This window comes from Streptomyces sp. NPDC025651 (genome assembly GCF_055558735.1).
Genome location: NZ_JBVHLZ010000006.1, coordinates 170012 through 285354 on the forward strand (window position 1 = coordinate 170012; position 115343 = coordinate 285354).

General features: G+C 73.0%; 61 protein-coding genes and 2 pseudogenes (1 of these 63 cut by a window edge). 31 read left to right on the plus strand and 32 right to left on the minus strand.

Features of this window, described 5'->3' with window-relative positions; genetic code table 11:
- The 4 genes in view from ACZ4D5_RS22590 to ACZ4D5_RS22605 are tightly spaced (at most 50 nt apart) and all read right to left on the minus strand, a layout consistent with a single transcriptional unit that may run on beyond the window.
- A protein-coding gene (locus tag ACZ4D5_RS22590) for a non-ribosomal peptide synthetase (protein WP_467774175.1) crosses the window boundary here: on the minus strand, window positions 1-1200 show its start. 4794 nt of this gene lie to the left of the window's left edge; 1200 of the gene's 5994 nt are visible here — the first part of the coding sequence; it begins with the start codon at window positions 1198-1200; its stop codon lies beyond the left edge, outside the window.
- A gap of 50 nt (window positions 1201-1250) precedes the next feature.
- Window positions 1251-4862, minus strand: a complete 3612-nt coding sequence (locus tag ACZ4D5_RS22595; protein ID WP_467774176.1) for a beta-ketoacyl synthase N-terminal-like domain-containing protein — start codon at window positions 4860-4862, stop codon at window positions 1251-1253.
- Window positions 4863-4878: 16 nt separating this feature from the next.
- On the minus strand, window positions 4879-13815 hold the full coding sequence (locus ACZ4D5_RS22600; RefSeq protein ID WP_467774177.1) for an SDR family NAD(P)-dependent oxidoreductase: 8937 nt from the start codon (window positions 13813-13815) through the stop codon (window positions 4879-4881).
- The gene (locus ACZ4D5_RS22605) at window positions 13812-37406 is read right to left on the minus strand and encodes an amino acid adenylation domain-containing protein (RefSeq protein ID WP_467774178.1); all 23595 of its coding nucleotides are present in this window, start codon (window positions 37404-37406) and stop codon (window positions 13812-13814) included. The genes ACZ4D5_RS22600 and ACZ4D5_RS22605 overlap by 4 nt, the downstream gene beginning before the upstream one ends.
- A gap of 965 nt (window positions 37407-38371) precedes the next feature.
- Here ACZ4D5_RS22605 and ACZ4D5_RS22610 point away from each other — a divergent pair.
- From ACZ4D5_RS22610 to ACZ4D5_RS22635, 6 genes are read left to right on the plus strand one after another with little or no spacing between them, the layout of a single operon-like run.
- Window positions 38372-39235 carry a 3-hydroxyacyl-CoA dehydrogenase family protein gene (locus ACZ4D5_RS22610; protein ID WP_467774179.1) on the plus strand — a complete coding sequence of 288 codons (864 nt, stop codon included), beginning with the start codon at window positions 38372-38374 and terminating at the stop codon, window positions 39233-39235.
- The gene (locus tag ACZ4D5_RS22615) at window positions 39235-39900 is read left to right on the plus strand and encodes an O-methyltransferase (RefSeq protein WP_467774180.1); all 666 of its coding nucleotides are present in this window, start codon (window positions 39235-39237) and stop codon (window positions 39898-39900) included. Before ACZ4D5_RS22610 ends, ACZ4D5_RS22615 begins: the two co-directional genes overlap by 1 nt.
- A 14-nt stretch (window positions 39901-39914) precedes the next feature.
- On the plus strand, window positions 39915-40196 hold the full coding sequence (locus ACZ4D5_RS22620) for an acyl carrier protein (RefSeq protein ID WP_467774181.1): 282 nt from the start codon (window positions 39915-39917) through the stop codon (window positions 40194-40196).
- Window positions 40189-41289: an acyl-CoA dehydrogenase family protein gene (locus ACZ4D5_RS22625; protein WP_467774182.1), complete on the plus strand. Its 1101-nt coding sequence runs from the start codon at window positions 40189-40191 to the stop codon at window positions 41287-41289. The genes ACZ4D5_RS22620 and ACZ4D5_RS22625 overlap by 8 nt, the downstream gene beginning before the upstream one ends.
- Entirely contained in the window at window positions 41286-42281 is a 996-nt protein-coding gene (locus ACZ4D5_RS22630) for a 3-oxoacyl-[acyl-carrier-protein] synthase III C-terminal domain-containing protein (RefSeq protein WP_467774183.1), read from the plus strand. Before ACZ4D5_RS22625 ends, ACZ4D5_RS22630 begins: the two co-directional genes overlap by 4 nt.
- 31 nt (window positions 42282-42312) lie before the next feature.
- Complete coding sequence (locus tag ACZ4D5_RS22635; RefSeq protein WP_467774184.1) at window positions 42313-43425, plus strand: HAD-IIIC family phosphatase; 1113 nt, start codon at window positions 42313-42315, stop codon at window positions 43423-43425.
- Window positions 43426-43497: 72 nt separating this feature from the next.
- On the opposite strand, the gene uriT is transcribed toward ACZ4D5_RS22635, so the two are convergent.
- Window positions 43498-44952 carry a uridine transporter UriT gene (uriT, locus tag ACZ4D5_RS22640; protein WP_467774185.1) on the minus strand — a complete coding sequence of 485 codons (1455 nt, stop codon included), beginning with the start codon at window positions 44950-44952 and terminating at the stop codon, window positions 43498-43500.
- Window positions 44949-45896, minus strand: a complete 948-nt coding sequence (gene uriH / locus ACZ4D5_RS22645) for a uridine-preferring nucleoside hydrolase UriH (RefSeq protein ID WP_467774186.1) — start codon at window positions 45894-45896, stop codon at window positions 44949-44951. The genes uriT and uriH overlap by 4 nt, the downstream gene beginning before the upstream one ends.
- A 294-nt stretch (window positions 45897-46190) precedes the next feature.
- Between uriH and ACZ4D5_RS22650 the strand changes: the two genes are divergently transcribed.
- Window positions 46191-47177 (plus strand): LacI family DNA-binding transcriptional regulator, encoded by a 987-nt coding sequence (locus ACZ4D5_RS22650; RefSeq protein ID WP_467774187.1) that lies wholly within the window; start codon window positions 46191-46193, stop codon window positions 47175-47177.
- Window positions 47178-47344: 167 nt separating this feature from the next.
- Complete coding sequence (locus ACZ4D5_RS22655) at window positions 47345-48187, plus strand: SAM-dependent methyltransferase (RefSeq protein ID WP_467774188.1); 843 nt, start codon at window positions 47345-47347, stop codon at window positions 48185-48187.
- A gap of 205 nt (window positions 48188-48392) precedes the next feature.
- On the opposite strand, the gene ACZ4D5_RS22660 is transcribed toward ACZ4D5_RS22655, so the two are convergent.
- Window positions 48393-49730, minus strand: coding sequence for a M64 family metallopeptidase (locus ACZ4D5_RS22660; RefSeq protein WP_467774189.1), 1338 nt, complete (start codon window positions 49728-49730; stop codon window positions 48393-48395).
- Between the two features lie 174 nt (window positions 49731-49904).
- Here ACZ4D5_RS22660 and ACZ4D5_RS22665 point away from each other — a divergent pair, with 174 nt between their 5' ends.
- From ACZ4D5_RS22665 to amaB, 5 genes are all read left to right on the plus strand, one after another.
- A complete protein-coding gene (locus tag ACZ4D5_RS22665) occupies window positions 49905-51296 on the plus strand; it encodes a helix-turn-helix domain-containing protein (RefSeq protein ID WP_467774190.1) in 1392 nt (463 codons plus the stop codon).
- 153 nt (window positions 51297-51449) lie between these two features.
- Window positions 51450-52427: a type II CAAX prenyl endopeptidase Rce1 family protein gene (locus ACZ4D5_RS22670; protein ID WP_467774191.1), complete on the plus strand. Its 978-nt coding sequence runs from the start codon at window positions 51450-51452 to the stop codon at window positions 52425-52427.
- 234 nt (window positions 52428-52661) lie between these two features.
- Window positions 52662-53810 (plus strand): NAD(P)/FAD-dependent oxidoreductase, encoded by a 1149-nt coding sequence (locus ACZ4D5_RS22675; RefSeq protein WP_467774472.1) that lies wholly within the window; start codon window positions 52662-52664, stop codon window positions 53808-53810.
- A gap of 45 nt (window positions 53811-53855) precedes the next feature.
- Window positions 53856-55244 (plus strand): 2-oxoadipate dioxygenase/decarboxylase, encoded by a 1389-nt coding sequence (gene hglS / locus ACZ4D5_RS22680; RefSeq protein ID WP_467774192.1) that lies wholly within the window; start codon window positions 53856-53858, stop codon window positions 55242-55244.
- Window positions 55241-56770 (plus strand): L-piperidine-6-carboxylate dehydrogenase, encoded by a 1530-nt coding sequence (amaB, locus tag ACZ4D5_RS22685; RefSeq protein WP_467774193.1) that lies wholly within the window; start codon window positions 55241-55243, stop codon window positions 56768-56770. The genes hglS and amaB overlap by 4 nt, the downstream gene beginning before the upstream one ends.
- Before the next feature lie 3 nt (window positions 56771-56773).
- Here amaB and ACZ4D5_RS22690 read toward each other — a convergent pair whose 3' ends face one another.
- From ACZ4D5_RS22690 to ACZ4D5_RS22700, 3 genes are all read right to left on the minus strand, one after another.
- Window positions 56774-58312 (minus strand): alpha/beta hydrolase, encoded by a 1539-nt coding sequence (locus ACZ4D5_RS22690; RefSeq protein WP_467774194.1) that lies wholly within the window; start codon window positions 58310-58312, stop codon window positions 56774-56776.
- Window positions 58313-58505: 193 nt separating this feature from the next.
- A complete protein-coding gene (locus ACZ4D5_RS22695; RefSeq protein WP_467774195.1) occupies window positions 58506-59744 on the minus strand; it encodes a MalY/PatB family protein in 1239 nt (412 codons plus the stop codon).
- Between the two features lie 21 nt (window positions 59745-59765).
- Entirely contained in the window at window positions 59766-60236 is a 471-nt protein-coding gene (locus ACZ4D5_RS22700; RefSeq protein ID WP_467774196.1) for a peroxiredoxin, read from the minus strand.
- A 186-nt stretch (window positions 60237-60422) separates the two neighbouring features.
- Here ACZ4D5_RS22700 and ACZ4D5_RS22705 point away from each other — a divergent pair, with 186 nt between their 5' ends.
- Window positions 60423-62681: an FUSC family protein gene (locus ACZ4D5_RS22705; RefSeq protein WP_467774197.1), complete on the plus strand. Its 2259-nt coding sequence runs from the start codon at window positions 60423-60425 to the stop codon at window positions 62679-62681.
- Between the two features lie 150 nt (window positions 62682-62831).
- Here the strand turns inward: ACZ4D5_RS22705 and ACZ4D5_RS22710 are convergent, their stop codons facing one another.
- Window positions 62832-63173, minus strand: a complete 342-nt coding sequence (locus ACZ4D5_RS22710; RefSeq protein ID WP_467774198.1) for a GNAT family N-acetyltransferase — start codon at window positions 63171-63173, stop codon at window positions 62832-62834.
- Between ACZ4D5_RS22710 and ACZ4D5_RS22715 the strand changes: the two genes are divergently transcribed.
- From ACZ4D5_RS22715 to ACZ4D5_RS22730, 4 genes are all read left to right on the plus strand, one after another.
- The gene (locus ACZ4D5_RS22715; protein ID WP_467774199.1) at window positions 63172-63591 is read left to right on the plus strand and encodes a hypothetical protein; all 420 of its coding nucleotides are present in this window, start codon (window positions 63172-63174) and stop codon (window positions 63589-63591) included. The genes ACZ4D5_RS22710 and ACZ4D5_RS22715 overlap by 2 nt on opposite strands.
- A gap of 92 nt (window positions 63592-63683) precedes the next feature.
- Window positions 63684-63950, plus strand: coding sequence for a hypothetical protein (locus ACZ4D5_RS22720; protein WP_467774200.1), 267 nt, complete (start codon window positions 63684-63686; stop codon window positions 63948-63950).
- Window positions 63951-64061: 111 nt separating this feature from the next.
- On the plus strand, window positions 64062-64535 hold the full coding sequence (locus ACZ4D5_RS22725; protein WP_467774201.1) for a carboxymuconolactone decarboxylase family protein: 474 nt from the start codon (window positions 64062-64064) through the stop codon (window positions 64533-64535).
- A 73-nt stretch (window positions 64536-64608) separates the two neighbouring features.
- Entirely contained in the window at window positions 64609-65532 is a 924-nt protein-coding gene (locus ACZ4D5_RS22730; RefSeq protein ID WP_467774202.1) for an RNA polymerase sigma-70 factor, read from the plus strand.
- A 2-nt stretch (window positions 65533-65534) separates the two neighbouring features.
- Here ACZ4D5_RS22730 and ACZ4D5_RS22735 read toward each other — a convergent pair whose 3' ends face one another.
- The 3 genes and pseudogenes from ACZ4D5_RS22735 to ACZ4D5_RS22745 all read right to left on the minus strand — a co-directional run.
- The gene (locus tag ACZ4D5_RS22735; protein WP_467774203.1) at window positions 65535-65972 is read right to left on the minus strand and encodes a hypothetical protein; all 438 of its coding nucleotides are present in this window, start codon (window positions 65970-65972) and stop codon (window positions 65535-65537) included.
- 151 nt (window positions 65973-66123) lie between these two features.
- Window positions 66124-67161: a CU044_5270 family protein gene (locus ACZ4D5_RS22740; protein ID WP_467774204.1), complete on the minus strand. Its 1038-nt coding sequence runs from the start codon at window positions 67159-67161 to the stop codon at window positions 66124-66126.
- 163 nt (window positions 67162-67324) lie between these two features.
- Window positions 67325-67840, minus strand: a pseudogene (locus ACZ4D5_RS22745) (RNA polymerase sigma factor); the annotation flags it as partial.
- Window positions 67841-67946: 106 nt separating this feature from the next.
- Between ACZ4D5_RS22745 and ctaD the strand changes: the two are divergent.
- Entirely contained in the window at window positions 67947-69695 is a 1749-nt protein-coding gene (ctaD, locus tag ACZ4D5_RS22750; RefSeq protein ID WP_467774205.1) for an aa3-type cytochrome oxidase subunit I, read from the plus strand.
- 5 nt (window positions 69696-69700) lie between these two features.
- Window positions 69701-70048 (plus strand): hypothetical protein, encoded by a 348-nt coding sequence (locus tag ACZ4D5_RS22755; RefSeq protein ID WP_467774206.1) that lies wholly within the window; start codon window positions 69701-69703, stop codon window positions 70046-70048.
- Between the two features lie 8 nt (window positions 70049-70056).
- Here the strand turns inward: ACZ4D5_RS22755 and ACZ4D5_RS22760 are convergent, their stop codons facing one another.
- The 3 genes from ACZ4D5_RS22760 to ACZ4D5_RS22770 form a co-directional block, all read right to left on the minus strand.
- Window positions 70057-71433: an MFS transporter gene (locus ACZ4D5_RS22760; RefSeq protein ID WP_467774207.1), complete on the minus strand. Its 1377-nt coding sequence runs from the start codon at window positions 71431-71433 to the stop codon at window positions 70057-70059.
- A 247-nt stretch (window positions 71434-71680) separates the two neighbouring features.
- Window positions 71681-73318, minus strand: a complete 1638-nt coding sequence (locus ACZ4D5_RS22765; RefSeq protein WP_467774208.1) for a chitobiase/beta-hexosaminidase C-terminal domain-containing protein — start codon at window positions 73316-73318, stop codon at window positions 71681-71683.
- Window positions 73319-73508: 190 nt separating this feature from the next.
- Window positions 73509-74069, minus strand: a complete 561-nt coding sequence (locus ACZ4D5_RS22770; protein ID WP_467774209.1) for a mycothiol transferase — start codon at window positions 74067-74069, stop codon at window positions 73509-73511.
- 314 nt (window positions 74070-74383) lie between these two features.
- Here ACZ4D5_RS22770 and ACZ4D5_RS22775 point away from each other — a divergent pair, with 314 nt between their 5' ends.
- The 5 genes from ACZ4D5_RS22775 to ACZ4D5_RS22795 all read left to right on the plus strand — a co-directional run bounded on the left by ACZ4D5_RS22775 (window position 74384) and on the right by ACZ4D5_RS22795 (window position 79388).
- Window positions 74384-75010 (plus strand): isochorismatase family protein, encoded by a 627-nt coding sequence (locus ACZ4D5_RS22775; protein ID WP_467774210.1) that lies wholly within the window; start codon window positions 74384-74386, stop codon window positions 75008-75010.
- Window positions 75011-75098: 88 nt separating this feature from the next.
- Window positions 75099-76133, plus strand: a complete 1035-nt coding sequence (argC, locus tag ACZ4D5_RS22780) for an N-acetyl-gamma-glutamyl-phosphate reductase (protein WP_467774211.1) — start codon at window positions 75099-75101, stop codon at window positions 76131-76133.
- Window positions 76130-77287 (plus strand): bifunctional glutamate N-acetyltransferase/amino-acid acetyltransferase ArgJ, encoded by a 1158-nt coding sequence (argJ, locus tag ACZ4D5_RS22785; protein ID WP_467774212.1) that lies wholly within the window; start codon window positions 76130-76132, stop codon window positions 77285-77287. The genes argC and argJ overlap by 4 nt, the downstream gene beginning before the upstream one ends.
- Complete coding sequence (gene argB / locus ACZ4D5_RS22790) at window positions 77284-78174, plus strand: acetylglutamate kinase (protein ID WP_467774213.1); 891 nt, start codon at window positions 77284-77286, stop codon at window positions 78172-78174. Before argJ ends, argB begins: the two co-directional genes overlap by 4 nt.
- Window positions 78171-79388 (plus strand): acetylornithine transaminase, encoded by a 1218-nt coding sequence (locus ACZ4D5_RS22795; RefSeq protein WP_467774214.1) that lies wholly within the window; start codon window positions 78171-78173, stop codon window positions 79386-79388. Before argB ends, ACZ4D5_RS22795 begins: the two co-directional genes overlap by 4 nt.
- Before the next feature lie 101 nt (window positions 79389-79489).
- Here the strand turns inward: ACZ4D5_RS22795 and ACZ4D5_RS22800 are convergent, their stop codons facing one another.
- From ACZ4D5_RS22800 to ACZ4D5_RS22830, 7 genes are all read right to left on the minus strand, one after another.
- The gene (locus tag ACZ4D5_RS22800; protein WP_467774215.1) at window positions 79490-80578 is read right to left on the minus strand and encodes a methyltransferase; all 1089 of its coding nucleotides are present in this window, start codon (window positions 80576-80578) and stop codon (window positions 79490-79492) included.
- 37 nt (window positions 80579-80615) lie between these two features.
- The gene (locus ACZ4D5_RS22805) at window positions 80616-81680 is read right to left on the minus strand and encodes a cytochrome P450 (protein WP_467774216.1); all 1065 of its coding nucleotides are present in this window, start codon (window positions 81678-81680) and stop codon (window positions 80616-80618) included.
- Window positions 81681-82301: 621 nt separating this feature from the next.
- Window positions 82302-82826, minus strand: coding sequence for a GNAT family N-acetyltransferase (locus ACZ4D5_RS22810; RefSeq protein ID WP_467774217.1), 525 nt, complete (start codon window positions 82824-82826; stop codon window positions 82302-82304).
- 196 nt (window positions 82827-83022) lie between these two features.
- Window positions 83023-84603: an amidohydrolase gene (locus tag ACZ4D5_RS22815; RefSeq protein WP_467774218.1), complete on the minus strand. Its 1581-nt coding sequence runs from the start codon at window positions 84601-84603 to the stop codon at window positions 83023-83025.
- Window positions 84604-84668: 65 nt separating this feature from the next.
- On the minus strand, window positions 84669-85529 hold the full coding sequence (locus tag ACZ4D5_RS22820; protein ID WP_467774219.1) for an ABC transporter ATP-binding protein: 861 nt from the start codon (window positions 85527-85529) through the stop codon (window positions 84669-84671).
- Window positions 85526-86647 carry a FecCD family ABC transporter permease gene (locus ACZ4D5_RS22825; RefSeq protein ID WP_467774220.1) on the minus strand — a complete coding sequence of 374 codons (1122 nt, stop codon included), beginning with the start codon at window positions 86645-86647 and terminating at the stop codon, window positions 85526-85528. The genes ACZ4D5_RS22820 and ACZ4D5_RS22825 overlap by 4 nt, the downstream gene beginning before the upstream one ends.
- Complete coding sequence (locus ACZ4D5_RS22830) at window positions 86644-87717, minus strand: FecCD family ABC transporter permease (protein ID WP_467774221.1); 1074 nt, start codon at window positions 87715-87717, stop codon at window positions 86644-86646. The genes ACZ4D5_RS22825 and ACZ4D5_RS22830 overlap by 4 nt, the downstream gene beginning before the upstream one ends.
- A 224-nt stretch (window positions 87718-87941) precedes the next feature.
- On the opposite strand from ACZ4D5_RS22830, the gene ACZ4D5_RS22835 reads away from it, so the two are divergent.
- Together ACZ4D5_RS22835 and ACZ4D5_RS22840 are read left to right on the plus strand one after the other, a co-directional pair.
- A complete protein-coding gene (locus ACZ4D5_RS22835; RefSeq protein ID WP_467774222.1) occupies window positions 87942-89639 on the plus strand; it encodes an ABC transporter ATP-binding protein in 1698 nt (565 codons plus the stop codon).
- Window positions 89640-89713: 74 nt separating this feature from the next.
- On the plus strand, window positions 89714-91549 hold the full coding sequence (locus ACZ4D5_RS22840) for an ABC transporter ATP-binding protein (RefSeq protein WP_467774223.1): 1836 nt from the start codon (window positions 89714-89716) through the stop codon (window positions 91547-91549).
- Window positions 91550-91788: 239 nt separating this feature from the next.
- Here ACZ4D5_RS22840 and ACZ4D5_RS22845 read toward each other — a convergent pair whose 3' ends face one another.
- From ACZ4D5_RS22845 to ACZ4D5_RS22860, 4 genes are all read right to left on the minus strand, one after another.
- Entirely contained in the window at window positions 91789-92001 is a 213-nt protein-coding gene (locus ACZ4D5_RS22845) for an MbtH family protein (protein WP_467774224.1), read from the minus strand.
- Complete coding sequence (locus ACZ4D5_RS22850) at window positions 91998-106373, minus strand: amino acid adenylation domain-containing protein (RefSeq protein WP_467774225.1); 14376 nt, start codon at window positions 106371-106373, stop codon at window positions 91998-92000. Before ACZ4D5_RS22850 ends, ACZ4D5_RS22845 begins: the two co-directional genes overlap by 4 nt.
- Before the next feature lie 132 nt (window positions 106374-106505).
- A complete protein-coding gene (locus ACZ4D5_RS22855) occupies window positions 106506-107501 on the minus strand; it encodes an iron-siderophore ABC transporter substrate-binding protein (RefSeq protein ID WP_467774226.1) in 996 nt (331 codons plus the stop codon).
- Window positions 107502-107663: 162 nt separating this feature from the next.
- Window positions 107664-109016: a lysine N(6)-hydroxylase/L-ornithine N(5)-oxygenase family protein gene (locus tag ACZ4D5_RS22860; RefSeq protein ID WP_467774227.1), complete on the minus strand. Its 1353-nt coding sequence runs from the start codon at window positions 109014-109016 to the stop codon at window positions 107664-107666.
- Window positions 109017-109275: 259 nt separating this feature from the next.
- On the opposite strand from ACZ4D5_RS22860, the gene ACZ4D5_RS22865 reads away from it, so the two are divergent.
- Both ACZ4D5_RS22865 and ACZ4D5_RS22870 read left to right on the plus strand, forming a co-directional pair.
- On the plus strand, window positions 109276-110223 hold the full coding sequence (locus tag ACZ4D5_RS22865; RefSeq protein ID WP_467774228.1) for a methionyl-tRNA formyltransferase: 948 nt from the start codon (window positions 109276-109278) through the stop codon (window positions 110221-110223).
- A 182-nt stretch (window positions 110224-110405) separates the two neighbouring features.
- Window positions 110406-111179, plus strand: coding sequence for a PIG-L deacetylase family protein (locus tag ACZ4D5_RS22870; protein ID WP_467774229.1), 774 nt, complete (start codon window positions 110406-110408; stop codon window positions 111177-111179).
- Here the strand turns inward: ACZ4D5_RS22870 and ACZ4D5_RS22875 are convergent.
- Window positions 111169-112098: an LLM class flavin-dependent oxidoreductase gene (locus ACZ4D5_RS22875; RefSeq protein WP_467774230.1), complete on the minus strand. Its 930-nt coding sequence runs from the start codon at window positions 112096-112098 to the stop codon at window positions 111169-111171. The genes ACZ4D5_RS22870 and ACZ4D5_RS22875 overlap by 11 nt on opposite strands.
- Window positions 112099-112195: 97 nt before the next feature.
- On the opposite strand from ACZ4D5_RS22875, the gene ACZ4D5_RS22880 reads away from it, so the two are divergent.
- The gene (locus ACZ4D5_RS22880; RefSeq protein ID WP_467774231.1) at window positions 112196-112600 is read left to right on the plus strand and encodes a helix-turn-helix domain-containing protein; all 405 of its coding nucleotides are present in this window, start codon (window positions 112196-112198) and stop codon (window positions 112598-112600) included.
- A gap of 15 nt (window positions 112601-112615) precedes the next feature.
- Here ACZ4D5_RS22880 and ACZ4D5_RS22885 read toward each other — a convergent pair whose 3' ends face one another.
- Both ACZ4D5_RS22885 and ACZ4D5_RS22890 read right to left on the minus strand, forming a co-directional pair.
- The gene (locus ACZ4D5_RS22885; protein WP_467774232.1) at window positions 112616-112993 is read right to left on the minus strand and encodes a Clp protease N-terminal domain-containing protein; all 378 of its coding nucleotides are present in this window, start codon (window positions 112991-112993) and stop codon (window positions 112616-112618) included.
- A gap of 151 nt (window positions 112994-113144) precedes the next feature.
- Window positions 113145-113672: a hypothetical protein gene (locus ACZ4D5_RS22890; protein WP_467774233.1), complete on the minus strand. Its 528-nt coding sequence runs from the start codon at window positions 113670-113672 to the stop codon at window positions 113145-113147.
- 255 nt (window positions 113673-113927) lie between these two features.
- On the opposite strand from ACZ4D5_RS22890, the pseudogene ACZ4D5_RS22895 reads away from it, so the two are divergent.
- A pseudogene (locus tag ACZ4D5_RS22895) lies at window positions 113928-114050 on the plus strand (erythromycin esterase family protein); the annotation flags it as partial.
- Window positions 114051-114219: 169 nt separating this feature from the next.
- Here the strand turns inward: ACZ4D5_RS22895 and ACZ4D5_RS22900 are convergent.
- Window positions 114220-115137 (minus strand): RNA polymerase sigma-70 factor, encoded by a 918-nt coding sequence (locus ACZ4D5_RS22900; protein ID WP_467774234.1) that lies wholly within the window; start codon window positions 115135-115137, stop codon window positions 114220-114222.
- Between the last annotated feature and the right edge of the window lie 206 nt (window positions 115138-115343).

Sequence of the window (115343 nt, forward strand, 5' to 3'; positions counted from 1 at the left end):
GGAGCTGAGCTCGCGGGCGGGAAGGAAGCTGAACGACACCTGGAACAGCGGGTTCTGACTCAGGTACCGCTCGGGCTGCAGCGCCTCGACGACCGCCTCGAAGGGGACCTCCTGGTACTGGTGCGCGCCGTTCACCACGTCCTGCACCCGGCGCAGCACCTCGCGGAAGTCCGGTTCGCCGGCCAGGCGCGTCTTGTAGACGAGCGTGTTCACGAACAGCCCGATCAGCTGCTCGATGTCCAGGCGGGTGCGGTTGGTGACGGGCGAGCCGACCGCGATGTCCTCCTGCCCGGTGTACCGGTGCAGCAGGACGTTCAGCGCGCCGAGCAGCACGGTGAAGAGGTTGACGCCCTCCTTCTTGCACAGCTGGGTCAGGCCGGTGCGCAGCTCCTGGGGGAAGACCGTCCTGAGGTCCCGCCCCTCGAAGGTCTGCACCGGCGGGCGGGGCCGGTCGAAGGGCAGTTCCAGGGGCTCGGTGCCCTCACCGAGCTGCTCGCGCCAGTAGGCGAGCTGCTGCTCCAGGCGGTCCCCGCTGAGGTGCTCGCGCTGCCAGACCGCGAAGTCCGCGTACTGGACCGGCAGTTCGGGCAGCGGGGAGGGGCGGCCCGCGGCGAAGGCGAGGTACAGGGTCAGGAGCTCCTGCCAGAACAGGCCGAGCGACCAGCCGTCGACGACGATGTGGTGGGCGTTGAGCAGGACGACGTGGAGTTCGGGTTCCAGACGGTAGAGGGTGACCCGCAGCAGGGGCCCCGCCGCGAGGTCGAAGGGCCGCCGTGCCGCCTCGTCGACGAGGCCGTCGAGCGCCCCCGGGTCGGAGCCGAGGTCCACCAGCTCGACCCGCACGTTCGACCGGGGCAGGATCTGCTGCCAGGGTTCGCCGTCCTCGCTGGGCAGGACCGTGCGCAGCGACTCGTGCCGACGGACGATCTCGTCGACGGCGCGCTGCAGGACGTCGTGGCGCAGCGGTCCGCGCAGCCGGAAGCTCATCGGGACGTTGTAGGCGGCGCTGCCGGGCACCATCTGGTCGAGGAACCACAGGCGGCGCTGGGTGAAGGAGAGCGGCGGCCGGTCGTCGGCGGGGCGGCGGGGGATGCCGGTGGTCCCCGAAGGACGGGCCGCGCCGGTCAGCTTTTCCAGCAGCGCCCGCTTCTGCGGGGAGAGTTGCGACTTGCGTGAGGTGGCGAGGTCTTCGGGGGACATGGCGCGGGGAACTCCTCTGTGTCGTCGACGGCGTCCTGGCTCTCGCCGGTTCACGCAAGCAGGGTGCTGACGGCGTCCTCGGGCAACTCGTCGATGCGCTCGATCAGTTCGGCCTCCAGCAGCGCGACCATGTCCGCGAGGGTGCGCGCCTGGAACAGTTCGCCGAGGTCCAGCTCGATGGGGAAGCCGCTCTTGATCCGGGAGATGATCTGGGTCGCGAGGATCGAGTCGCCGCCCACTTCCTGGAAGTCGTCGTCCGGGCGGGCCTCGGCGACGCCGAGCACCTCCCGCCAGGCCTCGGCGACGAGTTCCTGGAGCGAGCCGCCGCCGGCGCTCCCCTCGGGGGCGACCGCCGCGACCGCCTCCGTGGCGGGCGCGACGGCGGCCACGGCCCGGACCGGAGCCGCCGGGGACGGCGCGGCAGCCGTGGGCGCCGCCTCGACCGGGCCCTCGACGGCGCCTTCCTTCTCCGCGAGGACGACCGCCTGGTACGCCTGGTCCTCGCGCACCGGCGCCGGGGAGAGGCTGCGCACCGAACGGAACCCGCCGCGCTCCAGGGCCTGGCGCCACAGGGAGACGCTGAGCAGCGGGGAGCCCGGCAGCCTGCAGTCGTCCTCGAAGGCCCACCAGCCGCCCATCAGGCCGAAGGTGAGCGTGAAGAAGTCCTGGGCGCGGGTGGTCTCCAGGAGGATCAGCACGCCGCCGGGGCGCAGGAGCTGCCGGGCGTGGGCCAGGGTGGTGTCGATGTTCCGGGTGGCGTGCAGCACGTTGCAGGCGAGGACGAGGTCCTGGCTGCCGGCCTCGAAGCCCTGCGCGGCGGGCGAGGACTCGATGTCCAGCGGGGCGAAGGTCACGAAGGGGTGGTCCTTGCCGTACTGGTTGCGCCCGTACTGGGTGAAGCCGCGGGAGATGTCGGTGTAGACGTAGCCGAGCCGCCCGTCCGTGCCGTCGAGCGCGGGCAGCACCTTCGCGGTGGTGCCGCCGGTGCCCGCGCCGATCTCCAGGACGGAGACGGCGGCCTCGGGGTCGCGCTCGCGGCGGGCCTTCACGTACCGCGCGACGAGCCCGGCGACCAGGCCGTTGGTGTCGCCGTCGCTGTGGTAGACGGCCTCCACCGCGTCGAACGAGCCGCCGGGGAAGAGGACTTCGTGGGCCTTCCTGCGGCCGGTGAGGACGTCGGGGAACTCCTCCAGGCAGATCGTCAGGAGGTGGAAGTACCCGTCCATCTCGGGGTAGTCGGCGGTCACCTCGCGCCTGAGGTCCGCAAGGTCGTCCTCCTCCCAGGTCAACGCCTGTGTTTCGGCGACCAGTTCGGTGGTGACCAGCTCGTCGCCTTCGGCGCGCAGGTAGCCGCCGTCGGTGAGGACGCCCAGCAGGCCGTGGAAGAGCGGCAGGTGCTCGTCGACGACGCCGAGCCGCCGGACCAGGTCCGTCTCGCGGTGGCGCTCCCCCACGGCCGTGAAGACGTCCATGCGGCGCAGCGAGGCGAACAGCATCCGGCGGCAGACCTGGGTCAGTTCGCGCACCATCACGTCGGAGCGCAGGGCGGCTTCGAGGTCGCCCGCCGTCGGGTCGGACCGCAGGTGCGCGTCGGCCGCGGCGTCGAGCTCGGTGAGGACGGACGGCACGGCGGCCCCCTCCCCCGTCTGCGGCACGGCTGCCCCGTCCCCCGCCTGCGGCACGGGGGTTCCGGGCGCGCTGCCGGAGGCCCAGGCGTGCGGGAACACCTCACGGACGAAGGGGTGCCCCGGCAGCCCGATGCGGCGCGGGGCGCTGCCGGTGTGCAGGCGGGGCCAGTCGACCGCGGCCCCGGTGGTCCAGGCCGCCGCGAGCGCGTCGACGTCGCGTCCGGCGGCGGGCGCCTCCTGGCGGCGCTCCGCCACCCGGCCGTGGCGCGCGCCCGGCACCTCTGCGGCGCCGCTCGCGAACGCGTCGAGGCGCTCCAGGAGTTCGGCCATGGAGTCGGCCGTCACGGCGAGCCGCTCCGCGAAGGCCTCGCGGCCCACCTGGAGGGTGTACGCCACATCGGCGAGCGCGTCGTCACCGAGTTCGGCCCGGCGCAGGTGCGCGGCCAACTCCCCTGCCTTCTGGCGGAGCTGCCCGGCACTCTTCGCGGAGAGCGGCACGAGCTGGCGCCGTCGGGTCGCGGCCCGGGCGGCGGGCTTCGGAGCGACGTACTCCTCGATGATCACGTGGGCGTTGGTGCCGCTGTAGCCGAAGGAGCTCACGCCCGCCACCCGCGGCGCCTCGCCGTCGGCGATCCAGTCGGCCGGCTCGCGGCTGACGTAGACGGGGCTGTCCTCGAAGTCGGCGTGCTTGTTCTCCGTACGGAAGTTCGCGGCCGGGGGAAGCTGGCCGTGCCGCAGGCACAGCAGCACCTTGATGGCGCCGAGGACTCCGGCGGCGCCCATGGTGTGCCCGATGTTGGCCTTGACCGAGCCGATCGCGCAGAACTGCCTGCGCTCGGTGAACTCGGCGAACGCCTCGGTCAGTCCGAGCACCTCGATGGGGTCGCCGAGGCTGGTGCCCGTGCCGTGTGCCTCGATGTAGCGCAGGCGGGCCATGTCGACGCCGCTGCGCCGGTAGACGTCCCTCAGCAGTCCGCTCTGCGCGGTGGAGCTGGGCGAGGTGATGCCGGAGGTGCGGCCGTCCTGGTTGGTGGCGCTGCCCCGGATGACGCCGAGGATCCGGTCGTTGTCGCGCACCGCGTCCGACAGGCGCTTCAGTACGAGGACTCCGACGCCCTCGCCGACGAGCATGCCGTCGGCGTCCGCGTCGAAGGGGCGGCACGCCCGGCCCGGCGAGACGGTGCCGAGGGCCTCCATCGTGACGAACGTGCCGGGGTGGTTGGCCACGTACACCCCGCCCGCGAGCGCGAGGTCCGACTCGCCGTCGAGCAGCAGCCGACGTGCGATGTCGACCGCGACGAGCGAGGACGAGCAGGCGGTGTCGACCGTCATCGCCGGTCCCGCCAGGTCGAGTTGGTAGGCGAGGCGGGCCGCCATGATGCTGGTGTCGGAGCCCATCAGGGCGTGCGCGGAGTACTCGGCCTGGGGGGCGAGCCCGGTGCTGCCGACGACGGTGGCGACGGCGCGGCCGCGCAGCGCGGAGGCGTCCTGGCCCGCGTCCTCCAGGGCGTGGTAGCAGGATTCGAGCAGGACGCGCTGGGCCGCGTCCATGGCGGCGGCCTCGCGCGGGGCGATGCGGAAGAAGGCCGGGTCGAACTCCTCGCTGCCGGCCATCGCGCCGTAGCGGGGCGCCGCGACGTCGGGGAAGTGCTCGGCGAGCAGCGAGAGCGCGACCGGGTCGTCGACCTCGGTGGTGCGGTCCTCGGCGTCGCGGATCACCTCCCACAGCTCGTCGGGGTTCCGGGCGCCCGCGGTGCGGCAGTGCATCCCGATCACCGCGATCGCCTCGGGCGGCGCCTGCCGGTCGAGGTGGGCCGTGACGCGCTCGGCGAGCCCGGCGAGGTCACCGGCCTCGGTCACCGCGCCGGTCGCGAGGGCGGTGCCGAAGCGGGCGTTGACCTCCTCGGTCAGCGCCACGGTGGTGACCATGGTCAGGCCGAGGTCCCGGAAGGAGGCCTGGGCGGCACGCTCGGGAGAGACATCGAGGACACGGGCCGCGAGTTCCGACAGCGCCTGCTTGACGTGGGGCGACATTGACTCTCTATCTCCTTCAGCTCCGCGGGGCGCGCGGCTGCGCGGTGGTCTCTGCCAGGTGTGCGCTGTCTGTCAGGTGTGCGCCGTCCGTCAGGTGTGCGCTGTTGGTCCGCAGGCGCTCCTCCTCGGTGGCGGAGGCGAGCTTGCGCAGCCGGAACAGGCGGCGTCCGATCCAGCCGCGCCGCAGCGGCTCGGCCAGGTCGGGGTCGGGCCGCGGGTCCTCGGCGTCGTACGGGAGCAGTTCCTCGACGACGAACCTGTTCCGCGCGAACACCTCGGACCAGGTGCGCGCGGTGGGCACGCTGATCCCGGCGCCGGCATCGACCAGGTCGCCGCTGAGGGTGCACAAGTGGTCGGCGAGCAGCAGCTGTCCGCCGTCCACGACCGCCGCGTCGAGGCGGGCGAAGAGGGTCTGCTTGTCCTCCACGCGGTGGCAGGCGTCGACGCCGTACGCCAGGTCGTACTGGCCGGGGAACGGGTCCAGCGGGCCGCTCTGGTGGAAGAGCGCGACGCGGTCCTGCAGCCCGCGCCCGGCGATCGTCCGCCCGGTCGCGTCGACGAGCTCCTTGTCGCCGCTCACGCCGTGCACGATCAGCGCCGGGTGGTCCGTGGCGAGGTCGAGGAGCGGTTCCCCCTCGCGTACGCCGAACTCCACGACGGCGCCGAGCTGTTCGAGGTCGGTGTCGGCGAGGAGGGTCCTGGCCGCGGCCTCGGGGGCTCCCGAGACCTCCGGCGTCCCGGGGGCGGCCGGAGCCGCCTTCGCCACGGCGGCCCCGCGCCCCTTGCCTCCCTGCGCCTTCGCCAGCCGCCGCAGCAGATACGCGGCCAGCGGGCCCGGCGCCGGCTGGTCGAAGACCAGGGTGACGGGGAGCCGCAGCCCTGTGGCGCGGCCCAGGCGGTTGCGGAGCTCGACCGCGGTCAGGGAGTCCAGGCCGAGCTCGACGAACCCGGTGTCGGCCCCGATGGTCGCCGGGTCGGTGGCCAGGACGGAACCGACCTGGTGGCAGACCAACTCCAGGAGCGTGGCGAGCTGTTCGGCCTCGGGGAGAGCGGCGAGCCCGTCGAGGCTCCCGCTCTCCGGCGCCGCGACGGCGGCCTTCGCCCCCGGCACGGCCCGGACCAGCCCCCGGTGCAGGGGGTGTCCCGCGCCCGACTCGGCCTGGGCGCGCAGCGCGGCGAGGTCAAGGCGCATGGGCACCTGGAGCGGCTCGTCGGCGCCGCGGGCCAGGTCGAAGAGCGCGAGTCCGTCCGCGGAGGGCAGCGGCAGCAGGCCGCCGCGCGCCATCCGTCCGGTGTCGCCCTCGCTGAGGTGCCGGGTGAGGCCGGTGGCCTGCTCCCAGTAGCCCCAGGCCAGGGAGGTGCCGGGCAGTCCCTGTGCCCTGCGGTGCTGGGCGAGGGCGTCCAGGAAGGAGCTGGCGGCGGCGTAGTTCGACTGGCCGGGGTTGCCCAGCACACCGGCCGCGCCGGAGAAGAACACGAACTCGGCGAGGTCGAGGTTCCTCTCGCGCGTCAGCTCGTGCAGGTTCAGCGCGCCCTCGGCCTTGGGCCGCAGGACGCGGGCGAGCCGCTCGGGGGTCAGCGCGTCGAACACGCCGTCGTCGAGGTCGCCCGCGGTGTGCACGACGGTGCCCAGGGGGTGCGCGGCGGGGATGCCGTCGAGCACCTCGGCGAGCCGCGCGCGGTCGGCGACGTCGCAGGCGAGCACGGTCACCTCGGCGCCCGCGGCGGTGAGTTCGGCGGTCAGCTCGGCCGCGCCGGGCGCCGCGGGGCCGCGCCTGCTGAGCAGCACCAGGTGCCGGGCCCCGCGCGCGGTCACCAGGTGTCGCGCGAGCATCCCGCCGAGGATGCCGGTGCCTCCGGTGATCAGGACGGTGTGCTCGGGGTCGGGGCGGCGCGGCACCCTCAGGACGATCTTCCCGACGTGGCGGGCCTGGCTCATGAACCGGAAGGCGTCCGGTGCGCGCCGCAGGTCCCAGGCGCGCCGGGGCAGATGGCTGAGGACGCCGCGCGCGAAGAGGTCCACGATCTCGTGGAGGATCTCGCCGATCCGCCGCGGGCCCGCGTCCACGATGTCGAACGCCCGGTACCGGACGGCGAAGTGCTCGGTCGCGACCTGCCCGGCGTCGCGGATGTCTGTCTTGCCCATCTCCACGAACCGGCCGCCGCGCGGCAGCAGGCGCAGCGAGGCGTCGACGAACTGGCGGGCGAGGGAGTCGAGGACGACGTCCACGCCGCGTCCCTCGGTGACGGTGCGGAACTTCTCCTCGAAGCCCAGGTCGCGGGAGGAGGCGAGGTGGTCGTCGGGCACGCCGAGGTCGCGCACGGCGTCCCACTTGGCCTCGCTCGCGGTGGCGAAGACCTCGGCGCCCAGGTGCCGGGCGAGCTGGACGGCGGCCATGCCCACGCCGCCCGCCGCCGCGTGCACGAGGACCGACTCGCCGGAGGTCAGGCCGCCCATGTCGACGAGGCCGTAGTAGGCGGTGGCGAAGGCGACGGGGACGGCGGCGGCCTGCTCGAAGGACCAGCCGTCCGGCATCGTCACGACCGTGTGCGCGTCGGCCACGCAGACCGGGCCGAGGCCGCTGGGGAAGAGGCCCATCACGCGGTCGCCGACGGCGAGGTGGGACACGTCGGCGCCGACCTCGGTGACGATCCCCGCCCCCTCGGCGCCGAGCGTCAGCTCTCCGGGGTACATGCCGAGGGCCCCGAGTACGTCACGGAAGTTGAGCCCCGCGGCACGCACCTCGACACGCACCTGCCCTGCGGTCAGCGGCGCCTCGGCGGCGGGCCAGGGCAGCAGGGCGAGGTTCTCCAGGGTGCCCGCGCCACTGGTGTCCAGGCGCCATGCGGTGCCGTCGCCCGGGGGCACGAGCGCGCCGTCCGAGGCGAGCGGGGCGAGGCGGGCCACCGTCGCCTCGCCTTCGCGCAGGGCGAGCTGGGACTCGGCGGCGTCGGTGGCGGCCGCGACGGCCGCGGGCAGTGCGGCGGCCGACGCCTCGGTGCCGTCCACGTCGACCAGGAGGAGCCGGTCGGGGTTCTCCGCCTGCGCGGCCCGCAGCAGACCCCACACAGGGGCGTGGGTCAGGTCCTCGACGTCCTCGCCGACACGGGTGGACACGGCCCGCCGGGTCACGACCACCAGGCGTGCCGCGCCCTGCGTCTCGTCGGCGAGCCAGTCGCGCACCAGGTCGAGCGCGCGTGCGGTGGCGGCCCGGAACCCGTCCGCCAGGTCGTCCGGCCGCTCGGCGTGCAGGGACACCAGGGCGGTCCCGCCCGCGCCGTCGTCGGACACGGCCGTGCCCGCGCGGCGCAGGGCGTCGGCGAGGCCGAGGTCGTCGGGGCCCGCGACCGTCCACGTCCCGGTGGACGCGTCGGCCGGGGTCAGCGGGGTCCAGTCCAGGCGCAGGAGTTCATCGGGCAGGGCCGTGGACGCGGGTCCCTGCCGTACGCCGGTCGCGGATCCGCCCCGTGCGCCGGTCAGGGGGCGCAGGACGAGGGAGTCGAGGGCGGCGAGCGGCCTGCCCTCGGTGTCGGCGACCTCCGCAGAGACCGCGTCGGTCCCCGCGGCGGTGAGGCGCACCCGCACGGTGGCCGCTCCCCCGCCGAACAGGCGCATCCCTGACCAGGAGAACGGCAGCAGGCCGCCGCCGTCGCGGACGAAGCCGCCGAAGCCCATGGCGTGCAGGGCCGAGTCGAGGAGCGCGGGGTGCAGGCCGTAGCGGGCGGCGTCCGGCGCGTCGTCGAGCGCGGCCTCGGCGAAGACCTCGTCGCCGCGCCGCCACACGGCGCGCAGTCCGCGGAACGCGGGCCCGTAGGCGTAACCGGCGTCCGCCATCACTTGGTAGTAGTCGTCCACGGGCACGGACTCGGCGCCGGCCGGCGGCCACACCGCGAGGTCGGATCCGGCGTCGGCGTCGGCGGGCGCGAGCAGCCCGGCGGCGTGCCGCGTCCACGGCCGCGCGCCCTCCTCGGCTCCGGGGTCGGCCATCGCGTACACCTCGACGGGCCTGCCGCCCGTGGCGTCCGGTGCCCGGACGACGAGTTGCAGTCGGGCGCCACCGCGCTCGGTGAGCGTGAGCGGGGCCTCCAGGGTGAGCTCTTCGAGCCGTCCGCAGCCGAGCGTCCGGCCGGCGTGCAGCGCCATCTCCACGAAGCCCGTGCCGGGGAAGAGCACGGTGCCGGACACGGCGTGGTCGGCGACCCAGGGGTGCGTGGCCAGGGACACGTCACCGCTGAACACGGTCCCGCCGTCGGCGAGTTCGACGACGGAGGTCAGCAGCGGGTGGCCGGGCGCCTGCTCGGCGGTGGCCGAGGCGGGCGGCTGGGGCGCGGTGGATGTCCTGGACGACAGGGGCGGGGTCGGCGTCCTGGACGGCTGGGGCGCGGTGTCGTCGATCCAGCAGACCTTGCGTTCGAACGGGTACGTCGGCAGCCCCGGCTTCCGCACGGGCGCGCCCTCGCCCTCTTCGTGGAGCCCGCTCCAGTCGACCACGGCGCCGCGCACCCACAGGTCGGCGATCCGGCCGAGGTCCCGCTCGCGCAGGGCCGCGTCCAGTCCGGCCGGGTCCACCCGGGCGGCGGTCGCCGCGAAGACGGCGTCGGACGGGCGGCCCCTGCGCCAGCGCGTGAGGTGGCCGCGCAGTTCCTCGGCGCCGGAGGCGACGACCGCCAGACGGTGCGTCAGGTCCACCCGTCCGACCTGGAGCGTGTACGCGATGTCCGCGAGGTCGGCCGAGGGCCGCTGCGCGAGGAAGTCGAGCCAGATGTCGACGTACGCCCCGAGCCGTTCCTCGGTGTGCGCGGAGAGGGCGAACACGACCGGGCCGCGGGCGGCCGGCCGACGGCGCGCCTCGGGCTCGGGCGCCTCCTCGACCACGAGGTGCGCGTTGGTGCCGCCTCCGCCGAGTCCGGTGATGCCCGCGCGGCGCGGCGCGGGCACGCCGTCGACCACGACCCGCTCCCACGGCACCGGGGTGTCGGAGAGCTCGAAGGGCAGCCGTTCGACGTCGATGGCCGGATTGAACTCGTCGGGCAGCCGGGTCGGCGGCAGCGTGCGGTGCTGGAGGGCGAGGACGACCTTGAACAGTTGCGCCATGCCCGCCGAGGCCTCGCCGTGGCCGATGTTGGGCTTCAGGGAGCCGATGCGGAACCGTCCGCTCGCCCCGGTCCTGTCCTCGAAGGCCTGGGTGAGCGCGGTCATCTCGACGGCGTCGCCGATCTCCGAGCCGTTCGCGGTGGCCTCCACGTAGCCGATGGTCCGCGGGTCGACCCCGGCGTCACGCAGGGCCTCCCGGATCACCTCGGCCTGGCGCTGGGAGCTGGGGCTGGTGAACCCGATGGTCCGGCCGTTGTGGTTGACGGCGCTGCCGCGGATGACGGCGCGCACCGGGTCGCCGTCGCGCAGGGCCTCGCGCAGCGGCTTGAGCAGGACGACACCGACGCCCTCGCCGGGCACGATGCCGCCCGCCTCCGCCCCGAACGACGCGCAGTCGGAGCGGTCGGAGAGCAGCCCCACGGTGGCCAGTTCGACGTACGTCGACGGGTGCAGGTAGAGGTTCACCGCGCCGGCGAGCGCCAGGTCGCAGCGGCCGGAGCGCAGGCTCTCGACCGCCTCGTGCAACGCCACGTGCGCCGAGGAGCAGGCGGTGTCCACGGCCTTGCTGGGGCCGCCGAGGTCGAACTGGAAGGAGACGCGGTTGACCATGTCGCCGAAGGAGGTGCGGGGCATCTCCAGGCGGCCCTCGGAGCCGAGTTGGGTGAAGCCGTGCTTCGCGCCGCCCGCGAACACGCCGATGCGGCCGCGGACGTCGGCGGACAGCTTCGAGGGCGCGTGGCCCGCGTCCTCCAGCGCCTTCCAGCACTCCTGGAGGAAGAGCCTGACCTGCGGGTCGGTGTTGCGCGCCTCCTGCTCGGTGAAGTTGAACAGGGCGGGGTCGAACCGGTCGAACCCGTCGAGGAAGGCACCCCACTTGGAGTGGCTCTTGCGCACCACGTCCTCGCCCTCGGGCCGCGGGTCGTAGTGCTCCCGCCAGTCCCAGCGGCGGGCCGGGATCTCGGTGACGGCCGAGCGGCCTTCCATCAGGAGCTGCCAGTAGGCGTCCTGGTCGGGGGCGTCGGGGAAGGTGCCGCTCATGCCGATGACGGCGATGGCGCCGTCGAGTGCGTCGTGTTCACCGTGTTCACCGTGTCCGTCGCGTTCGCCGCTCTCGGCTTCGGCCTTGTCGGGCTCGGCTTCGGCTCCGACTTCGACGGCGGAAGCCGATTCCGGTTCCAGTTCCGGTTCCGCTTCCGGTGCCGGTGCCGGTTCCGCGGCACCAGGCGTGACCGCTGCCGTCGTGCCGTCCCACCCGAGGAACGCCCTGCACGCGTCGGGGAACCGCTCGGTCAGGTGCCCGGCCACGTCCTCGACCTTCGCGAACTCGAAGAAGAGGGTGCGGGAAGCCGCGGGGAACGCCTCGCTCAGGAGCTGGTTCAGCCGGGTGCGCGTGATCGAGTCGATGCCGAAGCGGTCCAGCTGCTCCTGGGGGTCGACCTTGCCGTCGCCCTCGCCGTCCACGCCCCCCGTCAACTCGGTGGCCATCAGGGCGATCCGGTCCTCCATCGCCCGCGCCAGCCGCTCGGGGCGCTGCTCGGCGGCGGGCTGCGTGGCGGCAGGTACGGACGTGGCAGCCGGGACCGGCACCGGCCCCGGTGCCTGAACGGGCACGGAGGCGGACGCGAGCACGGGCACGGAGGCCGCGACTGTCCCCGTCGCCGTGTCCCGTATGCCGTGGTGGGTCCTGGCGAACGGATAGCCCGGCAACGGCACCCGGTGCAAGGTGCCGTTCCTGTGCAGGCGGCGCCAGTCGACGGGGCCGCCGCGCACCCACAACTCCGCGACCTGGGCGAGCTTTCCGCGCTCCAGCCACTTGCCGACGGCCTCGCGCAGCTCGTCGTCGTCCCCGAAGAGCCGTACCACGTCGCCCCGCGCGTCGACCTCGCCCGCCCAGCAGTTCTCGGGGAGCTCCTGCCCCGTGGCCAGGGCCCGGAGCCCGGCGACGAGTTCGGCCCGGTCGCGGACGATCAGGGCGGCGCGCGCCGGGAGTTCGGCCCTGCCGAGCTGCAGGGTGCGGGCCACGTCGGCGAGCGGCGGCAGCGCTCCCCCGCCGCCGGAGAGGGTCTCGGCGCGGGAGCCGGTACCCCTGGCCTCGGCGGCCAGCAGCGCCAACTCCCCTGCCGTACGCCCCTCATGGAGCGCGTCGGCCTCCAGACGCGACCCGAACCCGGCGTCCAGGGCCTCGCCGATGCGGGCCAGCTGCTCCGGACGTACGCCGTAGGAGTCCAGGCGCTCGTCCGGGTCGATCTCGTCGGCGGCGACGCCCAGGACGTCCGCCACGACCGCGCACACCCGCACGGCGTCCACCGGCAGCGGGGAGACGGAACTCTCCGGGTGCGCCGCCTCCAGGTGCGCCGCCTCCAAGCGCTCCGCCTCCAAGTGGTCCGCGAGAACCTGCGCGCAGGCGCGCAGCCGCTCGGGGGTGCGGGCCGACAGCGGCACGAGGTGCGGTCCGCCGTCGTCCGCGCGGGCGGCCGCGGCCGCGTCGGGCACGTACTGCTCGACCACGACGTGCGCGTTGGTCCCGCTGTGCCCGAAGGAGTTCACCGCGGCCATCAGCGGGGCGCCCGTGGAGCTCTGCCAGGGGCGTGCCGCCTCGTCCGGGACGAAGGCCGAGTCCTGGAGGCGGATCAGCGGGTTGAGCCGGCGCAGGGTCGGCATGCCGACGAGCCTGCCGTGCCGCATGGACAGCAGGACCTTGATGAGCCCGACGACTCCGGCCGGTGCGCCGGTGTGGCCGATGTGCGCCTTGGCGCTGCCGATGGCGCAGAACTCCCGCTCGCCGGTCAGCCGCCGGAAGGCCCGGACCAGGGCGTTGGCCTCGACGGGGTCGCCGAGCGCGGTCCCGGTGCCGTGCGCCTCGACGTATCCGACGCGCTCGGCGGGGATGCCGAACCGCTGGTACGTGTCGAGGACGAGCTCCTCCTGCGCGGCGCCGTTGGGCGCGGTGATGCCGTTGCTCGCGCCGTCCTGGTTCATGCCGGTCGCGCGCACCACTCCGTGGATGTGGTCGCCGTCGGCCACCGCGTCGGGGAGCCGCTTGAGCACGAGGACGGCCACGGCTTCGGAGTACACGGTGCCGTTGGCGTCGGCGTCGAAGGTGCGGCACTGTCCGCTGGGCGACATCGCGCCGCTGTCGACGAGGAGGTCGAGGCCCCTGGCGTCCAGACCGGCGTTCACGCCGCCGACCAGCGCGAGCGAGGACTCGCCCGAACGCAGGCTCTGGCAGGCCAGGTGCACGGCCGCGAGCGAGGACGAGCAGGCCGTGTTGACGACGAGCGCGGCGCCGCGCAGGTCGAGGAAGTACGAGAGGCGGGACGCGACCAGCGCGTCCGAGGCCCCGGTGAACGACTCGTGCGGGTAGCCGGTGGGCTCGGCGCCGATGAACAGGCCGGTGCGGGAGCCCGCGAGCGACGTCGGGTCGAGCGCGGCGTCCTCCAGCGCGTGCCAGCTCTCCTGGAGCAGGAGCCGCTGGTTGTGGCTCATCAGGTCGGCCTCGTGCGCGCGGATGCCGAAGAACTCCGCGTCGAAGCAGTCCCGTTCGGCCAGTGCGCCGCCCCAGCGGTAGCCGCCGGGGTCGTCCGCGGCGACGTAGTGGTCGGGCAGCTCGCCGTAGCCGACGCGGCCCTCGGTGAGGTTGTGCCAGAACTCGCGTACGTCCGCGGCCCCCGGGAACTGCCCGGACATGCCGACGACTGCGATGTCCAGCATCCCTGGGCGGTCGTGGTCATCCCGATCGGTCCCCGGGGCGGCCGCCGGGGCCCGGCGGCGCGCGTCCAGCAGGTCGCGCGCCGCGTCGGCGCCGACCGCTCCCCTGGCGTATCCGTCGAGGATGTCGCGGAAGTCCGCGCTGCTCATCGTTGCTCCCTCGTGGCCAGCTCGGCGTCGAGCAGGTCGAGCACGTCGGCGGCGGAGAGCTCTCCGGCCGCGAAGCGTGCCTCCAACTTCACGATCAGGTCGTCCGGTGGTGATGGCGCTGCCGGTGCCGGTTCCGCATCCGGTTCCGGTGCCGGCGGGCCGAGCAGGTCGGCCAGGTGGTCCGCGAGCCGTTCGACGGAGGAGAACTCGTACAGGGCGGCGGCGTTCAGCTCGACGTCCAGCTCCTGCGCGATCTGCCCGACGAACGTCGAGCCGGTGATCGAGTCGACGCCCAGATCCGCGAAGGCCGTCGAGGGCGACAGGTCGGCCGTGGGCACGCGCAGCGTCCTGGCGAGCCGTTCGACGAGGAGCCGCCGGATCTCCGGGAGCCGTTCGCCGTGGCCCGGCGCGCTCCGCCGCGCGCCCGCCTCCGCCCGTTCGGTCACCGCGGAGGGCACCGCCACGGGAGCGGCGGCCCGCATCCCGATGACCTGCCGGTGCCGGTCCGCGCGCAGCAGCCGTACCGCGGTGTCGAAGCAGGCGGCTCCCTCTCCGTCGTCCAGGAAGCCGAGCGTCGGGTAGTCCTTCGCGGCCTCGCCGAACGAGGCGCGCCAGGCACCCCAGTTGACGATCCCGACCGGGAACCGGGCCGCGGGTCCCACGGATCGCGCGAAGGCGTCGGCGTAGGTGATCCCGGCCGCGTAGGCGGCGTGGGTGCCCGCGCCGCCGAAGGAGAAGGCCTGCGCCGAGGAGAAGTAGCAGAGGAAGTCCAGCGGTTCGTCCGCCACGGCCTCGTACACGTTGCGCGCGCCCGCGGCCTTCACCGCGTAGTGCGCGCGGAACTCGTCCTCGCCCAGGTCGGCGAGGGCGCCGGGCGCGCCGGTGATGCGGGTGGCGCCGGCGAAGAGCACACCGTGGATCCCGCCGAGGAGCGCCTTCGCCTCGGCCATCGCCCGGCGCGCCTGCGCGGGGTCGGTGACATCGCCCCGTACGTAGCCGACGCGGTCCCCGTAGAGCGCCTCGCGCACGGCGGGGTCGCCCTGCGGCCTGCGTCCGACGCAGACGACCTTGGCGTCGTACCGGTCGATGAGGTGGCGGCTGACGACGCGTCCGACGAATCCGCTGCCGCCGACCAGCACGTAGGTGCCGCCGGGCCGGATGCCCGGCAGTCCGGGCCCGGCCGCCTCGGACGGCTCCACGGGCCGGACCTCCTGCCGGTAGCGGCGGCCGCCGCGCAGCGCGACGAGATCACCGGCCGGCGACGCGGGTTCCGCGGCCACCGCGGCGGCGACCGCGGCGCGGCCCTCGGGCGTCCGCAGGTCGTCGCCCGCCACGTCGAGGTTGCGCACGGCGAGGCGTCCGGAGTCGCGGGCCACGAAGTAGGTGAGCCCCGCGAGGCCCGCGCCGTGCGCTCCGCTGGGCTCGCCGGCGACCGACTGGGTGTCCTGGGTGACGACGTGGAGGTCGGTGGTCGTACCGGCGGGTGCGAGCCGCTGGACGGCCTTGACCAGGCGGAGCAGGGCGAGTTCGGGACCGGCCGTGTCCACGGTGGTGTCGGGGGCGGAGCCGGTGACGACATGCACGCGGTCGGGAGCGGGGCCGTCGAGGGCGAGGGGCCCGTCGAGGGGACGCCCGGTCACCGCGGCGCCGCCGCGCCGGTAGTGCTGTGCCAGGGCGTCGGCGAGCGCTGTGCCCGTCCGGTCGGCCGCGATCAGTACGGTGCGCGGCGCGCGACCGCGGTCGGGGGTGGCGTCCGACTCCACCCAGCGGGGCACCGTCAGGAGCCCGGGGGGCGGAACGACGGGGGCCTCGGGGGCGGGAAGGGGGTTCGGGTGCCGGGCGGCGCCCTCGGTGGGCACCCAGTGCCTGTCGCCCGCGAAGGGGTACGTCGGCAGGGCCACGCGGCGCGGCCGGTCCGCGTCCGATGCCGCGGGCCAGGGGTGGGCGTGCCAGTCGACGGTGGCGCCGTCGGACCAGCGCCGCGCCGTCTCGTGAAGTGCGGTGGCGCCCGCGGCCGGGCGCGTCCCGTGGACGGCGAACTCGTCGAGCAGACGGCCGAGTTCGTCGGTGTCGCGGACCACGAAGGCGACGCGCACGGGCCACTCGACGCGGCCGACCTGCAACGTGTACGCGATGTCGCGCAGCGCCTGGCCGGTGCCGCCGCCGGTGGGCGCGCCGAGCGCGTCCCGCAGGCGCGCGGCGCTCTGCCGCAGCTGCTCATCGGTGCGGGCGGAGAGCGGCACGAGGACGGGCCGCGGCGCGGCGACCTGGGCAGGTGCCGAAGGCGAGGCGGGCGGCGCGTCCTGCGCCGCGTGCTCCCCCGTGTACTCCTCCAGGACGATGTGCGCGTTCGCGCCGGTGGCTCCGAAGGAGCTCAGGCCCGCGCGGCGCGGTCCCTGCGGGGGTGCGGGCCAGGCCGTGGTCTCGCGCTGCAGCCGGAAGGGTGTGCCGTCCAGGCCGAGCAGCGGGTTCACGGTCTGCGCGTGCAGGGAGGGCACCAGCGTGCGGTGGTGCAGTTGCAGGGCCGCCTTGGTCAGGCCCGCGATGCCGGCGGCGGACTCGGCGTGCCCGATGTTGGACTTCACCGAGCCGAGCGCGCAGAACCCTGTCTCGTCGGTGTCCCTGGCGAACGCGGTGGTCAGGCCGCGGACCTCGATCGGGTCGCCGAGCGAGGTGCCGGTGCCGTGCGCCTCCAGGTAGCCGATGGAGCGCGCGTCGACGTCCGCGGCGGCGAGTGCGGCGGAGATGACGGCGGCCTGGCCGACCGGGCTCGGCACGCTGAATCCGCTGGCGGCGCCGACGTGGTTGACGGCGGACGCGGCGACGACGGCGTAGATGTGGTCGCCCGCGGCCTCGGCGGCGACGAGCGGCTTGAGGACCACCGCGCCGACGCCCTCCGCCGAGACGTAGCCGTCTCCACCCTCGCCGAAGGAGCGGCAGCGGCCGTCCGAGGAGTGCATGCCGACCTGGCCGTAGGTGCGGTACTTGCCGGGGTGCAGCGAGAGGTTGACGCCGCCCGCGATCGCGACCTCGCACTCCCGGCGGCGCAGGCTCTCCACCGCCAGGTGCAGCGCGGTGAGCGAGGACGAGCAGAGGGTGTCCACCGTCATGCTCGGCCCGTGGAAGTCGCAGACGAAGGAGACCCGGTTGGCGATCTGCCCCTGGTTGAGGCTGAGCGGCACGGGCGTGGCGGCCTCGGCGGCCACCAGCGTGTAGTCCTTGTGCATGGCCCCGGCGAAGACGCCGACCGCGCGGCGCGCGTCGGGCCCCTTGGCCTCGGCGAGGGTGGCCGGGGTGTATCCGGCGTCCTCGATCGCCTCCCAGCAGGTGCGCAGGAACCAGCGTTCCTGGGGGTCGGTGATCTCCGCCTCGGGGCGGGAGATCCGGAAGAAGTCGGCGTCGAACCGGTCGACGTCGTCGAGGAATCCGCCCCAGCGCGAGCCGGTGCTCTCGTCGGACGTCCAGCGCCCGGCCGGCACCTCGGTCACGCTGTCACGGCCCGCCTTGAGGTTCTCCCAGAAGGCCGCGAGGTCGCTCGCGCCGGGGTAGTGCCCGGCCATGCCGACGATCGCGAAGCGTTCGGTGCGGGGGGTGGGCATCCGGCGGCGCTTGAGGCGGGGGCGTGCGAGCGGCTGCCGTACGGCGCCGCTTCCGGTGCCGGTCTCCTGCCGGCCGGCGAGGATCGCATGGGCGTTGGTGCCGCCGTCCGCGAAGCTGGACACGGCGGCGACCAGCGGCGCGTCGGGCCAGGGGACGAGGCCGCGCTCGAAGCGCAGCGGTGACGCCTCGAAGTCGAAGTGGCGAAGGGGCTGTTGACCGCTGAGGAACGGGACGATCCGGCGGTTGCGGAGCATCAGGACGGTCTTGATGACTCCGGCGATGCCTTCGGCGCACTGCGGGTGGCCGATGTTCGGCTTGACCGAGCCGAGCGAGCACGGGGTGTCGGAACCGGGGCGGTAGACGGCCGTGATCGCCTTGAGCTCGACGAGGTCGGGGACCTGGGATCCCGCCGCGTTCGTCTCGATGTACGTGACGTCGTCGGCGTCGACGCCGGCGCGGGCCAGGGCGCGGGCCATGACGCCCTGCTGGGCGGCCGGGTTGGGCGTGGCGGGGCCCGCGGTCCTGCCGTCGTTGTTGACCGCCACCGACTTGATCACCGCGTGGACGCGGTCGCCGTCGGCCTCGGCCGCGGCGAGCGGCTTGAGCAGGAGGACGCCGACGCCCTCGGCGGGTGTGAAGCCGCGGGCCCGCCGGTCGAAGACGTGGAACTCCGGCTCGGTGTTGAGCAGCCCGCGCCGGTCGAACAGGCGGTGCCCGTCGGCGTTGGGGAGCAGGGTGATCCCGGCGACCACGGCCGCCTCGACGTCGCCGGAGCGCATCGCCTGGATCGCGTGGTGCATCGCGACGAGCGCCGAGGAACAGGCGGTGTCGACGACCGTGCCGGGGCCGCGCAGGTCGAAGTAGTGGCACAGGTTGGCGGCCAGGTAGTTCTGCCCGACGGCGACCACGGGGTTGCGGCTGCGGCCGAGGATCGCGTCGCCCGGGTCGTGCCGGGTGCGGCCGCCGACGTACACGCCGACCTCGCGCCCCTTCAGCTCGTCGGGTCCGTAACCGGCGTCGCAGAACGCGAACAGCGTCTCCTCCAGGAGCAGCAGCGCCTGCGGGTCCATCGCGGCGGCGTCGCCGTCGGAGAGGTGGAAGTGCCCGGGGTCGAACCCGTCGAGCTCGACGAGGCCCGCGGTGTACCCGGTCTCTCTCCCCCACCGCCGGGCGGGCACGGCGCCGATCGCCGAGCGTCCCTCACTGAGCAGGCGCCAGTAGCCGTCCAGGTCGGGGGCGCCGGGGAAGCGGCCCGACATGCCGATGATCGCGACGTCGAACGGGCCGTCGGCAGGGGGCTGTCGACGTGGTGCGGGTGTCGCGGCGGGGGCCGTTGAGCCGACCGGCGGCGCAGTGACCGCGGCGGCTGCCGTGTCGGTTGCCGCGCGGGTCTCCTGCGCACCGAAGGCGCGGGCCAGCGCCTGTCCATGATGGTCCGTCAGCCAGCTGACGAAGGACTCCACGGTGGGGTGGTCCACGAGGACCGACGGGTCGAGCTCGGCGTCGAGTTCGCCGCCGACCTTCCGCAGGATCTGCACCATCATGATCGAGTCGGTGCCGTAGTCCGCGATGGGGACGTCGGCCGCGAGCCGCGCGCGGTCGAAGCCCAGCTGCTCGGCGAGCAGGCCGAGCAGCCACTCCTCGGCCTCCTCCGCCGCGCCCGCGGAACCCGTCCCGGCCGAACTCCCGCTCCCGGAACCGGCCGACGCGGCCTCCGCAGCGGCCTCCGGCCTCACCCGCGCCCGCGGCCTGCCGGCGCGCAGCGCCTGGGGCGTCCACTCCGCAGCGACGATCGCCGGCAGGACCACAGGGCCCGCCCCGGTGGACAGCACGTGGTCGAGGAGCCCGAGCCCCTGTGCCTCGGAGAGCTCGCCGAGGCCGGTGGCCCGGTAACCGGGACCGGGCCGCTCGGTGCCCATGCCGACGCCCCGCCAGCTGGGCCAGGCCACGCTCACCAGCGGCAGCCCGTGCGGCGCGCGGCGGGCGACCGCGTCCAGATGGGCGTTGGCCATCGCGTAGTCGCTCTGGCCGACGGCGGCGGCCGGCACCATCGAGGCGACCGACGAGAACAGCACGCAGAACCGCAGCGGGTCGCCCGCGAGAGAGTCCACCAGCGCGTCGAGGCCTGCGGTCTTGGGGGCGAGCACGGCGCGCACCGCGTCGACCGGCTTGCTCACGAAGGCGAGGTTGTCCCGGTCCACGAGCCCCGCGGCGTGCAGCACACCGCCGATCGGGCCGAACTCGCGCCGGACCTGCGCCAGCGCGGCGCCGACGGCGGCGGCGTCCTCGCCCAGGGGCAGCGAGAGCACCCGCAGCCGGACCCCGTCCCGCTCCAGGGCGCGCAGCCCGCTGACCTTCCGCCCCAGGGCGGTGTCCTCGCCGTGGCGGTCCCACTCCTCGCGCGGCGGCACCTGGTCACGCCCGGTCAGGACGAGGGTGCGGGCGCCCCACCGCTCGACGGCGTGCCGGGCGAGCGCGAGGCCGATGCCGCGCGTGCCGCCCGTGATGAGCAGCGGCTCGTCGGCGGGGAAACGGACCGGGGCGCCGACCGCGCCCGGCAGCTCGGCGAGCACGGCCCGGTGCCGCGCCCCTGCGACGTACGTCACCTCGACGTCGTCGCCGCCGTCGGCCAGTTCGCGCGCCACGAGGCCGGGCAGCGCGGCGTCCGCGGGGTCGGCCTCCAGATAGCGGGAGCGCACCCGGGCGTACTCGCTCTGCAGCATGCGGTAGAGCCCGGCGCGGGCGTCCCCGGTGCCGACGCCGAGCAGCAGCGCCTCGCGTCCGGCCATGCGCTGCACCACCGGCAGCCAGTCGGCGAGCGCGAGGCCGCCCAGGTCGACGAGCGCGTCGAACCGCTCGTGGAGCTCCGCGACGGAGCCGATCAGCTCGGCGTCCGGCAGGGCGTCGGCGAGGCGGCGGGCGTCGGGTCCCGCGCCCAGGACGGCCACGGCGTTCGGGCGGGCCCCCGCGACGACGTCGGCGGGCCGCCACTCCCTGGCCAGAAGCCGGGTTCCTTCGGGCGCGGGGACGTCGGCGCGACGCCGCGCGGCGACGAACACCTCGCCGAACGCGTCCGGTTCGGCGACCGGCCGCCACACCTGGTCGTACCCGGAGCCTTCGAGGACCTCCTGCCAGCGGGGCGCGGTGAGGATCGGCGCCCCGGGGACGCGTACCTCCTCGTCGTCGTAGAGCCACCAGCCGTCGAGGAGCCCGAAGGTCAGGGTGAGCACCGCGGACTTGCGGGTGACCTCGTTGACGACGAGGACGCCGCCGGGGCGCAGGGCCGCGGCCAGGTTGCGCAGGACGAGGCGGATGTCCTGGGTGGCGTGCAGCACGTTGGTCGCCACGATCACGTCGCAGTCGCCGCCGGTGAGGCGCTCGCCCGCGCCCTCCTTGCCGACGTCCCAGCGGCCGTAGCGCAGATAGGCACGGCCGGGGCCGAAGCGGCGTTCGGCCTGGTCGAGGAAGGCCGGGGACAGGTCGGTGTACCAGTACTCGACGCGGTCGGCGTACGCGTCGACGCGGGGCAGGACGACGGCGGTGGTGCCTCCGGTGCCCGCGCCGACCTCCGCGACGCGGACGGTGGCCGAAGGGTCGTCGGCGAGGCGCTCGCGCACGGCCGTCGCGGTCACTTCGGCCACGACGTCGTTGAGCCGGTCCGCGACGGCGTTGCCCTGGTAGACGGCGGTGAGCTTGGCCATGGAGCCGCCGGGGAAGAGCACGTCGGTGGCGGGCACCGCGCCGCGGAGGATCTCGGGCAGCCGGTCGACGCACTCCTCGACCAGGGACAGCTGGGCGTTCCAGTACGGGTCGGCCGTGAACCGTTCGCGCACCGCCGACCATGCCGTGTCATGGGTCGGGGGCCGCTCGGCCGTGAGCTCCAGGACGTCGCCGTACTGCCGTGTCAGCCCGGCGGCGGTGAGCAGCCGGGCCGCCTCGTCGAGCCAGCGGCGGTACTTGTCCACGACGCGCAGCCGCCGGGCGAGTTCGGCCACGGACTCGGTGCGGGACTGTGCGAAAGCGCCGGACGCGCAGAGTCGCACCAGGACCCGTCCGGCGATCAGCCGGTCGAGTTCTTCGGCGGAGAGCGCCGCGGGGGCGGGGGCGGGCGGAATGACGGAGCTGCGCTTGAGCCGGTCGAGGCCGTCAACGGCCTTTCCGGCAGGCCCAGTTGCCGGTTCGACCGGTTGGCTCGGCGGCGCGACGGCCGCGGGGCCGCTCCCCTCCGACGCGAACGCCCCCGGGAACCTCCCCGCCAGATGCGCCGCCAGATCGCGCACCGTCGTGTACTCGAAGAGCAGGGTGGGTTCGAGCTCCCGGCCCACGACGTCCTGGAGCTCCTCGACCACCTCCAGCACCTGCACGGACTCCAGGCCCAGTTCGTAGTAGCCGGCGGTCACCGGTATCGACTCCGGTGCGCGGCCGAGCCGTGCGCCGAGGAGACGCCGCAGGAAGCCCTCCACGCGGCCTGCCGCGGGCGCGGGACCGGTTTCCCCATCCGCCTGTGCCGTGGCGGGCTCCACCGCGCCTCGCGTCAGCGCCTTGCTGGACAGCTCGGTCAGCTCGGCCACCTGGCGGCCCTCCGCGTCGAAGAAGTCCACGGAGAACCGCACGACTTCGCCGCGCCGGCTCACCGAGGAGCGGCGGACGCGGGCCGTGCAGTGTCCGGTCAGCGGCCCGGTCGTACGGAAGGAGGCCAGGTGCAGCGGCAGGTACGCCTGGCCTGCGGTGTCCAGGAGCGAACCGGCCGCCACCGCGCCGCCGAGCAGGAGCGCCGGGTGCACGAGGAAGTCGCCCTGGGGCGCGGTGAGTTCGGCGGTGAGCTGGTCCTGGTCGGTGCGGACCACGCCGTCGGCGCGCGCGGCGCCGCTGTAGCGCTGGCCGTTGTCGCCGTCCCTCAGGTACGTCCGGGCCAGCGGCGTGGGCGTGCCCTGCGGGTGGCCCTCCAGCCGTTCACCGAGCACAGGCACGTCCCCCACGACGACCTCGGCCGTGGCGTAGGGCTCGCCGTCGGTGACGGTGACCTGCCAGCGGCCGGGCCCCGCGGGGGCGCAGCGGATCTCCGCGGCGACCGGCCCGTCGGTCACGTCCAGCGGCCGCAGCGCGGTGAGGTCGCGTACCGTGATCCGCTCGACCGGGTGGCCGTGGTCGCGGAACACCCGGGCGATCAGGTCGACATGGGCGACGGCGGGCAGCAGCGACCGGCCCTGGACCTGGTGCCCCGCGATGACCGGTGTCCGCGCCGACAGCAGCACGGTGCCGTGCGGGTCTCCGCCCACCACCGGTGCGGGCTCGACGGGTCGATCACCCGGTGTCCGGTGGTCCTCCGGCGCGTCCGGCCGTGCACGGAACGCGTCGGCGACCGGCAGCCAGCACCGCTCCCGCGCGAACGGGTAGCCGGGCAGGGAGACGCGCGGCCCCCCGGCGGGCCAGGCGACGTGCGCGCCGCGGACCCAGGCCGCCGCCAGTTCACGCGCGGAGCCGTCGGCGGCGGGCGCGGCGGACCGCGTCGCGGTGCCGGTCAAAACGCGCGGCGCGGCCGCCCCCGCGAGGTGCGCGTCCAGCGCTTCCACGAGGTCGTCCACGGCGTCGAAGACCACGGCGAGGCGGTGCGTCATCGGTTCGCGGGTCCGCAGCGTCGCGGCGAGCGCGGCCGGGTGCGTGTCCCGGCCCTCCGCGCGGAGGAACTCCGCCATGCGCGCGGTGTGTTCGGCGAGCCGGTCCGCGTCCCGCGCGGACAGCACGCACACGTGCGGGCCGGCCTGCGCGGGGGGCTGCGTGGGTGACACGAACTCCTCCAGGATCACGTGGGCGTTGCTGCCACCCGCGCCGAACGCGCTGATTCCCGCGGTACGGGGCAGGGGGCGGCCCACGGCGTCGACGCGCGGCGTCCACGGGGCCGGTTCGCGCTGCAGCCGGAAGGGGGTGGCGTCCAGGTCGAGGTGGGGGTTCAGGCTCTCGGCGTGCAGCGAGGGCACCAGCTCCCGGTGGCGCAGCTGCAGCAGGACCTTGGTGAGCGCGGCCATGCCGGCGGCCGACTCGGCGTGGCCGATGTTGGACTTCACGGAGCCGATCGGGATGCGCACCCCGTCCAGGTCGTGCCCCTGGAAGGCGCGGACGAGGCCGGTGATCTCCACCGGGTCGCCGAGCGAGGTGCCCGTGCCGTGCGCCTCCAGGTAGTCCAGCTCGGCGGGGGTCAGACCGGCGCGGTCGAGCGCCTCACCGATCATCACGCCCTGGGCCTTGGGGTTGGGCACGCTGAAGCCCTTGCCCGCACCGCCGTGGTTGACCGCCGTCGACCTGATCACGGCCAGGACGCGGTCGCCGTCGGCCTCGGCCGCGGAGCGCCGCTTGAGGAGCACCGCCCCCGATCCCTCGGCGGGCACGTATCCGTCGCCGCCCTCGCCGAAGCTGCGGCACCTGCCGTCGGTGGACAGGAACCCGCCCTTGGCGAGCTGGAGGTACTTCAGCGGGTGGCTCGACACGTTGACGCCACCGGCCACGGCCACCTCGCAGTCGCCGTCCCTGATCGCCCGGCAGGCCAGGTGGAGTGCGGTGAGCGAGGACGAGCACATGGTGTCGAGGGCGACGCTCGGACCGTCGAAGTCGAAGAAGTACGACACCCGGTTGGCCACCGAGGCGTACGACGACGAGGTGGCCGCCCCGACGCCGCGCAGCGCCTCGTCGACGCCGTACAGCTGGTAGTGGCCGTACATCAGGCCCACGAAGACTCCGGTGCGGACCTTCGACAGCGCCGCGCGGGACGTACCCGCGTCCTCCAGGAGGTGCCACACCGTCTGCAGGAAGATCCGCTCCTGCGGGTCGATGTGCTCCGCCTCCACCTGGGACATGCGGAAGAACATGGGGTCGAAGGAGGCCACGTCGGAGAGCCAACCGCCCCATTTGGCATACGTCTTGCCGGGGGTGTCGCGGTCCGCGTCGTAGAACCGGTCGTGGTCCCAGCGGTCCTTCGGGACCTCTTCGACGCAGTCCTTGCCGTCGCGGAGGTTGCGCCAGAACTGTCCGAGGTCGTCGGCCTGCGGGTAGCGGCCCGCGACACCGACGATGACGATGTCGTCGTCCCCGTCACCGTCGGCGTGTTCTCGCGCGGGGACGGCGGCGCGCACGGCCGGTGCGGGCGTCACGTCCGCGGGCAGCACGGCCGGGGCGGTCGCCGGCCGTGCGGCCGGCGCCAGCACGTCCCGCAGCGCGGCCGCGTGCCGGTCGACCAGGAAGTCGGCCAGCTCACCGATCGTGAGGTACTCGAAGAACAGCGTCTTGGAGAGCGGTCCGAACCGCTCCTCCAGCGCACGCGTGAGGCTGAGCACGAGCAGCGAGTCGACGCCGTAGTGGTCGAACGCCTCGTCCTCCGCGACGTCGTCGAGCGGCATCTTCAGCTCGTCGGCCAGCAGCTCGCGCAGGAACTCGACGGTGGGCGCGCGCAGTTCACCGTCGCTCGCGTCCGGGATCGCGGGCGCGTCGGTACGGGCCGCGGGGCGGCCGCGCAGCGCTTCGGTGATCCGGGCGTGGTCGCCCGCGGTCACCAGGAGCCGGGAAGCGCCGCTCCTCAGGGCGGCCTCCAGGGCGTCGAGGGCGGCCTCGGTCGGCAGCGGCTCCATGCCGTACTCGCGCCGCATGGCCTGCCGCGCCTCGGCGCCGATGGTCATCCCGCCGTCGCGCCACAGCGACCAGTCGACGGTGAGGCCGCCGCCGGGGCGACGCTCCAGGTAGTGGTCGAGGAAGCTGTTGGCGTACGCGTAGTCGGCCTGCCCGACGTTGCCGAACACCGCGGCGGTCGAGCCGAACGCGACGAAGTAGTCGGGGGCGTCAGGCCGCGTCGCCTCGTCCAGGTGGACCAGGCCGCGCACCTTGGGCGCGAGCACCGCGTCGGCGTCCGCGCCGCTCTTGCGCAGCGCGAGCGAGTCCCTCAGGGCGCCCGCCGCGTGCACCACGCCCGCGATGCGCCCGAACCTGCGCCGGGCCTCGTCCACCGCACGCTCGACGTCGGCGCGCACGCCGACGTCGGCCTGGATGTGCAGCCAGCCGTCGGGGAGTTGCTCCTTCGGGCGGGTCCTGCCGACGAGGACGATGCCCGCGCCGGGGTGCCGGGCGATCCGTTCGGCGAGGAGCAGTCCGAGCCGCCCGGTGCCGCCGGTGATGAGGTGGGCGCCGTCGCGGGCGAACGGCGAGGCGCCGTCCGTCGTGGGCAGTTCCACGGGGCGCCAGCCGCGCACCGCGCGTCGGCCGCCGTCGGATCGCACCTCCGCGTCACCGTCCGCGAGTCCGGCGAGCACGAGCTCGGCGCGTTCGCGCGACGAGGCCGGACGCGCGTCGGCGCGGCCGAGCACGCTCATCCGGATCCCTGGGTGTTCCTGGCCGATCGTCCGGGCGAAGCCGTCGAGCGCGGCGTGCGCGGCCCCGACCGCTCCGGGCAGGGCCTCGTGGACGTACAAGTACCGCAAAGGTCCGCCGTGTTCGGCGATCCGCCGCCTGCAGAGGCCGAGCGCGGTGTGGAAGCCGCCGCGCAGCGCCTCGTCGAGGTCTTCGCCGGATGCCAGGTGGACGAGGTGCGAGGCCCGCTCCGCCGAGCCACTGACCTGAACCGTCAATTCCGGTGCGATCAGGGCGAGTTCGTCCCGCAGCTCCTGGGCGCGGCCGTCCCCCGTGTCCAGCACGGTCAGCAGCTCGACCGCCTCACGCGGCGCGGACCCGGCGACCGGCTCGGGCTCCCAGACCGGCTCGAAGGCGTGCACATCGGGCTCCGGGTGCCGCGCCTGCCCGTCGCGCTCGGCCCCCGGCACGGCCCGCAGCGTGAACCGCTCGATCCGTGCCACCACCGTCCCGTCGAGGGCGGCCAGGTCGATGTCGAAGACCTGCGCGTCGGCGCGGCTCTCCACCGCGACCGCGTGCACGAGGCAGTCGGCCGGCAGCTCGTCGTGGATCCGCACGGATCCGATCGCGTACGGGAGGTGCGCCGTCGAGCCCCGCACGAGCCACCCGGCGGTCTGCAGCGCCCCGTCGAGGAGCGAGGGGTGGAACCGGTGCGCGCCGACGTCGGGGCGGCGCAGCCGGGCGATGGCCTCGCCGTCGCCGAGGGCCAGTTCCTCGATGACCTGGAACGTCGGCCCGTAAGCGAAGCCGAGGCCGGCGAAGTGGTCGTAACACTCCTGCCGGGTCCTGCGCCCGTCGCACCGGGCGCGCACCGCGGCCGCGTCGATGCGGGCAGGTGCCGTCGCGGCGGCTTCCTGGCCGTCGAAGACCAGGCGGCCACGCGCATGGGGATGTTCGCCCGTGATCTCGAACGCTCCGGAAGGCGCCACGGCCACCCGGAGGTCCTGCCGCTGCCCGTCGCGGAGCGCGACGGGTGCGGCCCAGACGACCTCGTCGATGCGCGCGACCCGGGCAGGGGCGCCGTCGCCGTGCGCCCGCTCGCCCGCGAGGCGCGCCATCTCCAGGTACACGACGCCCGGCAGCACGCGCTCCTCGCCGACCTGGTGATCGGCGAGATAGAACTCCGAGCCCGTGAGGTGCTTGACGAAGGCGGTCCCGGAGAACGTCGAGACGTTCTCGTCGAGCAGCTCCGCCCGCGCGCAGCCGCCCCGGCCAGCGGCCTGCCGCCCGGCCCGTGACGGCGCGTCGACCCAGTGCCGGGTCGGTTCGAACGGGTACGTCGGCAGGTCGATCCGGCGGCCGCCGGGCAGCCCTGACCAGTCCACGTCCGCCCCGTCGATCCACAGCTGCGCCAGGGACGCCAGGTCGCGTTCGGCCGACAGCGCGCGGACGAAGTCCCGCCAGGCGGCGCCACGCGGCGCGGCGGCGCGGCGGCGCGCGGCGCCCACCCGCCCGCGCAGGACGCCCTCGGCGAAGCGGCCCTCCGCGCAGGCGTCGAGGTGGTCGAGCAGCTCGGCGCGGCCGCGGGCGACGAAGGCGAGGCGCTCGTCCATGGCCTCGCGGCCGACGCGCAGGGTGTACGCGACGTCGGCGGGCGACGGCTCGTCGGCGCGGACGCGGGCGGCCAGGCGACGGGCCTGCTCCCGCAGGGCGCGCTCGGACCTGGCGGACAGGACGAACAGGTCGTCGACGGCCGAGTCGGGGGCCGGCACGGCGTCCGCCGCCTCCGCCTCCTCGATGACGAGGTGCGCGTTGGCGCCGCCGAAGCCGAAGGAGCTGACGCCCGCCCGGCGGGGCAGCGCGGAGCCGTCCGCCGCGAGCGGCGCGGGCCAGGGCCGCGTGGAGTCGACGATCTCGAACGGGCCGCCGTCCAGCGTGAGATAGGGGTTGCGCTCGCGGAAGTGGAGGCTGGCCGGCAGGGTGCGGTGGCGCAGCGCCAGGACGACCTTGAACAGGCCCGCGATGCCCGCCGCGGCCTCCAGGTGACCGATGTTGGTCTTCACGGAGCCCACGCCGACGGTGGTCGGGGTTGCGTCGTGCGCGTCCCCGCGCAGCCGCTCGAACGCCTCGGTGAGGCCGGTCGTCTCGATCGGGTCGCCGAGCGCCGTACCGGTGCCGTGCGCCTCGATGTAGCCGACGGTGCGCGGGTCGACGCCCGCGGACCGATAGGCCTCGACGAGCAGATCGGCCTGCGCGGCGGGGTTGGGCGAGGTGAGCGACGTGGTGCGGCCGCCGTGATTGACCGCGGCCGCCTTGATGACCGCGGCCACCCGGTCGCCGTCCCCGCGGGCCGCGGCGTGGTCGCGCAGCACCACGACGCCCACGCCCTCGCCGCGCACATAGCCGTTGGCGGAGGCGTCGAACGCCTTGCACCGGCCGTCCTCGCTGAGCATCTCGTTGCGGCTGAGGGCCTCGTAGAGACCGGGGTCGAGGATCAGGCTGACCCCGCCCGCGACGGCGAGGTCGCAGGTGCCGTCGCGCAGCGCGGTGACCGCCTGGTGGACGGCGGTGAGCGAACTGGAGCAGGCCGTGTCCACGGCGACACTGGGGCCGCGCAGGTCGAGGAGGTACGAGATGCGGTTGGGGATGATCGACAGCGCGGCCCCGGTGAGCGTGTGCGCGTCGGCCGACCGCCCGGCGGCGCGCTGCACCTCCGCGTAGTCGGAGTTGGTGGTGCCGATGAAGACGCCGACCCGTTTGCCCGCGAGGTCGGACGCGCGGTACCCGGCATCCTCGATCGCCGACCAGACCACCTCCAGGAGGAGGCGCTGCTGGGGGTCCATCAGCTCGGCCTCGCGCGGCGAGATGGCGAAGAAGGCGGCGTCGAAGCGGTCCACTCCGGTGAGGAAACCGCCCCAGCGGGAGCGGGAGTTGTCCGCGTGCGCCCGCCAGTCCCAGCGCTCGGCGGGGATCTCCGTGACCAGGTCCCTGCCCTGTTCCAGGTGGTCCCAGAACTCCCTGAGGTCGGCGGAGCCCGGCAGGCGGCCAGCCATGCCGACGATCGCGATGTCACCGGTCGGCACCGGGGCGGCCGAGGGGGCGTCCGGCAGGGTCCGCTGGGCCGGGGCCGGGGCCGGGGTCAGAGCCGGTGCCGAGTCCGGTGCCGGTGCCGAGGTCAGAGCCGGTGCCGGTGCCGGTGCCGGGGCCGAGGTCAGAGCCGGTGCCGGTGCCGCCGTAGTCTCCTGTGTCCCGTGCGTCCCATGCGTTCCGTGCGCCCCGGTCAGATGCGCGGCGACCGCGGCCACGGTCGGGTGGCGGTAGAAGAGCGTGGGCAGGACCTCGATCCCATACCGCTCGCTGATCCGCGTGCTCAGCGTGGTGAAGCTGATGGAGTTCATCCCGAGCCCGCCGAGGGGCGCGTCCGCGGGGATCTCCGCGGCCTCCGTACCGAGCAGTTCGGCGATCATTCCGGTCAACTCTGCGACCAGGGCGCCCAGTTGGCGTGAGTCCTCGGCCGCCGCCCGGATCCTGGGCCGCACCGAGTCCCAGCCCGACTCCCTGCCACCGACCGACCCGCGCAGCTCGGCCAGCGGCGCGTCGGTCAGTCTGCCGCGGTCCACCTTGCCGTTCAGCGTGCGCGGCAGCTCCGCCAGCGGCACGAGGACGTCCGGGACCATGTGCGCGGGCAGCCACTGCGCCAGCGCCTCGCGGGGCGGCACGCCGGCGCCTTCGTCCAGGTCGAGGAAGGCGTGCAGGACGTTGTCGCCGCCGACGCACCGCGCGACCACGACGGCCTCGCGGACGCCGCGCTGTGCGCGCAGGGCCGTCTCGATCTCGGCCGGTTCGATGCGGAAACCGCGGACCTTCACCTGGGCGTCGAGCCTGCTCAGGTACTCGATGCGGCCGTCGGGCAGGGTGCGCACCAGGTCGCCGGTGCGGTAGAGGCGCTCGCCGTCGACGGTGACGAACCGTTCGGCGGTCAGCTCGGGGCGCCCCAGGTAGCCCGTCGCCAGGCCCGCGCCGCCGATGTACAGCTCGCCGGGCACCCCGGCGGGGACCTTCCTGCCGCGGGTGTCCAGCACGCGCAGCAGCGTGTTGGCGACAGGGTGGCCGATGGTGACGCGCTCGCCGGGCGCGAGCCGGCACACGGCCGACCAGATGGTGGTCTCGGTCGGGCCGAACATGTTCCAGACCTGTCCCGCGCGGGCCAGCAGCCGCTCGGCGGTGTCCTGGTCGAGCGCCTCTCCCCCGCACAGCGCCTTCAGGCCGGGCCTGCCCTCCCATCCCGCGGCGAGCAGCATCTTCCAGGTGGCGGGCGTGGCCTGGACGACCGTGGCCGGACTCGCGTCGAGCAGGCGGCGCAGCAGGACGCCGTCGCGGGCGACCTCCGTGGGCACGATCTCCACACGGCCGCCGGTGATCAGCGGCAGGAACAGCTCCAGGGCCGCGATGTCGAAGCAGACGGTGGTGAGCGCCAGGAGGTGGTCGCCCGCCGAGAACCCGGGCTCCTCGGCCATCGACAGGAGCAGGTTGGCCAGGGCGCGGTGGGGCACCTGAACACCTTTGGGACGGCCGGTGGAGCCCGAGGTGTAGATGACATAGGCGCTGTCGTCGGCGGCGGGCCCGCCGCTCGGCGCCGGCAGGATCCCCTTGCCACCGTCGTCGTACGCGTCGACCGGCAGGGCCGGCACGCCGAGGTCGGCGCTCCGCCCGGAGCGGGCGAGCAGCAGGCGCACTCCGGCGTCCTCGACCATGTAGCGCAGCCGGTCGGCGGGGTAGTCGGGGTCGAGCGGCACATAGGCGCCCCCGGCCGCGAGGACGCCGAGCAGGGCGACGAGCATGTCGGCGGACCGGTCGACGAGCACGCCGACGCGGCAGCCCCGGGCGACACCGCGGTGGCACAGGCGTGCCGCCAACGCGTCGACGCGCGCGGTGAGTTCGCGGTAGGTCAGCGTGGTGTCCCGGTCGGAGACCGCGATCGCATCGGGTGTGCGGCGGGCCTGCTCGGCGAGGAGCGCGGGCAGGGTGCTCCGCGCGGGGTAGTCGCGCCGGGCGATGCGGTGCCGCTCCTCTTCGCCGCGCAGTTCCTCGGCGCTCTGCAGCGACAGGCGGCCAAGCCCCTGGTCGGGGGTGGCGAGGGCCGAAGCGAGCAGGACGCCGAAGTGGTCGCCGAGTCTGCGCACGGTGTCCTCGTCGAAGAGGTCCGGGTTGTACTTGAGGCAGTACCGGGCGCCCGCTGACTCCTCCACGACCTCCAGCGTGACGTCGAACTCGCCTTCCTGGTGGACGCCGTGGAACACCTCGGCCACGGGGCTGGTGTCGCCGTCGTCCTCCACCCAGTTCTGGAAGTAGAAGGCGGTGTCGAACAGGCGGGAGGCACGGAGTTCCTGAGCGAGCGTCAGGAGCGGGTAGTCGCTGTGCTCCAGGGCCTCCACGAGAGTGTCCCGCACCCCACGCAGCAGGGTGCGGAAGTCCTGGTCGTCGTCGATGTCGTGCTTGAGGACGACCATGTTCATGAAGTAGCCGAGCACGTCGGCGTACTTCGGGGCGGGCCGCCCGGCGACGGGCGTCCCGACGAGGATGCGGTCCTGCTGCGAGTAGCGGTGCAGGAGCGTGGTGTAGACGGCGAGCAGCACCGCGAAGAGCGAGGTCCGCTCCTCGGCCGCGAGGCGTCGCGCGGCCTCGATCTGCCGTGCGTCCAGGCGGCCTTCGACCGAGGCGCCCCGGTAGCTCGGCACGGCGGGGCGGGGCCGGTCCAGCGGGAGCCGCAGCGCGGGCAGTTCGCCGGACAGCTGTCGCAGCCAGTAGGCGCGCAGCCGCTCGCCCCGCTCGGAACCCAGCAGTTCCCTCTGCCATGCGACGAAGTCGGCGAAGGTCGCGGCGGGCTCGGCGGCGGGCGGGGACTGCCGGTAGAACGCGGACAGTTCACGCAGGAACACGGCGATGGACAGGCCGTCGAAGACGATGTGGTGGAAGGTGAGCAGCAGTACCTGCCGACCGTCCGCGAGGGCGAACAGTGTGGCCCGCAGCAGGGGCCCGCGGGCCAGGTCGAAGGGCTCGCGCACGCACTCCCTGGCGGCCTCGCGCACCTCGGTCACGTCACTGGTGGCCAACTGCCTGCGCTCGAAGGCGAGTTCCTGGTGCGGGTCGACGATCTGCCGGTCGCCGCCGACGACGCGGGCCCGCAGCTGGGGGTGCCGGTCGACCATGGACCGCAGGGCGGCGCGCAGGGCCGCCTCGTCGGTGTCCGGCTCGAGCCAGAACGCGAGGGGCAGGTTGTACGCGTAGGTGCCGGGAGCGGTCTGTTCGATCACGCTCAGGGCGCGCTGGCCCGCCGAGAGCGGGAACTCCACGGGCTCGCGCGGCGGGCGCGGCTCGCCGGTCTCGTCCGTCCCGGGCTCCACGGCTCCCGACGCCGCCACGTGGTCGCTGAGTTCGCGCAGGGTGGGGTGCTGCAGCAGGTCGCCCAGACGGAGCCGGATGCCCAGGTCCTCCTCGATGGCCGCGGAGATCTTCATGCCGCTGAGCGAGTCGAAGCCGTAGTCCGACAGGAGGCGGTCCGGATCGATCGGGTCGTCCAGCTTCAGGGTGGCCGTGACGATGTCGCGGAGCCGGGAGAGCGGCCCCTGCCCGGCCGGGCGGGCCGAGTCACCGCGTGCCGGCGCCGTGGCTGCGTGCGCCGTGGCGGCGTGCGGCATGGCGGCGTGCGGCATGGCGCCGTGCATGGCCGCGGAGACGTCCGCCGTGCCCGCTCCCGCGTTCTGGCCGATGATCACGTGCTGGCCGAGGGCCGCGCCGCGGTCCAGGACGAGGGCGTCGTCGAAGCCCTCCTCGATCAGGAGCCGCTGCCAGGTCTGCGCGGCGGCAAGCGGGGCGTCCTTGATGCGCAGCTCCGGGTCGGTGAACGCCCACCAGCCGTCCAGGACGCCGCCGGTGACGGTGATGCTGCTGCGGATCGCCGTCAGTTCGTTGAGCACGAGCCACCCGCCGGGGCGCAGGAGTTCGCGGGCCTTGCGCAGCGTGCGGCGCAGGTCGCCGGTGGCGTGCACGACGTTGGTGGCCACCACGATGTCGACGCTGCCGGGCGCGAACCCCTGCTCGGCCAGGCCCCGTTCGAGGTTGAGCGTACGGAAGCGGGTGAACGGATGGCGGTCGCCGAAGCGCTGCTCGGCGCTCTCCAGGAACTGCGGCGAGATGTCGGTGAAGACGTACTCGGCGCGGTCGGCCCAGGCCGACAGGACCGGCAGGATGCGGTCGGTGGTCGCGCCGGTGCCCGCGCCGAACTCGACGACGCGCAGCCGTTCGTCGGCGCCGAGTTCCGGCACCCGCCGCCGGGCGTGCTCGGCGACCGCGTCGGCGGCGAGTTCGTTGAGGGAGTCGGTGAGCGGGTTGCCCCGGTAGAAGTCCTGGACGAGCTCCATGGACGCGTGGGGGAACATGATCTCGGTGGCGCCGATCTCGCCGCGCAGCACCTGCGGGTAGCTCCGCAGGAACAGCCGGGTCAGCTCGACGGTGGCCGAGATGTCGGGGTGGTCGGCGGCGATCCGGTCCAGCTCCCGCTCGGCGTGGTCGAGGCCCGTGCCGTCCGCGAGGGCGAGCAGCTCGACCGTGTCGCCGCGCACGGTCAGATGTCCGGCCTCGGCCAGGATGTTGAGCAGGGCGGCGTGCAGGCGGTGGTACTTGGGGACGATGCCGAGCCGGTCGGCGAGGGCGCTCGCGCTGTCCCGCTCGCCGGGCCGCGTGAAGGCACCCATGCGCTGGTAGACGCCGAGCAGCGCGGTGTCGCAGAGCGCGGAGAGCCGGTCGTAGCCGGCCAGGACGGCGTCGGCGCCGGGCCCCGCAGGCGCGGGCGTTGCGAACCTTCCGGCCAGCGCGGAGGGACGGTGGCCGAGTGCTTCGAGGGCCCGCAGGTCGGCGCGGATCGGCATGACCTGGACGAGACCGTGGACGAGCACGCGCTCCAGCGCGTCGAGCCCTTCGCTCACCGTGAACTCGGCGACGCCGGTCCTGCGGAAGATCTCCCGGAGCCCGGGCTGCGCGCCCGAGCCGACGAGGCCCCAGTAGCCCCAGTTCACCACCCGTACGGGATAGGGGAGTTGGGTGGAGAGCGAGCGAGCGTAGGCGTCCTGGAAGGAACTGGCCGCCACATAGGCGGCGTTGCCCGCGGCGCTCACGAAGGAGCCCACCGAGCTGAAGAACGCGAGGAAGTCCAGCGGCTCGTCGCCCAGCGCGGCGGTCAGTGCGAGCGAGCCGTCGACCTTCGCGGCGAGCGCGGCGCGCAGTTCGGGCTCGGTGAGTTCGGCGATGGTGCTGGCGTTGAAGGTCATGGCGGCGTGGAACACGCCGTGGAGCCGGCCGAACTGCCGTCCGGCCTCGGCGACGGCCTCGCGCAGCGCGGCGGGGTCGGCGGCGTCGGCGCGCAGGTGCAGCAGCCGTCCGCCCGCCGCCCGCACCCGCTCCGCGGTGGCCAGCTGCTCGGGACCGAGCTCGCCGCGGCTGATCCACACCACATTGGCGCGGTGGCGCCGCGCGAGTTCCTCGGAGAGGGCGCGGCCGATGCCGCCGCTGCCGCCGACCATCAGATAGGTGCCGCCGGTGCGGTACGGGGAGCGGCCGGTCGCGGGCACGGGCGTCTTCACCAGCTGCCGGACGTGGCGGCGGCCGCCGCGCAGCAGGACGGCACGGCCCGCCGGGTGCGGTGGCTCGGCGAGGACCGCGGCCAGCGCGTCGGCCGGTGCGGTGTCGGCCAGGTCGACGCAGGTGACGTCCAGTCCGGGGTATTCGGCGGCGAGGACCTGGACGTAGCCGAGGATGCCCGCCGCGTGGGGGTTGTCACCGTGCGCGCCCGCGGTCACCACGGTGATCCGGGGGCCCGCGCCGTCCGGCGTGGTCCGGTCGCCGAGGGCGCGGAACAGGGCGAGCACACCGTCGCGCAGGGCGGCGTCGAGGCCGTCCGGGCGGCGCAGGCCGCCGAGGTGGAAGAGGTGCCGCACCGGTTCGGGGGGCAGGGCCGCCGGATCGTCGCGGTCCAGGCGGAGGAGGCGGGCTCCGGGGTGGTGCCGGAGCAGGGCCTCGGCGAGGGCGTCGGGTTCGCCCGCGGTCAGCACGACCACCTGGCCGGGACCGGCGGAAGCGGGGGCGGCAGAGGAGGCGGGGGCCGAGGCCGGGAGGTCTTCGGGGGCCCAGCAGGGCTGGTAGAAACCGAGGGCGGGGTCGAGCGAGTCGCCTTCGGGGTCCTGCGCGGACGTACGGATGAGGCCCGACGTCCGTACGGGATCCGACGTCCGTACGGGATCCGACGCACGTATGGGATCCGACGTCCGTACGGGATCCGACGCACGTATGGGGTCCGACGACGCACGTATGGGGTCCGGCATACGTATGAGGTCCTTCGCCGGGGTGGTGACCGGATTCGAGGCGGCAACCGGATTCGAGGCGCTGACCGGATTCGAGGCGCTGACCGGGTTCGCGGCGACGACCGGGTCCACGGCGGTCGCGGCGCTCCGCTCCGGCAGCGGTATCCAATAGCGCTTGCGGGCGAAGGGATACGTGGGCAGGCCGATCCGCCGCGCGCCGCTGTCCGGCCACCGCGCCTCCACGCCCTGGGTCCACAGACGGGCGGCCGCCGCGAGGTCGCCGTCGGCCAGGGCGCGGGCGAGGCGGTCCGACGCGTCCCGGTCCAGCGAACGGCGGGTGCGGGCGGCGTCGTTGAGCTCGACGTCACTCTCCGTACCGGCCGCGACCGCGCTCAACACCGCGCGTACCTCGTCGAGTTCGGCGGCCGGAAAGGCGAGTCTGACGTCCAGCTGCTCCCTGCCGACACGCAGCGTGTGTGCCACGTCCGCGAGGGAGAGGGCGGCGAGTGCGGACGGCCCCGACTCCGCCTCCGTACGGGCAAGTTCGCGCAGCGAGGTCTTCCCGGAGACGGTGTGGTCCAGACCGAGCCGCTCGCTGAGCCCGGCCAGTTCGGCCGCGCCCAGACCGTACTCGGCGAGCTCCAGGTCGGCGTCCAGGTCGTCGGGCCGCACCCGCAGGACGTCGGCGGCGACCCGCAGACATGTGTCGAGCGACTCCCCGGAGACCGCACGGCCCGCGTCCCGCCGCTCTTCGTGGCGCCCGTCCAGGAAGTCGGCGAGCTCGCGCGCACAGACCCGAAGGCGCTCCTCGCTCAGCGCGGAGAGCACGATCAGCTCGGGGGAACCACCGCGCGTCGCGGGCGCCGCGGACGCCCCGCTCCCCCGGTACTCCTCGACGATCAGGTGCGCGTTGGCCCCGCCGCCGCCAAACGAGCTGATGCCCGCCCTGCGGGGCAACTCCCTTTCCCCGCCGTCCTGGTCACGCACCACGACGCGGTGCCAGGGCGCGGCTTCCTGCTGTACGTGGAAGGGGGTGCCGGACAGGTCGATGTCGGGGTTGAGTTCGGCCGAGTGCAGGGACGGCGGGAGCACGCCGTGCTTCAGCTGCATCAGCACCTTGGTCAGGCCCGCGATGCCCGCGGCGGACTCCAGGTGCCCGATGTTGGACTTGAGCGACCCGATGGCGCAGCTGCCCGGGGCGAGGTCCGGTCCGCTGCCGGCGGCGGACCGGAAGGCCTCGCGCAGTCCGGCGATCTCGATGGGGTCGCCGAGGGGGGTGCCGGTGCCGTGCGCCTCCACGTAGTTGACGGTGCGCGGGTCGACGTCGGCCCGGCGCAGCGCCGCGGCGATCACCTCGGCCTGGGCGGACGGGTTCGGCACGGTGTAACCGCTGGTCCTGCCGCCCGCGTTGATCGCGGATCCCTTCAGTACGGCGTAGACGCGGTCGCCGTCGGCCTCCGCCGCGCGCAGCGGCTTGAGCAGGACGGTGCCCACTCCCTCGCCGTCCACGAAGCCGTCGGCGTGCGCGCCGAAGCTGCGGCACCGGTCACCGCGCGAGATCATCTGACGGTCCGCCAGCATCCGTAGGTGCATGGGGTGCAGGATGAGGTTGACCCCGCCGGCGATCGCCGTGGCGCACTCGCCGCGCCGCAGGCTCTCGCAGGCCAGGTGGACGGCGGTGAGCGAGGCCGAGCAGGCACTGTCGACGGTGAGGCTGGGGCCGTGCAGGTCGAGCACGTAGGAGACGCGGTTGGCGATCGACCAGTGGGCGGACCGGGCGTGCGTGGACACGCCGAAGGCGCTGCTCTCCCCCGCCAGCCATTCGTAGTCGTTGTTCATGACGCCCGCGAAGACACCCACGGGCCCGTGCGCGCCGAGCCCTCGGGGCGCGTACCCGGCGTCCTCGGCGGCCGTCCACGCGGACTCCAGGAAAAGCCGTTCCTGGGGGTCCATCTCCTCGGCGTCGGAGGGCGAGATCTGGAAGAGCAGCGGGTCGAACTTGTCGACGTCGTCGAGCCAGCCGGCCCACTTGCTGTAGCCGCGCCCGTCCTTGGAGTCGGGGTGGTAGTGCTCGTCCACGTCCCAGCGGTCGGCGGGCACCTCGCCGACGCAGTTGCGGCCCTCGACGACGTTGCGCCACAGCTCGTCCGGGGTCCGCGCCGCGGGGAAGCGTCCCGCGAGCCCGATGACCGCGATGTCCTCGCCCTCCCTCGACGCGGCCTCCTTCGAGGGGTCGGGAGCGGGAGCGGCCTGCTGCTGCACGGAGGCCAGCAGTTTCAGGAGAAGAGCACGCTTGTCGTCCATAGACCTTCGTCTCATCCGGGTGCCTGGAGGCGCGAATTGCGGCAAGCCCGCAGCACTGCACCACAAAGGGGCGCAGCGCCGGGTTAACAATTCATCAAATCAAGCTGAAGAGAAACAGCAAGACGTCACGATCCGCTACGTGCGGTGCGATCCGCAATGGATCGGAACTCACATCCAAGTAAAGCGGACGGAAATACCACGTCCGACAACTCTGCTTATGTCACTGTCTGTAGGCACGCTCTGAGTCGACCCCCCGTCAGCTTCACTCGTCAACCGGAATCTAACATTGGATATCCAGCATCGGCAACCACTTGATCTTCACATCTCACATGCATTCGTACCCCATTCAACTACGCTGGGCAACACCCGCTTTGACCACGGAACTCTCCGTTCCGTCGAGTTCTAAACCACTCACAAAACCCGGCATTCCGGACGTTCACTTTCGGCCAGCCGTGGCACAGAGCGAACACAACCGGGCAGTAAGCGGGCGACGTTGGGGGCCTACCGTCGGTAGCACCCGTACACGGCCCGTAAGCATCCGGAGCCACTTCCCCCCACACGCCAGAGTTATTCATAGAAAGGTGCAGAGAACAGAGGAGGAGAGATCAACAAACGAATAAGTGCAGGCCGTCCGGCATTTAGCCCCGCCTCCCGATAGACGAGTGAATGACATCTGGCCATCTCCCTGAACAATCATGCTACGGTCATGCGTCGTCGGATCGAAGGGGAGGGCCACGGCATCGTCCTGCGAGGTGCGGAACATCGCATTGGCCTAGGCCTTGCGACTTCTGATTGGCCTAGGCCTCATGACTTCTGAAACGGCACCTTCCGTCAGGAAGTGTCCGCCCTTTCCCTGTCCCGGTACGCGGCGAGGAAGCCTCGCCCCAAAGCCCTCATCAGCCCTTATCCGTCTTCCCGAGCGAACGATTCATTGATGTCAACCGCCAGGTAAGGGGAGGTACGCGGTGACAGAGGAAGAACCAACCCCTCGGCTGGCCGTTCTGGGCGCCGGCGTCATGGGGGTCAGCATCACGACGCTGGCTCTCGCACGGGGCGTCCCGGTCGTCCTGATCGAGACCGATCCGAGGAAGCGGGCGGACGCCCCGGCCAGGATCGAGCGCGAACTGCGCACCGCGCAGCTCATGGGCGTACGCACCGAGACACCCCGCGGGGAACTGACCACCGGCGCCTCGGCGGCCGACTGCGCGGGCGTGGACGTGGTGATCGAGGCCATCACCGAGGAGGCCGGGCTCAAGGCCGCGGCGCTCACCGAGGTGGCCGGGATCGTGGGCGCGGAGACCGCGCTCGTCACCAACACCTCGTCCATCCCCGTCGACGAGCTCGCGGGCAAGCTGCCGCGCCCCGAGCAGCTGCTCGGCGTCCACTTCATGAATCCCACATACCTGATCGGCACCGTCGAGGTGATCCGCGGCTCGCGCACGGCGCAGCGCGCGGTGGACTCGGTGGGCCGGCTCCTGGCGGCGCTCGGCCGCCGCGGCGTCTTCGTCGGCGACGGGCCCGGCTTCGTCACCAGCCGCGTGCTGCACCGCATGATCAACGACGCGGCGCGCGTGGTCGAGGAGGGGCGGGCCGGCGCCGAGGACGTCGACACGCTGATGCAGGAGTGCCTGGGACACCGCACAGGGCCGCTGCGCACCGCCGACCTGATCGGCATCGACAACCTCGTCGACTCGCTGTGGGTGCTGCACCAGCGCACCGGCGACGAGGGCTGCCGCCCGTGCGACCTGCTGCTGCGCATGGTCCGCGACGGCGAGCACGGCCGCAAGAGCGGACAGGGCTTCTACACCTATACGGGAGTGGTCTCCTGATGGCCGGTCAGCTTGCCGCGGACGAGCAACTCCTCGACTACGTACGGCAGATGTCGCTGCGCGATGACGACGTGCTGAGCGATCTGCGCGCCGAGACCTCCGGCATGCCGATGCTGCAGGCGATGCTGGTCCTGCCGGAGGAGGCCCAGCTCCTCGCCCTGCTGGTGCGGGTGACCGGCGCCTCCAGCGTCCTGGAGGTCGGCACCTTCACCGGCTACAGCAGCCTGTGCATGGCGCGCGCCCTGCCGCCCGACGGCACGGTCGTCACCTGCGACATCAGCGAGCGCTGGACCCGCATCGCCCGGCGCTACTGGGAGCGCGCCGGTGTCGCCGACCGGATCGACCTCCGGATCGGGGACGCCGCCGAGACGCTCGGCATGCTCGCCACCGAGCGCGGCGCGGGCAGCTTCGACCTGGCCTTCGTCGACGCCGACAAGGCCAACTACCTCCGCTACTACGAGCAGTCGCTCGCCCTGGTCCGTCCGGGCGGTCTGCTCGTCCTCGACAACACCCTCTTCTTCGGCAAGGTCGTCGATCCGGCCGCGCAGGACCCGGACACCCTGGCCATTCGCGAACTCAACACCCTGCTGCGTGACGACGACCGCGTGGACATCTCCATGCTCGCCGTCGCGGACGGCCTCACCCTCGTCCACAAGAAGCCCTGAGAGGAAGCGCGGAGATGAGCGAGCCCACCACGACCCGTCAGATATCGGCGGACGACGTCCGGACCGAGCTGAAGCGGTTCCTGACGGAGCGCACCAAGACCGACTGGGCGGCGGACACCGACCTGTTCGCCACCGGCGGGGTGTCCTCCCTCTTCGCGATGGAGCTGGTGGTCCACGTGGAGAAGACCTTCGACCTCGCCGTCGAAGGGCCCGACCTCAGGATCGACAACTTCCGTACGGTGAACGCCATGACCGAGCTCGTGCTCCGTCTCGCCGGGGCCGACGCCGGTGAGTGACGAACTCCGGGACCTGATCGGCGCGGAGGTCGGCGACCGGGCCGCCGCGTGGGACCTGGCAGGGGCGATCCCGCTGGAGGTGCTCCGCGGGCTCGGCGCCAAGGGCGCGCTGTGCGCGGAGGTCCCCACCGAGTTCGGCGGGCGCGGCCTGACGGGTCTCCGGAACGGTGAACTCACCGCCCACGCGGGCGCGTTGTGCAGCTCGCTGCGGAGCGTGATGACCTCGCAGGGCATGGCGGCGTGGACGATCCAGCGGTTCGGCACGCGGCGCCAGCGCGCCGACGAGCTCGCCCGGCTCACCCAGGGCGGCCTGGCCGCCGTGGCGTTCAGCGAGCCGCAGGCCGGCAGCGACCTCGCGGCGATCAGCACCACGATCGTGGACGACGGCGACGAGGTGGTCCTGAGCGGCCACAAGGTGTGGTCGACCGCGGCCGCCTACGCCGACGTCGTCGTGGTCTTCGGCCGCTACCGGGACGAGGCCGCGGCCGTGGTGGTCCCCACCGACACCCCCGGCGTGACGGTGCGGCCCGTTCCCCAGCCCCTCGGCTGCCGCGCGGCCGGGCACGCCGACGTGGTGCTCGACGGCGTACGCCTGCCCGCCGCCAAGGTGCTCTCGGGCGCGAGCCAGTCCCTCGCCCTGCTCACCACGATCGCCCTCACCTACGGCCGCCTCTCGGTCGCGTGGGGCTGCGTCGGCATCATCCGCAGCTGTCTGCGGGCCGCCGCCTCCCACGCCCGTACCCGTGAGCAGTTCGGCAAGCCGCTCGGGCAGCACCAGTTGATCGCCCGTCACCTGTCGGAGCTGGTGGTCGCCGAGCAGACGTCGACCCGGGTGTGCGAGCACGCCGCGGGCTGCTGGGACACCCGTTCCGCCGAGCTGTCCGGCGCGGCGGTGCTCGCCAAGCACGTCGCCGCGGGCCAGGCCGCGCACGCCGCGTCCACCGCGGTGCAGGTCCTCGCCTCCGCGGGGTCCGTGGACGGCGAAGCGGTGGCCCGCGCCTACCGCGACGCCAAGTTGATGCAGATCATCGAGGGCAGCGAGGAGATCTGCCAGCTGATCCTCGCGGAACGCGCGTTGGAAGGTGTGGCATGACGACCCCGACCGCCCCGACGAACCGGACCGCAGCCGTGGGCATCGGCGCGATCCACTGCCTGCTGCCGGACGAGCGGACGTCCGTCGCGGACCTGCCCGAACTGGCCCGTCTCACCGACGAGGAGCTGAAGTTCGCCGAGCAGGCGGGCATCAAGTCCGTCGGCGTCTTCCCCGACACCGAGCCGACCGAACTCGCCGCACGCGCCTGCCGCGAGCTGCTCGCCGGGCAGCCCGACGTCCCCGACCTGCTGCTGCACATCGGGTCGCGGGCCCCTGACGTGCTGATCGGCTCGGACTCGGGGAAGATCGCGCACCTCGCCGGTCTCGCCGGCACCTTCCCGTTCACCGTCGACGGCCTGGGCTGCGCCGGTTCGTCGGCCGCCTGGGGCCTGGGCCGCGATCTCCTCCTCGGCGACCCGTCCCGCAAGAGCGTCCTGATCACCTACGGCAGCCGCCCCACCGCGGCCGACCGCGTGCGCCGCCCCGTCACCGTGGTGGGCGACGGCGCGTTCGCGATGACACTGGTCCGAGGCGGGCGCCCGGTGCTCAAGGCGCACCGCATGGAGGCCGACAGCTCCTTCCACGACCTGTTCAAGGTCGACTACAAGCACCATCCCTGGTCCCAGTGGCGCGAGGAGTGCGCCGACAACGACCGCTACTCCTTCGAGCTCGCCATGCACAGCCGTACGCGGCTCGGCAAGCTCGTCGACCAGGTCCTCGCGGACGCGGGTCTCGGCAGGGACGCGGTGGCCGCCACCCTCATGCAGAACGTCACCGCGAGTGCCTTCCAGTTCTACAGGACCACGCTGGAGCTGCCGATCCACCCGGTCTGCGCCACGCACCTGGCGGAGCTCGGCCACCTCGGCCCGATGGACGTCGTCCTCAACCTCGACCGCCTCCTCGCCTCCGGGGAGCTGGCGACCGGGCAGCACGTCCTCGTGCTCAGCAACAGCCCGGTGGCCGCCTGGACGGTGACGTTGTGGGAAGTGTGAACGCGCCCCGAGACGAAGAGGGAGCAAGCCGGTGACCGAACCGCAGCCGACCGTCAAGTGCCTGGTCTGGGACCTGGACAACACCCTGTGGCGCGGCACGCTCGTGGAGGACGGCGAGGTGGTCCTGCACGAGGGGCTGCGCGACGTGATCGTCGCGCTCGACGAACGCGGCATCCTCCAGGCGGTCGCGAGCCGCAACGACCACGACCACGCCTGGGGGCAGCTGGAGAAGCTCGGCCTCGCCGAGTACTTCGTGCTGCCGCGCATCAACTGGGGCGTCAAGTCCGCCTCGGTCGCCTCGATCGCCCAGGAGCTGAACTTCGCGATGGGGACGATCGCCTTCATCGACGACCAGCCGACCGAGCGCGCCGAGGTCGCGTTCCACCATCCCGAGGTCCGCTGCTATCCGGCGGAGGACGCGCTCGGGCTGCCGGACCTGCCGGAGTTCACGCCGCCCGTGGTGACCGGCGACGCACGCCGCCGGCGGCAGATGTACCAGGCGGGGATCCGCAGGGAGGCCGAGCGCACCGAACACGCGGGCAGCGACGAGGAGTTCCTGCGCTCGCTCTCCCTGGACCTGCGCGTCGAGCGCGCGGGCGACGAGGAGATCGCCCGGGTCGAGGAACTGACCCTGCGCACCAGCCAGATGAACGCGACGGGGGTGCACTACTCCGACGAGGCGCTGCGCGCCCTGGTCGCGGACGAGCGGCACGAGGTGCTCGTGGCCTCGCTCACCGACCGCTTCGGTCCGCACGGCGCGATCGGCGTGATCCTGCTGGAGCGGCGCCCCGACACCTGGCACATCAAGCTCCTCGCCACCTCCTGCCGCGTGGTGTCCTTCGGTGTGGGGGCGGCGCTGCTGCGCTGGCTCACCGACGAGGCGGCGCGGGCCGGGGTGCCGCTGACGGCCGGGTTCCGGCGTACGGAACGCAACCGCATGATGGAGGTCGCCTACCGCTTCGCGGGGTTCCAGGAGGCACCCGAGCGGATGCGGGACACGGGCGGCGACGCGGACGCGGAGGGGGTGCAGACCCTCGTCCTCGCCCCCACCCGCCAGGACCCGCCCGCGCACCTCAGGGTCCTCGCCCCCCGCCTGTTCGGCTCCCCGCACGAGCCCGTCGAGTGGGTGCCCGCCGCGGAGTGAACCGCCGGTCCGCGCCACGACCGAGCCGTGGCGCGGACCGGGACCGCGGGCTCGCTCCACCGGTCGGCGGGCTCACTCCGTGGCTTCGGCCTCCACCGGCTTCGGGATGAGGAAGGACGTCACGAAGGCCGCCGCGATGAGGACGACTCCGGCGATCATGCCCGCCGTGTATCCGGCGGGCGAGGTCTTGTCGGCCGGTGCCGCGGCGGTCTGCACGGCGTACAGGACGGCGAAGCTGAGCCCCGCGCCGAGGTTGAACGCGCCCGCGTTCAGGCCCGGCAGGAAGCCCGGGTTCTCCTTCGGCGAGAGCACGATGCCGAGGCCGTTGAGGACGATGTTGCCCACGCCCGCGTAGGTGACGCCGATGAGGATCGACGCCGCGAGGAGCAGCAGCCGCGAGTCGGCGTGCAACGTGAACAGCATCAGGGTGACCGTCACGGCCGAGCCGATCAGGCCGATCCGCAGGATGCGGCCGTAGCCGTACGTGGCGGCCAGGCGCCCGGCGAGGGGGCCCATCGCGAGGCCCGCGAGGGCGTACGGCGTCAGGGTCCACCAGGCGGACTGCTCGGCGGTCATGCCGAAGCCCGCCTCCGCGTCCTGGGCGAAGGCCGGGATCATGCCGTTCATGACGGCGAAGACGCCGGTCATGGTGAGCACCGTGGTGAGCAGCAGCGCCCAGGTGGAGCGCTGGCGCAGGTGCCGGGTGGCGACCAGGGGGTGGCTGCTGCGGTCCTCGGTGCGCCAGAACAGGGCGAAGGCGACGGCGGTGACGACGAACAGACCCGCGACCAGCGGCCAGTTCGCCTTGCCCAGCTTGCCGGCCTCGTTCAGGGCGATGAGGGCCGCGCCGACGGAGATGACCAGGAGGGTGACGCCGGGCCAGTCCATGCGGCTGTCGGCGGTGTCCGCCGCCTTGGACTCCGGGGTCAGGGTGGCGACCAGGAGCGCGGCGACCGCGGCCACGGCGGCCATCACCCAGAACACCGACTGGAAGCCGTAGTGGTCGGCGAGGAAGCCGCCCGCGAGGGAGTCGACGCCCGCGATGCCGCCGTTGACGGCGGTGATGACGCCCAGCAGGGTGCCGTACTTCTTGGGCTCGTGGACCTCGTTGCGGAGCATGATCAGGCACAGCGGCACGGTGGGCCCGGAGACGCCCTGGATGACGCGGCCCGCGAAGAGCAGCGGCACGCTCTCGGCGAGGGCCGCGACGACGCAGCCGACGACCATGAGCGCCAGCATTCCGGCGAGCACCTTGCGGCGGCCGATGAGGTCGCCGAGGCGCGGCAGGAAGAGCGAGAAGAGCGCGGCCGAGGTGAAGAACGCGGTCTGGGTCAGGCCGACCTCGGCCGAGGTCGCCCCGAGGGAGTCCTCGATGTTCTTCAGGGCGGGGCTGAGCATGCTCGCGTTGAGCTGGAAGGCGAAGCAGGCCGCGAGGAGCGCGGTGACCAGGACGCCGATGCGGACGGGGCGTGAGCCCCGCATGCCGCCGCCGGGGGCGGCGGCCGGTTCGGTGAAGGAGGCGTTCATGCGCGCACGTCACCGATCCGTTCGAGGGCGTCCACGATGAGGTCCCAGAAGCGCTGGTGGTCCAGGTCGACGGCGACCTGGGTGTGGCAGTCGTCGGGGGCGGGCGCGCGGAAGTCCGTCACGGTCATGCCGAGGGTGAGGGTGCCGGTGAGTTCGATGTCCACGGGGGCCTTGCGGACGGTCATGACGCTCGGGTCGATGACGTAGGCGACGGCGCACGGGTCGTGGACCGGCGGCGCGTCGAAGCCCTGGGCCTCCAGGTACATGGCGCCGAAGAAGTCGAGGAGCTCGTTGACGAAGACGGCGGGCTTGGTGCCCACCTTCGCGATGCGCTCGACGACCTCGGGGGTGGCGAGGGCCTGGTGGGTCAGGTCGAGGCCGACCATGGTGACCGGCCAGCTCTCGTTGAAGACGATGTGCGCGGCCTCGGGGTCGATCTTGATGTTGAACTCGGCGACCGGGCTCCAGTTGCCCGTGTGGTAGCCGCCGCCCATGAGGACGACCTCGCGGACGCGCTCGACGATGCGGGGCTCCTTGCGCGCGGCAAGGGCGATGTTGGTCAGGCCCGCGGTGGGGACGATGGTGATCTCGCCGGGCTCGTGCGCCATGACGGTGTCGATGATGAGGTCCACGGCGTGCCGGGAGTCGAGCTCCAGGGTCGGCTCGGGCATGACCGGGCCGTCGATGCCGCTCTCGCCGTGGATGTCCGGGGCGGTCTCGACCTCGCGTACGAGGGGACGGGGGCAGCCGGCGGCGAAGGGGACGCCGGTGATGTTCGCGATGCGGGCCACCGACAGGGCGTTGCGGGTGACCTTCTCCAGGGTCTGGTTGCCCACCACGGTGGTGACGGCGACCAGCTCGACATCCGGATTGCCGTGCGCCAGGAGCATGGCGATCGCGTCGTCGTGCCCGGGGTCGCAGTCCAGGATGATCTTTCGGGGCATCGCGGAACCTCTTTGTTCGGCTGAGTCGGCGCCGCGGGACGCCGACTCGGGAAAACGTTCTCCCAAGACTGTGTGCACAGCTGCGAATTATGTCAATGACGGACGACACAGCCCGGCAAACTCGCCCGGAACGGACATGGTTCGGCGCGGCCCGCGGCGGAACACAGTCCACCAAATACGGGCGAAATGGCCCACGAAATGGTCCCTGGTGACGCCACAAGGCCGCTGATAACGTTTGCCGAAACGTACCGAAGGGCGGGTGGGCGCGGCGTGGCCGACGTAACGCTGAGAGATGTGGCCCGTGCCTCGGGCTGCTCCGTCGCCACGGTCTCCCGGGTCCTGGCCGGCACGCGGCCCGTCGGCACGGAGACCGCCCGCCGCGTCCGCGAGGCCGCCGACGCGCTCGGCTACCGCCCCAACCACGCGGCGCGGGCGCTGCGCAGCCGCTCCACCGGCACGGTCGGCCTCGTCCTGCCGCAGATCACGAACCCCTTCTACCCCACGCTCGTGCGGGAGTTGACACACGCCCTGAACGCGGACGGGCGCGCCGTGCTCCTCGCGGACTGCGACGACGACCCGGCGGCCGAGGCGGAGTACATCGCCGACCTGCTGAGCCGGCAGGTCGACGCCCTGCTGGTCATCCCGGCGCACGAAGTCCGCAGCAGGGCGGCGGTGGCCTCGGCGGCGGCCCGGGTGCCGCTCGTCCTGATGGACCGGGGCTGCGGGCCCGGCATCGCCGACTCCGTCGCGGTCGACAACAGCGCGGGCATGGCCCTCGTCCTCGACCACCTGGCGCGCACGGGCCGGCGCCGCGTCTGCTTCGTCGGGGCGGCGGGCACGGCATCGGCGGCCGCCGAGCGGCGCGTCGCGTACGCGGCAGGGGCGGGCGCGCTGGATCCCGCCGCGCCGGACCGGGTGCTCCTCGGGGACTTCTCCGTGGAGTGGGGCCGGGCCGCCGTCGACGAGGTGTGGCAGGACCGGCCCGACGCCCTGGTCTGCGCCAACGACCTCATCGCCATCGGCGCGCTGCAGCGCCTGCAGCAGCTGGGCGCCGACGTGCCCGGCGAGGTCGCCGTCACGGGCTTCGACGACATCCCGATGGCGGCCCTGTCCGCGCCGGGCATCACGACGGTCCGCCAGCCGGTGCCGGAACTGGCCGCCGAGGCGGCACGCCTCCTGGGGCACCGCCTGGCCGACGGCACCGGCGACGGCGGCCCCCAGCGCGCGATACGCCTCGCGCCGGAACTCGTCGTACGCGCATCGAGCCACGCCGCTCCCTGACCGCGCCCGCGCACGGGCCGCGCGGCTCTCCGCACACGACAGCTGGCCTGTTCGCGCCCTGGGAAAGACGACGCGGCGTGCGTAAAGCTGCTCCCCGGGTGAAGCTGATCACCGGGTCGAGGTGATCTCTGCACCGCACGGACATCACCGAGCGAGGGGTGGCAACCATGCCGAACGACAGCGCGCAGCCTTTCGAGGAAGCGACGCGCACCTACTACGAGACCGATGATGTCGACGCGTTCTACGACGCCGTCTGGGGCGGCGAGGACATCCACATCGGGATCTACGACCATGAGCACGAGGCCATCGCCGACGCCTCCCGCCGCACCGTCCAGCGCGCCGCGGCCGAGGTCGCCGACCTCCTCACACCGGGGAGCACCGTCCTCGACCTCGGGTCCGGGTACGGCGGCTCCTCACGCCATCTGGCCGAGCACTTCGGCTGCCGCGTCGTCGCCCTCAACATCAGCGAGGCGCAGAACCGGCGCCATCGCGCCGCCAACGTCGAGCGCGGGCTCGACGGGCTCATCGAGGTCGTCACCGGCTCCTTTCAGGACATTCCTTACGCGGACGGGCACTTCGACGTCGTCTGGTCCCTGGAGGCCTTCTGCCACAGCGGCGACCGGACGCGCCTCCTCAACGAGGCCGTCCGTGTGCTCAAGCCGCAAGGGGCCCTGGTGTTCACGGACTTGATGGCCGCCGACGACTCCCTGGAGGAGGAGCTGCGGCCCACCGTGTCCCGGCTCGGCGTGGACGCGCTGGCCACACCGGAGTTCTATCTGCGCACGCTCGCCGAACTCGGCGTCTCCCGCGCCGACTTCGACGACCGGAGCGATCACCTGACCCAGCACTATGTGCGGCTGACCGAGGAGACGGAGAGGCGTCAGGAGGAGCTGCGCGGCGTCATCAGCCCCGGCTACGTGGACAACCTGCTCGCCAATCTGCCGCTCTGGGCGGACGCGGCCCGCCGCAAGCAGCTGCGCTGGGGCATCGTCCACGGCCGCCGCGCCTAGGCGGGACGAAGCAGCGCACCGCGCCCGCCCCGCGGCCGCACGGTCTTCACACAGATCCGCTGAGTCGTCTGCTCCGCGTCCGTGCCGGTCTTCGGGGTGCTGGGCCGGCCGCAGGCCGACGCACCCGCGCCGCAGGCGCCGACCGGCCGGCGACACCGGGTCCCCGGGTGCCGGCCGACCGGCGTCTCACCTGTTCAGCGCTTCGTCAGCGCTGCACCCGCCACTCGACCGCGTCCGTCAGAAGGGACCGCAGCCGCGGGTCCCTGACCGCGTCCGTCGGATCCGTGGCACGGACCGACAGCGTGTGGGCGCGACCGTCCGACGGGACGCCCAGGGCGCGCGGCGTCACCACGGTCTCGTCCCGCACGCGTCGGACCTCGCGGCCGTCCACGCTCCAGCGGAGCCGCACGCCGTCCGCCGCCTCGACGCGGACCTTGGTGTCGCGCCGCACCGCACGGTCCGTGGCCGTCACCGGGGTGACGACGGACGCGTGCCGGTGGAAGCCCGCGATCATGGCCTCGCGCCCGGGCAGGTTGAACTCCCGGCCGAGCGTGCGCATGATCGAGTCCGTCGTGGGGCGGTAGAGACCCCGCGGGTAGTAGCCGCCGCCCTCGTACGCACCGACCGTCCCGCCGTCCGGTGAGGTCTGGCCGATCCACCGGTACCACTTCTTCTTCTGTGCGGTGAGCTGGTCGGCCGTGAGCTTGCTGATGTTGGACTCCCACGGCTCGGCACCCGTGTAGGTGCCGTACTCCTCGTACCAGTACTCGTCGGCCAGCTTGCCCAGCGAGTGGCCGGTCTCGTGGACGGCGACCTGGTCGGACTGGGCGTGGTCGGAGGAGGCCGTGGCGATGCCGTCGTAGCCGGACGGCGAGGTGATGTCGTTGTAGCCCGCGCCGCCGTACTTGGTGGAGTTGGCGAGGACGATGACCAGATCCGGGTCCGCGGCCTTCTTCGCGTACGACTCCACCTTGTTGGTGTCGACGCACAGCAGACGCTCGATGCCGTCGCAGAAGAACGCCGAACCGAGGGCGGTGTCCTTCACGGTGCCGCTCGTCGGGTCGCCGGAGACGCCGGACTGCCGCGAGACCGCGTCCACGGCCCACACGTTGAACAGGTTCTTGTACGCGGCGTACGGCTCCACGGCGGAGATCTTGGCCCACTTGGCGCGCACGTCCGCGTGGAAGTCCTCCTGCTGCGAGGCGGTGTAGCCGTCGCCGATGAAGACCACGTCGAGCTTGGTGTCGGTGGGCCCCGTCTGGACGATGGGGACGACATCGCCGTCGCCCTTGATCCTGGCGCGCTCCTCGGGGGCGAGCGGCTCGGAGGCGGGGACCTCGGTGTGCCGGGGGTGCGTGCCGGGTCCGGTGAAGTACTCGACGCGCTCGGTCCGTTGGGCCGCGGGGCCCTGTTCGTCGGCCGCGGTGGCGGTGCCCACCGGAGCGGTCACCGCGAGCGCCGCGGTGAGAGCGATGCCGGAGGCGAGGGCGATGCGCAGCGGCGTGCGTCTGGCACGGCCGGGTATGGGTTGCGTGGGGGGCATGGTCGTCCTTCCTGAGTCCGCGATATAAATGGCGGGTTAATTGGGGTTAAGGCGCGGCTCAACGTAGGGGTTCTTGGGACTCCAGGCAATGGGTGTGCGTCAAGTTGTCGGTGAAGGCGGCGAGTTCACGCCGCACGAGCCGGACGGCCGGGTGCGGCGCACGGAGGGGCGGCAATGGCACAGAAGAGTTCCGAGGGCGGCGCACGCCCCGACGACCCGGCCGAGATCGGGCGGCGCGTCCTGCGCCTGCGCGGTGAACGCGGCCTCACCCAGCGGCAGTTGGCCGAGCCCGCCTACACGCCCGCGTACGTCTCCACTCTGGAGTCCGGCAAGGTGCGCCCCTCCGAGGCCGCCCTGCGCCACCTCGCCGAGCGCCTCGGCGTCAGCTACGACGAGCTGGTCACGGGCCGCCCCGCCCACCTGGCCGCCGACCTGCGCCTGCGGCTCACCGACGCCCGGCTCGCCCTGGCCACCGGCGCGCCCGAGGACGCGGCCGCGCTCTTCCGCGCCCTGCGCGCGGAAGCCGTCGGGCACGGTCTCGCCGAGGAGGAGGCCGCCGCGCTCCAGGGCCTCGGCGACTGCCTGCTGGAGTCCGGTGACCTCACGGGCGCTCGCGACTGCTTCGCCGCCGTCGAGCGGCTGCTCGCCGACGAGCCGCTGCCGCGCCGTGTTCCGGCCGTCCGCGGCCGTGCCACCGCCCATCTGCTCACCGGTGAACTGCGCTACGCCTGCTACCTGTTGGAGAGCACCCTCGACGAACTCGACGCCGCGGGACTGCACGACCCCGACGCGCTGCTGCTCCTGTACACGGCGTCCATCGCGCCGTACATGGACATGGGCGCCCACGCCCGGGCCGCGCACGCCGCCGAGCTGGCCCTCGCGCTCGCGCCGCGCGTCGACGACCCGGCGCTGGTCGCGGGGATGCACCGCGGGGTGGCCCGCACGCTCATCGCCGAGGGCCGCATCGCCGAGGCCGACGCGTCGCTCGCCAAGGCCCAGGAGCTCTACCGCCAGCTGCACATCCGCACCGAACTCGCCCACTGCCACTGGATGCGCGGCTATGTGCACGCCCAGGACGGCGACCTGGAGCACGCCGAGAGCGAGCTGCGCACGGCCCGCGACATCCTCGCCTCCAAGCGGGCCGCGCTCTTCACCGAGCAGGTCGAGGTCGAGCTCGCGGACGTCCTGCGGCGGCGGGGCAAGGCCGAGGAGGCGGAGGCGCTGCTGCGTCCCCTGCTCACCACCGGCGACGACGAGGCGACCGGCGCCCTCGGGGCCGGGCGCGGCGCCGTGCACGCGGGCGGCGCGCACCGCCTGCTCGGGCTGATCGCGGAGGACCGGGGCGACACCGAACGCGCCGAGGAGCACTACTGCGCCGCCCTGTCCCTGCTCGAACGCTCCAGCGCGGCCGGGGACTTGGCGGACCTCTGCCGTCTGCTGGGGGATCTGCTGCGCCGCACCGGACGGGTGGAGGCCGCGATGGACGCGTACCGCACGGGTCTCGGCCACCGGGCCGCCCCCGGCACGACCACGCTGGGCCCCGCGCCCGCCACTCCCCCGATGTAGCCACCGCGCGCACGCCCCGCCGCTGCATCGAAAGATGTACCGCCATTTCATCCACGGCTACGACTCACAAGATCGCCCGGCCGCCGACGATGAAAGGGATGGTGAACGCGCCCACAACCGGCGCCTTCGTACGGCGGAACCGAGGAGAGACCCATGGCAGCCCCGTCCCCGCAGCCCCGCACCTCCGCGGCCCCGCCCTCGTTCACCGCGGCCCTGGGGCGGGCCCTCTTCGGCGGCGTCGTCATGGGCGTGGCCCTCGGCGCGGGCACGGCGCTCGGCCCCGCGCTCGCCGACGCCGTCGGCGTGAGCGGGTTCGTGGCCCGGCTCATCCCGGCCGCGCTGGTCAGCCTGATGGCCGTGCCCCTGGTCGGGTACGCGCTGCGCCGCCGGGGCGGATCCCTCAAGGACGTCGGCTTCGGCGGCGCGGGCGAGAACCTGCGGGCCCTGCTCGTCGGGGCGGGCGTGACGACCGGCGCCGCGGCGCTCGTGCTCGGCGCGGGGACGGCGGCCGGGCTGCTGCGCTGGTCGAGCCCCGACCTGCCCGTCCTCGCCGGCTTCCTGGTGTCCAACGGAGTGGTCGCGCTGCTCCTGGAGGCGCTGCCCGAGGAGACGACCCTGCGCGGCCACACATGGACCTCGCTGCGCGCCCGCCTCGGCGGCGTCGGCTCCGCGCTCGGCACGACGGCCGTGTTCCTGGTCGTACCCGGCCTGTCGACGGTGGTGGGCGCCGCGGTCGCGCCGCTGGTGGGCGAGGAGGCCGACCCCGTGGGCCTCGCGCCGGGCGGCGGGAATCCGGTCGACTACCTCGTCCTCCTGACAGTGTTCGGCCTCATGCTCGTCACGGCCCGCACCGCGCTGCGCCGCGCCCCGCTGTGCGTCGGCATCGGCGCCCATCTGGCCTTCCTGACCGTCAACCGGGTCGTGTTCGAGGGGGGCGAGCGCGGTGCGGGCTGGTCCGTGGAGACGTCGTCGCCGGACGTGGAGCTGCTGGTACCGGTGTATCTGCTCGTCGCCACGGCCGCCTTCGCGGTGCTGCGGCGGATGGGGAAGCGGCGCGGGGACGGCGGCGCGGCCGCCCCCGGACAGGTGCCCGCCGCGGGCGGCGCGCCCGCCGTCGCGGCACCGCACTGATCCGGCCGCGCCGGGATCTTCGGCGGCTCCCACGCATGGACGGCCAAGGGCGGGGTGCTGCACCATGGCGGGCAGACAGCTGTTCAGCGTTCCCCGCCACGCCATGACAGCCCAGGCCGACGCCTGGAAGGGAGCGGCCACTTGGCCTCCTCACCGTCCCTGCCGGAGCCGACCCCGTCCGCGGCACCGCGCCCGTCCGCGGCACCGACCGCCGACCGCACCGCCCGTCACGCCCTGCCGGCCACCGCCGACGTCGTGATCGTCGGGGGCGGGGTGATGGGGGCGAGCATCGCCTTCCACCTCGCCGAGGCGGGCGTACGCGACATCGTCGTCGTCGAGCGCGGCGAGCTGGGCGGCGGCAGCTCGGGCAAGCCGATCGGCGGAGTGCGGGCGCAGTTCTCCGATCCGCTCAACATCGAGCTGGGCCACCGGAGTCTGCGCGCCTTCCGCGACTTCCCGCGCCGCCCCTGCGCGGACATCCAACTGGCCACCGTCGGCTATCTCTTCCTGCTGACCGGCGCCCGACAGGCGGCGGACTTCGAGGAGGGCGTGCGCACGCAGAACCGCCTCGGCGTCCCCAGCCGCATGATCGGCCCCCGCGAGGCCCGCGTGCTCTGCCCCTACCTCAGCACCGAAGGCCTGGTGGCCGCCGCCCACTCCCCCGCCGACGGCCACGCGCGGCCCGCGCTCGTCGTCCGGGGGTACGCCCGCGCCGCGGCGCGCGCGGGCACGGTCTTCGCCACGCACACCACGGTCACCGGCATGGACACGGCCGGCGAACGCGTCACCGTCGTGCACACCGACCGCGGGCCCGTCTCCTGCAGGGCGGTGATCTGCGCCGCCGGAGCCTGGTCGGCGCGGATCGGCTCCCTGGTGGGCGTCGATCTGCCGGTGCGCCCGCTCCGGCGCCAACTCGCCTTCACCGTCCCGCTGGTGCCCGCGGCACCGCGCATCCCCTTCACGATCGACTTCGCGTCGTCGGCGTACTTCCACAACAGCGACGACGGGCTGCTCCTGGGCCTCGCCGACCCCGGCGAGACCGAGGGCTTCGACACCACGTGGACCCCCGAGTGGCTGGACCTCTTCCGCGCGGTCGCGCGGCAGCGCGCGCCCGCCCTCGCCGACATGGAGACGTGCCGAGGCTGGGCGGGCCTGTACGAGGTCACCCCGGACCACAACGCGCTCATCGGACGCGCCGCCTCGCCGGTCAACTTCCTCTACGCCACCGGGTTCTCCGGGCACGGCTTCCTGCAGGCCCCCGCGGTGGGCGAGATCGTCCGCGACCTGTACCTGGAACGACGGCCGTGCGTCGACGTCACCCCGCTGCGCGCGGACCGCTTCCGCGCCGGCGCCGTGAACCGCCCGGAAGCCCATGTGGTCTGAGGAGCGGGCCAGTTGGGGCGGACACAGCGAAAGGACGTCGTCGCGATGATCTCGCAGTGGCGGCTGCGCGCCGCGTTCGCCGAGCGGCTCTCGCGGATGTACGGGCGCGAGGTCCCCGCGTACACCACGCTCGTGGACGTCTCGCGGGAGGTCAACGAGGACGTGCTGCGCGCGCGGGGCGCCGACGCCGAGCGCCTCGGCTCCATCGGCCGCGTCACCGCCGAACGGCACGGCGCCATCAGGGTCGGCACCCCGAAGGAACTGCGGCAGGTCGCCCGCGTCTTCGGCGCCCTCGGCATGCACCCCGTCGGCTTCTACGACCTGCGCGAGACCCCCTCCAGCGCGCTGCCCGTCGTGTCGACCGCGTTCCGTCCCGTGGCCGAGGACGAGCTGGCCCGCAATCCGTTCCGGGTCTTCACCTCCATGCTGACCGTCTCCGACCCCCGTTTCTTCGACGCGGACCTGCGCGAGCGCCTCACCGCGTTCCTGGCGGGGCGCGAGCTGTTCCCGCCCGAGCTGCTCGCGCTCGCCGACCGGGCCGAGGCGGAGCGGGAGCTGTCCGAGGAGGAAGCCGAGCGGTTCCTCGAACTGGCCGTGCGGTCCTTCGAGTTGTCGCCCGAGCCCATCGACAGGGACTGGTACGCCGCCCTGGAGCGGATCTCCGCCGTCGCCGCCGACATCGGCGGTGTACGCAGCACCCACATCAACCACCTCACCCCGCGCGTCCTGGACATCGACGAGCTGTACCGGCGCATGACCGAGCGCGGCATCGAGATGATCGACACCATTCAGGGGCCGCCCCGCTGGGCGGGGCCCGACGTCCTGCTGCGCCAGACCTCCTTCCGGGCGCTCGCCGAGCCACGGGCCCTGCGCGCCGCGGACGGCAGCGTGACCCGCGGCGCGCTGCGGGTGCGCTTCGGCGAGGTCGAGGCCCGCGGGATCGCCCTCACCCGAAAGGGCCGCGCCCTCTACGACCGCATGCTCGCCCTCGTCGACGAGCGGGCGGCGCACCGCCCCACCGCCGAGCGCGGGGACGTCGCGCGGGCCGTGTGGGCCGAGCACCTGCCGCCGACCGAACGCGAACTCGCCGCGCGGGGGCTCGGGTTCTTCACCTACCACGTGGTGCCCGACAGGCCCAGGGACGGCAGCCTGCCGCCCACCGACATCGAGGGCCTCCTCGACGGCGGCTGGGTGCGGGCCGAGCCGATCGTGTACGAGGACTTCCTGCCCCGTTCCGCCGCCGGCATCTTCCAGTCCAACCTCAGCGACACGGGGTCCAGGAACAGCGACAGGGAAGGCGGTGCGTACGACGCGGACCGGCTCTCCGGCATGCTGCACCGCGAGGTCGTCGACCCCTTCGCGCTGTACGAGCGGCAGCAGGACCGCTCCCTCGCCCACGTCGCCCGCGCACTCAGCCCCCAGGGAGCCCCATGACCGGCATCGTCCTGCCCACCACCGACACGCTGCGCGCCCGTGCCCGCTCCGCACTCGACCGCGTCGGCGTCACCGTCCCCGAGGGCGCCGCCCTGTGGTCCCGCACCCCCGTCACCGGCGAGAACCTCTTCGGCCTCGCCGCGGCGGGCGCGGCCACGACCGAGGAGGCGCTCGCCGCCGCCCGCGCGGCCTTCCTCGACTGGCGCACCACCCCGGCCCCGCGCCGGGGCGAACTGGTGCGCAGGCTCGGCGAGTTGCTGCGCGCGCACCAGGAGGACCTGGCCGACCTGATCACCATCGAGGCGGGCAAGATACGCTCCGAGGCGCTCGGCGAGGTCCAGGAGATGATCGACATCTGCGACTTCGCCGTCGGTCTGTCCCGGCAGCTCTACGGCCGCACCATCGCCTCGGAGCGCCCCGGGCACCGCCTGGCGGAGACCTGGCACCCCCTCGGTGTCGTCGGTGTCATCTCCGCGTTCAACTTCCCCGCCGCCGTCTGGTCGTGGAACACCGCCATCGCGCTGGCCTGCGGCGACACCGTGGTGTGGAAGCCCTCCGAGCTCACCCCGCTCATCTCGCTCGCCTGCGACCGACTCCTCGCCCGGGCGGCCGACGACGTCGGGGCGCCCCGCGACGTGCACCGGCTGCTGCTCGGCGGCCGCGCCGTCGCGGAGCGACTCGTCGACGACCCGCGCGTCGCCCTGGTCAGCGCCACCGGCTCGACCCGCATGGGGCGCGAGGTCGGCCCGCGCGTCGCCGCCCGCTTCGGCCGCTCCCTGCTCGAACTCGGCGGCAACAACGCCGCGGTGGTCGCCCCGTCGGCCGACCTGGACCTCGCCGTGCAGGGCATCGTGTTCGCCGCGGTCGGCACGGCGGGGCAGCGCTGCACGACGCTGCGCCGTCTGATCGTGCACCGCGACATCGCCGACACGCTCGTCGGCCGGCTCACCGCCGCCTACCGGAAGCTGCCCATCGGGGACCCCTTCGACCGGGCCACGCTCGTCGGACCGCTCATCTCCCCCCAGGCGCTCGACCGGATGCGGGGCGCGCTGGCCCGCGTACGCGACGAGGGCGGCGAACTCCTGGCGGGCGGCGCCCGCCGCCCGGTGGACACGGCGCCCCACGCCGCGTACGTCGAACCGGCGGTGGTGCGCGTCGCCGGGCAGACCGACGTGGTCCGCGAGGAGACGTTCGCTCCCGTCCTGTACGTGATGACGTACGACACCTTCGACGAGGCGATCGCCCTGCACAACGACGTGCCGCAGGGCCTCTCGTCGAGCATCTTCACCCGCGACCAGCAGGAGGCCGAACGCTTCCTGTCCGCGGAGGGCTCGGACTGCGGCATCGCCAACGTGAACATCGGGACGTCCGGCGCGGAGATCGGCGGAGCGTTCGGCGGGGAGAAGGAGACGGGCGGCGGCCGCGAGTCCGGGTCGGACGCGTGGCGGGCCTACATGCGGCCCGCCACGAACACGGTCAACTACTCCAGCACGCTCTCCCTCGCCCAGAACGTCAGCTTCCTGTGACGCTCACCGGCCCTCCCCTCGGCAGGTGAGGTCCTTGCCGGGGAGCCTGCCGGTGGTCAGGTAGTTCGTGACGGTCCGGTCCGCGCAGGAGCCGAAGGGATAGACACCGTGGCCGACCCCGTCGGCCACGGTGACCATCCGGGAGCCGCGCAGGGCCCGGTGCATGGCCCGGCCGCCTGTCAGGGGCGTCTGGGAGTCCCACGCGTTCTGCACCACCAGGGCCCGGACCGTGTTGCCGACCTTCGGATCGAGCTCGTCGGCGGGCTTCCAGAAGGCGCACGGCGTGATGGTGGAGGCGAAGTCGCCGTACAGCGGGTACCGGGCCTTGTCGCGCACCGCGTCGCGGCCGTACCGCTCGGGATCGCGCGGCCAGGTACGAGGGTCGGCGCACATGACGGCCCACAGGCTCGAGTCGTAGTTGTCCGCGGGAACGCCGCGGGAGAGCGCTTCCTCGGCGGGGCCGGGCGTCGGCTCGGGCGTACGGGGCGGGGGCGGCTTCTCGCCCTCGGCGGCCCTCTTCAGCGCGGCGACCTTTTCCGCCCCCTTCTCGACGTGGAAGAACTCCATGCGCGTGGCGAGGCGGATGTCGTCACCGGTGAGGCGTTTCCCCTCGAAGGCGAGGGGCTCGCGGTCGGCCCGGGACACGATGCGCCAGAAGGCCCTGCGGACCTCGGCCGGTGTCCTGCCCAGGTGGTACGTCGTGTGCCGCCGGGCCGTCCACTCGCTCCAGCGCACGAACGCGGGCTCGCTGCCCTTCGCGATCTGCTGGAGGGTGTCCCGCCCGAAGCGGGCGGGGTCGGCGGCGCTGTCCAGGACGAACCGGTCGGCGCGGCGGGGGAACATCTGCATGTAGACGGCCCCGAGGTAGGTGCCGTAGGAGTAGCCCAGGTAGGAGATCTTCTTCTCGCCCAGTGCGGCACGCACGACGTCCAGGTCGCGGGCGGTGTTGCGGGTGGTGATGTGCCGCAGCCTGTCGCTCTCCTTGGCCCGGCACTTGTCGGCCACCGTACGGGCCCATCGCACGTCCTTCGCGAAGGTCTCGGCGTGATACGGACGGTCGCTGTTCAGGTCGCCGCCGGTGAGACCGCAGCTGAGCGGGGAGCTGCGGCCGATGCCTCGCGGGTCGAACCCGACGAGGTCGTACGTCCGCCTCACTTCCTCGGGGAGTTCGGCCCCTGGGTCGAGCGGCATGCCCAGGCCCGGGGCGGCGGGGCCGCCGGGGTTGAGCAACAGCACACCTCGGCGTTCCTTCGCGCTGGTCGCCCTGATCCGGGAGACCGCGACGTCGAGCTTCCTTCCGCCGGGATCGCGGTAGTCGAGCGGCACTTGGACGGTCGCGCACTGGAAGGTGGCGGGGGTCGTCGCGGCGCAGCGCCGCCAGTCGACCTTCTGGTGCGTGTACTGCCGCAGAGGGCCCTCGGCCGCGGCGGCCGCGGACGCCGGGGTCCCGGATCGGACAAGGTCCGTCACAGGTGCCGCCGTCGAGACGAAGGCCGCCGAGGCGCCGACGGCCAGGAGGGTTGCCACATGTGTCTTGCGCACTACGATGCTCGTCCTCAGTGGAGAGAGTTGACGGGCCTTTGCCCTTCTCGTACGGGGGAGGCCTGCGAATCGATCGCTCCGCAATCCTGGATCCGGAGGCTTCGGTCGCACATCGCGGCACAGCGGGAAAGTGCTCTCCCCCGATCGGGGGAGAGCACCGGGGAGTTGCCCCGCAGGGCTCGGCCGGGCACGCTCAGCGGCCGGGCGGTGGCCCGAGCTCGGCGAGCGCGCGTCCCATCCGCTCCACCGCCTCGCGCAGGATCTCCGGTGACGTGCCGAAGTTGAGGCGTACGCAGCCCGCGCCGCCCGTGCCGAAGACGTGCCCGGAGCTCAGCGCCACGCGGGCCTTGTCGAAGAACAGCTTCGCCGGTCCCGAGAGTTCGCTCACCACCCCGGGTCCCGCGCTGTCCTCGTCGTGCAGCGCGAGGCGGGTGAAGTCCAGCCAGGCGAGGTACGTGCCCTGTGACGGGAGGTAGCCGGCGTGCGGAAGGTTCTCCTGGACCAGCGTGCCCAACAGGCTCCGGTTGGCGTCGAGTCCGACGAGGAGTTCGTCGAGCCAGTCGCCCGCGTCGCGGAAGGCCGCCGTGTGGGCCAGGATGCCCAGGTGGCTGGGGCCGTGGCCGACTTCCTCCGGCATCCGGCGCAGGTCGCCCACCGCCTCGCTGCCCGCGACGGCCAGGGCGGCCTTGAGCCCGGCGAGGTTCCAGGCCTTGGACGCGGAGGTGACGCAGAAGCCGTCCTCGGAGCCGGGCACGCTCAGGAACGGCGTGAAGTGGGCTCCGGGCAGGATCAACGGAGCGTGGATCTCGTCGGAGATCACGCGCACGCCGTGGCCGCGGGCGAGCGCGGCGATGGCGGTCAGCTCGGCGCGCGTGTGCACGACGCCGGTCGGGTTGTGCGGATTGCTCATCAGGAACGCCGCCCGCCGCCCGCCCCGCCGGGCGCGCACGAACGCCTCTTCGAGCGCGTCCAGGTCGGTGCGCCGATCGGGGCCGAGGCGGGCCTCGACGACCTCCCGTCCGTCGTGGGCGACGAAGGCGTAGAACGGCGGGTACACGGGCGGGCAGACGACGACCGCGTCTCCGGGGTCGGTGACCAGCCGCAGTATCTCGACGATGCCCAGCATGACGTCGGGCACGATCGCGGTGTTCTCGACCCGCAGGCCGTCCCACCGCCAGCGCGTGGCGGCGAACGCGGCGAGGGACTCGGCGTAGGCGGTGCCGAAGGGGTATCCGGTGTCGCCGCGGTCGACGGCCCGGTGCAGGGCTTCGGCGACGGGCGGCGCGAGGGGGACGTCCATCTCCGCCACCCACAGCGGCAGCACGTCCGCGGGGTGCGCGCGCCACTTCATGCTGGTGCGCTCTCTCAGTTGCGCCACGGACAGCTGCACCAAGGGGTCTGTCCGGCGGTTCGACGGTTCACTCGTGCTCATGCGGTGCTCCCCGGGCTGAGGTCAGCCTTCTTCGAGACGGCGTACGGCTGCCAGGGCGCGGTCGGCGTGCGCGCTCATCCGCAGTTCGCTGCGGACGACTTCGGCGACGGCGCGGTCCCGGCCGATGACGAACGTGACGCGCTTGGTCGGGGCCGGCGAGAAGCCGCGCGTCACCCCGAACCGGCCGCGCACGACGCCCTCGGGGTCCGAGAGGAGCGGGAACCCGAGGGTGTGCCGCTCCGTGAACTCCCGCTGGCGCTCCACCCCGTCGCCGCTGATGCCCACGGGCCGCGCCCCCGCGGCACCGAACTCGGCGGCCAGATCACGGAAGTGGCAGGCCTCGGCCGTGCAGCCGGGCGTGAGCGCGGCCGGGTAGAAGAACAGCACGACGGGGCCGTCCGCGAGCAGTTCGGAGAGCCGCCTCGGGGTGCCGGTCTCGTCCGGCAGGGTGAAGTCCTCGACGGTGTCGCCCACCGCCACGCGCGCGGTCATGCCCTGCTCCCCTGCGACGTACGGTCCGTTGACGCTGCCACGGTGCCTCCTCGAGTGCGGGAGCGAAACCCTACTCCAGCCATGATCCGCACGGACGCGCCCATGCGATGCTGGGGCACTACCGGCCCATGAAAGGGCCGGTGACCAGGGAACATCGGGACGAGCCAGGGAGCGTACGGGATCGCGATGGCAGCGGCACGACGGACAGCGAAGGGCGTCTGGGACCGTTTCTCGGCCTCGGACCCGGGACTCCTGCGGCTCATGGCGGGACTGCGCACGGTCGGGGCGATCCTCCTCGCCCTCGCCGTGCTCGCCCTGCTCGGCACCTCGGTGTCCCATCTGGTGGCGGGCGCGATGGCGGCGATGGTCGCCACGTTCGCGATCCAGGAGAAGGAGGTGCGCGGCCAGGCGATCACGCTGGCGCTCGGCCTGCCCGTGGCGCTGGCGGCGATATCCCTGGGAGCGCTGCTCAACTCCCGCGTGGTGACAGGCGACCTCTTCTTCGTCCTGCTGATCTTCGGGGCGGTGTACTCCCGCCGGTTCGGCGACCGGGGCACCGCGCTCGGCCTGATCGGCTTCCAGGTGTACTTCGTCTCCCTGTTCGTGAGCGCTTCGGTGTCGGCGCTGCCGGGGCTGTACCTGACGCTGACCATCGCCTTCGTGTGCAGCGCCGTCGTGCGGTTCGCCGTGGTGCCCGAGACTCCGGAGCGGACCCTCGCCCGGCTGCGCGAGGCGTTCAGGGCCCGGCTCGCCCAACTCGTCGCCCACCAGATCGAACTCCTCGACGCCGACGCCGACGACGTGCCGGGGGTCCTCGACGACCTGCGGCGCAGCACCGCCCGGCTGCACGAGGCCGCGCTCATGATCCAGGGCCGTCTGGAGGAGGGCACCCGCGACGCGTCCGCCGCGGCGCTGCTGCAGCGCAGGGTCGCCGACGCCGAGATCGCCGCGGAGCGCCTCGGTGTGCTGCTCCTGAACGCGCGCAGCGCCGAGCGGGTCGAGACCATCACGCTGCACCTGCCGAACGCCCCCGCCCCCGCGCCGGGGCGCACCCGCATCGGGCAGGACGCGGGCTCCGCGCTGCGCAGGGACCTGCGGGCCCTGCATCTGCTCGTCGTACGCCTGGTGCCCGACGATCGCGGTACGGCGCTTCCCTACGTACGCAACAGGCTGCTCGGCTACCGCGAGGAGCAGGGTCTGCCGCAGGGTTCGCCGGCGGTCCAGGACTGCTTCCGCGCGGTCGGTGAGGCGGCGCGCGCGATCCTGGGCCTGCGTCTCGCGGTGGACGGCGCGCGCGACGAGGAGTACGACAGCCCGGAAGCCGCCCGTTCCCGCGAGGAGTTCGAGGCGGAGGAGATCTCGCTCTCCGGTGAGGCGGTGGAGCAGGCGGAGGAGGAGCCGACGGGGCTGCGGCGGCCGACGACCAGGGCGGCCGTGCAGGTCGCGGTGGGCTCGGCCCTCGCCATCGTCGGGGGCGAGTTCCTGTCGACGCAGCGGTGGTACTGGGCGGTCCTCACCTGCTGGGTGGTCTTCCTCAACACCGCGTCCACCGGGGAGATCCTGGTCAAGGGCTACCGCCGGCTCGTCGGTACGGTCCTTGGCGTGGTGGCCGGTGTGGCGCTGGCCGGAGCGGTCGGCAACCACACGTGGATCGCGTTCGCCCTGGTCGTGCTCTGCATCTTCGGCATGTTCTTCACGGCCCCTCTGTCGTACGCGATGATGTCCTTCTTCGTCACCGCGATGCTGGGACTGCTCTACACGCTGCTCAACACCTACAGCCTGGACGTCCTCGTGCTGCGCATCGAGGAGACGGCGCTCGGCGCGGCCTGCGGGATCATCGCGGCGGTCCTCGTCCTGCCGGTGCGCACCTCGCACCGTACGGACGAGGAGCTCGGCACCGTCCTCGCGCGGCTGCGGGACGTCGTGTCGGCCGCCGTCTCCCAGCTCAGCGGCGGGCCCGCGGTCGATCTGGTCGACCTGGCACGGGACTTGGACACGGCACTGGACGATCTGCGCAGCTCCACGAAGCCGTTGACGCATCCGATCGCCCCGCTGCGGGCCCGGCGCCAGACGGCCCGCTATGTCGTCGCGCTCCTGGAGACGTGCGCGTACCACGCGCGTTCGCTTGCGGCGACGGCCGAGCTGGTGCCCTCCAGCAAGAGCGTCGCGGCCGATGCGCGTCTCGCGCTCGCCGGGCGGCGCATCACGCACAACATCGACCTGATCGCCGCGCAGGTGCGCGACGAGAACCCGGACGGCACCATCGAGTCGGGGGCGAGCATCGCCTCGATGCTGGACAGCGGCCGCCACGAGGTCCTGCGGACCGGCTCGGTGGCGTTCCGTGTGCTGCGGCATCTGCAGCGGCTCGACGAGGGGATCGTCGGTCTGGCCCGGCCGCTCGGAGTACCGATCGCGGGGCGCGACCGGGACGCGGTGTCGGGGTGACCCCACCTCTGGTGACGGCCCTGTCCGGCGCGGAACCGGACAGGACGATGCGCGGAAACGGCCGCTCACAGGGTGTAGCTCCGGCGCGACTGTCCGGCTCGATCTGCAGGACCACGCGCTCGAACCCGAGGACCTCGTGGGCATACACGGTCATGAGCCGGACGGCACGGAGCGGCAGATGCCGCCCCGGTACCTGGCGCCGACGGCGCAGCCCGTGCTGCCCCGGGTCAGGCTCAGGAGGACTTCGCCCAGCGGAGCTCCTCCGTCAGCGGTGATCGCGAGGTGCAGCCGCTCTCCGGCGATCCGGGTGCGGCGGATCATGTCGAGGTACGCGGTGGCCGCCGCCAGGTCGAAGGGCGACGCCGACGGCGAGCGGCGCGCGATCTCGGGATCGTCGACAGGGCTCACCATGGCGGGCAAGTCGGCGTCAGCCCATTCGCGCAGCACGATGCCGTGACCCACCAGGCGCACCGGAGCGTCCGCTTCTGGCATGACCGCCATGGAGGCCACGGCCTTGCCGTTCGTCTTCGGCGCGGCGGGCGTGCAGGGCGGGGGGAACGGGGTGCTCATCAGTCCTGGCTTTCTCGTGGTGTGTCTCGTGGGGATCTCCTCGACCGTGCTCCGGGAGATCACGATGGGGCGCCCCGAGTCCTCGGGACGCGCCGTCGGCGACGCCATCCGGGAGCTGAGCGAATCCGTCGAGGCGCTCCAGGCGTTCACGGTGGCAGGCCGGGGCTCGGTGACCCACGCCTGCCTCCAGGCACTCTCCCGCGCCTACCTGGCCTGCGGCCCCGCGCACACGAAGACCTCGGTGAAGATGCTCGCGGAGGCGACGGGCCGCAACAGCAAGACGGTCATGAACCACCTGACCAGGGCCCGCAAACTGGGCCTCTTGAACGGCCGCCCTTAGCCGACTGCCCCTGGCCTCCGGGGTCGGGGGCAGAATCGGGCCGGGGGCCGGGGCCGGGCCACGATGTCAGTGCCTCGTGCGAGGCTCACCCCATGGACGAGTTGATACGGCGCCGTGTGTACGGCGCGGACCACGACGACCCGGATCCGGGCCCGCAACCCGGCCACGCCTATCGGGAGTTGTCCGGCGGACCGCTCGACGGACTGCTCCTCGATGTCACGGGGTGGACGGAGCGTCAGCTCGCCGAGGGCGCGCTCCTGGTCACCGAGATCGGGGCGTACGGCCCCGGCGGACGGGCCGGGTACGGGCCGCGGCCCGGCTCGGACGTGATGTGGGACTGGCGGGGCGACACCCCCTGACCGCACGGCCGGGCGACCGGAGACGCAGGTCACACACATGCGTGTCACAGGGGATCGCGCCACCCCGTCTCAGGGGTGTACGACGCATCGACGATCACCGAGGAGCACCCCATGGACGCGCGACTGAACTACTTCGCCAGCCCCACCGCGGGCAAGGCCCTCAAGCACTTCATGTCGGCGGGCAGGACGCTCAAGGACTCCGCCCTGCCGATCGCGACGCAGGAGCTCGTGGCGCTGCGCGTCAGCCAGATCAACGGCTGCGCGGCCTGCATCGACATGCACACCAAGGACGCCGCCGCGGCCGGCGAGAGTTCGGCGCGGCTCAACCTCGTGGCCGCCTGGCGCGAGGCCACCGTCTTCACCGAGGCCGAGCGCGCCGCCCTGGAGCTGGCGGAGGAAGGCACCCGGGTCGCGGACGCGGCCGGTGGCGTCAGCGACGACGTGTGGGCGCGGGCCGCCAAGTTCTACGACGAGGAGCGCCTCACCGCCCTGGTGCTCCTCGTCTCGTTCATGAACATGGCCAACCGGATGAACGTCATCGCCCGCCAGCCGGCCGGCGACTACCAGCCCGGACAGTTCCACTGAAACACCCCGCTGAAACCGCATCACCACTCAACCGCTCAACCGCACAACACCCGCACAGGGAAGAGGAGTCGGCGTGCGCAAAGTCGAGGAGTTCGAAGAGCTTCGGCCCCTGCTGTTCTCGATCGCCTACCGCATTCTGGGCAGCGTGAGCGAGGCCGAGGACGCGGTGCAGGACACCTGGCTGCGCTTCGACGGTTCCTCGACCACGCCGACCTCCACCAAGGCCTTCCTGTCCGCCGCGGTCACACGGATCTCCATCGACGTCCTGCGTTCCGCCCGGGTGCGCAGGGAGCAGTACGTGGGGCCGTGGTTTCCCGAGCCGCTGCTGAGCGATCCGTATCAGGACCCGGCGCGCTCCGCGGAGTTGGCCGACTCCGTGTCGATGGCGGCGCTGCTCCTCCTCGAACGGCTCAGCCCGCTGGAGCGGGCGGTGTTCGTGCTGCGGGAGGTCTTCGGGTTCGGCTTCGACGACGTCGCCGCGGCGGTCGAGCGGTCGGAGTCGGCCTGCCGGCAGCTGCTCGTGCGGGCGCGGCGGCACATGGAAGCCGGGCGCCCCCGTTTCGAAGCGGCCCGCCAGGAGCGGGAGGAGCTGGCCTCACGCTTCTTCGACGCCCTGCGCGAAGGCGACGTCGAGAGCCTGCGGGACCTGCTCGCCGCCGACGTGTCGATGGTCGGCGACGGCGGCGGCAAGGCCCCGCAGCTGGCCAGGGCCATCATGGGCGCCACGAACGTGGCCCGTCTGCTCGCCGCCGTCTTCCCCCGCATGGCCCGGGTCGACGTGACCTTCGAGCCGCACGACCTCAACGGCCAGCCGGGCGCGATCTTCCGCGACCGGGACGGCAAGGTCCTCCACACCCTGGCGCTCGACGTACTCGACGGCCGGATCCGGACGATCCGCTCCGTGATCAACCCCGACAAGCTCGGACACGTGGGCCCGGTGGCGGACCCTTGGGAGGTCCACCGCGAGGTACAGAAGGTGCGCCTGCCCTCGGAGTGACCTCACCCCCGCAGTTCCTCCACGACCTCCTTCAGCACCGCCTCCGGAACGTCCGGCAGCATCATCGCGAAGGCCAGCACGAACTTGCCCAGCAGGAACGTGGTGTCCGGTGTCCTGCGCACGACCTCCTGAACCGCGCTCACCTCCTGTGCCGCGACCGCCTCGAGCAGCTCCCCCGCGTCCGGCCCCGCGCCGTCCTCCGTCAGCACGAACCGGTCGCCGAAGTCGGCCCTGCGCACCATGTGCCGCAGCACCTGGTCCCCGGCCTCGGGCAGATACGCCTTGCGTACGCCTTCGTTGGCGATCCAGCACAGCGCGGACACCAGGTCGGTGGTGCGCTCGTCGGCGCCGAACTCCTCGATCAGGGCGTCGTAGGCGAGTTGGTTGCCGTGCCGGAACGCGAGCAGCAGCCGCGCCGCCCGCGCCTTGGCATCGGCCACCTGCTCCTCCGACACCCGCCCCTCGGACGCCCGTTCCCCGGACACTTCAACCCGATCGCCCGATTCCTGCTTGTTTACGCCCATCTGGCACATGTTAACGATCACCGTGCCGGAGGCTTCAAGCACCCACCCGCCGCGTGCCGGGACCGGGTCAGCGCATCCAGGCGCTGTACGACATGACGTCCCCGGCCTTCACCCCGTACGCGCGATCGTTCTTGGTCAGCGTGTCCTCCAGGCCGAGGACGGTTCCGCGCACCGGGTCCAGGATCAGCATCCGCCGCAGGCCGTCCGCCTCGTACACGTACGCCTGGCCGGGGCGGCCGAGCCGGTCGGTGACCGCGCCGACCGGGCGCAGGCCGTCGGCGTCGGCGAGGAGGCGGGTCAGCGCCGCCGTCTCGCGCGCTCCCGGCGTCCAGTGGCGGAGGAACATCGCCGCGGCGTCCAGGAGTTCGCCGGTGCCGGTGAGCGGGACGGGGTCGCTGGGGCGGCTGAGCTCGGCCAGGTAGGTGCGGAGGTGCCCGGGCGTGTGCGGGGGCCGGGACTGGGGCGGGGCCGTTCCCCGACTCGGCGGGTAGGTACGGTCGCTGAGGACCTTGCCGTCACGGACCGCGCGGGGCCCGTCGTCGCCGTCGGCGATGACGGGCCTGCCCGGGTGGCGCGGGTCGGTGGCCACGACGAGTTCCGAGTGGCTGCCGTCCGCCCGCCAGCGGGTGACGCGCTCCTCGGGCAGTGTGATCGGCGCGGCGCCCGAACCGGACCGCACGGCCAGGCTCCAGGTCAGGACGTGCGTGCCCCTGCGCAGCCGAGGGGCGCCGTCGGCCGCGGCCGCCGTCGCCGCCAGGTCCGCGATCCTGCCGAGCGACAGCGGCTCGGAGCCCGCGGTGAGGGTGAGCGGGTGGGGCGCCGCGGCGGCGGGCGCGCTGCTCGACCCCGCGAGGACGAGTGCCAGCGCCGCCGCCACGGCGAGCGAGACCATCTCGATGCCCCAGACGAGGCGGCGCACTTGGCGCACGGGGCGTCGACGCGCGCCTCGCGCGCTCCGCTCGCTCTGCGCGCTGTACAGGAGCTGGTTCAACTGCCGTTCCGCGTGCGCCGGCAGGGGCCGGTCGCGCAGCCGCGGGTGGTCGGCGGGCACGGGGTCGGCGCCGCGCAGCGCCGCGAGTTCGTCGTCGTGCATCTCATGAGCCATGGCCGTGGTCCTCCGGAACGGTGGCGCAGATCGCTTCAGGGGCTGGCCGGTCGGCCGGTGCGGGGCGAGCAGTAGGGGTGGTGGGAGCGGAACCCGTCGCGGGGACGGAACCCGTCGCGGGAGCGGAACCCGTCGCGGGGACGGAACCCGTCGCAGGAGCGGAACCCGTCGCGGGAGCGGGTCCCATCCGGTCGATCTCCGCTCTCAGCCGACGCCGCGCACGGTGCAGCCGCATCGCCGCCGCACGCGTGCCGCAGCCCAGCGCGGTGGCCAACTCTTCCGTGTCCAGGCCCTCCCAGGCCGTCAGGCGGAGCACCTCCTGGTCGGACGCGGAGAGCAGACCGAGGGCGTCGTGCACCCACTCCCCCGGGCGGTCGGCCTCCGGCCCCGCCACCACGTCCCTGCGGTGGCGGGTCTCGTCGTTGCCGATCCGCTCCAACAGGCGCCGTCTGCGCCCGTATCCGCGGACCGCGTTCGCCAGGCAGCGCCGCGCTATCCCGTACAACCAGGGCAGAGGACACGGCGGCAGATCGGCGCGGCGCCGCCAGGCGACGGCGAACACGTCGGCCACCACCTCCTCGGTGTCACTCGTCGGGCCGCCGAGCCGCCGTGCCACGTAGCGGCTGACCGCCCAGTAGTACTCGCGATAGGCAGCGGCGAAAATTTCGTCGTCGCTCACGGTTACGAAGTGTCCGGCACCGCCCCACGCGTCACACCTCCGGGGTGTGATCCATGTCGCTCCACGCACCTGTCACAGATCGGCGGCCGCCGGACACAGGCGGGACATGGACAGCAACACCGTGATGCCGCCACCCGAGCGCGCCACCGACTCCGGTTCCGACTCCGTGCCCAGGACCTCCACGCGTACGACGACACGGCCCCGTCGCCCCGGACTCGTGGTGGTCAAGTGGTTGACCAGTACCGACCACAAGACGATCGGCACGCTCTATCTCGTCACGTCGTTCGCGTTCTTCTGCGTCGGCGGCGTGCTCGCGCTGTTCATGCGCGCCGAACTCGCCCGGCCCGGCACGCAGATCATGTCGAACGAGCAGTTCAACCAGGCGTTCACGATGCACGGCACGATCATGCTGCTGATGTTCGCGACGCCGCTGTTCGCCGGCTTCGCGAACTGGATCATGCCGCTGCAGATCGGCGCGCCCGACGTGGCGTTCCCGCGCCTGAACATGTTCGCCTACTGGCTCTATCTCCTCGGCTCACTCATCGCGGTCGGCGGTTTCCTCACGCCGGGCGGCGCGGCCGACTTCGGCTGGTTCGCGTACGCGCCGCTGTCGGGCGCCGTGCATTCACCGAACGTCGGCGCCGACATGTGGGTCATGGGCCTGGCCCTCTCCGGCTTCGGCACGATCCTCGGCTCGGTCAACTTCATCACCACCATCATCTGCATGCGCGCGCCGGGCATGACCATGTTCCGCATGCCGATCTTCGTGTGGAACGTGCTGCTGACCGCGGTCCTCGCCCTGTTGGCCTTCCCGGTCCTGGCCGCCGCGCTGTTCGCCCTGGAGGCGGACCGCAAGTTCGGTGCCCACATCTTCGACGCGGCCAACGGCGGCGCCTTGCTGTGGCAACACCTCTTCTGGTTCTTCGGCCATCCAGAGGTGTACATCATCGCTCTGCCGTTCTTCGGCATCATCTCCGAGGTCATCCCGGTCTTCTCCCGCAAGCCGATGTTCGGCTACATGGGCCTGATCGGCGCGACCATCGCCATCGCGGGCCTGTCCGTGACGGTGTGGGCCCATCACATGTACGCCACGGGCGGCGTGCTCCTCCCGTTCTTCTCCTTCATGACGTTCCTCATCGCGGTCCCGACCGGTGTGAAGTTCTTCAACTGGATCGGCACCATGTGGAGGGGCTCACTGAGTTTCGAGACGCCGATGCTGTGGGCGGTCGGCTTCCTGATCACCTTCACCTTCGGCGGGCTGACCGGTGTCATCCTGGCCTCGCCGCCCCTCGACTTCCACGTCACCGACTCGTACTTCGTCGTCGCGCACTTCCACTACGTCATCTTTGGCACCGTGGTCTTCGCGATGTTCTCCGGATTCCACTTCTGGTGGCCGAAGTTCACGGGCAAGATGCTCGACGAGCGCCTGGGCAAGATCACCTTCTGGACGCTGTTCGTCGGCTTCCACGGCACCTTCCTCGTCCAGCACTGGCTGGGTACGGCCGGAATGCTCCGCCGGGTCCCCGACTACCTCGCGGTGGAGGGCTTCACCGTGCTCAACACCGTCTCCACGATCTTCTCGTTCCTGCTCGGCATGTCCCTGCTCCCGTTCTTCTACAACGTCTGGAAGACCGCCAAGTACGGCAAGAAGATCGAGGTCGACGACCCGTGGGGCTACGGCCGTTCGCTGGAGTGGACGACGTCCTGCCCGCCGCCCCGGCACAACTTCGAGTCCCTGCCCCGCATCCGCTCGGAATCCCCGGCGTTCGACCTGCACCACCCCGAGGTGCTGCACTCCGCCGAAGCCCTGCCGACGGCCGAGGCGTCCTCGGACGAGCGGCGGGCCGTGCGATGACGGCGATGGACGACCGCCCGGTGGACGTGCGTGCCCTGATCAACGAGGTCGAGGGCCACCTCCTCGTCGAGGCGGCCCGCGCCGACGGCCGCACGGCGGCACAGCGGTTCACCGCGCGGCTGCCGTGGCTGACGGACACGCAGCGCGAGGAGGTGGAGCGGCGCTACACCGAGGAACACCTCGCGCTGACGCGGCACGGCTGGCAGCAGATCGCCCGGCGCAGCCACCACCTGCGTGCCGAGTACGAGGAGACGTACCGCGCCCTGCGGCGGCGGCTCGTCGTCGGCAACGCGCTGGGCGCCGCGCTCGTGACCGTCGTACTCGTCCTCCTGCTCGCGAACGGCCTTTCCTGAGGCGGTCGTTACTCGGCGCCCTCCGTCCGGACCAGGGACCGCGGGCGGGGCCGAGCGTCTCCGGAGGGGATCGCCCGCCGCAGGGCGAGGGCGGCGACGAGGCACACGGCTCCGGCGAACGCCAGGCCGGACGGCGGGCCGAGAGCGGTCATCAGGCCGGTGGCGGCGGCCAGGGTGAGTGTTTCCACGCTCATCCGCGCCGTGCTGAACAGCGCGGCGCCCGCCCCTCCCCGGTCGGACGGCACGTGTGTGAGCGCCTGCCCGTCCGGGACCCCTTCGGTCAGCCCGAGGCACACCCCGATGACCGCGGCCGCCACGAGCAGGGCGGAGGGGCGACCGATCACCTGAAGGGCGGCCGCCGTGGCGGCGCACAGGAGCAGCGCGGTCGTCACCAGCGGCCGCGCCCATCGCCGCGCGATCCGTGCGGCGATGAGCGGGAGGAGCGTCGACGGCACGGTCAGCAGACTGAGCATGACCGCCGCCCCGCCTGCGCCCATGTCCTCGGCTGCGCCGAGCCGGGGCAGCACGGCAAGGGCCACGACGAGCATTCCCATGAAGGCACCCGTCGCCAAGGCGTACGCGCCGTAGGCGGGGATCCGCAGCAGGTCCATGGGGAGCGCGGGGGCGATGGCGCGGCGTTCCACGCGCACCAGCGCGGTCGCGCAGGCCGTCGCGAGGAGGACGAGCGCCGTCGGGACCCACCACGGGACGCCCGCGCCGAAGCCCAGCCCGAACGCGGTGACCGCGGCGGCGACGGTCACCCCGAAGAGGACGGCACCCGCGCGGTCGAAGTGCTCGGACACCGCGGGGCTGCGCAGCCCCGGAATCCCGAGCGTGGCCAGGGCCGCGACGGCGGCGACGGCCCCGGGCACGAGGAAGACGAGGGACCGGCCCCCGACGGCCATGAGGGCCTGGGCGACCACAGGGCCCAGCGCCAGGCTGCTGCCCAGCACGGCGCCCGCGTACCCGTACACGCGACGCCGTTCCTCGGGCGGGTACACGGCCAGGAGCATCGACGATCCGCCGGCCGCGCACATGGCGGCGCCGATTCCGGCGACCGCGCGCAGGGCCACCAGGGACGACAGGTCCGGCGCGAGGGCGGACAGGAGCCCGGCGAGCGCGACGACGACGTTGCCGACGGCGAAGAACCGGGTGCGGGCCGTGCGATCGGCGCTCGCTCCCGCCGACAGCAGGGCCGCGGCGAACAGCCCGTTGTAGGCGAGGACGATCCACGGGCCCAGCGCGTCCGGGCCCGGCAGTTGGGCGGTCGCGTCGGGGACGACGGCCGTCGAGCCGGTGATGGCGAGCGGGAAGACGGCCGTGGAGATGAGGTCGGCGGCAAGGACGCGCCGACGCTGACGGACGGAAACGGACGAGACAGGCATGGGGTGCGCTCCGGAACACGGAAGTCCGAGCGCCACGAAGGCGCTCCTGGCCAGGGCTCAGGAGCGACGGCGAGAACCGGGGTGATGCGCCGTCGCTCTCAGCGACGGCGCACCTTGTCTGAATCGAACGTCACGGGCACAAACTAACAACACGTCCCGCTGCACCGCGAGCGCGCCCCGTTCGCACGGCAGCGGCAGCGGCCGCCACGACGTCCTGCCGCTGATCCGGCCGGGCACGGCCGTGCGATCACCTCCCGGTGAAGCGCAGCGACACCTCCCGTGACGCGTTCCCGTAGGCGTCGACCGCCCGCACCCGCGCCACGTAGCGCGCGCCGGTCTTCGTCGCGGGCAGCGGAATGTCCAGCGCGTTGGGGCGCGGCAGGAAGTAGTACTCGGAGAGCACCTTCGTCGACAGGAGCGCGGCGCCGGATGCCGGGTCCTCGATGTCGACGCGGTAGTGGTGCACCATCTGGTCGTCGCGCGCCTGCCGGACCCGCAGGGCCGTGCCCTTCTCTCCCCCGACCAGGGCGAGCGGCCGGCGGTCGGTGAACTCCGGGGCTCTCGTGTTGCGTCGGGCGTCCGTGTACGTGAAGCCGTCCTTGATCTCCTGAGGGCTCTTCCCCTTCAGGCGCACGGTCCACGTCGGGCCGCTGAGCGTCCCCGCGCTGGCGTACGGGGGCTGCCAGTCGGCCGACCAGGTGCCTCCGGTGTAGATGTCGTGCTTGTCCGCGGCCATGTTGACGCGGGCGATCTCCGTGCGGTCGCGGTACACCTCGACGAACAGCGCCTGCGCCGTCGGAGCCTCGAAGCGGTCGGCCAGGCCCGACTCCGTCACCGCCTGGTAGCCGTGGTCCATCTCCACGTACGACATCGATCCGTCGTTGACGGCGGTGAAGTCCCGCTGGTGGACGGAGCGTTCGTCGTTGATGTTCAGGTGCGAGTGGCCGGAGAAGTAGATCACTTGAGGGAAGGCGCTCAGGTCCTCGGTGAGCTTCGGGTTCGACGCCTGCTGCCCGTCCATGGCGGTGCCGGGGGCGGGCCGGTGGCCCTGGACCAGGATGGGGGTGCGCGCGTGCGCGGGGTCGGCGGTGATCTCGGCGAGCCGCTTCTTGAGCCAGGTGCGCTGCGCGGCACTGGAGTCGTAGGTCTCCGTGTTCACCGTGAACAGGTGCAGGCCGCGGACCCTCGACTCGTAGTAGCCGCCGCCGGAGTCGGGGAACCAGGCCCGCGGGTAGTGGGCACGGATGTCGGCGAGGCTCGCGTCGTGGTTGCCGTTGGAGAGCAGGACCTGGGTGTCGTCCATGCCCTTGCGCCGGAGATTGGCCCGGAAGATCTCGGAGACGATGCGGTGGTCGGCGCCGCGGCCGTCGCCGTTGTCGTTGATCATGTCGCCGTTGGAGAGGATCGCGTCGGGCTCCGGGAAGACCGACGCGATGGTGTCGAAGAAGCTCTCGTACTTCTTGTCGTTGTTCTTGTGGTCCCCGATGTGTACGTCGGACATGACGACGAGGCGCGCGAGCGGCTTCTCGGCGGTCCTGACGAGGTAGCCGGCCGACACCGGGACGCTCGCCCGGCCGCCGCGGAACGCGACCGCGGTGACGTTGGTGTCCTTCGTGATCCGCAGTGGGCGGCCCGGCGCGAAGGCGCGGCTGTCCCGCGTGGGCGTCGTGCCGTCCAGTGTGTAGCGGATCGTGGCGCCGCGCTCGGCCCGCAGGGTCAGCGGGACCGGCCGCTCGTACCGCCCGCCCGCGGCGCTGAACTCCGGTGCGGCGAGGGCGGTACGCGCGTCCGGGGAGGCGTCCGTCCGCGGGGCGGTCGCGTGTGCGGGGAGCGGGAGCAGCAGCGCCAGGGACGCGGCGGCGATCACGAGGGGAGAACGTCTCACGAAGCAGGGCTCCTTGCCTGTGGCCGGGCCCAAGGGGCGTGCCGCCCGGCGTGAACTCCGGTGACGTTAGGGCTCCTTGGTGAGGTGACGAGGCGAGACCAGTTACCTTTCGGTGACTTGATCGTGAACCGCCGCTCCCCTGGTCGTCGGTGCCGGGGGAAGGACCTGTGGGGCGCGCCCCGACGGGAGGCTACTGACCCACCCGGCCGTCGACGCACTCGCGCAGCAGGTCGGCGTGCCCGGAGTGCCGCGCGTACTCGTCGATCCTGTGCACCATCAGCTCCCGCACCGCGATCCCGTCCTTGCCGACCCGCGCACCGAGGTCCGGGTGGGCGGCCAGGGCGGCGTCGGTCGCGGCCTGCTCGCGCTCCAGGTCGGCGTACGCGGCGTCGACCACGGCCCGGTCGGCGACGGCTCCGTGGAAGTCCGCGTCCTTCGCGCCGTACAACCTCGGCAGCGGCTCACCGTCCCTGATCCAGTTGCGCCAGTCCCGCTCGACCTCGGCGAGGTGCCGGATCAGGCCGAGCAGCGACATCGTCGACGGCGGGACCGACCGCCGCGCCAGCTGCTCCGCGTCCAGCCCCTCGCACTTCATCAGCAGCGTCATGCGGTAGCTCGACAGGAAGTCCTGCAACGTCGCGAGCTCTCCGTCCGGGCTGACCCCGTCACTGTCGCGGGGGTCGTCCTCCGGGTCGGCCCACATGTCGGGGTAGGTGGTCGCCTGGGTCCATCGCGTGGGCTGATCAGTCATGCGGCCCATCGTTGCCCGCGGAGGACCGGGGCCGCCAGTGAATTGCCCGCCGACAATGAGGATAGGTTAGGCTGCCCTAACCAAAGAGGTCGTCCGGGTACGCGCGCGGCCGCCACACCCGGAGCTCCGCGCGCACGGGCGACCGACAAGCAACTCGGACATTTCCAGAGGCGGTTGTGCGCCAAGGTGACGGAGCCCGCCCGGGACAGTTCACTTAGGTCAGGCTAAGCTAAGTTGGCTGCGCGGAGCGGCAACGCGGGTACGTCACAGGGGAGGGAACGTCCTTGAGCTTGCCGGTCATCGACCCATATCCCATGCCTGGACCCTCCGCCATCCCGCCGTCACGCGCGATCTGGAAAATCGATCCGGCACGTGCGGCGCTGCTCGTCCAGGACATGCAGAACCACTTCGTCGGGGCCTTCCCCGCGGGGCTCTCCCCCGTCTCGGAGCTCATAGAGAACGTCGTCGCCCTGCGCGAACTCGCGGGAACGCTCGGCATGCCCGTGATCTTCAGCGCCGAGCCGGCCGGTCAGTCGCCGGGCCAGCGCGGACTGATGGCCGACACATGGGGCCCCGGGATCGGCATCGAGCCCTCGGCCGCCGCCATCGTCGCGGACCTCACCCCCAGACCCGGCGAACACCTGCTGGACAACGTGCGGCCCAACGCCTTCCTCCGCAGCCACCTCGGCAGGCTGCTGCGGTCCACGGGCCGCGACCAGCTCATCGTCTGCGGCGTGTACGCGCACTTCGGCGTGTTACTGACCGCGATGGACGCCTTCATGCACGACATCCAGGCCTTCGTCGTCGCCGACGCCATCGCCGACTTCTCCGCCGAGGACCACTCCATGGCGCTGCGCTGGGCCGCCCGCAGCGGCGTGGTCCGCAGCACCGACCGCATGCTCCACGACCTCCTGGTCGGCAGAGCCACCCGAGGCGCCTAGCAGGCACGACTCGCCAGGGCCCACGGCGTACGACCGGGCGTCAGACCAGACCGACATCACCCAGCAGGCACGACGAAAGACGAGGAACATGACGGCACGCGTCGCGGTGGCCGGAGCAAGTGGCTACGCCGGCGGGGAGATCCTGCGCCTGCTGGCCGCACACCCCGAAGTGGAGATCGGAGCGGTCACTGCGCACAGCAGCGCGGGCCGCCCGCTCGGGGAGGCGCAGCCGCAGTTGGCCTCGCTCGCCGACCGCGTGCTCGTGGAGACGTCGGCGGCGTCGCTGCGCGGGCACGACGTGGTCTTCCTGGCCCTTCCGCACGGCCAGTCGGCGTCGCTCGCCCGCACGTTGGAGCCGCAGACGCTCATCGTGGACTGCGGCGCGGACTTCCGGCTCCGGGACGCCGCGGACTGGGAACGTTTCTACGGATCGCCGCATGCCGGCACCTGGCCCTATGGCCTCCCCGAACTCCCGGGCTCACGTGAGGAGTTGAAGGGTGCCACTCGTGTCGCCGTACCCGGCTGCTATCCGACGGCGGTGACGCTGGCGCTGTATCCGGCCTTCGCCGCGGGGCTGGTGGAGCCGGAAGCCGTGGTCGTCGCCGCGAGTGGGACCTCGGGGGCCGGGCGGGCAGCCAAGCCGCATCTGATCGGCTCCGAAGTGATGGGGTCCATGAGTCCGTACGGCGTCGGGGGCGGGCACCGGCACACCCCCGAGCTGACCCAGAACCTGTCGCGCGTCGCCGGCGAGCACGTGACCGTGTCGTTCACGCCGACGCTCGCGCCGATGCCCCGCGGCATTCTCGCCACCTGCTCGGCGCGCCTGAGGCCGCAGGCCGGGGCGGGTCCCCGCGCGGCTCGTCAAGCGTACGAAGTCGCCTACGCCGACGAGCCGTTCGTGCGTCTGCTGCCCGAAGGACAGTGGCCGCGGACCGCCGCCGTGCTCGGCTCCAACGGCGCGCAGGTCCAGGTGACCGTGGACGAACACGCCGGCCGCCTGATCGCGGTGAGCGCCATCGACAACCTCACGAAGGGCACCGCGGGTGGCGCGGTGCAGAGCATGAACGTCGCCCTCGGCCTACCGGAAGGCCTGGGCCTGCCCACGAATGGAGTGGCTCCGTGACCGTGACCGCTGCACAGGGATTCCTCGCGAGCGGCGTGGCCGCCGGGATCAAGGAATCCGGTGACGCCGACCTGGCCCTGGTGGTGAACCGCGGCCCGTCGCGTGCGGCCGCCGGGGTGTTCACCTCCAACCGGGTCCAGGCCGCCCCCGTCCGGTGGTCCCGGCAGGCGCTGGCCGACGGGCGGATCTCCGCCGTCGTCCTCAACTCCGGTGGCGCCAACGCCTGTACGGGGCCCTCGGGCGCCGCGGACGCGCGGACGACGGCCGAGCACACGGCGCGGGCCCTGGGCACCGGCGCGGCACCGGAGGAGATCGCGGTGTGCTCCACCGGGCTCATCGGCGTACCGCTGCCCATGGACGCGGTCACCTCGGGGATCGACGCCGCTGCCGCGCGGCTCTCGCCCGAGCGGGGCGAGGAGGCGGCCGTCGCGATCAAGACGACGGACTCGGTCCACAAGACGGCCGTGGCCTGCGGACCCGGCTGGACGGTGGGCGGCATGGCGAAGGGCGCGGGCATGCTCGCGCCGGGCCTCGCCACCATGCTCGTGGTCCTGACGACGGACGCGGACGTCACCGCCCCCGCACTCGACTCCGCGCTGCGCGGCGCCGTGCGCACCACCTTCGACCGGGTGGACTCCGACGGCTGCATGTCCACCAACGACACCGTCCTGCTGCTCGCTTCGGGCGCCTCGGGGCTCGCTCCGGACCGGGCCGCCTTCGAAGAGGCCGTGCACGCCGTATGCCGGGATCTGGCGCGGCAGTTGATCCAGGACGCGGAGGGCGCCTCCAAGGAGATCGAGGTGCGGGTCGTCGGCGCGGCGTCGGAGGACGACGCCGTGACGGTGGGCCGGTCCATCGCCAGGAACAATCTCCTCAAGTGCGCCCTGCACGGGGAGGACCCGAACTGGGGCCGGGTGCTTTCGGCGATCGGCACGACCGACGCGGTGTTCGACCCCGACCGTCTCGACGTCGCCGTCAACGGCGTCTGGGTGTGCAGGGACGGCGCGGCAGGCGAGCCCCGCGACAAGGTCGACCTGTCGGCGCGCCACGTCACGGTCACCGCCGATCTGCGCTCCGGCGACGCGTCCGCGGTGATCTGGACCAACGACCTCACCGCCGAGTACGTCCACGAGAACAGCGCGTACAGCTCATGAACGGGATCACACAGATGCTCGCGCGGTTCCGGAGCCGGGTCGTCGTCATCAAGTTCGGCGGCAACGCCATGGTGGACGAGGACCTCAAGCGGACGTTCGCCGAGGACGTGGTGGAGCTGCGCCGCGCGGGTCTGCACCCCGTCGTCGTCCACGGCGGCGGCCCGCAGATCAGCGCCATGCTCGACCGGCTCGACCTGGAGGTCCGCTTCGAGACGGGCCTGCGCGTGACGACCCCCGAGGTCATGGACGTGGTCCGGATGGTGCTCACCGGCCGGGTCCAGCGGGAGCTGGTCGGGCTCATCAACGCGCACGGCCCGTACGCGGTGGGCATGACGGGCGAGGACGCGCACACCCTGACCGCCGTGCGGCGGCCGGCGTGGGTGGACGGCGAACCGGTGGACATCGGACTCGTCGGCGACGTCGTCGAGGTGGACCCGGACACCGTGCACTCGCTCCTGGAACGGGGCCGGATCCCCGTGGTCTCCCCCGTGGCGCGGGGCAGGGACGGAGAGGTCTACAACATCAACGCCGACCTCGCGGCGGCGGCGCTGGCCGGGGCCCTCGACGCGGAGAAGCTGGTGATGCTGACCGACGTCGAGGGACTGTACGCCGACTGGCCGCGCAGCACCGAGGTCGTCGAGCGGCTGACGATCAGTCAACTGGAGAAGCTGATGCCGGAGTTGGAGAGCGGGATGCTGCCCAAGATGGAGGGGTGTCTGCGCGCTGTCCGGGCCGGTGTCCGCGCGGCGCACGTCCTGGACGGGCGGGTGCCGCACGCCGTGCAGCGCGGCGTCTTCACGGGCGGCACGGGGACCACGGTCGTCCCCGACCACGAGGGCTGTGACGGCCATGAGTACCGCGAGGACCAGGAGGCACGCTCCGCATGACGACCCTCGGCCAGGACCTGGCCCCGAAGACCGGCGCGGGCGACGACGCCCCCGCGCCGCTGACCGACCGCTGGCGCGCCGTGATGATGGACAACTACGGCACTCCTCCCCTGGCCCTCGTCCGCGGCGAGGGATCGACGGTGTGGGACGAGTCGGGGCGGGCGTACACCGACTTCGTCGGCGGGATCGCCGTGAACACGCTCGGCCATGCCCACCCCGCCGTCGTCTCGGCGGTGAGCGCGCAGGTGGCCCGGCTCGGGCATGTCTCCAACCTGTACGTCGCCGAACCGCCGGTGGCGCTTGCCGAGCGGCTGCTGCGACTCCTGGGACGGCCGGGGCGGGTGTTCTTCGCCAACTCCGGTGCGGAGGCCGTCGAGGCGGCGTTCAAGGTGGCCCGGCGGACCGGGCGGACGCACATGGTGGCCGCCCGGGGCGGTTTCCACGGCCGCACCATGGGCGCGCTCGCCCTGACCGGACAGCCCGCCAAGCGTGAGCCGTTCCTGCCGCTGCCGGGCGAGACGTCCCACGTGCCGTACGGCGACACGGATGCCCTGCGGGCCGCGGTCACGGAGGCGACCGCCGCCGTCGTCATCGAGCCGGTCCAGGGCGAGGCCGGTGTGGTCACCCCGCCCGAGGGATACCTGCGGGCGGCCCGCGAGATCACCCGGGCCGCCGGGGCGCTGCTGGTCCTCGACGAGGTCCAGACCGGGATCGGGCGCACGGGCCACTGGTTCGCCCATCAGGCGGTGGAGGGCGTCGACCCCGATGTGGTGACGCTGGCCAAGGGGCTGGGCGGTGGGCTGCCGATCGGCGCGACGGTCGCCTTCGGCCCGGCGGCCGATCTGCTGACTCCGGGGCAGCACGGCTCGACGTTCGGCGGCAATCCGGTCGCGTGTGCCGCCGGGCTCGCCGTCCTGGAGACCATCGAGGCCGAGGGGCTGCTCGCGCACGTCGCACGCCAGGGCGAGCGGCTGCGGCGCGGCATCGAGGCGTTGGGGCATCCCCGGGTGAGCGAGGTGCGGGGCGCGGGGCTGTTGCTCGGGGTCGGCCTGAAGGAGCCGGTGGCGGCGCGGGTCCAACGGGCGGCGCAGGACGCGAGGTTCCTCGTCAATGCCGCAGGCGACACGACGGTGCGGCTCGCGCCGGCGCTGACGGTCCCGGAGCCGCAGGTGGACGCGTTCGTCGCGGCGCTGCCGGGGATTCTGAGCGCTTAGCGGAGGCCGCGGCGGATCGCCGCACGTACGCGGCGCCCCGGTCCGGTGCCGATGCTCGGCCGTGGTGGCCGGCGCCCCGTGGGCACCGGCCACCACGCTGGTCACCTGCGCTTGGCCACCAGCAGGTTCCAGTGGGTGAAGCCGTCGAAGAACGGCGTGATCGATGCGACGTCGAAGCCGGCCGCGCCGATCAGCGCCCGGTACTCCGACTGGGGCCGGACCTTGCCTCCGTTGGTGGCGAAGACGGCGAAGTCGATGGCCGACGCCTGCTGCGCGTGCACGGGGTTCACTTCGTCGTCGGTGACCTCGTCGGCGATCATCGAGTCGACCACCAGGAGGGTCGCGCCCGGCTCGGCGGCGCGATGGATGTTGCCGACGATGCGCGCGGCGTGCTCGTCGTCCCAGTCGCACAGCGTGCTCTTGATCATGTAGAGGTCGCAGCCGCCGGGGATCTCCCGCAGGAAGTCGCCGTCGACCAGGTCGACCCGGTCGGCCGTGCCCGCCTCCGTGAACAGGTTCCGCGCCCTGCGGACCACCTCGGCCCGCTCGTACAACACGCCGCGCACGCCCGGCACTTCCGTCAGGACGCCGTTCAACAGGTTGCCGTGGCCGCCCCCGATGTCGGCGATCCGCTTGAAGGGGGTGAAGTCGAACTGCCCCACCAACGCCTGCGCGCAGTGCGCGGTGACATGACTCATCGTCACGGCGTAGTGCTCGGCTTCCTCCTCGTGGTGGTCGTAGTACTCCCAGAACTCGTGGCCCTCGACCTTCGTGTTGACGCGCCGGCCCGCGCGCACCACCTCGGCGAACTCCTCGGCCCTGCGCGTGAGGTTGGGCCCGACTATGCCCATGGCGACGCTCTTCAGCCTGCCGTGGTCCGCCTCCATCGCGGATCCCAGCGGGCCGAGCTCGAAGGTGTCGTCGTCCTTCTCGCGCACCAGGTCCAGCGATGCGGCGGAGCGCAGGAACCGGCGCAGCGCATCGCGGTCGGCATCGATCGCCTCGGCCAGTGCGTCGACGCCGCGCGGGCCGTCGGCCAGGTGCTCGGTGATGCCGAGCTGCGCCGTCGCCCGCACGATCTGCGAGAAGATGTAGCTGGTGATGATCGTCCGCAGCGTCGTCGCCGCGTCGGTGTCCGCCTCGGGGGCACCCATCGTGTCCTTGCTCATCGTCGGACTCTCCTCGCTCATCGTCGGACTCTCCTCAACTCTCGTGTGGCGGGCCCCGTCACCAGACGACCGGTAGTTCCTCCAGCCCGCACACATTGATGGATTCCTTGCACGGAAGGTGTTCGATGGGGGCGGCCGGCCGCAGGTCCGGGCGTCGCCGCAGGAGCGTCTCGAGCACGATGCGGAGTTCGGTGCGCGCCAGTTTCGCGCCGACACACTGATGCGCCCCGTGCCCGAAGGCCAGATGGCCGCGGCCCTGGCCGACGCGCAGTTCGCCGGGCTCGTCGAATGCCCGGGGATCGCGGTTGGCCGTCTGCACCGACAGCACCACGCCCTCTCCCGCGCGAATCGTCACTCCGCCGACCACGACGTCCTCACTCGCGACGCGCAGGAGCGCCTGCTGGGCAATGGTGAAGTAGCGGAGGAACTCCTCGACGGCCCCTGGGATGCGCGCCGGGTCGCGCGCGAGCTCTTGCCGGAGTCCGTCGTCGGCCAGCAGTCTCGCGACCGAGACCGTGATCATGCCTGCCGTGGTCTCGTGCCCCGCGATGAGCAGCAGGTTCGCGAGCGACACGAGCTCGTCGTGGTCGTACTCGCCGGTCTCCCGCAGCAGCCTGATCTGCCTGCCGAGCAGGTCGTCCGGCGGGTCCGCCTCCTTGTCGCCGACGAGCCGGTCCAGATACGACGTCAGGTCCGCGAAGATGCCCATCCTGTCCGCCGCGCCGGTCTCACGCCGGAAGGCGGCGGTGGTGCGGTCGTTGAACCAGTCGTGGTCGGCGTAGGGAATGCCGAGCACCCTGCAGATCACAGCCGATGGAACAGGCAGGGCCAGTGCCTTGACCAGGTCGACAGGACCGTCCGCGGTCTCGATCGCGTCGAAAGCGGCGTCGACGATGCGTTGGATGTCCGGCTCCATGGCGCGGACCCGAGCGGTGCCGAACTCGTCCTGGATCCTGCGCCTCGCCACCGTGTGCTCGGGCGCGTCCATCCCCGCCATGGTCGGCGGCATGCTGGCCACGGCTTCCCGCTGGCCGGGCGCCAGCACCGGGTAGCCGTCCTTGCGGAGGTCCGAACTGAGCCCGGGGTCGGCGAGTGCGGCGCGGACGTCCGCGTACCTGGTCACCAGCCACGGTCGGCCTTCGTGCGTCCTGACCGGGCACACAGGAGCGGTGTCCTGCAGACGTACGTACTCACTCGGTGGCGCGAAGGGCCATGGGCACGGGAGGGGAAACGAAACGACCGCGTTCTTCGTGGGCACCGCGGACTCGACCATGCCTCCTCCTTGACCACGATTGATGGCCGTCGATAATCCGAGGCTTTCCTGGATGACCGGGAAAGCATTCACACGACACGCATGACTGTATAGAGCATGCGTGCGGAGATCCACATCGAAAATGAGTTACGGCTCGCACGGAGAGGGCAGCGGTCCGTCACGCCGCCGATCACGAGAGGCCGCACACCGCCGAAAATCCGCACGAGTCGCGACCCCGGTCGCGAGAGAAATTCTCTGACCAGTGCATTTCTGTGACCCGGATCAGTCTCGTTGTCTCTTCAATGGCCGCAAATGATATTGCCACTCAAGGGTCGAACACTGTACAGAGAAAGCCCAATTCACTGTTTGGGGGTCTACAGGATCGATATCCGCATGAGTTGCCAGAGGCGCATAATGCCTGTTGTGTGAATTGGGTAAAGGTGACTCGGCAGGGGTGCCGTCAGCGAACGCCGGGACCGTCGCCCCCGGCCGTCACAGTGCGCGGGCCAGAACCCGCGAATTCCTGCGCGGATCCAGGCACTTGGCCCAGGCCGCCGGCGCCTGGCTCGCCGGGGCAGGGGCGAAGCCGTGGTGGAGGAACAGGCTGCCGCTTCCCGTCGTCGCCGTGAACAGCGCGGCCAGCGAGAGGGACTGGGCCCTGGCCAGTGCGGCGCGCAGCAGCAGGGCCCCCACTCCGCGGCCCTGACTGCGGGAGGCGACACAGAAGTTGAACAGGACGCCCATGGCCGACCGGCCGCTCCCGGCGGCGGCCTCGTGCACCTTCAGGCCCACGCATCCGTCCAAGGCGCCGTCACCGCCGTCCACGACCAGGAAGTCGGCCGCATCCGAAACGTAGAAGGAGCAAGGGCGTTCGCGCAGCGCACCCGAGAGAACGAAGGGCCGGGAGAGGGTCATCAGCGCGGCGGCGTCCCCGCGACAGCCGGCGCGCACGGCGAGGGCGGTGGACGCGGGGGCGCGGGCGGGCAGTGGCGCGGGGAGCGGGGCAGCCGTGATCACGGGTTCTCTTTCCTCACAGCCCTGGCGTTCGCTGAAGTCGGCTCGTGCACCATGCCACCCAGGGCAAACTAAGGCTAGCCTTACCTAAGTGACCTTCGCAAACGGAGTCGGGGAACCCCGGCGAGCACCGCCTCTTCGCCCATGGGGACAGGGCAGTTGATCCGGCCGCCGAACACCACGGCGTCCGGTCCCGCACTCACAGCGGCTTCGCATCGCGCGCCCTGCGGCCGTCCACGAACGTGGCCACCACCTCGATGTCGCCGATGCGCGCGGTGTCGACGCGCCGCGGGTCGTCGCCCAGGACCACCAGGTCCGCACGCTTGCCCGGGGCGAGGCTGCCGGCGCTGTCGTCCCAGCGGCAGGCGTACGCTCCCGCGACGGTGTAGGCGTGCAGGGCCTCCTCCACCGTGATCCCCTCGTCGGGGCCGATCAGTCGGCCCGAGGCGGCGGCGCGCTCCACCATGAACTGGACGGCCCGCAGCGGCGATCCGTCCGTGACGGGCCTGTCGGAGCTGCCCACGAGCGTGACGCCGTGGTCGAGGAACCCCTTGCCCCGGTACATCCACGGCGCGCGCTCCTCGCCCATGATCGAGGCGTAGTCGTCGCCGAAGTAGCGCAGGAAGTTCGGCTGGACCACCGCGCTCACACCGAGCCGTGCGAACCGCGGGAGCTGGTCGGGCCGGATCAGGCCCGCGTGCTCGACGCGGTGCCGCGCGTCGGCGCGCGGCCTGATGTGCTGCGCCCGCTCCAGGGCCTTCAGGGCGAGGTCGGCGGCGCGGTCGCCGATGGCGTGGACGGCGAGCTGCCATCCGGCGAGATGGCCATCGACGACGGTCCGCGCGAGGACCTCCGGGTCGTCCTGGAGCTGCCCCGTGTGCTCCATGCCTTCGTACGGGGCGGTGAGGGCGGCGGTACGGGCCATCATCCCGCCGTCGGTGTAGATCTTGAGGGCGCCCAGGGACAGCCAGTCGTCCCCGAACCCGGTGCGCAGGCCGAGGCCGAGGGCGCGGGGGATGCCGTCGTCCCCGTGCGCGGCGACCTGCCGCAGGGTGTCGGCGGCCGCCATCAGCTGCACGCGCAGCGGCAACCGGCCCTGGTCGCGCAGGAGTTGATAGGCGCCCGCCTCGACGGGACTGTGGCCGAGCAGTCCGCCGCCGACACCGGCCTCGGCGCAGGCCGTGATCCCCTCCGCGAGGCAGACCCGTCCGGCGTGCTCGATGGCGTCCGCGAGCTCGTCCTGCGAGTACGGCAGCCGCAGCCGGCGGGCCGCGGTCATGGCGCTCTCGGCCAGGAAGCCGTCCTGGTGCGGCACGTCGGCCGGGAGCAGGTCCAGGACGGCGCTGTTGACGACGCAGGCGTGGCCGGAGTCGTGCATCATGAACACCTTGCGGCCCCGGCTGACGCGGTCCAGCTCGCCGGCGGTCAAGTGCCGCCCCAGGGCTCGCTGGTCGTAGCCCGCGATGTCCACCCAGGCGTCGGGCGATGCCTTGCGGGACGCGGCGTCCGCCACCACCGCGAGGACGTCGTCGACCCGCTCGCAGGGTGCCACGCTCGGCGTACTCGCCTTCAGGCCTGCCCAGGCCAGATGCACATGGCTGTCGATGAACCCGGGCAGCACGGTGGCACCCTGGAGGTCGATCACCTCCTCGGCGGGGAGCGCCGTCACCGCACCGTCGAGGCCGACGATCCGGCCGCGCCAGATGCCCAGGTCGTGGGCGACGGGATGGTCCGGATCCATCGTGAGTATGTGCGCGTTCGTCAACCTCGTGGTGAGCATGGGCTGTTCCGTCCCTGAAGGGTGTCGGTCACGCGAGGGCGTCGGTCACGGGCAGGCGGGGGTGGTCACTTGAGCGCTTCGGACACAGGGGCGCCGCCCGCCATGGCGGGTCGCTTGGGAGCCGCGGGGACCATCAGCGGGGTGCCGGTCTCCGGGTCGTCGATGATCCGGCAGGGCAGCCCGAAGACGTCCTCGACGAGCTCGGCGGTCATGATGCTCGCCGGGTCGCCCTCCGCCGCGATCGTGCCGCCGGCCTTCATCACCACCAGGTGAGTGGCGTAGCGGCAGGCCTGGTTGAGGTCGTGGAGGACCGCGACGACCGTGTGCCCCTTGCTCGCGTGCAGATCGGCGCACAGGTCGAGCACCTCGACCTGGTGGGCGATGTCGAGGTAGGTGGTCGGTTCGTCGAGGAGCAGGATCGAGGTCTGCTGCGCCAGCACCATGGAGAGCCAGACGCGTTGCCGCTGGCCGCCGGAGAGGTCGTCGACGGGCCGTTCCGCGAGTTCCAGGACGCCGGTCTGCCGCATCGCCTCGCGCACCGCGTCCTCGTCCTCGGCGGACCACTGCTTCAGGAGCCGCTGGTGCGGATAGCGGCCACGCGCCACCAGGTCGCCGACCGTGATGCCGCCGGGCGCGGTCGAGGACTGCGGGAGCAGTCCGAGGCGCCTCGCGACCTCGCGGGAGCGGTACGAGGCGATGGCGGCGCCGTCCAGGTAGACCTGGCCCGCCTTCGGCTTGAGCATCCGGGCCAGTGCCGTGAGCAGGGTGGACTTCCCGCAGGCGTTCGGCCCGATGATCACGGTGAACGACTGGTCGGGGATGTCGACGCCGAGGTGGGTCGCCACCGTCCGCTGGTCGTAGGAGAGCGTCAGGTCCTCGGCGCGCAGACGGGGTGTCGGACGGGTCGGACGGTTCGTTGCAGTCATGCACGGCTCTTTCGCGACTCGGTGACCAGCAGCCAGATGAGGTAGAGACCGCCGAGGACGCCGGTCGCCGCGCCCACCGGCAGGAGCGAGGGGGCGAAGAGGCGCTGCGCGGCGAGGTCGCCCGCGGCCAGCAGCAGCGCGCCCATCAGGGCGGTCGACAGCAGCGCGGGGCCGGAGGACCGGGTCAGGCGCCTGGCCAACTGGGGCGCGGCCAGGGCGATGAACCAGATCGGTCCCGTCACCGCGGTGGCGAAGGCGGCCAGGCAGACGCTGACGACGAGGAGCGCGGTGCGGGTGCGGCGCACTTCGAGGCCGAGCGCCATGGCGGTCACGTCGCCCATCTCCACCATGGAGAGGCGGCGGGACAGGAAGAAGGCGATCGGCAGCAGGACGGCGACGGCGATGCCGATCGCGTTCGCGTGCTGCCAGCCCCGGTTGCTCAGGCTGCCGATGAGCCAGGCCTGCGCCTCCAGGGCCTCCTGGAACGTCGCGCGGGTGATCAGGTACGAGTTCACGGCGAGCAGCAGCGCGCTCACGCCGATGCCGATGACGACCAGGCGGAAGCCCTGGAGTCCGCGGCCCAGCATGAGGAGGTACATGGCGAGGGCTGTCGCGAGGCCGCCGATCAGGGCGCCGACCGCGATCTGGGTCATGCTGCCGTGCATCACGATGATGACGACGAGCGCCCCGACCGCGGAGCCGTTGGTGAAGCCGATGATGTCCGGGCTGCCCAGGGTGTTGCCGGTGAGGCTCTGCAGGATGGCACCGCTGACCGCGAGGGCCGCGCCCACGCACAGGGCGGTCACCAGGCGGGGCATGCGCAGGGTGTTGACGATGAAGTCGGCGCCGCCGGAGCCGTTGCCCATCAGGGCCTTGACCACTTCCCCGACGGACAGCTCGAAGTCGCCGGTGGTGAGGGTGATGCCCATGACGACGACGAGCGCGGTGACGAGCACGGCCGTCACGGCCACGACACGGCCCTGGAACCGCAGCGACATTCCGCCGCCGATGCGCAGGACCATGCCGCTGACGACGCGCGGCGGGGCGTCCTCCTTCCCCCGCTTCCTCACCTGGGACTCCCCGGCGGCCGAGGCCTCGGCCTCGCGTACAGCACTCACAGCATGACCAGCTTTCGGCGGCGGCACAGCGCGATGAACAGCGGAGCGCCGAGGAACGCGGTGACGATGCCGACCTGGATCTCGCCCGGAGCGCCGATCACGCGGCCGGTGACGTCCGCCCCCAGGAGCAGGATCGGCGCGAGCAGCATCGAGTACGCGAGCACCCACCGCTGGTCCGGTCCGATGACGAACCGGGCGACGTGGGGCACCGCGAGCCCGACGAAGCCGATGGGCCCCGCGGCCGCGGTGGCGCCGCCGCACAGGAGCATGACCGCGAGGGCGCCGAGCACCCGGGTCCTGCCGACGTTGACCCCCAGGGCCCGGCCCATCTGGTCGCCCATCGCCAGGGCGTTGAGGGAGGGGGCGAGCCCGAGGGCGATCAGGAGTCCCACGGCGATGAACGGCAGGACGACGTAGAGGACGTCGAAGTAGCGGCCCGACAGCGAGCCGACCGTCCAGAAGCGGAACTGGTCGAACGCCTTCGGGTTGAGCAGCAGGACGGCCGAGTTGAAGGCGTAGAGCACCGCCGTCACGGCCGCTCCCGCGACGACGAGCCGGTCCGGCGTGGCCAGTTTCCGGCCCGCGGAGCCCAGCAGATAGACGACGACCGAGGCGAGGGCGGCACCGAGGAAGGCGAACCAGACGTACCCGAGGAGGGAGCCGATCCCGAGGAACGCGATGGCCACCACGATGCCCGCCGACGCGCCGAGGTTGATGCCGAGGATGCCGGGGTCGGCGAGCGGGTTGCGCGTCAGGGCCTGCATCAGCGCGCCGGAGAGCCCCAGGGCCATGCCGACGAGCACGCCGACGAGGGTTCTGGGGATGCGGTAGTCGTGGATGATGACCGAGGTCTCGGACCCGTCGGGGTTCCACAGGGCGGACCAGGTGTCGGTGAACGCGATGCCTCTGGTGCCCACCCACACGCTGACCAGTGCGACCATCACGAGGGCGCCGAGCGCCAGCAGCAGACCGAGCCCCCGGAACGTCGTGGCGGTGCGGCCCGTCCCGGACTCCGCCGGGGCGCCGATCTTCTGTGCGGGCACCGGCCGGGCTTCGACGGACAACGACACTCCCCCTGCTGGCAGTTCAGCTGTGCGGCGGACCTGCGTCGCGCGGGCCGACGGATCGATACTTAGGTGAGGCTAACCGAAGGCTCCCAAGCGGTCAACGCGCAGGCCACGACGGGCGGGGAGACCTCGCACGCGACCAGGAATAACCTGTCGGGCGAAGCCGGGCCGACCTCATATTTAGAGTAGGCTTACCTAACCTTTCGATCATCTCCGTGGGGGATCACATGCCAACAGGAGGACCAGCAGGAGGACTTGTCCTCCGCAGAGCGATCAGGGGACAGCGCCGACGCGTCGTCTCCTCGTCCTTGTTGGGCATGACCCACCAGGGCTGTGAGGCTCTGGTGCCCGTGGTCATCGGCGTCATCATCGACTCGGCGGTGGCGACCGGCGACTCCGGGTCCCTGATCCGCTGGCTCGTCGTGCTCGCGGTCCTCTTCCTCGTCCTGTCCACGAGCTACCGGACCAGCGCCCGCATCACCGAGGGCGCCGCCGAGCACGCGGCGCACCAGCTCCGCCTCGAACTGGGCACGCGCGTGCTCGACCCGCGCGGCGGCGCCGACGCGAACCGGCTGCCCGGCGCCCTGACCAGCATCGCCACCAACGACGCCCGACGCGTGGGCTCGGTGACGACCGTCATCTCCTACGGCGTGGCGGCCCTCGCGGGCCTCGCGATCAGCGCCGTGGCCCTGATCAGGATCTCCGTACCGCTCGGCCTGCTCGTCCTGCTCGGCATCCCGCCGCTGCTCTGGCTCGGCCACAAGATCAGCCGTCCTCTGGAGCGGCGCAGCGAGACCGAGCAGGAGCACGCCGCCCACGCCTCGGGCGTCGCCGCCGACCTGGTCTCGGGCCTGCGGGTGCTCAAGGGCATGGGCGCGGAGTCGGCGGCGGTCTCCCGCTACCGCACCACCAGCCAGGACTCGCTGGCCGCCGCGCTGCGGGCCGCCCGCAGCAGGGCCGGGCACGAGGGCGCCGTCCTCGCGCTGACCGGCGTCTTCATCGCGGTCATCGGTGTCGTGGGCGCCTACCTCGCGATGCGCGGCAGCATCAGCGTCGGCGACCTGGTGGCGGCCGTGGGCCTCGCGCAGTTCCTCCTCGGCCCCTTCCAGCTGCTCACCTATGTCAACGCCGAGTTCGCCCAGGGCCGCGCCTCCGCACGGCGCATCGCCGAGGTCCTCGCCTCGCCCGCCACCGTCGAGGGCGGCGACGCCGAGCCCGGCAAGGCGGCCGACGGGCACCTGCGGCTGCGCGGGGTGTCGCTCGGCGCGCTGCGCGGAGTCGACCTCGACCTGCCCGCGGGCAGCCTGACCGGCGTCGTCACCAAGGACCCGGCCGCCGCCAACGACCTGCTGCTCTGCCTGGCCCGCGAGAGGGACCCCGCGGAAGGCGTCATCGAGCTCGACGGCGCGCCCCTGACCGGCATCGACCCGGACGCGCTGCGCCGGGCCGTCCTGGTCGCCCACCACGACGCCGACCTGTTCGAGAGCACCCTGCTCGACAACGTGCGCGCCGGGGCCGGCGGCGACACGGCCGCGGTCGACAGCGCCCTCAAGGCCTCGGCCGCCGACGACGTGGCCCGGCTGCTTCCCGACGGCGGGGACACCCTGCTCGCCGAGCGCGGCCGGTCCCTCTCGGGCGGCCAGCGGCAGCGCGTGGCGCTCGCCCGCGCGCTCGCCGCCGACCGCGCCGTCCTGGTCCTGCACGACCCGACCACCGCCGTGGACACCGTCACCGAGTCGCGGATCGCCGCCCAGCTGCGCGACGTACGCCGGGGCCGCACCACCGTCCTGGTCACCACGAGCCCCGCGCTCCTCGCGGTCACCGACCGCGTGGTGATCCTCGACGACGGTGCCGTGAGGACCGACGGCAGCCATCCCGAACTCCTCGCCGCCGACGAGAGCTACCGAGCGGCGGTGCTGGCATGACGACTTCACACGAAACGACTTCGCACGAACCGACAGAAGACGTACGGGACCGAACAGAAGAGACGGACCAGACCATGAGCGGAGCCGGCCCGGACCGTGCGCTCCTGCCGACCGCCACCGCCGCCGAGTCGATGGCGGCGCTCCGCACCATGCTCCGCGGCCACCGGCTCCTCGCCGTGGTGGCGATCACCGTCCTGGTCGCCGGAACCGGCATCGGTCTGCTGACCGCTCCCCTGCTCGGCCACATCGTCGACCTCGTGGTGGACCAGCGCGGGTCCCACGCCCTGACGCTGCCGCTCGTCCTGCTCATCGTCGTCGCCGTGGCGCGCGGCGCCGCGACCGCCATCGGCAGCTCGCTCGTCGCCCGGCTCGGCGAGACCGTCCTCGCGGCCCTGCGCGAGCAGTTCATCGAGCGGGCGCTGCGTCTGCCGCTCGAACGCGTCGAGGCGGCCGGATCGGGCGACCTGGTCTCCCGGGTCACCAGCGACGTCTCCATGATCGCCAAGTCGGTGCGGCAGGCGCTGCCCGAGTTCAGCCGCTCCGCCTTCACGATCGTGCTGACCCTCGGCGGCCTCGCCCTGCTCGACTGGCGGTTCCTGCTGGCCGCGCTCCTCGCGATGCCGGTCCAGGTGGTCTCCGTACGCTGGTACATGCGCCGCTCCTCCCCCGTGTACGCCGAACACCGCGTCGCCACGGGCGCGTTGCAGCACCAGCTGCTCGACAGCGTCGGCGGGGTGCGGACCGTGCGGGCCTTCCGCCTCGACAGGACGCACACGGATCTCCTGGAGCAGCGCTCCGGCGCGGCGCGGGACATCGGTCTTCGTGGCATCCACATCGTCACGGGGTTCTTCTCCCGGCTCAACCTCGCCGAGTTCATCGGGCTGAGCGCGATGCTCGCCACCGGCTTCGTCCTGGTGGACAACCGCTCGGTCAGCATCGGTACGGCCACGGCCGCCGCGCTGTACTTCCACAGCCTCTTCAACCCGATCAACGCCGCGCTGTACCTCCTGGACGACGCGCAGTCGGCCGGGGCGAGCTTCGCCCGTCTCGTCGGCGTCTCCGGCCTCCCGCCCGAGCCCGCGCCGCGGGAGCGCCGTGACGTGCGGGACGGTTCGCTCAAGGTCTCCGCGCTCAGCCACGCGTACGGCACCGGGAACCCGGTCCTGCACGAGGTCGACGTGGAGGTCCGCAGCGGGGAACGGGTCGCGCTGGTGGGGGCGAGCGGGGCCGGCAAGACCACGCTCGCCAAGCTCATCGCCGGCGTCCACCAGCCGTCCGAGGGGTCGATCACGCTCGGCGGCGTCGACGTCCAGGAGCTGGGCCCCGCCGGGGTGCGCCGCGCGGTCACCCTCATCAGCCAGGAGGTGCACGTCTTCGCCGGGCCCCTCGCCGAGGACCTGCGCCTGGCCCGCCCCGAGGCCACCGACGACGAACTGCGCGCGGCGCTGGCCCGGGTGGACGCCCTGGAGTGGGCCGAGGCCCTGCCCGACGGTCTGGCCACGGTGGTCGGCGAGGGCGGGCACCGGCTGACGGTGACGCAGGCGCAGCACCTCGCGCTGGCCCGCCTGGTCCTCGCCGATCCGCCCATCGCGATCCTGGACGAGGCCACCGCCGACGCCGGCAGCGCGGGCGCCCGCGTCCTCGAACAGGCCGCCTCCCGCGCGCTGGAGGGGCGTACGGGCCTCGTGGTGGCCCACCGCCTCCCCCAGGCGGCGACCGCCGACCGCGTGATCGTCCTCGACCGGGGGCGCGTCGCCGAGACCGGCACGCACGACGAACTGGTGGCCGCGGGCGGCCTGTACGCCACGCTGTGGGCGGCCTGGTCCGACAGCCGCCGCGAGCCGGCGCGAGTGGCCGAGCCCCGGCCGGCGACCGGCGATTCCGAGCTCCCGGTCTCGACGGCCTGCTGAGGCGAGCACATTCCAGAGACGAAGCACAGCAGAAGGCCGACGCCCCCGTGGAACCGGGGGCGTCGGCCTTTGCATCGCGGTACGGCAGCGCCCCGAAGGGGCGCGGGGAACTGCGCGACCAGCCCCCACACACCCGCGGACCGCCACCCGTCAAACGCCCCCTCCTCGCACAACGCCGCCGCCCGCAAGAGGACGTTCCTCTCGCGGGCGGCGGCGTACAGGGAAGGGGTGAGCGAGGCTCAGCCCTGCTGCGCGGCGATCAGACTCGCCGGACGCAGGTCCGTCCAGTGGGACTCCACGTAGGCCAGGCACGCCTCGCGGGTGTCCTCGCCGAAGACGGACCGCCAGCCGGCGGGGACCTCGGCGAAGGCGGGCCACAGCGAGTGCTGGTTCTCGTCGTTGACCAGAACCAGGAAGCGGGCCTGCGCGTCCTCGAACGGGTTGGTGCTCATGCGTTCTCACTCCTCATGGATGTGACGTTGAACAGCTCGGACAGCGGCTGTTCGGAATCTGCTGTCACCGTGCGCAGCAGGGTCTTGAGTTCGGCGGCGAGCCGCCGGGTCTTGGCGGTGCCGAGCCGGCCGGTGGCGTGGATCAGGGCGCAGTGCACGGGACCGTCGCCGCGCGGCTCGTAGAAGCTGAGGGTCAGCTCCGCACGCGCCGAGCCGGTCGGGACGGCCAGCAGTTCGCCCACGCCGCCCTCCAGCCGCTCCAGATCCGCCTGTTCGTGGTGGATCACCATGACCTGCGGCCCCTCGGGTCGCAGCCCGGCCGCCCGTACGACCTCGTCGAACGGTACGTCCTGCTGGTCAAGGGCGCTCAGGGTGGTCTCCCGTACGCGGGTCAACAGCTCGGTGAAGGTCGGGTCGCCCGCGGTGTCGGTGCGCAGCACGACCGTGTTGAAGAAGCAGCCCACGAGGTCGGCGAGCTGGTCGTCGGAGCGCCCGGCGACCATCGTGCCGACGGGCAGGTCGGTGCCCGCGCCATGGGCGGTGAGCAGCGCGGCCAGGGCCGAGTGCAGCACCATGAACATGCTGGTGCCGGTCGCGCGGGCGAGGCGGTCCACACCTGCGTGCAGCTCTTCGTCGAGGACGAACCCGACGTGCCCCGCGGCCCGGCGCGCGGCGTGGCCGTCCGCGCCGTCGGCGGGCGGTCCCCCGGCGGGCAGGTCCAGCGCGCGCGGTACGCCCTGGAGGCGGTCGCGCCAGTACGCCAACTGCCGGCCGCCCCTGCTGTCCGGGTCGGCGAGGTCGCCGAGGATCTCGCGTGCCCAGCGGGCGTAGTCGGCGTAGGTGACCGGCAGCGGTGCCCAGTCGGGGGTCCTGCCCTCGCCACGCGCCGCGTAGGCCGTGGTGAGGTCGCGGAACAGGGGGACGACCGACCACTCGTCGACCGCGAGGTAGTGCATCGTGAGGAGCACCGCCTGGCTTCCGTCCGGTCCGGTCAGCAGGCGGGCCCGCAGCGGCGGCTCGTGCTCCGGATCCGGTGCCCCCGCGGCCAGTTCGGCGAGGCGGGCGTCCAGGTCGGCGCAGCGCTCCACGGCCAGGGCCGGGGCGTCGACGGGCCGCTGGAGGACCGTCCCGTCGCGTTCGGTGAACGCGGTGCGCAGCGGCTCGTGCCGTGCCACGACGTCGGCGAGCGCCACGCCCAGCGCGTCGGCGTCGAGCCCGCCGGGCGAGCGCAGCACCAGGGCGTGGTCGAAACCGGGGCCCCGCCGTGCGGACTCCCACTGCCACTGCTGGACGGGGGCCACCGGCAGCTCGGCGCCGTCGGCGGCCGGGGTGTCGGCGCGGCGCAGGGCGGGCCGCGCCGCGGCGGCGCCGTCCAGCTTCCCCGCGACACCGGCGACGGTCAGCGCGTCGAAGACGTCCCGGATGCTCAGCTCGACCCCGAACTCGGCGCGGATACGGCCCAGAAGCCGCATCGAGGCCATCGAGTGGCCGCCGAGCGCGAAGAAGTTGTCGTGCACGCCGATGTCGTCCAGCTTGAGGACCTCGCAGAACAGCGCGGCGAGCCGGGCCTGTGTCGGCGTCGCGGGGCGGGCCTCGCCGGTCATGCCGGCCCAGTCCGGCGCGGGCAGCGCCTTGCGGTCCAGCTTGCCGTTGGGCGTCAGCGGCAGCGGTCCCTCCAGCGGGACGACGAGGGCGGGGACCATGTACTCGGGCAGCCGGCCCGCGACATGGGCGCGCAGCTCCTGCGGGTCGAGCTCGCGCGGCGCGGACCCGTCGCGCTCGGGCACGGCGTAGCCGACCAGGCGGACGATGTCGCCGTCGCGGTCGGGCACCACGGCGGCCTGGCCGACCGAGGGGTGGGCGGCGAGCGCCGTCTCGATCTCGCCGAGCTCGATGCGGAAGCCCCGGATCTTCACCTGGGTGTCGACGCGGCCGAGGAAGTCGAGGTTCCCGTCGGCGCGCCAGCGGGCGCGGTCGCCGGTGCGGTACATGCGGCTGCCCGGCGCGCCGAACGGGTCGGCGACGAAGCGCTGCGCGGTGAGACCGGCCTGGCCCAGGTAGCCGCGGGCGAGACCGCGTCCGGAGACGTACAGCTCCCCCACGACGCCGGGCGGCACGGGCCGCAGGTGGTCGTCCAGGACGTAGGCGCGGGTGTTGGGGTCGGGGCGGCCGATCGGGACCCGGCCGGTGACGCGGCCGCCGTGGGCGCGGGCCTGCCACAGGGTCGAGTTGACCGTCGCCTCGGTGAGTCCGTACGCACAGATCAGGTTCGCGGTGGCGCCGAACCGCTCGAAGAGGTCCGGCGGCACGGTCTCGGTGCCGACCAGGACGGTCGCGCCCTCGGGCAGTTCGCAGCCCGGCGGCAGCGCCGACATCAGGGACGGCGGCAGGATCATGTGGGTGGCCCGCTGGTCGGCGAGGAAGTCGGTGAGCGCGTGGCCCGCGACGCGTGCCTCGTCGGTGATCAGGACGAGCCTGCCGCCGTGGCACAGCGCCATCGCCAGTTCGAAGACGAAGACGTCGAAGCCGATCGACGCGAACTGCAGGACCCGGCTGTCGTGTTCGAGGCCCATCCGGTCGACGGCCGTGGCGACCAGGCTGGCGATGCCCTCGTGCGGCACGACCACGCCCTTGGGGCGGCCGGTCGAGCCGGAGGTGTAGATCACGTACGCGGCCTGGTCGAGACCGACCGGCCCGCCGGGCGCCGGTGCGTCGGGCAGCGTCTCCAGCTCCCCGACCGTGTCCGGGGCGTCGAGAAGCACCACGGGGACGCCCGCGACGTCCGGGATCTTCCCCGCGACCGGCTCGGTGCCGACCACGACGGCCGCGCCGGAGTCCTCGATCATGTAGGTGAGGCGGTCGCCGGGGTGGATCAGGTCGAGCGGCAGGAACGCGGCGCCCAGCTTCAGCGCGGCGACGACGGTGGCGACCATGTCCACCGAGCGCGGCACGGCCACGCCCACCACGCTCTCGGCGCCGACTCCGCGCGCGGCCAGCAGCCGGGCGATGCGGTTGGCGCGCGCGTCGAGCTGGGCGTACGTCACCGACCGCGAGCGCTCGACGACGGCGACGGCGTCCGGGCGCTCGGCGACCCGGCGGGCGAACAGCTCGGGCGCGGAGGCCTCGTCGACCGCGCGCGGCGAGCCGTTGAAGCCTTCGAGGACCAGGTCGCGCTCATCGGCGGAGAGGATCTCGGCCTGCGACAGGGGCTGTTCGGGGGCCGCGACGAGCGCCCCGACCAGCCTGCGCAGGCGGTCGCCGATGCGCTCTGCGGTCTCCTGGTCGAACAGCTCGGTGGCGAACTCCAGGCGGCAGCCGAGGGAGTCCCCGGCTCCGTCGTCCGTGGTGTGCTCGGTGAAGCTGAACACGAGGTCGAACTTGGCCGACTCGATCCCGAACGGCACGTACGTCGCCCGGAGTCCGGGCAGTTCGAGGGCGTCCCCGGTGCGGGCGTGGTAGCCGACCATCACCTGGAACAGCGGGTTGCGGGAGAGGGAGCGGGTCGGGTTGAGCGTCTCCACGACCGACTCGAAGGGCACGTCGGCGTGGGAGAAGGCGGCCAGGTCGGTCTCGCGCACCCGGCCGAGCAGCTCGGTGAAGCTGGGGTCGCCGCCCAGGTCGGTGCGGAGGACGAGCGTGTTGACGAAGAAGCCGACCAGGTCGTCGAGCGCCTCGTCGCCGCGGCCCGCGATGGGTGCGCCGAGCGGGATGTCCGTGCCTGCGCCGAGCCGGTGCAGCAGCGCCGCCACCGCCGCGTGGACGACCATGAACATGCTGGCGCCGGTCTCCCGTGCCAGGCTCCGCAGGCCCTCGTGGACGGCGCCGTCGAAGGCGATGTCGAGTTCCGCTCCGGAGAACGCGGGACGGGCGGGACGCGGCCGGTCGGTGGGCAGCTCCAGCTCCTCGGGAGCTCCCGCCAGGGCGGTGCGCCAGTACGCCAACTGCCGCGCGGCCAGGCTGTCTTGCTCGTCCGGGTCGCCGAGGAGGCGCTGCTGCCACAGCGCGTAGTCGGCGTACTGGACGGGCAGCGGCTCCCAGGTGGGGGCCGCGCCTTCGGTGCGGGCCGCGTAGGCGGTGGCCAGGTCCCGCAGGAAGGGCCGGTCGGACCACTCGTCGGTGGTGATGTGGTGCAGCAGCAGGACGACGACGTGGTCGTCGGGTGCCACCTCCACGACCGTGGCACGCAGCGGGAGTTCGGCCGCGAGGTCGAAGGGCCGCTTCACGGCGGCGTCGACGAGGGCGGGGATCTCCTCCTCGGCGGCCCGCACGTGCTCGACGACGGGATGCGCCCGCTCGGCGGGCAGCACCCGTTGGTACGCCTGGCCCTCGCGCTCGGCGAAGACCGTGCGCAGGGCCTCGTGGCGGGCGGTCACGTCGGCGAGCGCGGCGCGCCACGCGTCGTGGTCGAGGGCGCCGCGCAGCCGTATGACGAGCGGGAAGTTGTACGCGGCCGAGGTGCACTCGATCTGCTGGATGACCCACAGCCGCTGCTGGGCGTGCGAGAGCGGCAGTTCGTCGGGGCGCTCGACGGCGGTCAGGGCCGGGCGGGCGGCGCCACGCGACGCGGCGGCGCGCTCCACGAGTTCGGCGACGGTGGGCGCCTCGAACAGGTCACGGATGGCGAGTTCGGCGTCGAGCGCGGTGCGGGCGCGGCTGACGAGCCGGGTGGCGAGCAGCGAGTGCCCGCCGAGCTCGAAGAAGTTGCTGTCGACCCCGACGCCGTCCGCCGCGAGGCCGAGGACCTCGGCGAAGAGGGCGCACAGCGTCTCCTCCTGCGGGGTGCTCGGCGCGCGCCCGGCCGTCGTGCCACCCGCGAAGTCCGGGGCGGGCAGGGCCTTGACGTCGAGCTTGCCGTTGACGGTCAGCGGCAGGGTCGCCACGGGGACCAGGGCGGAGGGGACCATGTAGTCGGGCAGGGTGGTCTTGAGGTGGTCGCGCAGCGCCTGCGCCAGTTCGTCGCCGGGCGAGGCGCCGTCCTCGGGATCCTCGTCCGGGACGACGTAGCCGACCAGGCGCTTGGTGCCCGCGGCCTCGTGCACGACCACGGCGGCGTGCGCGATGGCCGGGTGCGCGGAGAGCGCCGTGGAGATCTCGCCCAGCTCGATGCGGTAGCCGCGGATCTTGACCTGGTCGTCGGTGCGTCCGAGGAAGTCCAGGAGGCCGTCGGGGCGCTGCCGTACGAGGTCGCCGGTGCGGTACATCCGCTCCCCCGGCGCCCCGAACGGGTCGGCGACGAACCGCTCGGCGGTCAGCCCCGCCCGGTCGTGGTAGCCGCGGGCGAGTCCGGTTCCCGCGATGTAGAGCTCGCCGGGGCTGCCCGGCGGGACGGGGCGGAGCATGCCGTCGAGGACGTAGGCGCGGGTGTTGCGGATGGGCATGCCGACCGTGGAGGTCGCGCTGTCGGTGGTGGATCCGCCGAGCGTGTTGATCGTGTACTCGGTGGGGCCGTACAGGTTGTAGCCGTACGTTCCCTCGGTGCGGCGCAGCTTCGTCCAGACCGTGTCGGAGACCGCCTCGCCGCCGAGCAGCACGAGGGCGGGGCGGTGCTTGCCCGCCGCCTCGTCGCGGTCGAGCAGCCCCTCCTCGATCAGCAACTGGGCATAGGTGGGCGTGACGTTGACGACGTCGACCTGGTGCAGGTCGCAGTAGGCCACCAGCGCCTCGGCGTCGCGGCGCAGCTCCTCGTCGCAGACGTGCACCTCGTGGCCCTCGACGAGCCAGAGCAGCTCCTCCCAGGACATGTCGAAGGCGAAGGAGACGGTGTGCGCGATGCGCAGGCGCCGCCCGCCGGCCGAGGCGATGGCCGGGTCGAAGATCTCCTTCTGGTGGTTGAGCTGCATGTTCGTCAAGCCCCGGTAGGGGGTGACGACGCCCTTGGGGCGGCCGGTCGAGCCGGAGGTGTAGATGACGTACGCCGGGTGTTCGAGGCGGCCTCGCACGCCGTGCGCGAAGGCCGGCCGCTCGGCGTCGGTGATCTCGCCGTCGGGCAGGGCCGCGAGCTCGGCCGCCACGGCCGCGTCGTCCAGAAGGAGTTCGGGAGCGACGGGACCGCTCTCGCCGCGCAGGGTCGGCGCCACGGCGGCGGTGGACACCAGGCACAGGGGTCCGGTGTCCTCGGCCATCAGGCGCAGCCGGTCGGCGGGGTGGTCGAGGTCGAGGGGCAGATAGGCGGCGCCGGTGCGCAGCACGGCGAAGAGCGCGGCCACCATCTCGATGGACCGGGGCAGCGCGAGCGCCACGACCTTCTCGGGCCCCGCGCCGCGGGCCAGGAGCAGCCGGGCGAGCCGGTTGATCTGGCCGTCGAGTTCGGCGTACGTGAGGGCGCGCTCGCCGAAGACCAGGGCCACCGCGTGCGGGGTGCGGGCGACCTGGGCGGTGAGCATGTCGGCGATGGTCTCGTCGGGCACCGGCTCGCGGCTGCCGCGCCAGTCGGCGGTCAGCGCGGTGCGCTCGCCGGGCAGCAGGAGGTCGACGCCGACCGTGCGGGCGGCCTCGGGGGTCCGGCCCGCGAGGGCCTCGGCAAGGCGGTCGAGGACGGTGGTGAACCGGGCGAGGATCGCGGTCGCGTCCTGCTCGGGGAACAGGTCGGGCCGGGCCGCCAGGGTGACGCGCAGCCGGGCGCCGGGCGTGACGATGAGCGTGAGCGGGAAGTGCGTGCCGTCCACGTTGGTCACGCCGGTGATGCCGTGCCGCTGTCGCAGCTCGGCCGCGCGGTCCTCGCCGTCGGCCGAGCGGAGCACGAACAGGGTGTCGAACAGGCGGCGGTGGCCGGTCTCCTGCTGCAGGGTGCCGAGACCCACGTACTCATAGGGCATGACGGCCGCGCGCTCGGACTGCATGCGGCGCAGCAGGTCGAGCAGCGGCTCGCCCGGGGCGAAGCCGACGCGGGCCGGGACGGTGTTGAGGAACATGCCGATGATCCCGGCCACGTTCGGCACGTCCGCCGGGCGTCCGGCGACCGCCGTGCCGAAGGCGACGTCGGCGCGGCCGGTCATCGCCGAGAGGACCAGGCCCCACGCGGCGTTCAGGACCGTGTTGAGGGTCAGTCCGTGGCTGCGGGCGAGGGTGCGCAGGCGGTCGCTGGTCTCCTGGGTCAGGAGGGCGTCGAAGTCCGCGGGGATGACCGGGCCGGTGTCGCGTCCCGAGGGGGCGACCAGGGTGGGCTCGTCGAATCCGGCGAGGGCCTCGCGCCAGGCGCCGAGCGCGGCGGTGGTGTCCTGCTGGTCGAGCCAGGCCAGGTAGTCCCGGTAGGTGCCGGGGGTGGGCAGGCCGCTCGCGTCGCCGCCGCGCTCGTACAGCGTGAACAGCTCTTCCAGGAACAGCCAGGCGGACCAGCCGTCCCACAGGATGAGGTGGTGGGTCACCACGAGCCGGTCCCTGCCGTCGCCGAGGCGGATCAGCAGCAGACGGCACAGCGGTGCGGCGGTCAGGTCGAAGCGCTGCCTGCGGTCGGCGGCCAGCAACTCCTCGACGCGGGCGCGCTGTTCGTCGGCGGGCAGCTCGGAGAGGTCCTCCTCCACCAGCGGGATCTCGGCGCCGTCCGCGATGAACTGCACGGGGCGGGGCAGCCCGTCGCTGGTGAAGCCCGCGCGCAGGCTGGTGTTGCGGTCGAGGAGCGCGCGGCAGGCTGCGCGCAGCCGGTCGGCGTCGACCCGCCGGTCGAAGTCCAGGGTCTCCTGGGACTGGTAGACGTCGAGCGCGTCGCCCGCGTCGTACGTGGCGTGGAAGTACATGCCCTCCTGGAGCGGGGAGAGCGGCCAGATGTCCGCGACGGGGAGCCCGGCGGCCGCGTGGACGCGGGCGGTCTCCTCCTCGGTGAGTTCGAGGCCGCCGAGCGGTGCGGGGGCCTCGGGCTCCGCGGGCTCCTGCGTGGTGGCGGGCGCGGCGGAGGTCAGCTGGGCGAGGAGCGCCTGCAGCGCGGGGTCGACGGCCGCGCCGGACTGCTGCTGCGCGGCCAGGACGGCCTGCAGGGCGGCGGCTGCCTGCCCGGCGTCGGAGGCGGAGACGGTCACGCCGTCGGAGTGCACGGGTACCTCGGTCGGTTCGGGGTCGGTCGGCGCCGCGGCCGCGGCGAGGGCTTCGGGGGTACGGCACTCGAAGACGTCGCGCGGGCTGAGCGTCAGGCCCTTCTCGCGGGCCCGGGTGGCGACCGCGATGGAGGTGAGGCTGTCTCCGCCCAGGACGAAGAAGTCGTCGTCCGCGCCGATTCCGGGCACGCCGAGGACGTCGGTGAAGATCGCGCACAGGGCGCGTTCCCGGTCGTCGCGGGGCGCGCGTCCGCCGGAGCGGGGCGCGGCCTCGGGTGCGGGCAGGGCGTTCTGGTCGAGCTTGCCGCTGGGCGTGAGCGGGAGTTCGCCGATGACGACGACGGCGCTCGGCACCATCTGGGCGGGCAGCGCGTCGGCGAGCGCCGCGTGCAGCGCCTCGCCGTCCAGTGCCTCGCCGTCCGGCGTGTCGCCGGCCAGCGCGTCGCCCCGGGCGGGCACGGCGTAGCCGACGAGGGTGCCGTCGCGGGCGATCACGGCCGCGCGGGCGACGCCGGGCAGCGCCGCGAGCGCGGTCTCGACCTCGCCGAGCTCGATGCGGTTGCCGCGGATCTTGACCTGCCGGTCGGTGCGCCCGAGGTACTCGACCGCCCCGTCGGCGCGGCGGCGCACCAGGTCGCCGGTGCGGTACATCCGCTCCCCCGGCGCCCCGAACGGGTCGGCGACGAAGCGCTCGGCGGTCAGGCCCGCCCGGTCGTGGTAGCCGCGGGCCAGCTGGACACCGGCCAGGTACAGCTCGCCGGGCACGCCGTCCGGCACCGGACGCAGGAACGGGTCGAGGACGTGCAGCCGGGTGTTCCACACGGGGCGGCCGATCGGGACGGCCTGCTCGGTGGCGCCCTCGTAGGGGAAGTACGTGACGTCCACGGCCGCCTCGGTGGGGCCGTAGAGGTTGTGCAGCGGGACGGGTCCGCGGCCCGAACGGGCGGTCAGCTCCCACCAGTTGCGGGCGTCCGCCCCCGTGAGCGCCTCGCCGCTGCAGAAGACGCGGCGCAGGCTCGCCGCCCAGTCGGGCGCGTGCGGCGTGGCCTCCATGGTCTGCACGTACGCGGCGAGCATGGACGGCACGAAGTGCATCGTGGTGATCCGCCGCGCGTGGATCAGCTCGGCCAGGTAGGCCGGGTCGCGGTGGCCGTCGGGGCGGGCGAGGACGACGGTGGCGCCCTCGGTCAGCGCCCAGAAGAACTCCCAGACCGAGACGTCGAAGCTGGACGGCGTCTTCTGGAGCACCCGGTCGTCGGCGTCGAGGCCGTACGCACTCTGCATCCAGGCAAGGCGGTTGACGATGGCCCGGTGGGTGACGGCGACGCCCTTGGGGCGGCCGGTGGAGCCTGAGGTGTAGATCAGGTAGGCGGGGTGGTCGGGTCCCGCAGGTCGGACGGGCGCGTCCGCCGCGGTCTCCGCCGGTCGGGCGGGCGCGTCGGGCACGGTGGCCGTCGGCTCGTGGGCGTCGACGACGAGGTGATCGAGTCCGGGTACGGCGGGCAGCCGCCCGGCCGCTTCGGCGGTGGTCACGACCGTGCGCGCGCCCGAGTCGCCGAGCATGAACGCGACGCGGTCGGCGGGGTAGTCCAGGTCGACGGGCAGGTAGGCGGCGCCCGCCTTGTGGACGCCGAGCAGCGCGACCATCAGCTCAGCGGAGCGGGGCACCGCGACGGCGACGTAGCACTCGGGGCCCGCGCCGCGCGCCCGGAGGCGCCGGGCCAGGGCCTCGGCCCGGCGGTCGAGTTCGTCGTACGTCAGGGTGGTGTCCTCGAAGACGACGGCCGTGGCGTGCGGGGTGCGCGCCACCTGGTCGGCGAAGAGCGAGGCGAGGGTGGCGTCGGGGACCGGGTGGGCGGTGGCGTTGAGTTCCGCGAGGCCCTGCCGCTCGCGCTCGGAGAGCAGGCCGGTGCGGGCGACGGTGCGGCCGGGCTCGGCGACGAGGGTGCGCAGCAGGGCCACGAACCGGTTGGCGAGCACGGCCACGGTCACCTGGTCCAGGCGCGCCGCGTGGTGCTTGAACCGCAGGAGCAGTCCGCTGTCGCCGGGCTCGACGACGAGCGCCAGGGGGTAGTGCACGGCGTCGAACACCTCGGCGCCGGTGACGCGCAGTCCGCCCGAGTCCTGCCCGGTCCCCATGTCGCCGCTCGGGTAGTTCTCGAACACCACGAGCGTGTCGAAGAGTTCGCCGCCGCCCGCGACCCGCTGGATGTCGGCGAGGCCGAGGTGCTGGTGGTCGAGGAGGGCCGTGTGCTCGTCCTGGACGCGCCGCAGCAGGTCGGTGAGGGACTCCTCGGCGCGCAGGGTCACCCGGGCCGGGACGGTGTTGATGAACAGGCCGACCGCGGAGTCCAGGCCCTCGACCTGCGTGGTGCGCCCGGACACGGTGGTCCCGAAGACGACGTCCTGACCACCCGTCAGCGCGCCCAGCAGCAGGCCCCACACGCCGTGGACGACGGTGCTCAGGGTCAGGCCGTGGGTGCGTACGTAGGCGGTGAGCTCCTCGGTGAGGTCCTGCGGGAGGCGGGTCTCGACGTGGCCCGGCTCGGACGGCTCCGGCGAATCCGGTGACGCGGACGGCGAGGGAAGCCGGGTGGGCCCGGCCAGGCCCTTGAGCGCCCTGGTCCACGCGGCGCGGGCGGCCTCCTTGTCGCGTCCCGCGAGCCAGGCCAGGTAGGACCGCGGGTCCACCGGCTCGGACAGGGCGGCGCCCTCGTAGGCGGCGGTCAGCTCGCGCAGCAGGACGGAGACCGACCAGCCGTCGGCGACGATGTGGTGCAGGGTGAGCAGGAGCCGGTGGCGCTGCCCGTCCTTGACGAGCGTGGCCCGCAGCAGGGGCGGCCGCGCGAGGTCGAACTGCTCGGCGCGGTCGGCGCGCAGCAGTTCGTCGAGGCCGGTCTCGGAGGTTTCGGCCTCCCGCCACGGCAGGGTCACCGCGTCCGCGAGGCGCTGGACGACCTCGCCGCCGGGCAGTTGACGGAACGAGGCACGCAGCAACGGGTGCCGGTCCAGGAGCGACTGGAGCGCGCGGCGCAGCCGGTCCGGGTCGACGGGGCCCGCGAGGTCGAGGAGCTCCTGGACGAGGTAGAGGTCGGCCGCGTCGTCGTCGAACTCCGCGTGGAAGAAGAAGCCTTCCTGGAGCGGGGAAACGGGCAGGGCGTCCGCGTCGAGGTCCACCGGGCTCTGCCGCACGGCCGCCGTCCCGTCGGCAGCCTGCGCGGCCGTCTGGGCGAGCGCCGCCACCGTGCGGTGCCGGAACACGTCGCGCGGCGTGAGGACGAGTCCGGCATCGCGGGCGCGGTTCACCAGCTGGATGGCGACGATGCTGTCGCCGCCCAGTTCGAAGAAGCTGTCGTGGACGCCCACCGCGGGCAGGCCGAGCACGTCGGCGCAGAGCGCGGCGAGTGCGGTCTCGGCCGGGGTGCTCGGCGCGTCGGCGCCGCGCACGGCGGACACGGCCGTCCACCGGGGCTCGGGCAGGGACTTGCCGTCGAGCTTTCCGTTGGGCGTCAGCGGCAGCGGTCCTTCGAGGACGACGACGGCCGACGGCACCATGTGGTCCGGCAGCGCGGCGCCGGCCTCGGCGCGCGCGGCCGTCACCGCGGCGTCGCCCTCGTCACCGTTCGCCTCCGCGACGAGATAGGCGACGAGGCGCTTGACGCCCCGGTGGTCCTCTCGGGCGAGGACGGCGGCCTGGGCGATGCCCGCGCAGGCCATGAAGGCGCTCTCGACCTCGCCGGGCTCGATCCGGTGGCCGCGGATCTTGATCTGGCCGTCCGCGCGGCCGAGGAACTCCAGGTTGCCGTCGGCGCCCCAGCGGACCCGGTCGCCGGTGCGGTACATGCGGGTGCCCGGCTCGCCGTACGGGTCGGCGACGAACCGTTCCGCCGTCAGCCCCGGACGTCCCAGGTAGCCGCGGGCGAGGCCGCGGCCCGCGACGTACAGCTCGCCCTCGGCGCCGACGGGGACCGGACGGAGCGCCGTGTCGAGCACGTAGGCGCGGGTGTTGGGGTCGGGGCGGCCGATGGGCGCGGGGCCCGGCCTGCCGCTCTCGGCGCGCCAGAGCGTGGAGTTGACGCTCGCCTCGGTCAGTCCGTACGCGACGACGATCCGCACGCGTCCCGCCCAGCGCGCGATCAGCTCGGCGGGGACGGCTTCGGTGCCGACCACCAGGACGGCGCCCTCGGGCAGTTCGCACTCCTGCGGCAGCGCCGAGACGAGCGAGGGCGGCAGGATCATGTGCGTGGCGCGGTGGTGCGCGATGTACTCGGTGAGCGCGGGGCCCGCGACACGGCGCTCGGCGGGGACGACGATGATCCGGCCGCCGACGCACAGCGACATGATCAGGTCCCAGACGGTCACGTCGAACCCGACGGAGGCGAACTGGACGACGCGGCTGGTGGCGTCGACGCCGAGCCGGTCGGTCGCGGTGGCGACGAGGCTGCCGACACCGTCGTGCGGCACCACGACACCCTTGGGGCGGCCGGTCGAACCGGAGGTGTAGATGACGTACGCGGCCCGGTCGAGGGCGATCGGCAGGCCGAGGTCGCCGGTGTCGAGCCCGGCGCGGGCCGCCACGAGGGCCGGGTCGTCGAGCAGGAGGTGGGTGACGCCCGCCGACTGCGGGAGTTCCGCGGCCAGTTCGCGCACGGTGACGACGGTGCGGGCCCCGGCGTCGTCGAGCATGTAGGCGATGCGCTCGCGCGGGTGGTCCGCGTCCAGCGGCAGATAGGCGGCCCCGGCCTTCATCACGGCGAGCAGGGTGATGACGAGCTCCGGCGAGCGGGGCAGGGCGACGCCCACGACGTCCTCGGCACGCACGCCGCGGGCGGCGAGGAGGCGGGCGAGGCGGTTGGCCTCCGCGTTGAGTTCGGCGTACGTCAGCTCGCGGTCCTCGTGCACGAGGGCGACGGCGTCGGGCGCGCCGCGGACCTGCCGCTCGAAGGCGGCGGGCCAGGACAGTTCGGGCACCTCGCGGGGCGCGACGCCGAACTCGTCGAGCAGACGGTCGCGTTCGGCGTCCGAGACGAGGTCGATGCGGCCGAGGGGCCGCTCGGGGTGCTCGGTGAGGGCGTCGAGCAGGGCGAGGAAGCGGCGCTCGTGGTCGTGGAGCGTCCGCTCGTCGCACAGGCCGGCGTCGGCATCGAAGTGGACGCTGATTCCGGTGCCCGCCGCGTACTCGGAGACGCTGACGGCCAGGTCGCTGACGGGGCCGAGCCAGGCGGGGTGGAGCGCGGCGTCGAGGCCGGGGAAGTTCAGGTCGCCGCCGGAGGGCAGGATGTTGACGGTCGGGCCGACCAACTCCGATACGCCGTCGACGAGTCCGAGCTCCCTGGCCAGGTCCTCGGCGCGGTAGCGCCCGTGCGCGACCGCGTCGGCGACCGCCCGGCGCACGTCGGCGGCCAGCTCGGCGCCGGTGGTGCCCTCGTGCACGGACAGGCGCAGCGGGACGACGTTGGACACCATGCCGGGGACGGCCTTCGTGTCCGCGTCGTGGCGTGCGGCGACCGGCAGTCCGAGGACGAGGTCGCGCTGTCCGCCGGCCCGGTGCAGGTAGGCGGCGACGGCGGCCACCACGAGGTGGGAGAGGCGGACGCCGGTGCGCTCGGCGGCGGCCCGCAGCCGGGCGGTGTCGGCCGTGCCCAGCTGTGCGGTGCGCCGGATCCGGCGCGTCATGAGGGAGGGGGCGCGCTCGACGAGGCGGGCGGGCTCCGGCCGGTCGGCCATGCGGTCCAGCCAGTAGGCGCGGTCGGCCCGGTACTGGTCGGAGGCGCGGTAGGCCTGGTCGGCGGCCACCAGGCGGGACAGCGGCCCGGCGGGTGCGGGCGCCTGCTCGCCCTCGGTGTAGAGCTCACCGGCGCGGCGGGTGATCAGTGCGGCGGTCATGCCGTCGGCGACGATGTGGTGGTAGCGCTGGTACCACAGGACGCGGTCGTCGGTGAGCCGGAGCACCGCGTGGGCGTACAGCGGCCCGTGCGCGAGGTCGGCCGGCCTGTCCCGCTCCGCGGCCATCCAGTCGGCGGCCGCGCGGTCCTGGTCCGGCTCCCGCCTCAGGTCGACGACGGGTACGTCGACGGGGTGCCGCTCGGAGATCTGTTCCGGCGTGCCGTCCTCGGCCGTGACGCGCACGTGCAGGGCGTCGGCCTCCTCGACGGACTGCCGTACGGCGGCGACGAGGCGTTGCCGGTCGACGGCGCCGTGCAGTTCGAGGACGAACGAGATGTTGTAGGCCGAGCTCTCCGGCTCGATCTGCTGAGCAAGCCAGATGCCTGCCTGCCCGCCGGTGACGGGTGTCCTGACGGGTGTCCTGACGGCAGAAGTCCGATCCGACTCGGCGTCAAACATCTTCGAAGGACCTTTCCCTGATCAAGCAACTGTGAGAAGTCGTCACGAGACGGCCGGCGTCGTCGACGCCGGCCGTGCCCGGCCGGTGACGTGCCTGCGCGCGGGTGTCCGGCTCCACCCGCGCGTGGAGGGTTACTTGATGTCCGCCAGGAGCGGCTCGATCTCGTCGATGGCGTAAGGAATCGACAGGACCGTGTTGAAGGAGAACGCGGCACCGATGTCCGGGTCCTGGTACGGCACGAACAGGTCGCGCTTGTCCTGGTGGACCTTCAGCTTCTTGTAGAGCGGTTCGCCCTTGATGCGGTCGTTGGCCTCGGTGCTCGAGGTGACCCACACGAGGCGGTCGGTGTCGAGCACGTTCAGCTTCTCGGCGCTCAGCTCGGCGACGTTCCAGCCGGGCTTGGCCAGCTTGTCGATCTCGGGCTTCAGCTTGAAGCCGAGCTCCTTGAAGAAGATCGCCTTGGGGTCGGTCTTGGTGAAGGCCGAGTACTTGCCCGCCTCGAAGCTGTCGGCGACGGTGAGGGTCTTCTTCGCGAACTCCGGGTGCTTGGAGCGGACTTCCCTGAAGCTCGCGTCGACGTCCGAGATCAGCTTCTCGGTCTCCTTGGTCTTGCCGAGCGACTTGCCGATCTGCCGGGTCATCGTCTGCCACGGCGCGCCGTAGTCGGCGTGGCCCTTGGGCTGGGCGACCACCTTGGCGATCTTGGAGAGGGTGTCGTACTGCTCCTTCTTCATGCCCGAGTACTGGGCGATGATCAGGTCCGGCTGGAGCGCCGCGATCTTCTCCATGTTGTACTCGTCACGCTCGCCGACGATCTGCGGCTTGGCGGAGCCCCACTTCTCCTTCGCCCACGGCCACTTGCCGTACGGCTTCTCCTTGAACCAGTCCACGGCGCCGACGGGCTTCACGCCGAGGGCGAGCACGGCGTCCTGGTCGGACAGGCCGAGGGTGACGACCTTCTTCGGCTGCTCGTCGATCGTCGTGCTGCCGTACTTGTGCTTGACCGTCACCGGGAAGGCCGCGGAGTTCGCGCCCTTGCCGCCCGACGACGTGGACTCGGAATCGGACTTCTCGGACCCTCCCCCACAGGCGGTCAGAGCGAACGCGGCGACGGCGGCCACAGCCACACGGGGAACATGCCTGACCAACCTGGTCAGCACCGGACGTGTACCAGCGGACACGGACTTTCCTTTCACAGGGGTGTACACAGTGCGCGCCCCGCCTCCCTGGAAGGACGGCGCCACAGGGAGGCGAGGCTTGTGCGTGGGGGGTGGGACTGAGGGGTGCGACTAGCGGGGCGTGGGGATCTCGTCGGCGATCCGCCGGTCGCCGTCGCCGGTCGGCCGCAGGCTCCCGTCGAGGATCGACTCCAGGATCTCGCCGACCCTGATCGCGGTGTTCGACAGCAGGGAGGAGGTGATGCCGTGCGTGTGCTCGGTGCCGCCCTGCAGGTAGATGCCGCACTGCAGCGCCGCGTCGGTCGCCACGCGGTAGTCGCGCCCGACCCGGACCCGGCCCTCGTCGTCGCGTCGGCAGTAGCCCTCGACCTCGCCGAGCAGGCCCAGCGGGTCCGCGGGCCGGTAGCCGGTGGCGTAGACCACGACGTCGGCGTCCAGCGGGGTCTTCTCCCCGGTGACGAGCGACTCGACGGTGGCCCTGACCCGGTCGGGGGCCTCGACCACGTCGGTGAGGCGGGAGACGTTGAGGAACCGCAGCCGCTCGTTGCCGAGGACCTTCTCCTGGTACGACTGCCGGTACAGATCGTCGATCAGATCGATGTCCACCACCGAGTAGTTGGTGTTGCCGTGGTAGTCGATCAGCTTGCGCTTCACGTCGTCGGGAGCCGTGAAGTACTCGTCGACCGCCGCGGGGTCGAAGATCCGGTTGGCGAAGCTGCTGTCGTCGGCCGGGCTGTAGCCGTAGCGGGAGAAGACCGCGCAGACCTCGGCCTCGGGGAACCGCCGGTGCAGGTAGGCCACGTTCTCCGCGGCGCTCTGGCCGGCGCCGACCACGATGAAGCGGGACGGGTCGGTGCCCTCGAGCGTCTCGACGCGCTGCAGGAAGTCCGAGTTGTGCCAGATGCGGTCGGTCCGCTCGACCCCTTCCGGCATGTACGGCCGCAGACCCGTACCGATCACCAGATTCCGGGCACGGTGCGTCACCAGCTCCGAGCCCGCCCTGGACGTCACGTCCACGTACTCGACGACGCCGTCACGCACGACCGGCCGCACGGCGACGACCTCGTGGCCGTAGGACACCATGTCGTCGACCTTCGCCGCGGCCCACTCGAAGTAGTCGTGGAACTCCACGCGCAGCGGGAACAGGTTCTTGTGGTTGACGAAGTCGACAAGGCGCCCCTTGCTCTGCAGGTAGCAGAGGAAGCTGAACTCGCTCGCCGGGTTGCGCATCGTCACGAGGTCCTTGAGGAAGGACACCTGCATCGTCGCGTCGTCGAAGAGCATGCCGCGGTGCCAGCCGAACTGCGGCTGCCGCTCGAAGAAGTGAGCAGTGACCGCCTCCTGCCTGCCGACGCGTGCGTTGTGCTCGCTGAGCGCGATCGCCATGGCCACATTGGACGGCCCGAAGCCGATTCCTATGAGGTCGTGGATCACCGGTGCGTCACCAGGAAGAACCTGAGACATGTCACTCCCATCGTGCGGGACAGCCGCCTGTGAGGCGTCGAAAAAGTACGGGGCAGGGCACACCAACTGACCGGCGCCCCAGTGGAACTTAGGTAAAGCTAACCTGATCTGGCCAACCTGTCGACAGGCGCGGTGGGCATCAGAGGCGCAGAGACCCAGCACACGCGCTCGAACGCCGCCCGGAACGGCGGACGTTGCTTCATTAGGTAAGGCTTGCTTTACTTACGCTGGTCAGTCGCTCTTCTGAGGAGGAAACCCCATGCGGGTCGTCATGTTCGGTTATCAGACCTGGGGCCACCGCACCCTCCAAGCGCTCCTGGACTCCGAGCACGATGTGGTGACCGTCGTGACCCACCCCAAGAGCGAGCACGCCTACGAGAAGATCTGGAGCGACTCGGTCGCCGACCTCGCCGAAGAACACGGCGTTCCCGTGATCATCCGCAACCGCCCCGACGACGAGGAGCTCTTCGAGCTGCTCAAGGCGGCCGACCCGGACATCATCGTCGCCAACAACTGGCGTACGTGGATCCCCCCGCGCATCTTCGACCTCCCCCGTCACGGCACGCTGAACGTCCACGACTCGCTGCTGCCGAAGTACGCCGGCTTCTCCCCGCTGATCTGGGCGCTGATCAACGGCGAGAGCGAAGTGGGCGTCACCGCGCACATGATGGACGACACCCTCGACGCCGGTGACATCGTGGTCCAGCGCGCCGTGCCGGTCGGCCCGAAGGACACGACCACGGACCTGTTCCACAAGACCGTCGACCTCATCGCCCCGGTCACCACCGAGGCGCTCGGCCTCATCGCGTCGGGCCAGACCGAGTTCACCAAGCAGGACCGGTCCCAGGCGAGCTTCTTCCACAAGCGCGCCGAGGAGGACATCCGGATCGACTGGACCTGGCCCGCCGAGGACCTGGAGCGTCTGGTCCGGGCCCAGTGCGCGCCGTACCCGAGCGCGTTCACGTACCACAAGGGCAAGCGCCTGGAGGTCGTGACCGCGGTGGTGTCCGAGGGACGCTACGGCGGCACCCCCGGCCGCATCTTCTACCGCGAGGGCGAGGGCGTGGTGATCGTCGCCGGCGCCGACGCGCGCACCGGCCGCAACCACGGCCTGGCCATCACGCGCGTGCGCACCGAGACCGGCGAGGAGCTGCCCGCCACCGAGTACTTCCGCTCCATGGGCGGCTACCTCACCAGCCACGCCTGACGGCAGCCGCTCCGGCTTCGGCACTGTGCTCGGCGTCGCCGCCGCGTGGACGTTCCGGTCCGCGCGGCGGCGTTCGCTTTGCGGCGGTGCGGACCTTGTGGCGGCGCGGGCTTCGCGACGGCGCGCGCATCATGGCGACGGTCACTTCCACGATGGCTCGGTTCCGGAGGAAGGAGCCCTCAATGCCCGCCGATCCCAGCCTCCTTGCGGTCTTCGCCCACCCCGACGACGAGTCCTTGGCGGCCGGCGGTGTGCTCGCCCGGCACGCGGCGTCCGGCGCGCGCACCGCGGTCGTCACGGCCACCTGGGCCGAGGGCACGCACCGCGCCCCGGAACTGGCCGAGGCGCTGCGCGCCCTCGGCGCGGGGAAGCCCCGGCTGCTCGGCTACGCCGACGCGCGCGTGCCGGAGTCGGCCCCCGGCGAGGCACGCTGGTGCGACGCGCCGCTCGACGAGGCGGTGGGGCGACTGGTGGCGCACATCCGGGAGTTCCGCCCGGAGATCGTGGTCACGCACGACGCATATGGCGGCCTTTCGGGACATCCCGACCATGTGCAGACCCATCGGGTGACGCTGCTCGCCGCCCGGGCCGCAGGTCTCGACGGCCTCCATCCGAACGCGGGACCCCCTTGGCAGCCGCGCGCCCTCTACCTGGCCACGCATCCGCGCTCGGTCGCGGCGGCGCTGAGTGCGGTGGTGGGCACACGCAAGGCGATGTACAGCGTCCCCGACGACCAGGTGACCGCGGCCGTCGACGTCGGCGCCTGGCTGGACCAGAAGGTCGCCGCCGTCCTCGCCCACCGCAGCGAGGTGGAGCGGGGCGCGCTGCCGGGCCTGGTCGCCGGCCTTTCGCCGGAGCAGCGGGGGCGGTTGCTCTCCACGGAGTGGTACATCCGCCATGACCTGACTCCGGTGTCCGTGCCCCCGGCAGGGGTCCTGCCGGAACTCACGGCCTGAGCAGCAGCTCGCGAGTGCGGGCCAGCAGGTCGTACTGCCGTCGCAGGCCGTCGCCCGAGAGGTTGACGACGAAGGTGCCCGCACCGGCACGTACGTACGCGTCGAGCCGTTCGGCCAGCCGCTCGGGGGGTCCGCTGACCACCAGGCGGGACGCCTGCTCCTCGGACAGCCCTTCTTCACCGGTCAGCGAACGCAGGAAGCGGACCAGGCGCCGATGGCCCCGGCGGCCCTCCTCGGGGTCGGTGCTCAGTGCGGCGAACACCGTGGTCCCGACCTCGGGTGTCCTCGTGCCCGCCTCGGCCGCCAACGCCGCCATCCTCTCCGTCCTCTCGGCCAGTTGTCCGGGTTCGAGCAGGGAGGCGAGCCAGCCGGCGCCGTGCTCGACGGCCCGCCGCAGCGCCCGGTCCGACATGCCGCCGATCCACACCGGTGGCGCGGGAACGGCGGGTTCGAGCGTCATCAGCGGCTCACCGGGAACGGTGAGCAGGGGCGTCGGCCGGCCCGCGAACAGGTCGGGCAGCGCCCGCAGCATCACGTCGGCCCGGCGGCCGCGCCCGGCGAACGGCACCCCGCCGACCAGCCAGTCCTCCGGGTGCACACCCGCGCCGACCCCCAGGACCACGCGGTCGCCCGACAGGTGCTGCAACGACGACAGCTGCTCGGCCGCCCACGCCTGCTGCCGCAGCGCCAGCAGCATGACGCCGAAGCCGATCCGTACGCGCTCGGTGACCGCGGCGGCGGCGGTCAGCGCGACCACGCTGTCCAGGAACGGGGTACGCGCGCACAGGCGGTCGCCCGCCCACACCGCGTCGAGGCCGACGTCCTCGACGTGCCGGGCCAACGACGGGACCTCCCGCAGGCCGCCCTCCTGTCCACGTGCGACGAAGGTCGGAAGACAGACACCAACGTTCACCGGCATGTCGATCCTTTCCCGAGGGGTGGGTGGCCGAGGTCCCGAGGGTGGGCGGCCGAGGACGACCTTGCCCGCTCAACCCGGGTTGAGTTCAACTGGCCCGATGGACGACCTGGCTTCGATACGGCGCGTCGCCGACCACTTCGATCTGCCCGTCTCGACGCTGCACTACTGGGAGCGCCGCGGACTCGTCACGCCCCACCGGCGCTTCGGCCACCGCCACTACGACGCCGATCAGATCTACCGGATCGCGCTGATCCGGCTGTGGCGGACCACCGGGCAGATGTCCCTCACCGAGATCGTCGCGGTCCTCGCCGGGCGCGCGGACGCCCCCGACTGGCGCGCGACCGTCCGTGCACGCATCGACGCCATCGAGTCCCAGATGGCCCAACTGGACGCCGCACGCGGCTACTTGCGCGATCTGCTCGCGTGCCCCCACGAGGACGCGCCCGAGGAGTGCGAGGGCTTCCGCGCCCAAGTCGCGCTCCCCGGCCCGGCATCCGACTGACGGACCGAGCCTCGTTCAGAGCGCGGCCGGGCCGAGCCCGGCATCGGCGAGCACGGCCGCGGCGACGCCTCGGCCGGTCCGGGCGAGGCCGTGGAGCAGGTGGTGGCAGTCGATGAGCTCGGCGGCCTGGGACGCACCCGTACCCAGCCGGGCCCCGACCTTCCGGTGGACGTCGTCGGGTGACACCCCGCATTTCCGCAGGAGTTCGGCGGCCGTGTCGCCTTCCGCGGTGAGCGCCCACAGAAGGTGCTCGGTTCCGATGTAGTTGTTGCGGTGGTGGACCGCGGCCTGCTTCACGTGCGCCATCGCCTGGCGGAGGCCCTCGGTCATCGACTCGGGGCCGTAGCGCTTGTGGGGTGCGTGGAAGCGTTGCTGCACGGCCTGCCGCGTCACACCCAGGGCCGTCCCGATGTCCGTTCAGAAGAGGCCGCGCATACGGCAGCGCTCGACATCCTGCCCCGGCGCGCGGTGGGCGGTGTCGCAGGTGCGGTCGACTTCCGCGATGAGGTCGTCCAGGTCGGGAAGCGCCATGACGCAAGTACGCCTATCCCACCCATCCCCGCAGCAGCTTCTCCCGCTCCGACGCCCGGGGCGACCCGCCCTCCCAGGAGCGGCCCCACTCCGACATGGCCGCCAGCGTCGTGGACATCGTCGCGGCCCCCTCCGTGAGGCGGGCCAGGAGGGCGCGGGAGAGGTCGACCTCGGCCTGGGGGTAGCCGACAGCCGCGGCGACGTAGGCCGCCAACTCGCGCTCGCCGCCGGACGATTCGACGTGCACCGTCATCATCGCGGGGGCCTCGTCCACGATGCCGTGGCTCATCGGCACGACCAGTTCCTTCACCGTGCCCAGCGCCACGTTCTTGACCGCGCCGACCCGTCGCATCAGGGACTTCACGGGGACGTCCGTCACCGTCAGGCCCCGCACGTCCTCCCACAGGTAGAGGTCGGACTGCTTGTCGCCGAGGCCCACCACGCCCTCGGGCGTCAGACGCACCCCGGGAGCCAGCCCGGACGGCTTCGCGCCCACGTACACGTCGCCCCCGGCGATCCAGAACAGGCCCACCATGGCCATGGGTTGCTCACTTCTCCCGACGACGGCACAGCCGCCGTGTCGCACATCGAATGGTCCGGCATTGACTGGTGGGGGCAGCTTACCGTCTCGTTGTATTACGCAATTACAGTCGGCGCGAGGGCGTGGCACGGACTCCGGTCACGAGCGCGCCCGCGGTCCAGCGCTCTCCTCCCTCTGTGAGGGTTCTCTCCGAAAACTCCGCAGCCGTCGACGAAAAGTCTCACTCGAACCCTCAACGATGGCGTTGAAGGCACGGCTACCGACATCAAGAGCGCCGCTCGTTCCGTCGAGGCCGCCACCGCCCTGGGCCTCCTCCCCGCCCGGCCGCGCCTGCTCGCCTTGGGCGAGCCCACGCAGGGCGAGGACGCCCCGCTCGACCCGGCGCACCTGCCCGCGTGGGAAGGGATCGCCTCCGCCAAGGACGCGCGTGACCTTCCGCGACGGGAGGAGCCCATTCGGCGCGGAACAGGATCGGACCGATCAGGTGCCGGGGCGTTCGGAGTTCATGGGCGTGACCGCCTCGCGCCTCCCGTGACCCGGAGCCCGCTCAGCGGCCGGCAGCGGTCGCGCGCTCGGCGCGTGCCAGTTTCTCGGGGTTGCGTACGGCGTAGAGCCCGGTGACCCGGCCGTCGTCGACGCGCAGCGCGATGACGGTGTCGATCTCGCCGTCCCGCCGGACGACGAGCCCCGGATCGCCGTTGACCAGGGTCGACTGCAGGGACAGGGCGGTGGAGATCCCGGCCAGCACGTGGGCCACCGACTCGGCCCCCACGACCGGTTCGAGGGCGGCCCGCACGACTCCCCCGCCGTCGGTCAGCAGGACGACGTCCGGCGCGAGAACGTCCAGGAGGCGCTGCAACTCGCCGGTCTCCACGGCCCGTTGGAACGCGTCGACCGTACGGCGGGTCTCGGCGGCGGACACGACCCCGCGCGGCCGGCGCGCGGCGACATGGGCCCGCGCCCGGTGGGCGATCTGACGGACCGCGGCCGGGCTCTTGTCGACGGCCTCGGCGATGTCGCCGTACTCCAGGTCGAACACGTCGCGCAGCACGAAGACGGCCCGTTCGGTGGGCGCGAGCGTCTCGAGAACCATGAGCATCGCCATCGAGACGCTGTCGGACAGTTCGACGCCGTCGGCCACGTCCGGCGCGGTCAGCAGCGGTTCGGGCAGCCAGGGTCCGACGTAGGACTCCTTGCGGCGGCCGAGCGTCCGCAGCTGGGTCAGCGCCTGGCGCGTGACGATCCGTACCAGGTAGGCGCGCTGGTCCCGCACGGCCTCCTGGTCGACGCCCGCCCATCGCAGCCAGGTCTCCTGGAGGACGTCCTCGGCGTCGGCCGCCGAGCCGAGCATCTCGTAGGCGACGGTGAACAGCAGGTTGCGGTGGGCGACGAACGCCTCGGTCGCGCCGTCCGGACGGCCGTCACCGGCGGCTGCTTCGCGCGTGCTCCCCGTCGGGTCACTCATGGTCGGCTCCTGCCTGTTCGCTCGCGTCCGTGCCGTACACGAGACGCCGGTCCCCGCCACTTCGTGACAGCCGCTCCCGGTGGCATACGTCACATCTGCGCACCGTCACAGGGGGCGGCTCGTCGGCATCTTGTGTTCGTTCGGCGCGGCGACAGTGCGGCGCATCCGATTCCACGAGCTTCGACTCCACGCATGCAGACTCCACG

What these genes read in the sequence shown, in the direction of transcription:
- ACZ4D5_RS22900 (WP_467774234.1), bottom strand. Translation starts at nt 115,137, where the DNA reads ATGAGTGACCCGACGGGGAGCACGCGCGAAGCAGCCGCCGGTGACGGC.
- ACZ4D5_RS22800 (WP_467774215.1), bottom strand. Translation starts at nt 80,578, where the DNA reads ATGAGCGAGGAGAGTCCGACGATGAGCAAGGACACGATGGGTGCCCCC.
- ACZ4D5_RS22660 (WP_467774189.1), bottom strand. Translation starts at nt 49,730, where the DNA reads ATGCCCCCCACGCAACCCATACCCGGCCGTGCCAGACGCACGCCGCTG.
- ACZ4D5_RS22710 (WP_467774198.1), bottom strand. Translation starts at nt 63,173, where the DNA reads ATGCCAGAAGCGGACGCTCCGGTGCGCCTGGTGGGTCACGGCATCGTG.
- ACZ4D5_RS22655 (WP_467774188.1), top strand. Translation starts at nt 47,345, where the DNA reads ATGCCGAACGACAGCGCGCAGCCTTTCGAGGAAGCGACGCGCACCTAC.
- ACZ4D5_RS22820 (WP_467774219.1), bottom strand. Translation starts at nt 85,529, where the DNA reads ATGACTGCAACGAACCGTCCGACCCGTCCGACACCCCGTCTGCGCGCC.
- ctaD (WP_467774205.1), top strand. Translation starts at nt 67,947, where the DNA reads ATGGACAGCAACACCGTGATGCCGCCACCCGAGCGCGCCACCGACTCC.
- ACZ4D5_RS22755 (WP_467774206.1), top strand. Translation starts at nt 69,701, where the DNA reads ATGGACGACCGCCCGGTGGACGTGCGTGCCCTGATCAACGAGGTCGAG.
- ACZ4D5_RS22835 (WP_467774222.1), top strand. Translation starts at nt 87,942, where the DNA reads ATGCCAACAGGAGGACCAGCAGGAGGACTTGTCCTCCGCAGAGCGATC.
- ACZ4D5_RS22845 (WP_467774224.1), bottom strand. Translation starts at nt 92,001, where the DNA reads ATGAGCACCAACCCGTTCGAGGACGCGCAGGCCCGCTTCCTGGTTCTG.
- ACZ4D5_RS22840 (WP_467774223.1), top strand. Translation starts at nt 89,714, where the DNA reads ATGAGCGGAGCCGGCCCGGACCGTGCGCTCCTGCCGACCGCCACCGCC.
- ACZ4D5_RS22600 (WP_467774177.1), bottom strand. Translation starts at nt 13,815, where the DNA reads ATGAGCAGCGCGGACTTCCGCGACATCCTCGACGGATACGCCAGGGGA.
- ACZ4D5_RS22775 (WP_467774210.1), top strand. Translation starts at nt 74,384, where the DNA reads ATGCCTGGACCCTCCGCCATCCCGCCGTCACGCGCGATCTGGAAAATC.
- ACZ4D5_RS22860 (WP_467774227.1), bottom strand. Translation starts at nt 109,016, where the DNA reads ATGTCTCAGGTTCTTCCTGGTGACGCACCGGTGATCCACGACCTCATA.
- ACZ4D5_RS22665 (WP_467774190.1), top strand. Translation starts at nt 49,905, where the DNA reads ATGGCACAGAAGAGTTCCGAGGGCGGCGCACGCCCCGACGACCCGGCC.
- ACZ4D5_RS22595 (WP_467774176.1), bottom strand. Translation starts at nt 4,862, where the DNA reads ATGTCGCCCCACGTCAAGCAGGCGCTGTCGGAACTCGCGGCCCGTGTC.
- ACZ4D5_RS22620 (WP_467774181.1), top strand. Translation starts at nt 39,915, where the DNA reads ATGAGCGAGCCCACCACGACCCGTCAGATATCGGCGGACGACGTCCGG.
- ACZ4D5_RS22815 (WP_467774218.1), bottom strand. Translation starts at nt 84,603, where the DNA reads ATGCTCACCACGAGGTTGACGAACGCGCACATACTCACGATGGATCCG.
- ACZ4D5_RS22605 (WP_467774178.1), bottom strand. Translation starts at nt 37,406, where the DNA reads ATGGACGACAAGCGTGCTCTTCTCCTGAAACTGCTGGCCTCCGTGCAG.
- ACZ4D5_RS22715 (WP_467774199.1), top strand. Translation starts at nt 63,172, where the DNA reads ATGACCGCCATGGAGGCCACGGCCTTGCCGTTCGTCTTCGGCGCGGCG.
- uriH (WP_467774186.1), bottom strand. Translation starts at nt 45,896, where the DNA reads ATGCCCCGAAAGATCATCCTGGACTGCGACCCCGGGCACGACGACGCG.
- ACZ4D5_RS22760 (WP_467774207.1), bottom strand. Translation starts at nt 71,433, where the DNA reads ATGCCTGTCTCGTCCGTTTCCGTCCGTCAGCGTCGGCGCGTCCTTGCC.
- ACZ4D5_RS22630 (WP_467774183.1), top strand. Translation starts at nt 41,286, where the DNA reads ATGACGACCCCGACCGCCCCGACGAACCGGACCGCAGCCGTGGGCATC.
- ACZ4D5_RS22880 (WP_467774231.1), top strand. Translation starts at nt 112,196, where the DNA reads ATGGACGACCTGGCTTCGATACGGCGCGTCGCCGACCACTTCGATCTG.
- ACZ4D5_RS22870 (WP_467774229.1), top strand. Translation starts at nt 110,406, where the DNA reads ATGCCCGCCGATCCCAGCCTCCTTGCGGTCTTCGCCCACCCCGACGAC.
- ACZ4D5_RS22670 (WP_467774191.1), top strand. Translation starts at nt 51,450, where the DNA reads ATGGCAGCCCCGTCCCCGCAGCCCCGCACCTCCGCGGCCCCGCCCTCG.
- ACZ4D5_RS22770 (WP_467774209.1), bottom strand. Translation starts at nt 74,069, where the DNA reads ATGACTGATCAGCCCACGCGATGGACCCAGGCGACCACCTACCCCGAC.
- ACZ4D5_RS22875 (WP_467774230.1), bottom strand. Translation starts at nt 112,098, where the DNA reads ATGCCGGTGAACGTTGGTGTCTGTCTTCCGACCTTCGTCGCACGTGGA.
- uriT (WP_467774185.1), bottom strand. Translation starts at nt 44,952, where the DNA reads ATGAACGCCTCCTTCACCGAACCGGCCGCCGCCCCCGGCGGCGGCATG.
- ACZ4D5_RS22890 (WP_467774233.1), bottom strand. Translation starts at nt 113,672, where the DNA reads ATGGCCATGGTGGGCCTGTTCTGGATCGCCGGGGGCGACGTGTACGTG.
- hglS (WP_467774192.1), top strand. Translation starts at nt 53,856, where the DNA reads ATGATCTCGCAGTGGCGGCTGCGCGCCGCGTTCGCCGAGCGGCTCTCG.
- ACZ4D5_RS22720 (WP_467774200.1), top strand. Translation starts at nt 63,684, where the DNA reads ATGGACGAGTTGATACGGCGCCGTGTGTACGGCGCGGACCACGACGAC.
- ACZ4D5_RS22795 (WP_467774214.1), top strand. Translation starts at nt 78,171, where the DNA reads ATGACGACCCTCGGCCAGGACCTGGCCCCGAAGACCGGCGCGGGCGAC.
- argC (WP_467774211.1), top strand. Translation starts at nt 75,099, where the DNA reads ATGACGGCACGCGTCGCGGTGGCCGGAGCAAGTGGCTACGCCGGCGGG.
- ACZ4D5_RS22700 (WP_467774196.1), bottom strand. Translation starts at nt 60,236, where the DNA reads ATGACCGCGCGCGTGGCGGTGGGCGACACCGTCGAGGACTTCACCCTG.
- argB (WP_467774213.1), top strand. Translation starts at nt 77,284, where the DNA reads ATGAACGGGATCACACAGATGCTCGCGCGGTTCCGGAGCCGGGTCGTC.
- ACZ4D5_RS22705 (WP_467774197.1), top strand. Translation starts at nt 60,423, where the DNA reads ATGGCAGCGGCACGACGGACAGCGAAGGGCGTCTGGGACCGTTTCTCG.
- ACZ4D5_RS22695 (WP_467774195.1), bottom strand. Translation starts at nt 59,744, where the DNA reads ATGAGCACGAGTGAACCGTCGAACCGCCGGACAGACCCCTTGGTGCAG.
- ACZ4D5_RS22725 (WP_467774201.1), top strand. Translation starts at nt 64,062, where the DNA reads ATGGACGCGCGACTGAACTACTTCGCCAGCCCCACCGCGGGCAAGGCC.
- ACZ4D5_RS22850 (WP_467774225.1), bottom strand. Translation starts at nt 106,373, where the DNA reads ATGTTTGACGCCGAGTCGGATCGGACTTCTGCCGTCAGGACACCCGTC.
- ACZ4D5_RS22615 (WP_467774180.1), top strand. Translation starts at nt 39,235, where the DNA reads ATGGCCGGTCAGCTTGCCGCGGACGAGCAACTCCTCGACTACGTACGG.
- ACZ4D5_RS22865 (WP_467774228.1), top strand. Translation starts at nt 109,276, where the DNA reads ATGCGGGTCGTCATGTTCGGTTATCAGACCTGGGGCCACCGCACCCTC.
- ACZ4D5_RS22740 (WP_467774204.1), bottom strand. Translation starts at nt 67,161, where the DNA reads ATGGCTCATGAGATGCACGACGACGAACTCGCGGCGCTGCGCGGCGCC.
- amaB (WP_467774193.1), top strand. Translation starts at nt 55,241, where the DNA reads ATGACCGGCATCGTCCTGCCCACCACCGACACGCTGCGCGCCCGTGCC.